At 59.7% G+C, this 115,343-nt stretch carries 100 protein-coding genes, 5 tRNA genes and 1 pseudogene (2 of these 106 cut by a window edge); 34 read left to right on the top strand and 72 right to left on the bottom strand.

The features are described 5' to 3' along the window. On the top strand, positions 1-398 hold the end of the coding sequence (locus tag CI601_RS02520) for a CocE/NonD family hydrolase (protein WP_121914163.1). 1,522 nt of this gene lie to the left of the window's left edge; 398 of the gene's 1,920 nt are visible here — the last part of the coding sequence; its start codon lies beyond the left edge, outside the window; the stop codon is at positions 396-398. 94 nt (positions 399-492) lie between these two features. On the opposite strand, the gene dnaG is transcribed toward CI601_RS02520, so the two are convergent. The 6 genes from dnaG to CI601_RS02490 all read right to left on the bottom strand — a co-directional run bounded on the left by dnaG (position 493) and on the right by CI601_RS02490 (position 7,710). After that, a complete protein-coding gene (gene dnaG / locus CI601_RS02515; RefSeq protein ID WP_024626649.1) occupies positions 493-2,583 on the bottom strand; it encodes a DNA primase in 2,091 nt (696 codons plus the stop codon). Between the two features lie 57 nt (positions 2,584-2,640). Beyond that, a complete protein-coding gene (locus CI601_RS02510) occupies positions 2,641-3,924 on the bottom strand; it encodes a deoxyguanosinetriphosphate triphosphohydrolase (protein ID WP_024626650.1) in 1,284 nt (427 codons plus the stop codon). 18 nt (positions 3,925-3,942) lie between these two features. Further along, complete coding sequence (locus CI601_RS02505; protein ID WP_024626651.1) at positions 3,943-4,401, bottom strand: Ohr family peroxiredoxin; 459 nt, start codon at positions 4,399-4,401, stop codon at positions 3,943-3,945. 70 nt (positions 4,402-4,471) lie between these two features. Then, a complete protein-coding gene (gene alr / locus CI601_RS02500; RefSeq protein ID WP_024626652.1) occupies positions 4,472-5,830 on the bottom strand; it encodes an alanine racemase in 1,359 nt (452 codons plus the stop codon). Positions 5,831-5,872: 42 nt separating this feature from the next. Continuing rightward, positions 5,873-6,508, bottom strand: a complete 636-nt coding sequence (locus CI601_RS02495) for a hypothetical protein (RefSeq protein WP_024626653.1) — start codon at positions 6,506-6,508, stop codon at positions 5,873-5,875. A 146-nt stretch (positions 6,509-6,654) separates the two neighbouring features. After that, the gene (locus CI601_RS02490) at positions 6,655-7,710 is read right to left on the bottom strand and encodes a LacI family DNA-binding transcriptional regulator (protein ID WP_051354076.1); all 1,056 of its coding nucleotides are present in this window, start codon (positions 7,708-7,710) and stop codon (positions 6,655-6,657) included. 150 nt (positions 7,711-7,860) lie between these two features. Between CI601_RS02490 and CI601_RS02485 the strand changes: the two genes are divergently transcribed. The 5 genes from CI601_RS02485 to CI601_RS02465 all read left to right on the top strand — a co-directional run bounded on the left by CI601_RS02485 (position 7,861) and on the right by CI601_RS02465 (position 12,995). Then, positions 7,861-9,144 (top strand): enolase C-terminal domain-like protein, encoded by a 1,284-nt coding sequence (locus CI601_RS02485; RefSeq protein WP_024626655.1) that lies wholly within the window; start codon positions 7,861-7,863, stop codon positions 9,142-9,144. An 81-nt stretch (positions 9,145-9,225) separates the two neighbouring features. After that, entirely contained in the window at positions 9,226-10,017 is a 792-nt protein-coding gene (locus CI601_RS02480) for an SDR family oxidoreductase (protein WP_024626656.1), read from the top strand. Positions 10,018-10,025: 8 nt separating this feature from the next. Then, on the top strand, positions 10,026-11,294 hold the full coding sequence (locus CI601_RS02475; protein ID WP_029675985.1) for an MFS transporter: 1,269 nt from the start codon (positions 10,026-10,028) through the stop codon (positions 11,292-11,294). 1 nt (position 11,295) lies between these two features. Next, positions 11,296-12,093, top strand: coding sequence for an amidohydrolase (locus CI601_RS02470; RefSeq protein ID WP_024626658.1), 798 nt, complete (start codon positions 11,296-11,298; stop codon positions 12,091-12,093). A gap of 2 nt (positions 12,094-12,095) precedes the next feature. After that, positions 12,096-12,995, top strand: a complete 900-nt coding sequence (locus CI601_RS02465) for a dihydrodipicolinate synthase family protein (protein ID WP_024626659.1) — start codon at positions 12,096-12,098, stop codon at positions 12,993-12,995. Positions 12,996-13,074: 79 nt separating this feature from the next. Here CI601_RS02465 and CI601_RS02460 read toward each other — a convergent pair whose 3' ends face one another. The 7 genes from CI601_RS02460 to CI601_RS02430 form a co-directional block, all read right to left on the bottom strand. After that, a complete protein-coding gene (locus CI601_RS02460; protein ID WP_024626660.1) occupies positions 13,075-13,557 on the bottom strand; it encodes an S-ribosylhomocysteine lyase in 483 nt (160 codons plus the stop codon). 78 nt (positions 13,558-13,635) lie between these two features. Further along, a complete protein-coding gene (locus tag CI601_RS02455) occupies positions 13,636-15,639 on the bottom strand; it encodes a RecQ family ATP-dependent DNA helicase (protein WP_024626661.1) in 2,004 nt (667 codons plus the stop codon). 79 nt (positions 15,640-15,718) lie between these two features. Then, on the bottom strand, positions 15,719-16,540 hold the full coding sequence (locus CI601_RS02450) for an ABC transporter ATP-binding protein (protein WP_029675987.1): 822 nt from the start codon (positions 16,538-16,540) through the stop codon (positions 15,719-15,721). Next, the gene (locus tag CI601_RS02445) at positions 16,527-17,321 is read right to left on the bottom strand and encodes an ABC transporter ATP-binding protein (protein ID WP_024626663.1); all 795 of its coding nucleotides are present in this window, start codon (positions 17,319-17,321) and stop codon (positions 16,527-16,529) included. Before CI601_RS02445 ends, CI601_RS02450 begins: the two co-directional genes overlap by 14 nt. Positions 17,322-17,323: 2 nt before the next feature. Further along, positions 17,324-18,259: an ABC transporter permease gene (locus CI601_RS02440; protein WP_024626664.1), complete on the bottom strand. Its 936-nt coding sequence runs from the start codon at positions 18,257-18,259 to the stop codon at positions 17,324-17,326. A 98-nt stretch (positions 18,260-18,357) separates the two neighbouring features. Then, positions 18,358-19,335 carry an ABC transporter permease gene (locus CI601_RS02435; protein ID WP_121914162.1) on the bottom strand — a complete coding sequence of 326 codons (978 nt, stop codon included), beginning with the start codon at positions 19,333-19,335 and terminating at the stop codon, positions 18,358-18,360. A 2-nt stretch (positions 19,336-19,337) separates the two neighbouring features. After that, complete coding sequence (locus tag CI601_RS02430; protein ID WP_121914161.1) at positions 19,338-20,984, bottom strand: ABC transporter substrate-binding protein; 1,647 nt, start codon at positions 20,982-20,984, stop codon at positions 19,338-19,340. A gap of 145 nt (positions 20,985-21,129) precedes the next feature. Between CI601_RS02430 and CI601_RS02425 the strand changes: the two genes are divergently transcribed. Further along, the gene (locus CI601_RS02425) at positions 21,130-21,927 is read left to right on the top strand and encodes a type III pantothenate kinase (RefSeq protein WP_121914160.1); all 798 of its coding nucleotides are present in this window, start codon (positions 21,130-21,132) and stop codon (positions 21,925-21,927) included. On the opposite strand, the gene CI601_RS02420 is transcribed toward CI601_RS02425, so the two are convergent. The 9 genes from CI601_RS02420 to ftsX form a co-directional block, all read right to left on the bottom strand. Beyond that, a complete protein-coding gene (locus CI601_RS02420; RefSeq protein ID WP_121914159.1) occupies positions 21,884-23,986 on the bottom strand; it encodes a beta-galactosidase in 2,103 nt (700 codons plus the stop codon). The genes CI601_RS02425 and CI601_RS02420 overlap by 44 nt on opposite strands. A gap of 110 nt (positions 23,987-24,096) precedes the next feature. Further along, positions 24,097-24,849 (bottom strand): pseudouridine synthase, encoded by a 753-nt coding sequence (locus CI601_RS02415; protein WP_121914158.1) that lies wholly within the window; start codon positions 24,847-24,849, stop codon positions 24,097-24,099. Positions 24,850-24,855: 6 nt separating this feature from the next. Beyond that, the gene (gene glmS / locus CI601_RS02410; RefSeq protein ID WP_121914157.1) at positions 24,856-26,748 is read right to left on the bottom strand and encodes a glutamine--fructose-6-phosphate transaminase (isomerizing); all 1,893 of its coding nucleotides are present in this window, start codon (positions 26,746-26,748) and stop codon (positions 24,856-24,858) included. Positions 26,749-26,844: 96 nt separating this feature from the next. Next, on the bottom strand, positions 26,845-27,657 hold the full coding sequence (locus CI601_RS02405) for an amino acid ABC transporter ATP-binding protein (RefSeq protein WP_121914156.1): 813 nt from the start codon (positions 27,655-27,657) through the stop codon (positions 26,845-26,847). A 16-nt stretch (positions 27,658-27,673) separates the two neighbouring features. After that, complete coding sequence (locus CI601_RS02400; protein ID WP_121914155.1) at positions 27,674-28,648, bottom strand: amino acid ABC transporter permease; 975 nt, start codon at positions 28,646-28,648, stop codon at positions 27,674-27,676. Between the two features lie 109 nt (positions 28,649-28,757). Continuing rightward, positions 28,758-29,696, bottom strand: a complete 939-nt coding sequence (locus CI601_RS02395) for an ABC transporter substrate-binding protein (RefSeq protein WP_024626673.1) — start codon at positions 29,694-29,696, stop codon at positions 28,758-28,760. Positions 29,697-29,985: 289 nt separating this feature from the next. Further along, on the bottom strand, positions 29,986-30,462 hold the full coding sequence (smpB, locus tag CI601_RS02390; RefSeq protein ID WP_024626674.1) for an SsrA-binding protein SmpB: 477 nt from the start codon (positions 30,460-30,462) through the stop codon (positions 29,986-29,988). 93 nt (positions 30,463-30,555) lie between these two features. Then, a complete protein-coding gene (locus tag CI601_RS02385) occupies positions 30,556-31,944 on the bottom strand; it encodes a CHAP domain-containing protein (protein WP_024626675.1) in 1,389 nt (462 codons plus the stop codon). 87 nt (positions 31,945-32,031) lie between these two features. Continuing rightward, positions 32,032-32,955 (bottom strand): permease-like cell division protein FtsX, encoded by a 924-nt coding sequence (gene ftsX / locus CI601_RS02380; RefSeq protein ID WP_024626676.1) that lies wholly within the window; start codon positions 32,953-32,955, stop codon positions 32,032-32,034. 75 nt (positions 32,956-33,030) lie between these two features. Here ftsX and CI601_RS08600 point away from each other — a divergent pair, with 75 nt between their 5' ends. Further along, complete coding sequence (locus CI601_RS08600) at positions 33,031-33,090, top strand: hypothetical protein (protein WP_367379019.1); 60 nt, start codon at positions 33,031-33,033, stop codon at positions 33,088-33,090. A 689-nt stretch (positions 33,091-33,779) separates the two neighbouring features. On the opposite strand, the pseudogene ftsE reads toward CI601_RS08600, so the two are convergent. The 3 genes and pseudogenes from ftsE to CI601_RS08505 all read right to left on the bottom strand — a co-directional run. Further along, positions 33,780-34,811 (bottom strand): annotated as a pseudogene (gene ftsE / locus CI601_RS02370) (cell division ATP-binding protein FtsE); the annotation flags it as partial. A gap of 97 nt (positions 34,812-34,908) precedes the next feature. Further along, positions 34,909-36,042, bottom strand: a complete 1,134-nt coding sequence (gene prfB, locus CI601_RS02365; RefSeq protein ID WP_024626678.1) for a peptide chain release factor 2 — start codon at positions 36,040-36,042, stop codon at positions 34,909-34,911. A gap of 107 nt (positions 36,043-36,149) precedes the next feature. Further along, entirely contained in the window at positions 36,150-36,281 is a 132-nt protein-coding gene (locus CI601_RS08505; RefSeq protein WP_259465285.1) for a hypothetical protein, read from the bottom strand. Between the two features lie 146 nt (positions 36,282-36,427). On the opposite strand from CI601_RS08505, the gene dapD reads away from it, so the two are divergent. After that, positions 36,428-37,387, top strand: a complete 960-nt coding sequence (gene dapD, locus CI601_RS02360) for a 2,3,4,5-tetrahydropyridine-2,6-dicarboxylate N-succinyltransferase (RefSeq protein WP_121914154.1) — start codon at positions 36,428-36,430, stop codon at positions 37,385-37,387. A 19-nt stretch (positions 37,388-37,406) separates the two neighbouring features. Here the strand turns inward: dapD and CI601_RS02355 are convergent, their stop codons facing one another. From CI601_RS02355 to CI601_RS02345, 3 genes are all read right to left on the bottom strand, one after another. Continuing rightward, a complete protein-coding gene (locus CI601_RS02355; protein ID WP_121914153.1) occupies positions 37,407-38,696 on the bottom strand; it encodes a citrate synthase in 1,290 nt (429 codons plus the stop codon). 324 nt (positions 38,697-39,020) lie between these two features. Beyond that, positions 39,021-39,797, bottom strand: coding sequence for a type I methionyl aminopeptidase (map, locus tag CI601_RS02350; protein ID WP_024626681.1), 777 nt, complete (start codon positions 39,795-39,797; stop codon positions 39,021-39,023). A gap of 103 nt (positions 39,798-39,900) precedes the next feature. Then, positions 39,901-40,599, bottom strand: a complete 699-nt coding sequence (locus CI601_RS02345; RefSeq protein ID WP_121914152.1) for an HdeD family acid-resistance protein — start codon at positions 40,597-40,599, stop codon at positions 39,901-39,903. A gap of 176 nt (positions 40,600-40,775) precedes the next feature. Here CI601_RS02345 and CI601_RS02340 point away from each other — a divergent pair, with 176 nt between their 5' ends. Beyond that, the gene (locus CI601_RS02340; protein WP_121914151.1) at positions 40,776-42,869 is read left to right on the top strand and encodes a M13 family metallopeptidase; all 2,094 of its coding nucleotides are present in this window, start codon (positions 40,776-40,778) and stop codon (positions 42,867-42,869) included. Positions 42,870-42,988: 119 nt separating this feature from the next. Here CI601_RS02340 and CI601_RS02335 read toward each other — a convergent pair whose 3' ends face one another. Beyond that, the gene (locus tag CI601_RS02335) at positions 42,989-43,498 is read right to left on the bottom strand and encodes a single-stranded DNA-binding protein (RefSeq protein ID WP_121914150.1); all 510 of its coding nucleotides are present in this window, start codon (positions 43,496-43,498) and stop codon (positions 42,989-42,991) included. A 371-nt stretch (positions 43,499-43,869) separates the two neighbouring features. On the opposite strand from CI601_RS02335, the gene CI601_RS02330 reads away from it, so the two are divergent. Further along, positions 43,870-44,724 carry an exodeoxyribonuclease III gene (locus tag CI601_RS02330; RefSeq protein WP_121914149.1) on the top strand — a complete coding sequence of 285 codons (855 nt, stop codon included), beginning with the start codon at positions 43,870-43,872 and terminating at the stop codon, positions 44,722-44,724. 127 nt (positions 44,725-44,851) lie between these two features. Here the strand turns inward: CI601_RS02330 and CI601_RS02325 are convergent, their stop codons facing one another. Continuing rightward, positions 44,852-46,666 (bottom strand): proline--tRNA ligase, encoded by a 1,815-nt coding sequence (locus tag CI601_RS02325; RefSeq protein ID WP_121914148.1) that lies wholly within the window; start codon positions 46,664-46,666, stop codon positions 44,852-44,854. Positions 46,667-46,895: 229 nt separating this feature from the next. On the opposite strand from CI601_RS02325, the gene CI601_RS02320 reads away from it, so the two are divergent. Next, entirely contained in the window at positions 46,896-47,366 is a 471-nt protein-coding gene (locus tag CI601_RS02320; protein WP_121914147.1) for an N-acetyltransferase, read from the top strand. Positions 47,367-47,411: 45 nt separating this feature from the next. On the opposite strand, the gene CI601_RS02315 is transcribed toward CI601_RS02320, so the two are convergent. The 8 genes from CI601_RS02315 to rpmE all read right to left on the bottom strand — a co-directional run bounded on the left by CI601_RS02315 (position 47,412) and on the right by rpmE (position 55,652). Then, on the bottom strand, positions 47,412-48,818 hold the full coding sequence (locus tag CI601_RS02315; RefSeq protein ID WP_024626688.1) for a PIF1 family DEAD/DEAH box helicase: 1,407 nt from the start codon (positions 48,816-48,818) through the stop codon (positions 47,412-47,414). A 40-nt stretch (positions 48,819-48,858) separates the two neighbouring features. After that, complete coding sequence (orn, locus tag CI601_RS02310) at positions 48,859-49,560, bottom strand: oligoribonuclease (RefSeq protein ID WP_121914292.1); 702 nt, start codon at positions 49,558-49,560, stop codon at positions 48,859-48,861. A gap of 194 nt (positions 49,561-49,754) precedes the next feature. Continuing rightward, entirely contained in the window at positions 49,755-51,302 is a 1,548-nt protein-coding gene (gene guaB, locus CI601_RS02305; RefSeq protein ID WP_024626690.1) for an IMP dehydrogenase, read from the bottom strand. A 66-nt stretch (positions 51,303-51,368) separates the two neighbouring features. Next, positions 51,369-52,559 carry an MraY family glycosyltransferase gene (locus tag CI601_RS02300; RefSeq protein WP_121914146.1) on the bottom strand — a complete coding sequence of 397 codons (1,191 nt, stop codon included), beginning with the start codon at positions 52,557-52,559 and terminating at the stop codon, positions 51,369-51,371. After that, complete coding sequence (locus CI601_RS02295) at positions 52,556-53,203, bottom strand: L-threonylcarbamoyladenylate synthase (protein WP_259465284.1); 648 nt, start codon at positions 53,201-53,203, stop codon at positions 52,556-52,558. The genes CI601_RS02300 and CI601_RS02295 overlap by 4 nt, the downstream gene beginning before the upstream one ends. 88 nt (positions 53,204-53,291) lie before the next feature. Continuing rightward, a complete protein-coding gene (gene prmC / locus CI601_RS02290) occupies positions 53,292-54,251 on the bottom strand; it encodes a peptide chain release factor N(5)-glutamine methyltransferase (RefSeq protein WP_121914144.1) in 960 nt (319 codons plus the stop codon). Further along, positions 54,248-55,336: a peptide chain release factor 1 gene (gene prfA / locus CI601_RS02285; RefSeq protein ID WP_121914143.1), complete on the bottom strand. Its 1,089-nt coding sequence runs from the start codon at positions 55,334-55,336 to the stop codon at positions 54,248-54,250. The genes prmC and prfA overlap by 4 nt, the downstream gene beginning before the upstream one ends. 103 nt (positions 55,337-55,439) lie before the next feature. After that, positions 55,440-55,652, bottom strand: coding sequence for a 50S ribosomal protein L31 (gene rpmE, locus CI601_RS02280; RefSeq protein ID WP_015022244.1), 213 nt, complete (start codon positions 55,650-55,652; stop codon positions 55,440-55,442). Between the two features lie 207 nt (positions 55,653-55,859). On the opposite strand from rpmE, the gene CI601_RS02275 reads away from it, so the two are divergent. Next, on the top strand, positions 55,860-56,633 hold the full coding sequence (locus tag CI601_RS02275; protein WP_121914142.1) for a (S)-acetoin forming diacetyl reductase: 774 nt from the start codon (positions 55,860-55,862) through the stop codon (positions 56,631-56,633). 88 nt (positions 56,634-56,721) lie between these two features. Here the strand turns inward: CI601_RS02275 and CI601_RS02270 are convergent, their stop codons facing one another. Beyond that, positions 56,722-57,933, bottom strand: a complete 1,212-nt coding sequence (locus CI601_RS02270) for a MalY/PatB family protein (RefSeq protein WP_121914141.1) — start codon at positions 57,931-57,933, stop codon at positions 56,722-56,724. Between the two features lie 141 nt (positions 57,934-58,074). Between CI601_RS02270 and CI601_RS02265 the strand changes: the two genes are divergently transcribed. Beyond that, positions 58,075-58,851, top strand: a complete 777-nt coding sequence (locus CI601_RS02265; RefSeq protein ID WP_121914140.1) for a transcriptional regulator — start codon at positions 58,075-58,077, stop codon at positions 58,849-58,851. A 1,397-nt stretch (positions 58,852-60,248) separates the two neighbouring features. Next, the gene (locus tag CI601_RS08370) at positions 60,249-60,956 is read left to right on the top strand and encodes a hypothetical protein (protein ID WP_147437926.1); all 708 of its coding nucleotides are present in this window, start codon (positions 60,249-60,251) and stop codon (positions 60,954-60,956) included. A gap of 345 nt (positions 60,957-61,301) precedes the next feature. Here the strand turns inward: CI601_RS08370 and CI601_RS02255 are convergent. From CI601_RS02255 to CI601_RS02245, 3 genes are all read right to left on the bottom strand, one after another. Next, positions 61,302-61,375 (bottom strand) — tRNA-Ile (locus CI601_RS02255). Between the two features lie 70 nt (positions 61,376-61,445). Next, positions 61,446-63,074, bottom strand: coding sequence for an ABC transporter substrate-binding protein (locus CI601_RS02250; protein ID WP_121914138.1), 1,629 nt, complete (start codon positions 63,072-63,074; stop codon positions 61,446-61,448). A gap of 90 nt (positions 63,075-63,164) precedes the next feature. Beyond that, positions 63,165-63,791, bottom strand: coding sequence for an ECF transporter S component (locus CI601_RS02245; protein WP_024626700.1), 627 nt, complete (start codon positions 63,789-63,791; stop codon positions 63,165-63,167). Positions 63,792-64,095: 304 nt separating this feature from the next. Between CI601_RS02245 and ettA the strand changes: the two genes are divergently transcribed. Then, positions 64,096-65,772, top strand: a complete 1,677-nt coding sequence (ettA, locus tag CI601_RS02240) for an energy-dependent translational throttle protein EttA (protein WP_045924742.1) — start codon at positions 64,096-64,098, stop codon at positions 65,770-65,772. Positions 65,773-65,811: 39 nt separating this feature from the next. Beyond that, a complete protein-coding gene (locus tag CI601_RS02235; protein WP_121914137.1) occupies positions 65,812-66,726 on the top strand; it encodes an acyl-CoA thioesterase II in 915 nt (304 codons plus the stop codon). Positions 66,727-66,829: 103 nt separating this feature from the next. Here the strand turns inward: CI601_RS02235 and CI601_RS02230 are convergent, their stop codons facing one another. From CI601_RS02230 to CI601_RS02185, 10 genes are all read right to left on the bottom strand, one after another. Next, a complete protein-coding gene (locus CI601_RS02230) occupies positions 66,830-67,384 on the bottom strand; it encodes a DUF3180 domain-containing protein (RefSeq protein ID WP_121914136.1) in 555 nt (184 codons plus the stop codon). Beyond that, positions 67,381-68,463 (bottom strand): dihydroneopterin aldolase, encoded by a 1,083-nt coding sequence (locus tag CI601_RS02225; RefSeq protein ID WP_121914135.1) that lies wholly within the window; start codon positions 68,461-68,463, stop codon positions 67,381-67,383. Before CI601_RS02225 ends, CI601_RS02230 begins: the two co-directional genes overlap by 4 nt. Before the next feature lie 82 nt (positions 68,464-68,545). Next, on the bottom strand, positions 68,546-70,660 hold the full coding sequence (gene ftsH, locus CI601_RS02220; RefSeq protein ID WP_121914134.1) for an ATP-dependent zinc metalloprotease FtsH: 2,115 nt from the start codon (positions 70,658-70,660) through the stop codon (positions 68,546-68,548). Beyond that, positions 70,657-71,259 carry a hypoxanthine phosphoribosyltransferase gene (gene hpt / locus CI601_RS02215; RefSeq protein WP_024626706.1) on the bottom strand — a complete coding sequence of 201 codons (603 nt, stop codon included), beginning with the start codon at positions 71,257-71,259 and terminating at the stop codon, positions 70,657-70,659. Before hpt ends, ftsH begins: the two co-directional genes overlap by 4 nt. Continuing rightward, on the bottom strand, positions 71,246-72,355 hold the full coding sequence (gene tilS, locus CI601_RS02210) for a tRNA lysidine(34) synthetase TilS (protein WP_121914133.1): 1,110 nt from the start codon (positions 72,353-72,355) through the stop codon (positions 71,246-71,248). Before tilS ends, hpt begins: the two co-directional genes overlap by 14 nt. Before the next feature lie 19 nt (positions 72,356-72,374). After that, the gene (locus tag CI601_RS02205; RefSeq protein WP_183129709.1) at positions 72,375-73,823 is read right to left on the bottom strand and encodes a D-alanyl-D-alanine carboxypeptidase/D-alanyl-D-alanine-endopeptidase; all 1,449 of its coding nucleotides are present in this window, start codon (positions 73,821-73,823) and stop codon (positions 72,375-72,377) included. A gap of 86 nt (positions 73,824-73,909) precedes the next feature. Further along, entirely contained in the window at positions 73,910-75,541 is a 1,632-nt protein-coding gene (locus CI601_RS02200) for a hypothetical protein (RefSeq protein WP_121914131.1), read from the bottom strand. Then, complete coding sequence (locus CI601_RS02195) at positions 75,538-76,383, bottom strand: ABC transporter ATP-binding protein (RefSeq protein WP_121914130.1); 846 nt, start codon at positions 76,381-76,383, stop codon at positions 75,538-75,540. The genes CI601_RS02200 and CI601_RS02195 overlap by 4 nt, the downstream gene beginning before the upstream one ends. A gap of 53 nt (positions 76,384-76,436) precedes the next feature. After that, positions 76,437-77,663, bottom strand: coding sequence for a glycosyltransferase (locus CI601_RS02190; protein ID WP_024626710.1), 1,227 nt, complete (start codon positions 77,661-77,663; stop codon positions 76,437-76,439). Then, positions 77,663-79,102, bottom strand: coding sequence for an AI-2E family transporter (locus CI601_RS02185; protein ID WP_121914129.1), 1,440 nt, complete (start codon positions 79,100-79,102; stop codon positions 77,663-77,665). The genes CI601_RS02190 and CI601_RS02185 overlap by 1 nt, the downstream gene beginning before the upstream one ends. Before the next feature lie 90 nt (positions 79,103-79,192). Between CI601_RS02185 and CI601_RS02180 the strand changes: the two genes are divergently transcribed. Both CI601_RS02180 and CI601_RS02175 read left to right on the top strand, forming a co-directional pair. Next, positions 79,193-80,086, top strand: coding sequence for a glycosyltransferase family 2 protein (locus tag CI601_RS02180; protein ID WP_121914128.1), 894 nt, complete (start codon positions 79,193-79,195; stop codon positions 80,084-80,086). Between the two features lie 60 nt (positions 80,087-80,146). Then, a tRNA-Glu gene (locus tag CI601_RS02175) sits at positions 80,147-80,218 on the top strand. A gap of 304 nt (positions 80,219-80,522) precedes the next feature. On the opposite strand, the gene CI601_RS02170 is transcribed toward CI601_RS02175, so the two are convergent. The 4 genes from CI601_RS02170 to trmB form a co-directional block, all read right to left on the bottom strand. Next, complete coding sequence (locus CI601_RS02170; protein ID WP_121914127.1) at positions 80,523-82,046, bottom strand: FGGY-family carbohydrate kinase; 1,524 nt, start codon at positions 82,044-82,046, stop codon at positions 80,523-80,525. Positions 82,047-82,112: 66 nt separating this feature from the next. Further along, positions 82,113-82,499: a VOC family protein gene (locus tag CI601_RS02165; RefSeq protein WP_121914126.1), complete on the bottom strand. Its 387-nt coding sequence runs from the start codon at positions 82,497-82,499 to the stop codon at positions 82,113-82,115. A gap of 127 nt (positions 82,500-82,626) precedes the next feature. Further along, entirely contained in the window at positions 82,627-84,609 is a 1,983-nt protein-coding gene (locus tag CI601_RS02160; protein WP_220702615.1) for a translation factor GTPase family protein, read from the bottom strand. Between the two features lie 42 nt (positions 84,610-84,651). Then, a complete protein-coding gene (trmB, locus tag CI601_RS02155) occupies positions 84,652-85,464 on the bottom strand; it encodes a tRNA (guanosine(46)-N7)-methyltransferase TrmB (protein ID WP_121914124.1) in 813 nt (270 codons plus the stop codon). A 143-nt stretch (positions 85,465-85,607) separates the two neighbouring features. On the opposite strand from trmB, the gene galE reads away from it, so the two are divergent. From galE to CI601_RS02140, 3 genes are all read left to right on the top strand, one after another. Further along, positions 85,608-86,618: a UDP-glucose 4-epimerase GalE gene (gene galE, locus CI601_RS02150; RefSeq protein ID WP_121914291.1), complete on the top strand. Its 1,011-nt coding sequence runs from the start codon at positions 85,608-85,610 to the stop codon at positions 86,616-86,618. A gap of 72 nt (positions 86,619-86,690) precedes the next feature. Further along, positions 86,691-86,764: transfer RNA gene (locus tag CI601_RS02145), tRNA-Asp, on the top strand. Between the two features lie 47 nt (positions 86,765-86,811). Continuing rightward, positions 86,812-86,887: transfer RNA gene (locus CI601_RS02140), tRNA-Phe, on the top strand. A gap of 66 nt (positions 86,888-86,953) precedes the next feature. On the opposite strand, the gene CI601_RS02135 is transcribed toward CI601_RS02140, so the two are convergent. From CI601_RS02135 to CI601_RS02125, 3 genes are all read right to left on the bottom strand, one after another. Next, positions 86,954-87,493, bottom strand: a complete 540-nt coding sequence (locus tag CI601_RS02135; protein ID WP_121914123.1) for a low molecular weight protein-tyrosine-phosphatase — start codon at positions 87,491-87,493, stop codon at positions 86,954-86,956. Continuing rightward, entirely contained in the window at positions 87,493-88,161 is a 669-nt protein-coding gene (locus CI601_RS02130) for a dihydrofolate reductase (RefSeq protein WP_121914122.1), read from the bottom strand. The genes CI601_RS02135 and CI601_RS02130 overlap by 1 nt, the downstream gene beginning before the upstream one ends. A gap of 89 nt (positions 88,162-88,250) precedes the next feature. Beyond that, positions 88,251-89,126: a thymidylate synthase gene (locus CI601_RS02125; protein WP_121914121.1), complete on the bottom strand. Its 876-nt coding sequence runs from the start codon at positions 89,124-89,126 to the stop codon at positions 88,251-88,253. 142 nt (positions 89,127-89,268) lie between these two features. Here CI601_RS02125 and CI601_RS02120 point away from each other — a divergent pair, with 142 nt between their 5' ends. Next, positions 89,269-89,682 carry an OsmC family protein gene (locus CI601_RS02120; RefSeq protein WP_024626723.1) on the top strand — a complete coding sequence of 138 codons (414 nt, stop codon included), beginning with the start codon at positions 89,269-89,271 and terminating at the stop codon, positions 89,680-89,682. Positions 89,683-89,770: 88 nt separating this feature from the next. Here CI601_RS02120 and CI601_RS02115 read toward each other — a convergent pair whose 3' ends face one another. From CI601_RS02115 to manA, 4 genes are all read right to left on the bottom strand, one after another. Beyond that, positions 89,771-90,817, bottom strand: coding sequence for a universal stress protein (locus CI601_RS02115; RefSeq protein WP_024626724.1), 1,047 nt, complete (start codon positions 90,815-90,817; stop codon positions 89,771-89,773). Between the two features lie 171 nt (positions 90,818-90,988). Continuing rightward, positions 90,989-91,702 carry a C40 family peptidase gene (locus CI601_RS02110; protein ID WP_259465283.1) on the bottom strand — a complete coding sequence of 238 codons (714 nt, stop codon included), beginning with the start codon at positions 91,700-91,702 and terminating at the stop codon, positions 90,989-90,991. A 69-nt stretch (positions 91,703-91,771) separates the two neighbouring features. Beyond that, positions 91,772-92,683 (bottom strand): CHAP domain-containing protein, encoded by a 912-nt coding sequence (locus tag CI601_RS02105; protein WP_121914120.1) that lies wholly within the window; start codon positions 92,681-92,683, stop codon positions 91,772-91,774. A gap of 284 nt (positions 92,684-92,967) precedes the next feature. Then, positions 92,968-94,353, bottom strand: coding sequence for a mannose-6-phosphate isomerase, class I (gene manA, locus CI601_RS02100; RefSeq protein WP_121914119.1), 1,386 nt, complete (start codon positions 94,351-94,353; stop codon positions 92,968-92,970). A 140-nt stretch (positions 94,354-94,493) separates the two neighbouring features. Between manA and CI601_RS02095 the strand changes: the two genes are divergently transcribed. After that, complete coding sequence (locus tag CI601_RS02095; protein ID WP_121914118.1) at positions 94,494-94,781, top strand: DUF2530 domain-containing protein; 288 nt, start codon at positions 94,494-94,496, stop codon at positions 94,779-94,781. On the opposite strand, the gene CI601_RS02090 is transcribed toward CI601_RS02095, so the two are convergent. After that, the gene (locus CI601_RS02090) at positions 94,714-95,964 is read right to left on the bottom strand and encodes a cell wall metabolism sensor histidine kinase WalK (RefSeq protein WP_259465282.1); all 1,251 of its coding nucleotides are present in this window, start codon (positions 95,962-95,964) and stop codon (positions 94,714-94,716) included. The two genes, CI601_RS02095 and CI601_RS02090, sit on opposite strands and share 68 nt — an antisense overlap. Before the next feature lie 201 nt (positions 95,965-96,165). On the opposite strand from CI601_RS02090, the gene phoU reads away from it, so the two are divergent. Beyond that, positions 96,166-96,843 carry a phosphate signaling complex protein PhoU gene (gene phoU / locus CI601_RS02085; RefSeq protein ID WP_121914116.1) on the top strand — a complete coding sequence of 226 codons (678 nt, stop codon included), beginning with the start codon at positions 96,166-96,168 and terminating at the stop codon, positions 96,841-96,843. 137 nt (positions 96,844-96,980) lie between these two features. Here the strand turns inward: phoU and CI601_RS02080 are convergent, their stop codons facing one another. The 4 genes from CI601_RS02080 to lysS form a co-directional block, all read right to left on the bottom strand. After that, positions 96,981-97,721: a phosphoglyceromutase gene (locus CI601_RS02080; RefSeq protein WP_024626731.1), complete on the bottom strand. Its 741-nt coding sequence runs from the start codon at positions 97,719-97,721 to the stop codon at positions 96,981-96,983. 66 nt (positions 97,722-97,787) lie between these two features. Beyond that, a complete protein-coding gene (gene menA, locus CI601_RS02075; RefSeq protein ID WP_121914115.1) occupies positions 97,788-98,735 on the bottom strand; it encodes a 1,4-dihydroxy-2-naphthoate octaprenyltransferase in 948 nt (315 codons plus the stop codon). A gap of 66 nt (positions 98,736-98,801) precedes the next feature. Then, positions 98,802-99,782, bottom strand: a complete 981-nt coding sequence (menA, locus tag CI601_RS02070) for a 1,4-dihydroxy-2-naphthoate octaprenyltransferase (RefSeq protein WP_121914114.1) — start codon at positions 99,780-99,782, stop codon at positions 98,802-98,804. Between the two features lie 34 nt (positions 99,783-99,816). Continuing rightward, a complete protein-coding gene (gene lysS / locus CI601_RS02065) occupies positions 99,817-101,445 on the bottom strand; it encodes a lysine--tRNA ligase (RefSeq protein ID WP_121914113.1) in 1,629 nt (542 codons plus the stop codon). A gap of 128 nt (positions 101,446-101,573) precedes the next feature. On the opposite strand from lysS, the gene CI601_RS02060 reads away from it, so the two are divergent. The 6 genes from CI601_RS02060 to CI601_RS02035 all read left to right on the top strand — a co-directional run bounded on the left by CI601_RS02060 (position 101,574) and on the right by CI601_RS02035 (position 108,113). Beyond that, a tRNA-Pro gene (locus tag CI601_RS02060) sits at positions 101,574-101,647 on the top strand. Between the two features lie 251 nt (positions 101,648-101,898). Next, the gene (locus CI601_RS02055) at positions 101,899-103,101 is read left to right on the top strand and encodes an AAA family ATPase (RefSeq protein WP_121914112.1); all 1,203 of its coding nucleotides are present in this window, start codon (positions 101,899-101,901) and stop codon (positions 103,099-103,101) included. Continuing rightward, positions 103,094-103,675 (top strand): hypothetical protein, encoded by a 582-nt coding sequence (locus tag CI601_RS02050; protein WP_121914111.1) that lies wholly within the window; start codon positions 103,094-103,096, stop codon positions 103,673-103,675. The genes CI601_RS02055 and CI601_RS02050 overlap by 8 nt, the downstream gene beginning before the upstream one ends. Positions 103,676-103,803: 128 nt before the next feature. After that, positions 103,804-105,843: a DUF4037 domain-containing protein gene (locus CI601_RS02045; RefSeq protein WP_121914110.1), complete on the top strand. Its 2,040-nt coding sequence runs from the start codon at positions 103,804-103,806 to the stop codon at positions 105,841-105,843. A 12-nt stretch (positions 105,844-105,855) separates the two neighbouring features. Further along, a complete protein-coding gene (locus tag CI601_RS02040) occupies positions 105,856-106,491 on the top strand; it encodes a DUF4125 family protein (protein ID WP_121914109.1) in 636 nt (211 codons plus the stop codon). 65 nt (positions 106,492-106,556) lie between these two features. Then, the gene (locus tag CI601_RS02035) at positions 106,557-108,113 is read left to right on the top strand and encodes a S9 family peptidase (protein ID WP_121914108.1); all 1,557 of its coding nucleotides are present in this window, start codon (positions 106,557-106,559) and stop codon (positions 108,111-108,113) included. Here CI601_RS02035 and CI601_RS08365 read toward each other — a convergent pair. Beyond that, on the bottom strand, positions 108,063-108,467 hold the full coding sequence (locus tag CI601_RS08365) for an ABC transporter permease (protein ID WP_147437925.1): 405 nt from the start codon (positions 108,465-108,467) through the stop codon (positions 108,063-108,065). The two genes, CI601_RS02035 and CI601_RS08365, sit on opposite strands and share 51 nt — an antisense overlap. Continuing rightward, complete coding sequence (locus CI601_RS02030) at positions 108,460-110,364, bottom strand: PspC domain-containing protein (protein WP_183129707.1); 1,905 nt, start codon at positions 110,362-110,364, stop codon at positions 108,460-108,462. Before CI601_RS02030 ends, CI601_RS08365 begins: the two co-directional genes overlap by 8 nt. A gap of 113 nt (positions 110,365-110,477) precedes the next feature. Between CI601_RS02030 and CI601_RS02025 the strand changes: the two genes are divergently transcribed. Together CI601_RS02025 and CI601_RS02020 are read left to right on the top strand one after the other, a co-directional pair. Continuing rightward, positions 110,478-111,791: an ATP-binding protein gene (locus CI601_RS02025; protein ID WP_259465281.1), complete on the top strand. Its 1,314-nt coding sequence runs from the start codon at positions 110,478-110,480 to the stop codon at positions 111,789-111,791. A 98-nt stretch (positions 111,792-111,889) separates the two neighbouring features. Beyond that, a complete protein-coding gene (locus tag CI601_RS02020; RefSeq protein WP_121914106.1) occupies positions 111,890-112,591 on the top strand; it encodes a response regulator transcription factor in 702 nt (233 codons plus the stop codon). 8 nt (positions 112,592-112,599) lie between these two features. On the opposite strand, the gene CI601_RS02015 is transcribed toward CI601_RS02020, so the two are convergent. Further along, positions 112,600-113,319 carry a hypothetical protein gene (locus CI601_RS02015; RefSeq protein WP_121914105.1) on the bottom strand — a complete coding sequence of 240 codons (720 nt, stop codon included), beginning with the start codon at positions 113,317-113,319 and terminating at the stop codon, positions 112,600-112,602. A gap of 172 nt (positions 113,320-113,491) precedes the next feature. Here CI601_RS02015 and CI601_RS02010 point away from each other — a divergent pair, with 172 nt between their 5' ends. Then, a complete protein-coding gene (locus CI601_RS02010; RefSeq protein ID WP_121914104.1) occupies positions 113,492-114,103 on the top strand; it encodes a Type 1 glutamine amidotransferase-like domain-containing protein in 612 nt (203 codons plus the stop codon). Between the two features lie 10 nt (positions 114,104-114,113). Here the strand turns inward: CI601_RS02010 and CI601_RS02005 are convergent, their stop codons facing one another. Further along, positions 114,114-115,343, bottom strand: the 3' portion of a protein-coding gene (locus CI601_RS02005) for a ClC family H(+)/Cl(-) exchange transporter (RefSeq protein ID WP_395947997.1). Its footprint extends 330 nt past the window's final position; only the last 1,230 of its 1,560 coding nucleotides appear in the window; its start codon lies off the right edge, out of view; its stop codon occupies positions 114,114-114,116.

Here is a 115,343-nt window from a genome sequence, read left to right as displayed (position 1 = left end):
CCGACAAGATTCCTGAGATGCTCAAGCTACTGCCCTTCTTCCTTGTAGCCTACGAAACCACATCGGTCTTCATCAATAGCCTGAATTACTCCACCTCATTCGGGAGGAACTCAACGGCCAACATAGGTCTGCTGGCATTCTTCAACATGCTGCCGGCTCTGCTTATAGCAGTGGTTGGATACGGGTATTTCTTCGTCACTGGAGTCAACGGCCTGTTCGGTAACAACACACAGATACCAGACTGGATGCTGACACCCTTGGTCCCGCTGGCTGTCATGCCTCTGGTGACCCGGGCGATCTACCGTCACACCAGAAATCCCTATCTGGGTGGCATCATTACCGCGATCATTGTTACTGTGATGACCTGCATCAACTCACAGATATCCTTCCCCGCCTAACGGGGAGACCACACCAACCCCAGGTCCTCTCCGTCCCTGTCTACAAGGAAAACTTCGACAAGGACAGGGAGGACCAACTTACATGACCACCAGTTCACTCGGTGTTGCCGAAGACCTGGTTGCGCAAGTTGTTACGCTGGGTCTCGTATTGAGTGAGTTGGCCAAGAAGATCGAACTTCTCCTGACCGTCGGGCAACTGATTCATCTGATGCTTGACCGAGGCAATCAGCCGCATGTAGGTGGCATCCAACAGCCTTGCCAACAGCTCTGAGGCATACTGACGCTCCTCCGGGCTAGGCTGCCTCAACTGAACATCCGCTTCTTTGGAGCCCTCGCCCCGGTCTTCTTTCTTATTGCCTCTCTTGGAGCCCGGTCCCGAGTCCCGCTGCTTATCCTCCTGCTTATCCAGATTCAGCGGCAGGGGCATGACGGCCAGCTCATTGATGGCCGACTCTAGCATGGGCCCGCCAGCCTTGGTCAAATTATGCATCCACAGCCCCTGGGGCGTCTTCCTGTCGGGCAGCCCTCCGGCGGCCTGCACAGCCCGATAGAGTGAGCGGAAAATCGGAACCTCGAAACTGTCTGGGCTCAGCTGGGTGAAGGCATCCGATCCGACTGCCCTAGGAATCTGGATGAGCACCCCCATGAACTGCTGCTCACAAATGAAGACAGCATCATCGATGTGATGATAGCCCTGTCGGAGGGCATCATCACGTTGTATCCTGCGACGTTGCATGGCATCATCACTGCCCTGGCCCGCACGACCCTCCGTTTCACCCGCGCCGCGGTGAGGAGTGCGGACCGCATAGGCATCCTGGTCCTTCACATGCAGCTTGCGACGAGCCCTGTTGACCTCCTGGCGCAGCAGATCCAGATCCACGCCGATTTTTCTGGCGGTCTTGCGGGTATAGGCCCCCACCAGGGAGCGATCCCTGATCTGGGCCAGAATGGGTGCTACGGCCTTAACCGCCCCCATCTGCCCGGTAGTGTACTGGGTATCAAACATGGCCACGGCGGTGTCGATGACAAAGTCATACAGCGGTCGGGCGTGCTCGACCAGGGAACGCACGGCCTCATCGCCGTAGCGGATGCGCAGATCGCAGGGGTCCAGATTCTCCCGGGCCACCGCCACGAAGGTCTGCGTCAGAAAGCTCCCGTCAAGGCCAAAGGCATGCAGAGCGGCCTTCTGCCCGGCAGCATCACCGTCGAAGGTGAAAACCACCCGGGAGCCCTGGACCGGCCCCACCAGCTGAATGGCACCAAGGGCATCGTCGGAGATGAGCCGGCGGACGATCTTGGCATGGTCTTCACCGAAGGCAGTACCGCAGGTGGCTACAGCTGTGTCGACACCGGCAAGGTGGCAGGCCATGACATCGGTATAGCCCTCCACGATAACCACCTGTCGCTTTTTGACGATGGCGTCCTTGGCCAGATCAATGCCGTAGAGCACCTGGTTCTTGCGGTAAAGCTGGGTGTCCGGCGTGTTGATGTACTTGGCGTTGATGCCGTCATCCTCGTAGAGCTTGCGAGCGCCGAAACCCAGGGTGCGGCCCGTGGAATCCCTGATAGGCCAGGTGACCCTGCCCCGGAAGTAGTCATAGACCCCCCGCTGCCCTTTTCTGGCCAGCCCTGCATCCAGCATCTCCTGCTGGGTGAAACCCTTGGTGGACAGATGGCGCACCAGGTTGTCCCATCCGCGTGGGGCGTATCCGCAGCCGAAATGCGCGCTGTCTGCCTGGGAGAAGGTTCTGCCCGCCAAGAGCTTGCGCGCCGCCAGCGCCTCCTTGCTCATAATCTGCGAAACGAAGAAACGCTGGGCCTCCTCGTTGGCCTCCAGCAGCCGGGAACGTTTGGACCCGCGACGCTTGTCCTGACGGGAGTTTTCGTAATGCAGCTCAATCTGGTACTTGTCTGCCAGAATCTCGACGGCATCGCCGAACTCGACGTTCTCCTCCTGCTCCACGTAGGTAAAGACATCGCCGCCCAGGCCGCAGCCGAAGCAGTGCCAGACCCCCATGGAGGGACGCACCGAAAAAGAAGGAGACTTCTCGTCGTGGAAGGGGCATAAGCCCATGTATGTGCCGGAACCGGAAGGCTTCAGAGTCACGCTTTCAGAGACGATCTCATACAGATCGGCCTTGGCTCTGACCTTCTCGATGTCTTCCTTCTTGATCATTCCGGACATGACACCCAGCCTACCGGCCCAGGCCGATGTGTTGCGCCCGGCATAAATACCGCAGGCCTAGGGGCAGACCAGGGAATGCAGGGCCAACGCCGAGCCGTCGGTAAGAGAGGCCACCTGGTCGATGGCCACCCGCAATCGCTCCCCGTCCGAACCTGCCTGGCGCCAATCCTCCAGGAAGACATCCTCCAAGGCATCAGAAGGTGCAGGCGAGTCGGCCATCATCACCTCAACCAGATCGGTCACAATCTTCAACTGCTCCTCGTGGAAGGGTTCCTTCTCCCGTGGCGCCATGACGAAGTAGACAGCAATCCCCTTCAATGCCACAATCTCATAGGAGGTTCTGGGAGGAATGACCAGTCCCGCCGAGTACCTGGTCAAGGGGCCTTGGCCGTGACGGCTTCGCGTGGCCGCCTCCACGGAGTCGGCAAAGCGACCGATCAGGTAGCTGGTGGTGTTCTTCAACGTAGCCAGGGCCCGGCGTGAACCGTCAAAGCCCGTCGGCAGCATGCTACGGACGGCCTCCAAGGCTTGGACCAGCTGGTCGGCATCCCATCGGTCGCCATACCAGGATCGGGCGGCCCGGACCACACCATCAATAATCCTGGGCTCAGCCAGCCGCTCAGGCGCGAAGGACCCGACCACGATGGCATCCTCCACATCGTGGACGCTGTAGGCGATGTCATCAGCCAAGTCCATGACCTGGCACTCCATAGGCGTGCTGGCCGGCGGCGCCCCCTGCTTAAGCCAATGGAAGACCTCTTGGTCGTCAGGATAGACGCAGAACTTGGCGGTCCTCTCCCCCTTGGGATGGGCCGAGGCCTCGGCCAGGGTCCAAGGATATTTGACCGCAGCATCCAGAGCGGCCCTGGTCAGATTGACTCCTGCTGAACGTCCATCCGGATGGAAGACCTTGGGCTCCAGCCTGGTCAGCAGTCGAAGGGTCTGTGCATTGCCCTCGAATCCCCCAATATCCGAGGCCAGCGAAGACAGGGCGCGTTCGCCGTTGTGGCCGAAGGGCGGATGACCCAGGTCATGGGCCAAGCAGGCACAGTCCACTACGTCGGGATCGCAGCCCAGCATGGTGCCAATCTGCCGGCCGATCTGGGCCACCTCCAAGGTGTGGGTCAGCCGTGTACGGGCAAAATCGTCAGTGCCGGCGACCAGAATCTGTGTCTTAGCCCCCAACCGACGCAAGGCTGAAGAATGGACCAGACGTGCCCTATCGCGTTCAAAGGCGGTCCTGCTGCTGGTCTTTGGGGGCTCTGGCGCCCACCGTTCCTGATCCTGGGCGGAGTAGCCCTCGGCCAGCAGGCGGGATCCGCCCTCCTCGTCAGTGCCCATCAGGCGCGCCCGCTCCGTTCAGTCCAGATTATCCACGACCACCACTTCAGTGGGCACATTGCCCGCCGTTGCCTTTGAATAGGGGCAGAGCTCCTGAGTGCGTTCCACCAGACGGGTGGCCAGATCACGATCAACTCCGGGCAGGCAGACCTCAATCAGCGCCTTGATGCCGAAGGACTCGCCCTGGTCACCAAGGGAGATATGAGTGCGCACCTTGCTCTGGGCCAGCTTGGTGGCTGGCACACGCAACTCCTTGCCGGCCAGTCCCATGGCTCCCTGGAAGCAGGCGCCCCAGCCGATGGCGAAAAGCTGCTCGGGGTTGGTACCCTGGCCCTTGCCCCCCATGGCCTTGGGTGTGTCCAGATCCAGGGAGAGATCGGGCTCATGGCTGTCCGCATGGCCCTCGCGGCCACCGGTAATGTCAGCTACGGCTGTGTATGAGATGTTGCTTGGTTCATTTCCTGTGTATGTAGTCATAACCTCATCTCACCACTTATATTGCCCCTTGACAAGGCCTCAAGCCTAGGTTCTACCTGTGATAGTGGTCTCAAAGGATGGATTCAGGGGCAATCAGGTGCAGATCGTCGGGGCCGACTACCTCACGTACGCCCAGATAGAGCCGTGGAATCCGATTACTCAGACAAGTGAAAATCTCATAGCTAATGGTGTCAGCGGCACGGGCCCAATCATCAGCGGTTGGCTCGGCCTGATCCTCCCCCCGACCTGGCCCGAAAAGAACAACGGTATCGCCTTCGCTAACTCCCAAGTCGGAAGCCATGCCTTTGAGATCAAGAACGCACTGGTCCATGCAGACCCTGCCAGCGACGCGAACCAACTTGGGTCCTTGGCAAGTCATCAGACGGACGGGGCCACCCAGGCGCTCTCGGCCCATGGCGCCCTGGCGGTCGAAGCCTGAGGCAGACCGGTGAATCCCGTCGCCGTATCCCAGGGGCATGATGGCCGTGCTGGTGGGCTTCTCAGTCAGATAGGTGCGACCATAGGAGATGCCGTGACCGGCCGGCATATCCTTGACAGTGCCCAGCTGGGCCTGAAGGGTCATTGCTGGACGCAGACCATAATCGGCCGAAACCCCCATGGAGGGATCAGGCTCGTATCCGTACAGGCCGATGCCCGGACGGGTCAGGTCATAACGTATCCCGGGACGGGTGAGCGTTGCGGCAGTGTTGGCCAGATGCCGGATTTCAGGTTTCATGCCAGCGGCCGTCATCCTGTCAGAGAATTCCTCAAAGAGGGCGATTTGCTCGTCAGTGGACGACATAAACTCCTCCACGCCAGGCATGTCGGCCACTGCTAGATGGCTGAAAAGCCCGACGGGCTCCAACAGCCCCTTGGCAGCCAGGCGGGAGAGCTCGCGCAGGGCATCCCCGAAGGTTTCGGGAGTAAAGCCGTTGCGCCCGAAGCCGGTGTCCACCTTGATATGGACGCGTGCAGGCCTGCCGACCTGATCTGCCGCCTGCGCCGCCATGTCCATGGTCTTTAGGGAACCGACGCCCAGGTCGATGTCAGCCTGGATCAATTGATCAAAGGGGGCGCGATCCCCATTGAACATCCAGGACAGAATCCGGCAGCGGTCGGAACCGATACCCGCCCGACGCAGGCGCAAGGCCTCGCTGGCCTGGGCCGTGCCGAGCCAGGTGGCCCCGCCGGACAAGGCCGCCAGGGCGGCAGGAATGAGCCCGTGTCCGTAGGCATCGGCCTTGACCACACCCATGACCGCAGCACCAGGATTCGTGGAATGAACCAGATTCACCAGAGTGGCCATATTGGCCTTCAAGGTCCGCAAGTCCACGATAATCTGCCCAGGGTAGGCCCGAAGAGCTTGCTCGTAATGCCGCTGGCCCTCGGGCCCGGAGAACCGCCATGCCGGTGCTGCACTCAATGTCATGGCTCCATTGTGCGACGGCGCTGCGACGGTCGGCCTCCGCCCTCAGACGGCGACCAAGCGCTTGGCAGCCCTTTCACGCTCCGCCATGTCAAGGGGGCGGTCGTGCCGCTGATAGGCCACCCGCACGTTCTCGATCTCCTTGTTCTCAGGCATGATGATGTTGCCGCAGCGCGTGAAGCCATGAGTCTCCAGGATGTGCTGCATGGCGTAGTTCTTCAATCCCGTGTCGGCGCGAATGTTCTCGTACCTGCGCATGCTCCAGTCAAGCAGGTCCCCGGCCGCGTGACGCCCCAGTCCCGAGGCAGCCACCCGATGAATGGTGGTATAGGGCCGGTCGTCCAGCCAGCTGCCATCGATGACCCGATAATCGGGTTCCGGGTCATGGAAGAGAGCGAAAACGCCGATGATGCGCTCGTGGCTGCCCTTGTGCTCGTCCAACTCAGGTTCAGGGTAGGCGGGATCCTCGGGAATTTGATCCATACTAGCTGCATCGTCAACCAAGAGCATAGTGTGGCCCCCGGCGATGTCCTCGCGGATGCGTTCAGGCAGGGGGTACTTGTCCCCCCACTGGCGCGGGTTGCCGGTCTCGGCCATCCGCTTTCTGGCGTAGGCGTAGACAGGCATGATCGCCTCAAAGTCGTCCATGGTGGCATGACGGATCCAACGTGCAGTTTCCATCGTGTAGCTGCTCACTGTGGCTACCTCTTTCTCGACCGGTGCGGCAGGGACGAAACCCGCCCCCGCGATTGCCGAAGTACGAGTGTATCCATCAGCAGGCAGTCACGAAGTGAGTACGCATTGAGCGAATCGGGGAATAGTTTGGGCTATTCTGCGCTCTCCTGAACCCGGCCTTCCGAGCGCAGACGACGGGCACGGGTCAGGTTGACCACGCTATGCCGACTGACCAGACGGGTTGGCATGACCACATGCCGCTGGAACTCCTTACCCTGGCGCGCATCGAGGATCATTCCCACCGCCATCCTGGCCATCAGATCAAATGGCTGGTCCACCGTGGTAAGGGCAGGCATCAGATAAGAGGACGGATAGACGTTGTCGAATCCGACCACGGACAGATCCTGCCCGGGCTCCAGCCCACGTTCGCGAGCCGCCCTATAGATATTGACAGCTGTCAAGTCGTTGCAGGCCAGAATCGCAGTCGGACGCTGATCGCGGTCCAGCAGATCGCAGGCGGCTTGGTATCCCCTGTCAGGCAAATAGTCCCCCTGCTGAACCATGCTCGACGGCAGGCTGGCACCAATGGCTGCTAATGCTGCCCGGTATCCAGCCAGTCTGGCTTGCGCGGATTGCACATTCGCCGGTCCGGCGATAACGCCAATGCTCCGGTGCCCAGCATCAAGAAGGCATTTGGCCGCTTGGTATCCTCCAGTCCAATTGTCTAGCGTTATGCTCATATCCTCGTCGCTGACCAAATCCACCGGATCGACCGCCACCAGGGGAATGCCTCTTGCTTTGAGCACATTCTTGCCCTCCTGGTCTATGGAGGACATCTGGGTGATCACCCCCAGCGGGTTACGATCAATGATCCCCCTCAGACATTCCTCAGCACGTCGCTGGTGATCAGTCTGTGTCACCGTCAAAGCCAGACCGGCATCCAAGGCCCATTTCGAGGCATAACGTATCATCTCGATGGTGCCATTGTTGGCAATATAATCCACAACCAGCTCAATTGTCTGAGCAATTTTCGTGCTGACAAGCGGATGCGCATAGCCCTCGTCTGCCAAAGCTTTTTCGACCCTTCGACGGGTTTTTGCCGCCACGCCCGGTCGACCGTTGATCACCTTGGAGACGGTCGAAGCAGAGATGCCGAGCTGCTCGGCTATGGCGCCAACGTGGGGATTGCCTGGTTCCTGTCTGGCCATGTGCGTCCTTTCCATTACCCACCAATCGTAACCAACGAAGCACCAAAAGCATCCATGTCGGATTTAGAATTTTTACATCTCTAATTTTCAAATTTCTATTTCTACGCCTATACTGAGGTATACGTTCACAAGATTGGCAAAGGAGCCACGATGAGTACTATCACTGCGGTGAAAACGTATGACTTTCGTTTTCCCACTTCTCTGACCCTGTCAGGGTCGGATGCCATGAACAAGGACCCCGACTATTCAGCCGCCTATGTGGAAATACACACCTCGGCTGACGACGGCATCAAAGGTTGTGGCCTGGTCTTCACCATCGGACGAGGCAACGATGTTGTTTGCAGAGCTATAGATTCCATAGGAGAGACTCTGCGTGGCCTGGAGGTTGAACGTCTGCTGGACAGCATGGGCCTGGCCTGGGACCTATTGGTCCATGACTCACAGCTGCGCTGGTTGGGGCCCGAAAAGGGAGTCGAACACATGGCCATTGGCGCACTGCTGAGCGCCCTGTGGGACATGAAAGCCAAAAGGGAGAGAAAACCTTTGTGGTTGCTGCTGGCTGAAATGGATCCTGAGGATCTTGTCAGCACATTGGACTTTAGATACCTATCCGATGCTCTGCGCCCCGAGGAAGCCATAGATATCCTCAAGGATGGGCAATCCGGCAAAAAGGAGCGCATCGAGGACATTCGCCAGCACGGATACCCCGGTTATTCGACAGCACCAGGCTGGCTTGGCTACAGCGACGAAAAGATGGTGGAGATCGCCAAACGAGAGACTCAGGAAAAGGGCTTTAAGCAAATCAAGCTCAAGGTAGGCCAGAACCTCGATGATGACATACGCCGTCTGGGACTGGCCAGGGATGCCATCGGCCCTGACGTCCGCCTGGCCGTCGACGCCAATCAGGTCTGGGATGTCCCTCAAGCCATTGATTGGATCAACCACTTCCATGACTTCGACCTGGCATGGGTCGAAGAGCCTACCAGCCCCGACGACATCATCGGCCACGCAACCATTGCCAGAGCCATTAATCCCATACCCGTGGCAACCGGAGAACAGATGCAGAACCGCATCATGTTCAAGCAGTTCCTGCAGGCTAACGCCTTCGGCATCATGCAGATCGACGCCACCAGAGTGGCGGGCCCCCAGGAGATAGTTCTGGAATACCTGCTGGCTCGCAAGTTCCACAAGACAGTCTGCCCCCACGCCGGCGGGGTCGGATTGTGCGAGATGGTCTGCCACTTCGCCATGTTCGACTACGCAGCCGTCTCCTGCACCACAGAGGGCCGAATGATCGAGTACGTAGACAACCAGCACGAATATTTCGTGAACCCCGTGCATATCAGCCAAGGCATGTATCAGGCACCGACCGCTCCCGGCAATGGAGCCGAAATGACCGTGGAAACCGCACAGCGCTACCTGCACCAGGAGTGAGAGCGGCCCACCTCAATCAAAATCCGGTCCAATCACTGGACCTCTAACAAATCATCCATCCATATAGACAAAGGAGTTCTCATGGATCTGCATCTCAAGAACAAGGTATTCATCATCACCGGCGGCTTCAAGGGCATCGGCAGGGGCATCACTCTACAACTGGCCCAGGAGGGTGCCATAACCGCAGTCATCGACCGTGACGAGTCAGCCAGGGACCAGTTCTGCAAAGACATCGAGGCCTATACCGATACCTACCGGACCTTCATTTTGGATCTGAACGACACCGACGGCATAGCACCCATTGTGGAACAGGTACACAAGGAATTCGGCCATATCGATGGCATAGTCAACAACGCTGGAGTTAACGACAACAAGGCTTTGGAAACTACTGACTGGCGGGAGTTCGAGCGTTCCGTACACGGCAATCTCACCCACTACTACGAACTCATGCACGCCTCTTGTGCTTACCTCAAGGAAAGCCACGGATCAGTCATCAACATCACCTCCAAAACCGCTGTGACCGGTCAGGGCAAGACCAGCGCCTATGCAGCAGCCAAGGGCGGGGTTCTGGGCCTGACCAGAGAATGGGCTGCGGCCTTGGTCCATGATGACGTACGTGTGAATGCCATCGTGGTCTCGGAATGCTGGACTCCGCTCTATGCTGACTGGATCAAGACCTTTGGCGATGAAGAGGCCCAGCAGGCACGCCTGTCGGTCATCACAGACAAGATTCCTCTGGAGCATCGCATGACCACACCCGAAGAAATCGGAAATACCGCCACCTTCCTGCTCTCTGATCGCGCATCACACACCACCGGCCAATGGGTGTTCGTCGATGGCGGATACGTCCACCTGGACCGGGCACTGAATTGAGCTCTGACATGGAAAATACAAATACGCGAAACAAGGGCGGGTCCAAGGCAACCGTCGCCATAACCCTGGTCATCGGACTCTTCTTCATTTGGGGATTGACCATGAACCTGGTCAACGCCCTCAACAGCCCATTCAGCAACTACATGGAGCTGAACAGCACCCAGGCATCACTGCTGCAGGTGGCCTACTACGGAGCCTACTTCGTCATGGCCATCCCAGCCGGAATCATCTCCAAGCGCTTCGGTTACAAGGGCGGGGTCATCTCCGGACTGATACTGTTCGCGGTTGGAGCATTCATCGTGGTGCCGGCCACAAATATGGCCAGCTACGGACTCTTCCTATTCGCCATGTTCGTGGTAGCGCTGGGAGCATCATCTCTGGAGACCAACTGCAACCCCTACGTCACTAAGCTGGGCGATGAAAAAGGCGAATCCTTCAGACTCAATCTGGCACAGAGCTTCAACGGTGTCGGCAACGTAGTGGGGCCTCTGATTTTGGGCAGAGTCCTATCCAAAACCCTGACCCCAAAAGAGCCAGGCTTTGAGCAAGCCAAGGTCAAGTTCCTGTCTGATACCAGGATGATCTATATCGTCATCGGCATCGTTCTACTGCTGGTGTTGGCTGTCTTCATCGTCTTCAAACTGCCAACACCACCTGGCGATGACGAGCAGGAAGGGAAAACTGGTAACGGCTCCGGCACCTCAAGCCTGCTGAAACGCCCTTACTTCGTACTGGGCGTGATAGCCGAGTTCATCTTTATCGGCTTGCAGGTGGCGGGCATGGCCATGTTCTCCGCTTATGCTCTCAAACACTGGGGCGCTGGCATCACCGCCGGTCTGGCTGCCACACTGTTGGCATTGCTGTCGCTGCTGTTCACCCTTGGCCGGTTCCTGACCACTCCGTTGATGACCAAATTCGATGCCGGTAAGATACTGGGCGTCTACATGTGCATCACAGCCGTGCTGATGCTTCTGGTATTCCTGGGTCTGGGACGATTCTCGGTCATATGCTTCCTGGTTGCCTATCTGTTCATATCGATCGGCTACCCCACGATCTTCTCGCTGACGCTCAAAGGCATCAGGGGCAACGACGCCAAGACCGGCTCTTCAGCGCTGGTTATGAGCATCGTCGGAGCGGCCCTGATCCCACTGCTGCTTGGTGCCATCCAGGATGCCATGGGCATCGAAATCGCCATGCTGGTGACCGTACCCGGATTCCTCTACATCGCCTGGTATGCCTTCCGCGGGTGCCGCATAGGTCTTAAGCAGGGGGCCTGACATGACACGACAACTACAGGTCATCGATGCTCACTTCCATATGTGGGATCTTGAACGGCAACATCTGCCGTGGCTGGACGGAATGCCCTCACTGAACCGGAGCTTTCCCCTTCATGAGCTGGAAAGCGAGTACGAGCAGCTGGGAGTGGAATTTCTGGGCGGAGTCTATGTGGAAGTAGACTCGGACGACCCCCTATTAGAGGACCGTTTGGTCTATGAGAACAATGACCCCAAGATTCTTGCCCGAATGCTCCGAGTCCAGGTAGGACCCTATATGAGGGTGCCCATCAATGCGACGGGCATCAGAGAGCCGCTGCATACTGACTCTGCCCCTCGCGGCCGTTGCATGGAACCCTCCTTCATCGCTGGGCTCCGCGCCATGGCTGATAAGGGCCTGCCCTTTGAGCTATGCAACAGGGGGGCAGAACTACCGGACATGGCTCAGGCATTTTCTCAAGTTCCTTCCCTGACTGTCATCATGGACCATCTGGGCAATATGCCCGACTTGTCGCCGGCCTCTAGAAAGGCCATGCAAGCCATGGCGGCTCTGCCGCACTGTTATATCAAGGTGTCAGGCGACTTGCCCGTCGATCGCGACATCGTCGCCTTCGTCAGGGACACATTTCCCCCGGACAGGATCCTCTATGCCTCCAACTGGCCGGTCGTCACCGTGCACTCCTCACTCCAGGAACACTGGCAACTGATGCTGGATACCTTTGGCCCTGATGAGGACTTCTTCAAGCACAATGCCATGAGGGCCTATGGGATCCATGCCGATATGCTTACTGTGGAAGGGTGAACATGAGCACATCATCAGCTAAATTCGAGGGAATATTCTGCCCGTCGATTACCATCAGCGACGATCAAGGAGTCATCGACACCGACCTGTGGGGACGACATCTGGACCATCTGATCCAGGCTGGCATTAATGGAGTGCTCCTGTTCGGAAGCATCGGCGAGTTCTATGCTTATGATCTCCAAGAGAAGCGCTCAGCTCTGCAATTCGCCGTCGACCATATACGGGGGCGCATGAAGGTATTCGTCGGAGTAGGCGACACTGACATGGACCGGGTTATGGATCTGACCAAGTTTGCCGGACAAATCGGCGCCGATGCCGTGGTGGCTGTCAGCCCCTATTATTTCGGCCCTTCGGAACCGACCGCTTACCGATATTTCACCAGCATCGCCCACGCCTCGACTGTGCCGGTGATCCTCTACAACTTCCCGGCTCGTACAGGCAACGACTGCTCCCCGGAGTTGGTCGCTAAACTGGCCCAGGAATGTCCAAACATCGTTGGCATCAAAGACACCGTAGACACAATCAGCCACACACGTCGAGTCGTATCGGCAGTCAGACGTGTCAGCCCTGAGTTCTCGGTGTTCTCCGGATTCGACGAATACTATATGGTCAATCGCATCTGCGGAGGCAACGGTGTTTTATCGGGCCTGACCAACGTGGAGCCGGAAACCTTCGTGGCCATGCATCAGGCCTATCAAGAGGGCGATTACCGGACTGCGCTTGACAAGGCACGACGCATCAACCACCTGATGGCGATTTACGACACTGCGGATTTGTTCGTGTCAGCCATCAAGGGAGCTGTGCGACTGCAGGGTCTTCCCATCAGCACGCGCATCCGCGAACCAGCCATGCAGATTGATGACGATCAGATGAAACAGATCGAAACCATATTGCGTAGTTGAGCTTTCGTCTGTTGCATCGAACTGGGCCTGAGGAAAGGAACATACCCTTCCTCAGGCCCAGTTGTTTGCCTGTCAGCGATCAGACCAGCTTGCGCTCAAAAGGATCGGAGCTGATGCCGGCGGCCACGATGTCGCGGCTCCACTGCTTGGCCGAGAAGAGCGAATGGTCGCGATAGTTGCCGCAGGAGGTGATCTCGGTTCCGGGCACGTCGTCCCAGGTGGCCTTTTCGGCGATGAACTCCAGCGACTCCTTCAGGGCCTTGGCCACATCCTCGGTCGAATGACGGCCCCAGGCAAGCAGGTGGAAGCCCGTCCGGCAGCCGAAGGGCGAGCAGTCGATGTATCCGGGGATGCGCTCGCGCAGGAGCACGGCGATGGTGTGCTCGATGGTGTGCAGCCCGGCAGTTGGAATGGCGTTCTGGTTGGGCTGGACCAGACGGAGATCATAGTTGGAGATGATGTCTCCCTGGGGCCCCTTCTCCTCGTCGATCAGTCGAACGTAGGGCGCCTTGACCTTGGTGTGATCCAGCTGGAAGCTCTCTACAATAGGTTTGTCAGCCATTGTTATTTCCTTTCCTGTCGGGCGCCCGGTATGAAAGGCAACCTTGATGAAGTCGTGTATGTCTCATGGTAGGCCGACCTACCTATCAGATTCGGCAGTGCCCCTGACCACATCCACCCCTCTTCTGGCCGAAAACTCGGAGATGACACCCATGAACTGGGGTCCATACTGCTCCAGCTTGTGCTCCCCCACACCATTGACGGCCAGGAAGGTTGCATCATCAGCCGGACGAAGACGGCACATATCGCGCAGTGCCTTGTCGGAGAAGACAATGTAGGGAGGCTTGCCAATCTTGCGGGCTATGCTGGTCCGCAGATCGCGCAACTTCTGGAAAAGTTCCTCATCCTCTGGGCTGGCATCGCTAGCAGCGGCCTGATCGAGACCGTCATCGTCGACAGTCGAAGAAGACCTGCCGCCGTAGACCTTGCCCGAGGCACGCGGGCGTTCCGTCCGCTTGATCTCGTAATGGAAGTCCGGACTGACCGTCTGCGCGGCCTTGGGCCCGAAATGGACCATGGGCAGCCGCCCTTCGGTGATATACAAATACCCGTCCGAGGCCATCTGGTTGAGCACGTCACGGATTCGCGCCTCTGGAACCTGGTCCAGAGCACCATAGCTAGGGCACCGATCCAACCCTCGCCGAAGAAGATCCTGCGAGCGCGATCCCCGGAGAATTTGCGCGATCTTGCCGGAGCCGAATCCCTGGTTCACATCATGAACGCACCTGCTGATGGCACGGGCCACATCGCTGACATCGATGGTCGTGAAAGTGCTCAGACAGTTGGAACAGTTCTGGCAGCCGCCGCTGCCCGTGTCAGGATGCCCGACCGGGACGGATTTGCCCTTGTCAGCCTCGGCAGGCGAAAGACCTGCGGCAGCCTGATCCACCTCCTCGCCGAAATACCGCAGCATGTACTGGTGAAGGCAGCCGGTGGTCCGACAGTAACCGATCATGACGTTGAGCAGACGCCGGTGTTCGGCCCTGACTGCTTCAGCCTGCTCACCAGTCAGTCTGTCATTGCCGTTGTCCATGTCCAGCAGGCGCCTGCGGGTGACAATGTCACTCTCGTTCCACAGCAGGGAGCAACGGGCTGGCTCGCCGTCACGTCCCGCTCTGCCGGCCTCCTGGTAGTAGGCTTCGATGCTCTCAGGCATATTGTGATGAATGACATAACGTACGTTGGACTTGTCGATGCCCATGCCGAAGGCATTGGTGGCCACGACAACCTGCACCTTGTCGTTGACGAAGTCCCGTTGCGCCTGCTCCCTGTCCTGTGCATCCATGCCAGCGTGGTAGCTGACAGCACTAACACCGGCCTTGGTCAGGTCATCAGCCAGAGCTTCAGTCTCCTTGCGGGTGGCGCAGTAGACGATGCCAGAATCATCGCCATGCTTCAGTGCGTACTGGACCACCCAGCGATTCTTGTATTTGCTCTCCAACTTGATCACGTCGAAGAAGAGGTTGGGCCTGTCGAAACCCGTCACCGCCACGTAAGGGTCATCAAGGCCCAACATGTATACGATGTCGCGCCGAACCTTCTCGGTCGCCGTAGCGGTGAAGGCCGCCACCGTAGGTCGGTCGGGCAGGGACCTGATGAAATCGCCGATGCCCAGGTAGGCAGGGCGGAAGTCCTGACCCCATTGGGATACGCAGTGGGCTTCGTCCACAGCCAGCAGGGAAATTTTTGTATGCTGGGCGAATTCCCTGAATCTGGGGGCGTCCAGCCGCTCGGGAGCCACGTAGAGGATCTTGCTGCGCCCTTGTGCAGCCTGAGCCAGGGCCAGGGACTGCTCATCCATGTCCTGGGTGGAATTGACGAATGAGGCCTGGATGCCTGCATCCTCCAGCCCGTCCACCTGGTCCTTCATCAGGGAAACCAAGGGAGAGATGACGATGGTCAGACCGTCCAGCAGAGTGGCAGGAATCTGATAGCAAATGGATTTGCCGGCCCCGGTCGGCATAACACCCAGGCAGTCCCGCCCATTCAGGATAGCCTTGACCAGATCCTGCTGACCCGGGCGAAAGGACTCATATCCGAAATACCGCTTCAGCGCCTGCCCTGCATCCTGGATGTCCACCATGATTCCCCAGTCTATTGCCACGGCAGGAGTCAAGCAGTGGGCGAACGACCATGTGGTCAATCGTCGGGAAAACGAACACTTACAGGGTTGCAGCAGCCAGAAGCTGACGGGTATAGGACTGCTCAGGATGATTGAGGATGGCCTTCACCGGCCCCTCCTCCACAACCTTCCCCTGCCTGAGCACCATGACCCTGTCTGCTATGTGCTGGACCACACCCAGATCATGGGAGATGATAATCATGGACATACCATTTGACGAATCGCTCTGCTGTTTGGACTGGGCCATGATTGATTGAAGGGTATGGAGAATCCCTACGCGTGCTGAAACGTCGATGGCACTCATAGGCTCATCGGCCAAGAGTATCCTAGGCTTGACGATCAGGGCCCGGGCTATGGCCGCCCGCTGGGCCTGGCCGCCTGAAAGATCGGAGAGATAAGCCGTCATGATCCTGTCCGGATCAAGCTGGACCTCTGACAGCACCTGGGCCACCCGATCGGCAAGGTCTTGTCCGCTTTCCCTGCGCCTGACAGCCAGCAGAGGTTCGGCTACCGACCGACCGATGGTCCACCGGGGATCCAGGGAAGCAAAGGGGTTCTGGAAGACCAGAGCGGAATCATGGGCAAGCGACTTAGCTGCCGCGGAACCATGGAGAACTGATCTGCCCAAATATGCCACCTGCCCGGCATTAGGCCTCAGCTGGCCCAGAAGCAGACGGGAAAGCGTGGTTTTCCCCGAGCCGGACTCCCCTATGATCGCCAGGCACTCCCCCGGCAGGAGGGAAACATCGATGCCGTCAACTGCAGCTTCTCGAGCCGTTCCACTGCCGGTGGAGGCATAGACCTTGGTCAGGCCCTCCCCGATCAGGATCGGATCGGCATGTGCACCGTCAGTCAGCCTCATGCTTGCCTCCATCTGTGCTCAGCGTCAACTCTCTGGCCGCCCGCACCAGGGTCCTGCCCTGCGGACTGGATGGACTACGCAGAATGCTCTGCGTCTGTCCGCTTTCCACCACTCGCCCAGCGTCGAGGATGTAGCAGTAATCGGCAACCCGGGCCAGGACTGAGAAATCATGGGTGATGAACAGCAGGGAGGCCCCATTCTGGTCGACCAGGGAGACCAGCAGGTCCACAATCTGCCGCTGGGTTATTGCATCCAGGGCCGTGGTCGGCTCGTCTGCCAGAATCAGTCTGGGCTTGGTGACCAGGGCCGTGGCTATGGCCGCCCGCTGCTGCTGCCCCCCGGACAGCTCATGCGGGTAGGAACCGGCCAGCCCCTCATCCAACCCGACCTGGGCCAATATCTCCATAACCCGTCTGCGCCGTTCCTGGACGCTCAGACGATAGTGGCGACGGAGGGGAAGCTCAACCTGACTGTAGATCTTCTTGACCGGGTTCAAGGCCGTGGAAGGATTCTGAAAGATCATGCCCATACGGGAACCGCGCAGGTCCGCCAGGGACCGATCGTCCGAACCAAGAATCTGGAGCCCGTCCACCAGAATGGATCCCGACAGGGAGGCCGTCAGTGGTGTGGTGCCCAAAACACTGCGGGCGATCATCGACTTTCCGGAGCCTGAGGATCCGATCAGGCCAACCCGTTGGCCATCCTTCACCTGGAGATCCACCTGGTCGAGAATGGTGCGGCCATTGATGGACAAGCTCAGGCCGTCAATATTCAGCGACATGGTTAGTCTCCCTCGCCTGCATGGATCGTATTCTCGACATGACGACCAGAGTCATCTGATTGCGCAGACGTTTCCTGACGCGCAGATTGAAGAGTGGACCGTCCGGCGGCAGCTACGGCAGCCCTGAGCCTGGGGTTGGTAACCGGATCGATGGCATCACGCAGGGCGTCACCGAACAGGTTCAGAGCAACCACCACCATGGTGACCACCAGGCCAGGCCAGAGCACAGTAAGTGGAAAGACATTGATGAACTTGACCGAGGTGGTCAGTGAGTGCCCCCAGGAGGGCAGACCGGAGGGAACACCCACCCCCAAGTAGGTCAACCCTGCCTCAGCCAGCACGGAGGTCCCCGCCGACATGGAAAGCTGTACGCACAGGACAGGAATGACATTAGGCACCAGATGGGTGCAGAAGATTCTGAAGGATCCGACCCCGCTGTGTCGGGCGGATCGCACATAGTCCGACTCTGCCGCCAGGAGCGCTTGGGGCCGTACGATCCGGGCCAGGTTGAGTCCATAACCGAACCCACAGGCCACGACGACCACGGCGATGCTGGGGCCCAGGGGGACAGCCAGGATCAGGGCCAGCAGAACTGTAGGCAGGGAAATCAGGGCATCGACCAGGACTACGACCGTTTGCGATACCCCGGAACGACGCGAGACCATGGCCATGACCAGAAGGAGCCCCAATACGCCTGATAGGAGGACCGCCAGAAGGCTGATGGCCAGGTTGGTGGCCGATCCCGCCATCAGCCAGGAAAGAATGTCTGCCCCGGTGCCATCCGTTCCCAGCAGATGGGCGCGGCTGGGGGCCTGCCAGATCCGGTACCCGTCAGTGACCCAAATCGGAACCGGGGTCCAGAACCTGGAGACCAGGGAGACCAGGATCCATATGGCCAGAACAGTCATCGAGTAACGCCCCGAGGCCTTGCACCACATGCTGGCCAGCACCACCCGCACCCGTCCGAAGAATCCCAGTTGGCCGGGGAATGTGGCTCTCAATCCCAGGTGGGGCCTGTCTGCGTGTTCCCAACTCATCAGGCAGCCACCTCCTGTCTGGCCGCACCTCGAAAACGCGGATCGATCAGCCTATGAATAACGTCCACCAGCAGTCCCAGGAAGAGGAAGAAGGCCGCCAGCAAAAGGAGCTCGGATTGAACGGCCGGAAGATCCCGGTTGCCCACATCGGTGATCAGCATGGAGCCCAGTCCCGGCAGGGCGAACAGGTTCTCGCTGACCATGACCCCGGTGATCATCTCGGCCATGGTCAGTCCAATCACCGAAACCAGCTGGGGGGAAGCCAGCCGCAGACCGATGCGCAGAGCAGCCTGGGTCCGGGTCATCCCGCAGGCCATGCCCATGTCCACATACCCCGAAGAGAGCATGTCGCCCAACAAGGAGCGGGTGTACCGCATGATGCCGGCACCCACGATGATGCCGGTGGACAGCGCGGGCAGAATCAATGCCGCCAAGGCCTGACCCGGCTGAGCCCAGCCGAGTGCAGGAAAGCCCTGAGAGGGCAACAGACCAATCAGGCCGCTGCCCTTGGCGAAGAGCATGATCAGCAGCAGTCCTGACCAGAGGGCCGGTACTGATCCGCCCACGATGGCTACCATGTGGCTGAATGACTGCATTCGTGGCGAGCGAGCCAGAGCGGCCGCACAGCCCAGGGGAATGCCCAGCAGCAGAGCCACGCCCAGTCCCAAAAGAATCAGCGGAAAGGTGATCTGGGCTCGGACACCTACCTGAGAAGCAATGGAACGGTTGGTCAGAATGGACCTGCCCAGATCCCCTTGCAGAAAGTCGCTGATCCAATCCAGATACTGCCTTGGGTAGGAGCGGTCCAGGCCCATCTGCCGACGCAGCCGCCCGACGCGTTCGGGCGCGGCATCCAGCCCGGCCATGACGGCGGCCACGTCACCGGGCAGAATGCGCAAGGCCAGGAAGATGAGCAGCGAAATGCCCATCAGCGCCAAGATGAAGAGCACCAGCCGCCGCATCAAGAATCTGGCCATGGTCACCCCCGCCTGTAGGTCACATCGGACAAGGGCATGAGGGACTGGTTGAGATCGACCGGGAAGCCCTCCAACCCCTTCCGCCAGGCCGTGGTCACCCGGTAGTTGAAGAGCCAGTCCGCCGCTGCGTCCTTGCTGACGATTCGGGCGGCCTGGGCTAGGAGCCTGTTGGAGTCATCAGCGGAGGTCGTGACCATGGCCTGACGGTAAAGCTCCTGGACCTGACGATTGTCATAGTTGTAGTAGTAGCCGGGGTTGGCCCACTGGTGGAAGTCATGGCTCTCGCCATGATCCACCAGAGACAGGTCGTAGTCCTTGTTAGCATGCACATCCTGGAGCCAGACTGAAAATTCCACCACCCGCACATCCAGGTCGATGCCCACCTGACGCAGCTGCGAGCGCAGCTGATCGCCCAGTTCGCTGCCATAGGTGTTGGCATAGGTCAGTCGCAGCTTGAGCCGGTGTTCGGGACCGTACCCGGCCTGGGCCAGAAGCCGCCGCGCCTGCTCCGGATCGTGGGGGTAGAGCCCGGTCAGATCCTGATAGCCGGGATCCAGAGAGGGTATGGGGCCGCCCAGAGCCCTGTCCGATCCTCCCCGGGAGGCGATCAGCTGCCGATGGTCGATGGCATGGCGGATGGCCTGACGCACCCGTGGATCGGATGTGGCGCCACCCTTGCCGTTCATGGCCAAGACGTACTTGTCGGTATCGTCGCCCGCCTTGACCTGGAAGTCGGGGCTCTTGCGGAAGGGGCTGGCCAGGTTCTCGGTGACCGGAGCCAGCACCTGCACATCCCCGCTACGCAGGGCGTTGACGGCGGCGTTGTCATCATTGAGGTAACGGATGACGATGGTTGGCGTCTTAGGCTTGTCACTGCCCCAGTAGTGTGGATCGGCCTTGAGCGTTACCGAGTCGTTTGGCCTGAAGCTTTCCAACAAGTATGGGCCGGATCCCACAGCCTGGGTCTTCATGTCGTAATGAGCTCGTCGGTCAAGGACCAGACCGGCCCGCCCGCTCAGTTGCCAGAGCAGATCCTGGTAGGGTCTGGACAACGTCAGGCGCACCGTCAGCGGATCCGTGGCCTCCACACCCTGGAAGCCCTCCAGCATCTCGCTGCCCTGATAGTGACCTGCCATAAGCCCGCGAATGGAGTCGACCACGTCCTGGGCCCGAAGAGCATGGCCGTTGGAGAAGCGGATGCCCTCATGCAGGTGGAAGGTGTAGACCAGGCCGTCCTCGGAGACATTCCAGGTTTTTGCCAGCCCTGGGCGCACCCGATTCCTAGAATCTCGTGACACCAGACCCTGATAGACATTGCCGATCAGAAGCTGATCCAGCGCCGTACCCGACTGGTTGCGGATGTCCAGATTGGTGGGAGCCAGCTTGAGGCCCACCGTGACCGTATCCGCCACGCTCCCGCCCTCGGCCTGACCAGCGGCTCCACGATGCCCGGTCCACAAGGAGAGGGCCAAAGCCAGTGCCAGCAGGAGACTGAGCAGCTTCCAGGGCAGGGTGTTGCCGCCCGACCTCATGGGTCTGATCCTGGCGTTGAGTTCAGAGTCAGTGCTGGGGCCTGACTCCTGGGCCACGTCTGTATCTGCTGCGGTCACGCTGTCATGGGCATGCGTGCCGTGTCGATCTGCGTTCATTGACGAATCCTTATGCTGTGGTTGACCGCCATTCTGGTCGATCACCGCCCACCAGCATACTCCCCGAAGCCATCACACAGGCTTATGCGCTTAGGATGGATTCGGAAAGCGCCACGCGCCCGGACGACGGCAGGGAGGAAGAGACATGCTGCTGGCCATCGACATCGGCAACACCAACATCGAGGTCGGATTCATGGAGGGCGACCAGGTTGCCGCCTCCTACAGGCTGACCACAAGGATCGATCACACGGCCGATGAGTTCGGGCTTCTGCTGGGGCAGCTCATGGCCCTGGCCGGCTACAAGACTGCGGATGTGCAGGACGCCATCATCTCTTCGGTGGCTCCTGCGGTCATGCACGCCGTCAGGTCTTGCTTGATCCGCTTCTTTTCCATCGACCCCATGGTGGTGGGCCCCGGCGTGAAGACAGGCATGAACATCCGTCTGGATGACCCGCGCTCCTTGGGCGCCGACTGCCTGGCAGACTGCGTGGGCGCCTTCCACCGCTACGGAGGTCCGGTATTGGTCATCGACTTCGGCACGGCCACTACCTTCAACTATGTTGATGACAGGGGCGCTATTCGCTCAGGCCTGATCGTGCCAGGTATCCGTTCGGGTGCCCAGGCCCTTGCCGGTCAGACCGCCCAGCTGCCCCAGGTGGAGATCACCCGTCCTCAGACCATCATGGCAACGGGCACCAAGACGGCCATGCAGGCCGGACTCTATTACAACTTCCTCGGCGGCCTGGAGCGGATCATCCGCCAGTACCGCAGCGAGATAGGCCGGGACTTCCACGTGGTGGCCACGGGCGGCATGGGCCGTACCTTCTCAGAAGACACCGATCTGATCGAGGTCTACGATCCCGAGTTGATCTTCGCTGGCATGTACAGGATTCACCAGCTCAATGCCGATGGCCGACCACACGCTGCACCAACGCGCCATTGACCTGCAGACTGGCCTGCTTGCCATCCCCGTCAATGCCGGCCAGTGAACCCACCAGGATCTGGCCCTCCAGCTGAACCTGAACCGGATGCCTGGTCCGGTTGAACAGAAAGACGAAGCGCGTCCGATCATCCTTGCTGACTCGCTCAATTCTCAACAGATCAGGGTCTCCATGGGCCGACCTCATATCGGCGATATCCAGCGCCTCCAGCAGGGAAGGAAGGACCTTGGCCAGATCCTGGGCATCCAGACGGCAACCCAGGTAGGCGGCCTTACCATGACCCCAGTCGTGGACGGTCATGGCTGGCATGCCATCCATCCCTGTCCAGGGATCCGACCGGTAGCTTGCCAGGACGTCAGTGTCCTTATCCAGGTGACCGATGACATCGGCCCAATCGTGCGCCGTAACCCCATTGGTCAGATCCAGATGGTCCAGCAGACCGGGCACACCGGGAGCCATGGGTGCGAACTCCTCGACCGACAGACCCAGCAGGTCCCGAAGCGGCCCTGGATAGCCGCCGGTCCAGACGCGGTCCTGCTCGTCGGCGATGCCGCTGCCCCAGGTGACGATCAGCCGCCCTCCACCATGCACATACTTGTGCAGCCGCTTGGAGAGGACAGCGTTAATCAGATAGAGGGCTGGCAGGACCACCAGCGGGTACTCCTCCCAGTCAGCCCTGACTGGGAGAACATCAGGTCGGATGGCGTTGTCAAGGAAGGCCCGGTACCAGACCGGCGGCTCCTGGCCATGCTCGACCCGGTCGCTGGGTGAGGCTGCGTGGGAGCTGGCCCACTGGCTTGCATAGTCGAAGACCAGGGCCACCGGGGCCTTGGCCAGCGTGGTACCAGCCAAGCCAGCCTGCGAGAGGCCCTGCAGGTCCCCTCCCAGCTGGCAGACGTCGCGGAAGACTGCCGTGTCTTCGCCTGCATGAGGCAGCATGGCCGAGTGGAACTTTTCCGCCCCAGCCCGGGACTGCCTCCACTGGAAGTAGCAGATGGCATCAGCCCCGAGTGCCAGGTGGGCCAGGGAGTCGCGCTCCAGCTGTCCGGGCTCCTTACGGGGGTTGACCGGCCGCCAGTTGACCGCCGAAGTGGCCTGCTCCATAAGCCACCAGGGGCGCCTACGGGCGATGGCATCCACCAGGCTGGAGGAATAGGCCAGCTCTTCCAGATGATCCCTGCCCGGGGTCACATAGTGGTCGTTGGCCACAAAGTCCACCTGGTTGCCCCAGTCGTCGTAGTCCAGGGCGAATCCGCCGGCACTGACCATGAAGTTGGTGGTCAAAGGTATATCCGGGGTGATCTCAGCCAAGGTATCGCGCTCGGCCATGTAGAAATCCTTGAGGGCGTCAGAGCTGAACCGCTCAAAGTCCAGCATGCGGCCCGGATTCTGGAAATTCCCCTGGCCGATGAAACGCGGCGGCAGAATCTGCGAGAAATCGCTCAACCTCTGTGACCAGAAGTCCGTACCCCAGGCGCGATTGACGGCATCGATGTCCTTGTAACGGCGGCGGCACCAGCGCTGGAAGGCCCGCATGGCATCGTCGGAATAGTCGAAGCGATTGTGACAGCCATACTCATTGCCCACATGCCAGGCCACCAGATAGGGGTTGTCCCGGTAGTGCTCGGCCATGGCCCGGCAGAGTTTCAAGGCGTAGGACCGGAAGATCGGCGAGGTAGGCCGCCAATGCTGCCGGGCCCCGGGCCAAACCGTGTCGCCTCGCTCGTCCCTGAGCAGAACCTCAGGATGGGCCTGGGTCAGCCAGAGCGGCGGCGAAGCCGTGGCCGATGCCAGGTTGACCCCGATGCCGGCCCGACCAAGCTTGTCAATAATCCGATCCAGCCAGTCAAAGTCGAAAACACCCTGGCTGGGCTCTATGCGCGACCAGGAGAAGACCGCCAAGGCCACCACGTTGACCCCTGCCTTGGTCATCAGCCTGATGTCCTCATCCCATGTATCCTCAGGCCACTGATCGGGGTTGTAGTCGCAGCCGTACCAGAGGGACTGCTGACCCTTGAGATGCTTGGGCCATCGATAGGGCCGCCGTGTCGGTTTGCTCATGGGTAGAACCTCCTGGTCCGTCTCAAACCTCGGACGGGGATACCTGCCGCGTCCACGTCGTCCCGCGGCTCCGGGATCCCCTGACCATTATGTCCCACCAGGCTGACTGTTTAGGCCTCGCCTTGAGGATCCAAGGGAACGGAAGAGACGAAGGCGCGCCTACCCCCGGTGAAGGGGTCGGTGAATTCCAAGCGACGGGCCACCAATTGCAGTGGTCGGGAGAAGTCGTCATAGGCCCGGGTCTGGATTCGTGGGTACAGGTCGTCGCCCACTATGGGCAGACCCAGAGCATTCATGTGCACACGTAGCTGGTGGGTCTTGCCGGTCTTCGGGTAGAGGGTGTAGGTGGCCAGACATCCATGGCCCGCCGTCAGCTCGACTCGAGTAACGGCATTGACCGGCCCGCGCTCTTCCCAGGCCTGGAGAACCCCTCGGCGTTTGATCACCCTGGAGCGGCGCTCTAGCGGGAAGACCCGGGGCGGATCCAGGTGTCGCACGGTGCCGGTCCGCGGGCGAGCTATGGGTCGTACCGGCGCCAGACACTGGTAGATCTTGCGCACGCGATGCTCCTGGAAGAGCATCTGATAGGCCCGCCTGGCAGACGGATCTCGCACCAGAACCAGCACGCCTGCCGTGGCCCTATCAAGCCGGTGGGCAGGGATGATGTCGGGCTCCCCGTAGAGTCGGCGCATTCGGATCAGCACAGTACTGGCGTACCACATCCCTCGAGGCATAGTGGCCAGAAAATGGGGCTTATCGACCACGATGATGCGCTGGTCCTCGTATATGATTCGGGGTTCGAAGGGGATCCGCGGCTCCTCAAGGACCATCCGGTGCCCCCGCTGCCCGGACCCGACAGCCATGGGATCTTATTCCACCGTGACCGACTTGGCCAGATTGCGGGGTTTGTCCACATCCAGACCCTTGAGCCGGGCCATGTCCAAGGCGAACAGCTGCAGGGGGACCACGTCCACCAGGGGGCTTAGCAGGGTTGGGCAGGGCGGCCTCCAAAAGACCACGTCAGCATAGCGGTCGGCGTCCGGGTCGCCCTCCTCGGCCACGACAATGGTGAAGGCGCCACGGGCCTTGACCTCCTCGATGGCCGAGATGACCTTGTCGTGCAGCACATTGCGGCCCCGTGCGCTGGGTACGATGACCACCACAGGCTCCCCCGGCTCCACCAGGGCGATAGGCCCGTGCTTGAGCTCGCCAGCGGCGAACCCCTCGGTGAAGATGTAAGCGATCTCCTTGAGCTTGAGCGCCCCCTCCAGGGCCACCGGATAGCCCACATGCCGCCCCAGGAAGAGGAAAGAGCGGGCCTTGGACATGCGCTGAGCCGTCTGGCTGATGACCTCGGCCTGTCCGTCCAGCACCTTCTGGATCTTGGCCGGCATGGCCTTGAGGCTGTCGATGGTCTGGTGGATCTCGTCTCGATACATGGTCCCCTTGACCTGGGCCAGGTAGAGACCCAGCAGGTAGGCCGCCACGATCTGGGCCAGGAAGGCCTTGGTGGAGGCCACAGCCACTTCGGGGCCGGCGTGGGTGTAGAGCACGGCGTCGGACTCCCTGGGGATGGTGGACCCCTGGGTGTTGCAGATGGCCAGAACCCGTGAACCCTGCTCGCGTGCGTGGCGAAGCGCCATCAGCGTATCCATGGTCTCTCCTGACTGGGATATGGCCACGACCAGGGTGCGCGGGGTCAGAATGGGATCACGGTAGCGGAACTCATGGGCCAGCTCGACCTCCACCGGGATGCGGACCCAGTGCTCGATGGCGTACTTGGCCACCAGCCCTGCGTAGGAGGCCGTTCCGCAGGCCACAACGATGATCTTGTCGATCTGGCGGAAGACCTCCTCATCGATATGAACCTCGTCCAGATCCAGGTCGCCCGACTCGTCGTATCGGCCCAACAGGGTGTTGGAGACGGCAGCCGGGTCCTCGTGGATCTCCTTGTCCATGAAGGAGTCCCATCCGCCCTTTTCAGCGGCCGAGGCATCCCAGTCGACGGTATAACGGCGGGGATGCTCCACCGGGTGCCCTTGGAAGTCCGTAACCTTGACCTGGTCCGCGCTGATGCAGACGGCCTGGTCCTGCCCCAGCTCCATGGCCTGGCGTGTATAGGCTACGAAAGCCGCCACATCGGAGCCCAGGTAGTTCTCCCCGTCTCCCAGGCCGACCACCAGCGGCGAATCGTGTCGGACGCCCACCACCAGATCAGGCTGACGTGAGTCCACAGCCAGGATGGTGAAAGCTCCTTTGAGCATGCGGGCCAACCGCCTGATGGCCTCGAAGATGTCGGGCTGGCCGGTGGCATCGACGATCTCCTGGGCAATCTTGCCCAGAAGCTTGGCCGCCACTTCGGTGTCCGTGGAGGACACGAAGGTGTATCCCTCGGTCTCCAGGTCCAGCCGCAGCCTTGAGGCGTTCTCGATGATCCCGTTGTGGATCAGCGCGACCTTGCCGTCGCGGCTGGTGTGGGGATGAGCGTTGACATCAGTGGGTTCGCCATTGGTGGCCCAGCGGGTGTGCCCGATGCCCACGGTGGCTTCGGGCATGGGCTTGGTCTTCAGATCAGCGACCAGATTGCCCAGGCGCCCCGCCTTCTTGCGTACGGCCACCTGCGTCATTCCCGGGGCAGCCAGGGCCACTCCGGCCGAGTCATACCCTCGGTACTCCAAACGCTCCAGACCCTTGAGGCAGACCTCCAGGGGCCTGCCGCAGGCCGTCCGTACTGATCCCGCATAACCGACGATTCCGCACATGGACCCCAGTCTAGCCATGGGAGTTCCGCCGTCGCCTGTCCGGAAGGCTTCTTGCCGGAATTTCTACAACCTGGACAGGGCCTGAGCCTGCTGAGGCTAGAGTACGGTATGCAAGAATTCAGCGAACCTCTCGGAGTGCGGATGGTCGATGATGTCAGGGCCTCCCTGCTCCACCACGACTCCCTGATCCATGAAGACGATCTGCTCGGCCACCTCGCGGGCGAAGCCCATCTCATGGGTGACCACCACCATGGTCATGCCCTGTTGGGCAACCTGCCTCATGACCCCCAAAACCTCTCCCACCAGCTCAGGATCCAGGGCTGAGGTGGGCTCGTCGAAGAGCATGATGTCGGGGTGCATGGCCAAGGCTCGCGCGATCGCCACACGCTGCTGCTGACCGCCGGAGAGCTGGGCAGGATAATAGTCCATCCTGTCCTCCAGCCCTACACGTTCCAGCTGGGCCTGAGCCTCCTGGCGGGCATCGGCCTTGGGAACCCGGCCCACATGGACCGGTGCTTCCATGACGTTCTCCAAGGCAGTCATGTGGGGGAAGAGGTTGAAACGCTGGAAGACCATGCCGATCTTGGATCGCTGCCTGGCAATAGCCTTGTCATCCAGGGTCTGCAGCACAGAACCTTTGCCGGTATTGATTTTCCTGTATCCGGTCAGCTCGCCGTCCACATAGATTTCGCCGGCTGTGCGGGTCTCCAGCTGGTTGATCAGCCGCAGCAGGGTCGACTTGCCTGAGCCGGAAGGCCCCAGGACGGCCGTTACCGTGCCGGGCATGACTTCCAGGTTGATCCCCCGCAGTACATGCTGGTCGCCGAATACCTTGTGCACATTCCTGATGACGATAGCCGGATCCTTATTGACTTGCCCATTTTTCCTGGTCTGCCTGTCCTCGTCCATGATTTTCCTCCTGCGCTCAGGCGTTCAGCCCGGCCATCATGACCTTGTTGACCTTGTCAGTTTCCTGACGGGTCTGCGGGTCCTCGCCATCCTTGCCGTCCTTGGCCCCTGATCCGGCCAGGGGCCGCGAGTCGAAGCCCTTGCCGTAGTGCTTCTCCAGCTGGGCCTGGATGACCATCAGAACGGAGGTGATGACCAGGTACCAGATGCAAGCCACGATCAGCAGCGGGATGGTCTTGTAGATGCGGTTGGCGATGGCGTTGGTGGCGAACTGGAGCTCCAGGGTGAAGGGCACGGCAAGGGCCAGGGATGTGGTCTTCAACATGCCGATGGTTTCATTGCCGGTAGGCGGCACGATGATGCGCATGGCCTGAGGCAGGACGATCCGTCGCATGATCATGGAGGGCGGCATGCCCAGAGCCTTGGCGGCCTCCTCCTGGCCGGGGTCCACAGCCTCGATGCCGGCACGGACGATTTCGGAAAGGTAGGCAGCCTCGTTCAGCCCCAGGCCCAGAACCGTGGCCACGGTGGCGTTGAGCACGGTTTTGGTGTCGACGCTCCAGAACTCCGGCCCGAAGGGGATGCCTATGGCCAGCTTGGGAATCAGCACGGAGAGCAGGCCCCAGAAGACCAGCTGGGTGTATACAGGAGTGCCGCGGAAGAACCAGATGAAGAACCAGCTGACCCAACGCAGGACCGGATTGGACGACTTGCGCATGACCGCCAGGATGATGGCCAGGATTGTGGCCAGAACCATGGCGTAGACGGTCAGCAGAAGGGTCCACTTGATGCCGTCCAGGACATGCTCGTTGAAGAGATACTTCCAGACCGTGGGCCAATCAAAGTTAGGATTGGTCACCATGCCATGGATCAGCATGGCCACGAAAACGGCCACGATGACGGCGGCCACGATCGGCCCCGGCTTGCGCACCGGCCTGGCCTCTATTCTGCCGGGGATCTGAATCTGGTCCGTCCCCTTCTTGGTATGCATCTCCTGCTTCCTTCCGCACCGCTGAACTTATTCAGGCCCAGCCTATCCAGCCGGGCCAACCGCTAGGCGCAGTCCGGTTGTTGAGCCGGCCCGCGCCTAGAGGCCTGTCTCAGTCAGAGACCGCAGGGTTGATCTCCGCCTTTTCGACTGCCCCGCTCTGGACGCCCCAGTTCTTGAGGATCTTGGCATAGGTGCCGTCGTCGATCAGCTTCTGGAGCGCCGCCTGGGTGGCCTCAGCCATGCCGCTGCCCTTCTTCAGAGCGGCGCCTTGCAGGACGATGTCGGTATCCTTGCCCAGCTTCTCCAGCTGGCCGTCGGTCTGCTTGATGGCATATCCGGTCACCTGGGAGTCGGCGTAGAAGACGTCGATCTTGCCGTTGACCACCGCTGTGGCGGCATCGGTCTGCTGCTTGTAGGACTGCACATCCACCGGCTTCTTGCCCTTGGCCTTGCACTCTGCCGAGATCTTGTCAGCAGCCTGCTGCTCTTCGATAGTGCCCGTCTGCACGCCGACCTTGACGCCGCAGATGTCGTCAGGATTGATCTTGGAGGGGTTGCCCTTCTTGACGGCAAAGGCCGTGCCCGCCTTGAAGGTGGTGACGAAGTCGACCGACTGCATCCGCTCCTTGGTGATGGTGAAGCTGGAGATACCCGCGTCGTACTTGCTGCCGATGGCGGGGATGATGGTATCGAAGGAGGCACTGACCATCTCCCCCTTGAGCCCCATCACCTTGGCAATGGCGTTCGACAGGTCCACGTCATAGCCAATCGGTGTCTTTCCGTCCTCATTCATGAATTCACCCGGAGCATACGAGGTCTCCATGCCCACGGTCAACTTGCCGTCCTTGGCCACCGACTCAGGCACCTTGGCCGCGATGGCCGGATCCTTCTTGATGCCACTGACGTCAAAAGCCGCCGGGTGGGAACTTGTTGTGGCCTTACCCGATGCACTGCTGTTGTCCGCCTCGTCGGTGGTTCCGCAGGCCCCGATAGAGGCCAGCAGGGCGACACTCAGAGCCGCCGTCAGCATCGCCTTGATCTTGCCCATGTCTTCTCCTCTTCCGGACCGCCCCGAGGCGACCCTCCGTATCCCTTGATTGACATGCACTATTATGCACACATTTGTATTTTTATGCATCCGACTGATTGATGATCATCAATCATGGTTTGCTCTTCAGGGCGGATTTTGGCTTTAATGCAAGCTTCAGAAGCTTATAGAACACCGCCGGACGTCTTAGCTCCGGGCGTGTCGACTTGCATAGTGCAAGGCAATATCAGGATTCAGTCGTCCCTATCCAAGAATCATCTGAGAATCGGAAAGTGCATCAGCACATATTTCAGCCCCGACGGTTCCGGTAGCGCATGGCCCTTTGGGCCTCACGGCGGTCCTGTTCCTCCCGCAGGGACTGACGCTTGTCATACTCGCGCTTGCCCCTTGCCACGGCGATCTCCACCTTGACTCTGCCATCCTTGAAATACAGGCTCAGGGGGACAATGGTGTAGCCCTTGGCCTGAATCTGCCGCTCCAGGCGAATGATCTGCTTGGCATGCAGAAGCAGCTTGCGCTTGCGCTTGGGGGCATGGTTGTTCCAGGTGCCGTTGAGATACTCGGGGATATTCGCGTTCTCCAGCCAGACCTCGTGCCGACGGTCGATACTGACGAATGACTCAGCCAGAGAGGCCCGCCCTTCGCGCAAGGACTTGACCTCAGTCCCGGTCAGGGCGATGCCGGCCTCATACCGATCCTCGATCTGGTAGTCATGCCGGGCCCTGCGATTCTGGGCAATCATCGACGTGCCAGTCTCCTTAGCCATGATGTCCTCCTCCGGACCATGCCGATCACGTCGCCTGGTAGGCCGGACGGCTAGGAGTGGCGTCCCAGGTGGCGGACCTGGTCCGCTTCGATGTCAGTAATGAATGTACTGGTAGTTGCCAGCCCCGTAAACCGTCTCATAGGCAGGGAAGGAGGCAAATCCTGTGCCTCCTTCGGAGATGAGCACAGACCCGTCCCCATTGACCCGCTCGACCACGGCCACATGGCCATAGGTCCAGTCGGCGTTCCAGTAACCGACCCGCTGGCCACGGGCAAAGACCATGGCGGCTCCGACGTGCGGGGTGTTGTTGACCAGGTAGCCCAGACTACGTGCAGTGTTGGCCCAGTCAGCTCCGTTACCCATATAGGATCCCACAGGCAGGGACAGCTGCGAGCGGCGGATGTATGCCCAGAGCGTGCACTGACGGGCGGGGTAAGCACTGCCGCCCACCGAGTTGCCGGTAGGATGGCCGTAGCAGAACCCAGAGCCCTCAGGACAGCTGCCAGGTACCCCGTAATTCATACCGGAGGCACCTCCACCGCCTCCATTGCTCGGCGGGGAAGGACGCGGAGCCGGTGATGGTGCAGGGCCGCCACCGCCGACCTGCTGGGCGCCACCGGCATGGGGATCGGCCCCGCCGCCGGCATTGCCCGTGTTGAGGGAATCGATCATAGACTCGGTGGCCACGATATCCGCGGCCTCACGGGCTGACTGGGTGGTCAGGGCAGCCTTCTGCCCCTCCAGCTGCTTGCGTGCTGCGGTTCCCTGGTCGCGCAAGGCCTGCAGACTGTCCTGCTTGGCCTGCGCCGCAGCTGCCGCCTGCTGTGCCGCCGCCTGCTGCTGGTCGGCCTTGGCCTTCAAGGTGCTGATCTGCTCCTCAATGGCCTCGAGACGCTGCTTGCGATTCATGGACGAATTGAGGGTGTTGGCGGCATCATTGGCCGTGTTGGCCTCGGATCGGGTCACGGCTGCATCGGACTGCATCTTGTCCACAAAGTCCTTGGTGCTGGAGGACTTGGTCACCACGTCCATGACCTGGGAAGCCTCAGAGCCATGGAAACTCTTTCTCGCCATCTGCGCCACACCGGCCTTGGCGTCGTCATAGTCGATGCCGGTCTGACGGATCTTGGCCTCCAGGTCGGCACGATCTTTGCGGGCCGCCTGCAGTCGGTCATTGGTGGCCTGAACCAAACTGTCGGCCTGCTCGGCCTGCTGCTGAGCTTCGACGGCACTCTGCTGAGCCGCCGGGATCTGGTTGGCAGTCAGATCGCTGAGACTGAGAATCTGGTTGGCCAGCTCGCTGTTGACACCCGCCAACTTGCTCTTCAGAGCCTCATGGCTCTGTACCTTCTGCTGATAGCTACTCCAATCGGCCCGGGCCGGTGCGGGGGCCACTGTCAACCCCAGGATCCCACCGCCCAGCATCATGGCCAACGACCCCACCAGGCCGCAGATGGCTTCCAAGTGTTTCGTACGATTCATGGTCAAGTCCTCACTATCACTTATCCATGCTAGTCATCATTATGGCAGAGTTCGTACCCATAAGATCAATCGGCCCGTCGCCGCGGATCAGGTCCGCAGATACCGCCGCAGGGAGATGGAAGAGGCCAATGCGGACAAGAGCATGGCCCCCAGGATCAGCGCCGGTGCCATGAGCAGGACCGTGGACTGATCCACGTAGGGCATCCACTGGACCGTCCGGGCCAGCCAATCCGTGATAAAAAGTTTGACGATGGCGCTAAGAGCGCCGACAGCCAGAAGAGATCCCAGCAAGGATGCCACCACGCCCTCCAGGATGAAGGGCAGTCGTATGGTCCAGTTGGAGGCTCCCACCAGTCTCATGATCTCGGTCTCGTTGCGACGCGAGGCGGCACTCATCCTGATGGTGGTGCCAGTCAGCAGGATGGCCACGATCACCATGACGACGGCCAGAACCAAGGTGACTGCCGTAGCCCTGTTGAGGATCTTGAAGACCGGGTCGAATATCTGACGCTGGTCGGACACCTCCTCTACGCCGTCGCGTCCTGACAGCACCTCGGAGACCACCTGATACTTGGTTGGATCCTTGAGTTTGAGACGCAGGGAGGCCTGCATGTCCGCTGCGGTCATGGTCCTTCCCTCGTATGTGCCGTTGGGGTACTGCTTGAGGAAGGTGTTCTTGAAAAAGTCCTCCCGGCTCTGGTAGGTGATTTTTGCCACAGAGTCGCGCAGCTCGGTATTGATGGTGTTCTCCAGCTTGACGATCTCGTCGTTGGTGGGCGCCTTGCCGGTCGCGCAGGATGCCGCCTGGCTGGCGCCGTCCGGGCACAGCCAGACCACCACCTCTACTTGGTCGTACCAGTCCCCCTTGGCCTTGCTGATCTGCGCCTGCATAAGGCCCGATGCGCCGATGAAGAGGAAGGAGATGAAAGTGACCAGCATGACCGAGAGGATCATGGACCCGTTGCGCCGCAGGTTGTCCCAGGTGCTGGAAAGGATGAACCGCAGTCTCATCGTGCCGCCTTCTTCTTGTCATGATGCTCATCCCGAGCCTGTGCGTCGCTCTTTTGTCGGGACTTCCTGGTCGCCTTGGGAGCTTCGGGGGGAGCGGGCGGGGCCGGCGGGACTCCCATGGACTCGGCATCGTGAGACTCGACATCATGATCGATTTCGCTGGTCGAGTCCTTTTTGCTGGTCCTGCTCTTGCTGGGGGCTTGCTTTGAGGATTGCGCGTCGTCCTGCTTCATTTGAGCCGTAGCCTGACCGGATTTGCCGGTCGGTTCGGATGAGCTGGAAACATCGGGCTGCGGAGGCTGATCGGGCCTCTTGAACTGTTGTTCACGATCAGCAGCCTTATCGGAGGTTTCCTTCAACGGTTGGCGGTCCTTGACCTTGTCGTCTTGCTTGGAGCCCCTTTGATCGCGGTCATGATTGCGATCATCATGAGCGAGACCCTTGCGGTCACTACCTGGTTTCCTATCCTGCTCATGACTGCTCGAATCTTCGGGCCGCCGATCCTGGGACCTGCTTTCTGGGGTCGACTTGGGCCGCGCAGCATCCGAACCACGAGCGGACTTCCGAGATTTCCGGGAGGCTGCAGGTTCTGCTGGTTCTGCCTGGGGACGATTCCCGGATTCGGCCCGATCGGTTCCTGCCTTGCCCTGGTCTTTGTCACTGGAACCTTCATGCGACTGACCGGGTGAATCCTGGCTGCCCTGCGACACCGGCGCAGGTCTGCGGAACCGTTCGTCAGGGTCAGAGTCGCTCTTCCCCTCGGACTGCCCCGCAGAGGCGCCTTCATGCTGACTGGAATCTTCCTGCGCAGACTCAAGGCTGCCCAGGCCCTTCCCCCAGGTCAGGGTGTCCTCCACCGAGGTGAAGACCTGCCCATAACGTCCTGTTCTCCCCGAATGCATGGACTTGGCCAGCCGTGCGATTCCCTCGTCGCCATACTGGCCCTGGTCGACGGCCTGTGCCGCCGCCTGAACCACCTGCTTGGCTCCCTTGGTTCCATCCGCGATGGGTTCGGTAGCCGGACTATTCCCATCCTGGACGACAACCTGCACCGGACGGCGCCCTCCAACTCCAACCTCACGAGCACGATCCAGGGCATCGCCGTCAGCGGGATCCCCGATGGCATGATGAGCACGCGCCGCAACCTCGGCATCGGGGAAGAAGCGCGAAGAATCGTAGGAGCCGTGGGCCTCGTCGCGCATGATCCGGCCCGTATGCAGCTCCACCACCCGCTTGCGCATGGAGTTGACGATCTCCTCGTTGTGGGTGGCCATGACCACGGTGGTGCCGGTCCTGTTGATGGCGTCCAGAACCTCCATAATGCCCAGGGAGGTTGTGGGATCAAGATTGCCAGTGGGCTCGTCAGCCAGCAGGATTTCCGGGTTATTGACGTAGGCGCGGGCCAAAGCCACCCTTTGAGCCTCGCCGCCGGAAAGCTCATGGGGGTAGTTTTGCTCCTTGCCCGTCAGCCCCACGGTCTTGAGCACCTGAGGAACCAGGGTTTTGATGGTGGACCGACGAGCGCCGATGACTTCCAGCGTGAAGGCCACGTTCTGCCATACGGTCTTGTTATTGAGCAGCTTGTAATCCTGGAACACAAAGCCAATGGAGCGCCGATATCCGGGAATTTCACGATTGCGCAGACGTCGCAGGTCGTTGCCGGCCACGCGAATCTCCCCCTCGGTGGCCTCTTCCTCGCGCAGAAGCAGGCGGAGCAGGGTGGTCTTGCCCGACCCGCTGGCGCCCACAAGGAAGACAAAATCCCCACGATCGACATCCAGGCTGATGTCATCCAAGGCGGGACGGGACCCCTTGGGGTAGATCTTGGTCACGTCCTTGAGCGAAATCAACGCCATTGACTCTCCGTTCCTCGGTATTCCCCTACAGAGGCTATCAACAAGACCGACACTACACACTCATGAAACACCGACCCGGATGAGGCCGAGCACAGGTTTATTTGCTGGCTTCCTCCTCACGGGCCTGAACCCGCTGCTGATGCCGCCAACGGATACCGGCCTCTATGAAGGCATCGATGTTGCCGTCGAAAACGCCCTGGGTATCCGAGGTCTCGTATCCGGTACGCAGATCCTTGACCATCTGGTAGGGATGCAGCACATATGAGCGCATCTGATCCCCCCAGCTGGCCTTGATGTCGCCGGCCAGCTCCTTTTTCTTCTTGGCCTCCTCTTCGTGCCGCAGAACCAGTAGTCGGGACTGCAAAACGGCCATAGCAGCCGCACGGTTCTGGATCTGGCTGCGCTCATCCTGCATGGTGACCACGATGTTGGTCGGCAGATGGGTAATACGCACGGCCGAATAGGTGGTGTTGACGCCCTGACCACCGGGACCGGAAGAGCAGTAGGTGTCCACTCGGATATCCGAGTCGGGGATGTCGATGTGGTCAGTGGGTTCCACCAGAGGGATGACCTCGACAGCAGCGAAAGAAGTCTGCCGCCTGCCCTGGTTGTCAAAGGGCGAGATCCTCACCAGACGATGGGTGCCGCCCTCCACAGACAGCCGACCGTAAGCATAGGGGGCATCCACCTGGAAGGTGGCCGACTTGATGCCGGCCTCCTCTGCGTAGGAGGTGTCCATGACCTTGGTGGAGAAGCCGTGCCGCTCAGCCCACCTCATGTACATACGCAGGAGCATCTGGGCCCAGTCGGCCGCGTCCACCCCACCGGCACCAGAACGAATGGTGACCACGGCGGCGCGCTCGTCGTACTCCCCGTCCAGCAGGGTCTGGATCTCCATGTCAGCCAGGTCGGACCTCAACGAGTCGATCTCCTTGCGGGCCTCCACCAGGGTGTCCTGGTCATGCTCCTCCTGGCCCAACTCCTCCAGAGCCTGGACATCCTCCAGCCGGGAGGATGCGGACTCCAGATGCTTGAGCTGGGATTGCAGGGCTGAGAGCCTGCTGGTCACCTTCTGAGCATTCTCCTGATCATTCCAGAGTCCGGGCGCACTGGCCTGACGCTCCAGATCCGCAATCCGCGAGCGCAAACCCTCCGGGTCCAGCGCCTTGGAGATCATCTCGTACTTGGCCTTGGCCTGCTCCAATGCTTGAGCAAAATCCATCTCTGCCATACCGTCTCACCGCTTTCCAGACCGGCTCCATACGAGTCGGCCGCCGTCTTCATTGCCATTTGCCTGTGCCTGTGACGGCCGGATTCCCGCCGACCGGACGGATCAGGTCAAAGGCCGCTGAAAATGGCGGGGATGATAAGACTGGCCAGCAAAGCCACGGCAATGACCAGGCAGACCGCCCTGGCTATATTGCGGCGCCGACGCTCCCGGCGCTCACGCTCATGACTGTAGGCACTCATGGTTGATAATTTTACCTATCGGCTGCGACCTGGCTGGCGACCACCCAGAGCCGACTGTCGGACGGACCGTCTGTGTTTGAGCGTCGGCCGGTTTATCCTGTAAGACAACCTATGTCAATATGACTGCACAGCCAGAAGGAGGAACGATGAGCACAGCACGCACCGCATGGGGTTGGGGCCTGGCCAGCCAGGATGAGCAGGGCCGTACCCTGGACGTCTGGTATCCCAAGGCCGAGATCTCGACACCGCCGACCCCGGCGAACCGTCCCAACCACGACTTTGGCGACCAAGTCAACAACCAGCCCGACGCCCGCGGCATCCGAAAGGTTGCGGTCTTCACTGTGGCCGATTTGGATGGCCCAATAACCAATGCAGCCGACGCCTATCTGCGGCTTCATCTACTCAGCATGCGCCTGACCCCTCCCAACAGCATGAACCTGGACGGGATCTTCGAACAGCTCAACACAGTGGTCTGGACCAACTACGGACCCTTCGCCGTGGAGGACTTCGCCCTGCGCAGGTCAGCGGTCATGGCTGCAGCCAGCCGCTCCATGCCGGGCATCCCGGTGACACAGGTAACGGTGCTGAGCGTGGACAAGTTCCCCCGCATGGTGGATTATGTGGTTCCCGAGGGAGTGCGCATCGGCAACGCTGACCGGATTCGGCTCGGCGCCCATCTGGCACCGGGAACGACAGTCATGCATGAGGGCTTCGTCAACTTCAACGCTGGAACTCTGGGCCACTCCATGGTCGAAGGACGGATCTCCCAGGGAGTCGTAGTCGGCGACGGTTCGGACATCGGTGGCGGAGCCTCCATCATGGGCACCCTGTCCGGCGGAGGCCGCCACCGGGTCTCCATCGGCCAGCACTCCTTGCTGGGGGCCAACGCCGGCATCGGCATCTCCTTAGGCGACGACTGCGTGGTTGAAGCCGGACTCTATGTCACCGCCGGTACCAAGATCGGCCTGGGCGACCAGGAGGTCAAGGGGGCAGAACTCAGCGGAAGGGATCATCTGCTCTTCATCCGCGACTCCCGCACGGGCCAGGTCAGAGCCCTGCCTCGCAAGAAGGGGATCGAGCTGAACGAGCGACTGCACGCCAACTGAACCCAGGCGGTCATAGGACTCAGCGCTCTTCTATAGGCAGGTAGTCGCGTGGCCCCTGACCGGTATAGACCTGCCTGGGTCGACCTATTTTCGTGTCAGGATCGTCCAGCATCTCCCGGTACTGGGCGATCCATCCGGGGATGCGACCCAAGGCGAAGAGCGTGGTGAACATCTCCGGGTCGAAGCCGATGTCGCGGTAGATGAGCCCGGTGTAGAAGTCCACGTTGGGGTAAAGGTGGCGCTCGACGAAGTAGTCATCATGCAGGGCCAGGTCCTCAAGCTCCAGGGCCACATCAAAGAGCCCGGCATCCTCCGTATTCCTATCCTGGTCGGGTTCGTCCATAAGTTTGTAGAGCCACTGCTTGGCTATGGCCGCGCGTGGGTCATAGGACTTATAGACCCGATGGCCCAGACCCGCAATTTTCCGCCCCTCGCTCTTGGCTTGGTCCACATAGCCCCGCACACCCAGACCGGAATCACGTATGCTCTTCAGCTGGCGCAGCACAGCCTCGTTGGCGCCGCCGTGCAGGGGGCCTGAAAGTGTATTAATGCCGGCAGCCACTGCCGAATATAGGTTGGCCCGGGCTGATCCGGCAATCCTGACCACAGAGGTGGAGCAGTTCTGCTCATGGTCGGCATGGATAATCAGAAGCTTGTCCAGGGCCTGCACCTTGAGAGAATCGGCCTGATAAGGCTGGTAAGGCATGGCGAAGCTCATTCTCAGGAAGTCCTCCACATAGCCCCAGTTCCTGTCCGGGTAGAGCAGGGGCTGGTCGCGACGACGACGGTGGATCAGGGAGACGATAGTACGCACCTTGGCCATGATGATGGCGCTGGCCTCATCCAACTGCTCGGGATCGTCTACGTCACAAGTGTCCGGATGAAAGCCAGCAAGAGCGTTGACCGCCGCAGCCAGCACACTCATGGGATGAGCCTGGCGAGGGAAGGACGAGAGCAGATGACGGAAGTCCTCCCCTACGACCGTGTGACCCAGAACATGGCTGCGGAACCGCTTGTACTGCTCGGCATCAGGCAGTTCGCCATGGGACAGCAGCCAGGCCACTTCGAGGAAATTGGACTGGGCGCACAAGTCCTCTATGGCATAGCCCCTGTAGCGCAGTATGGACCGCTTGCCGTCAATGAAGGTTATTCCTGAAACGCACTGAGCTGTGGTCTGGAAGCCGGGATCGAGCGTGACCCAGCCGTCATTGCGTAGGGAGGAGACCAGAATGCCGTCGGGCCCCTCGGTGGCGCGAACCAATGGCAGATCAACCTGGTCGGAACCGATGGACAACCGTGCTGTAGACACCACGCACCTCCTGTCAATCAACCAGTGAGGTGCCAATGAGAGTCGACGGCCATGCCAGATCAGGCTACCGGCACCTGTACCGGCGTGGAATTGCCGACATGCTAACAGAAACAATCACGACTTCGATTACCGGCTTGTAACCACAAGCAGGTATCCGTCGCCCCTGGTCACGACCTGCGAGACTAAGGCAGGGCCGTCTGCCTTCCCGCACCAGCCTGCAAGCAACAATTCCAAGGAAGAAAGGACGGCATCAAACAAGGGACCGAGGAACATCCACATTGTGGACATTCCTCGGTCCCTTATATAGTCCTGACAGCCCTCGAATCAGTCCCTGGTCGTCAGAATGACAGGTCCCTGCTCGGTGATGGCAATGGTGTGCTCGCTGTGGGCACCGCGGGATCCATCTGCAGAACGCAGGGTCCATCCATCCTTGGGATCCTGATAAATCTGATCGGTGGTCGCCAGGAACCAAGGCTCGATGGCGATGACCAGACCGGGGCGCAGCTTGTAGCCGTGATGAGGAGTGCCATCGTTGGGCACATGGGGATCGCCATGCATGATCCGCCCTACCCCGTGGCCGCCGAACTCCAGGTTGACGCTGTATCCGTTTTCATGGGCAACCTGACCGACTGCAGCGGAGATGTCACCCAGGCGGTTGCCGGGCTGAGCCTGGGCGATGCCCGCCTTCAGGGCCTCTTCGGTGGTCCGAATCAGCCGCAGATCCTCTGGATCGGCATGCTCGCCCACCACAAAGCTAATGGCCGAGTCACCCACCCAGCCGTCCACGTTGATGGCCAGATCCAGGGAAAGCAGGTCGCCGTCCTTAAGGTTGTAGTCATAAGGCACCCCATGCAGGACGGCATCGTTGACGGATAGGCAGATGTAGTGGGCGAAGGGTCCAGTACCGAAATCAGGCGCATAATCCACGTAACAGGAGGTAGCTCCCTTGCGGGAGTTGATCCTGTCCTTGACGTAGTCGTCCAGCTCCAAGAGGTTGACCCCAGGTTTGCTCATGGCCTTGAGCTCCTTGAGGATGCTGCCGACGAACCTACCCGCCGGCTTCATCTGTTCGATCTCCTGCTTGGTTTTGAGCTCGATCATCCTCTGCGTCCTTTCATGATTGGTGCCCGCAGGTGCCATCCCTTGGGGTCCTGCCCAAGTACTATCTCTCAGTATTATCGGGTTAGTCGGACGAGTCCGGCTCTCAGTTCCGGCCGAAGGTGAAGGCCCTGATAATAGAGACGACTCCCAGCACCAGAAGAGCGCACCCACTGAAAATAACCAGGAAGATGACGGAGCTCAACGGGTAGACCATGACGATGATCCCGGCGATGATGGAGACGATGCCCGAGAAAATGGCCCAGCCTGAATGCGGGAGTCCCCAGGAGGCGGCCAGACTCATCACGCCCTCCATGATCCAGCTGATGCCTACGATGATGGTGACCAGCAGGGTCAGTGCTGAAGCGGACAGAGCCGTGTTCCTGACGATCACAATGCCGCCGACGGCGATCAGTGCACCAAAGAGGACACCTAGCACACGCCAACCGCCGGGAAGTCCCTTGGTCACGATGGAGGTAGCCAGACGGACCACGCCGGAGATGATGAAGTAGATGCCCAGCACCACGGTCACGGCAATCAGGGTCTTGTCCGGCCTGAGCAGCAGGGCCAGGCCCAGGATGACACCAATCACGCCCATGACGCCCATGATGATGCGGATAGCTCGCAGGGTTCTGAATCCCAGATCTTCAGCGATCATGGAGAACGGGTCCATACGTGGCGGGCGTCCCTGATAGCCGGGGTATTGCCCATACTGACCATAATTATTCTGGTATTGGCCGCCATTCTGCCCAGAATCCTGACCACCGTACTGATTGGGCTGACCGCCCTGCATGGGATCCGTCATACCGTCCTCTTTCACTCGCTCAGGGCGACCGAGCGGCCGTCCTGTTACCGTCTTCCAAGTGTAAATCACCAACGAAGCAATCGCGGCTTTTCCCTTCGGCGGATGATTCGCCGGTCCGCTGATTCCGGGCGACCCCCAGGGCATGGCATGTCACCAAAGATGGCTAGGCTTGTGGCATGGCACAATCTACTGAATCCACGACCTCCTCCGGACTTGATCCGGCCTCCTTCTCTTCGGTCATTCGACCCCAGGACGACCTCTTTCGTTTTGTCAACGGCCCCTGGATCGACACCTACAGTCTGCCCGAGGACCGCTCCCGGTTCGGCTCCTTCGACAAGCTTGCCGAGGATGCCGAAGCACAGGTTCATGAAATCCTCGAGGACCCAGAATCCCCGGCCGTCAAGTCGGCCCTGCTCTATCGCAGCTTCCTGGACACCGATGCCATCGAGGCGGCGGGAATGGAACCCATCCGCCCCGACCTGCAGGCCATTGATGGTGCGCCCGACAAGAAGGCACTGACCAGCCTGCTCGGCCAGCTCAACCCGACTGGCGGCCCTGATCTGTTCGGTATCGCCATCTATGGTGATCCTGGCAACGCTGGCGTCAACGTGGCTCATATGGAGCAGGCCGGGCTGGGACTCCCCGACGAGGCCTACTACCGGGAGAAGAGCTACGCTCAAGTACGCCAGGCCTACACCGACATGGTCGCCTCACTGCTCAGGCTCTCCGGCTACGCCGACGACCAAGAGGATGCCCACAGGCAGGCGGAGTCCTTCCTTGAGGTCGAGACGCGCATAGCAGCACGCCACTGGGACAACGTATCCACACGAGATGAGGATCGCACCTACAATCCCACCACCCTGGCCGACTTGGAGTCAACGCTCACCGATTTCGATCTGCACACCTGGATCGAGTCCTGGCAGAAGGCATATGTAGCCAGCCCTGTCGCCAATCTGCAACCGGTCGATCTGAGCACAGCCCTATCCAGGACCATCGTGCATGAACCCTCCTTCCTGCAGGGATTGAACGAGCTGTGGAAGACAAGCGACCTGGAGGATCTGAAACTATGGGCCCGCGTGCACACCCTGATCGAGTGGGCAGGGCTGCTCAGCAGCGACTTCGATCAGGCCAGGTTCGACTTCTACGGCAAGGTTCTTTCAGGCACGACCAAGATGCGGGACCGCTGGAAGCGAGCCGTCTCCCTGGTCAACGGCATTTGCGGCGAGGAGGTCGGACGCGAATATGTGCGCCGGCACTTCCCTGCCTCCAGCAAGGCCCGCATGGAGGCTTTGGTCTCAGATCTGATCGACGCCTACCGGGTCTCCATCACCTCCAGTGACTGGCTGGGCGAACAGACCAAGGTCAAGGCTCTGGCCAAGCTGGACAAATTCTCGCCCAAGATCGGCTACACCGAGCACTGGCGCGATTATACGGCCCTGGCTGTGGACGAAAAGCTGGGTCTGGTCGACAACGTGCGGCGGGCCAACCTCTACGAGTCCGGCTACCAGTTCGGCAAGGCCGGTCAGCCTGTGGACAAGGAAGAGTGGCTGATGAACCCTCAGACGGTCAACGCCTACTACGAGCCCACCCTGAACGTCATCGTCTTCCCCGCAGCTATTCTGCAGCCGCCCTTCTTCAACCCGGAAGCGGACGATGCCGTCAACTACGGAGGCATCGGATCGGTCATCGGCCACGAGATCGGCCATGGATTCGACGACCAGGGTTCCAAGTACGACGGCGATGGACGTCTGCAGGACTGGTGGACCCCGCAGGACCGTGAGAACTTCGAGCAGCGGACCAAGGCGCTCATCAAGCAGTACAACGGGTTCGTGCCCCAACAACTTGCCGAGAAGTACGCCGACAAGCCCGAGCAGGCACCTCATGTCAATGGGGCGCTGACCATCGGCGAGAACATCGGAGACCTGGGAGGCGTCAACATCGCCATCAAGGCCTACGCCCTCTCCTTGCAGAAGCGGCAGGGCGGCACAGCGGGGACAGACGATGCGGCCATGGACCAGGCGCTGGCCTCGGCTCCGGTCATGGACGGCTACACCGGCCTGCAGCGGTTCTTCCTGTCCTATGCCTCCATCTGGAGGACCAAGAACAGGGATCAGCTTGCTGAACAGTATTTGCAGATTGATCCCCACTCCCCTGCTGAATTCCGCACCAACGGCATCGTCAGGAATGTGGATCGCTTCTATCAGGCCTTCGGCGTCACCGCTGACGACGGCATGTGGCTGGAACCCGAGGCAAGGGTCAAGATTTGGTAAGCCTGTTCTGATTGAAATCATCGGTTGATGGTTTCAATCAGCCTGTTGACCAAGGCGGGATGTCGACTGGAATCAGCCGGCCTCCCGCCTTCTTCCTGCTCGGCCGAAACAACCTTTGCTCATCCAGCATTGGAAGTCCCCACTGGTGTCCGCTCGGCTGCAGATGGTACCGATGATGCTGGGGCGGTTTCAGAGGGTGAAGATGTCAGCGGAGTGGTCCAAGGATCCGCACCGGCGGCCCCTTCATCGATGGGCGCAGTACCCGATCGGATCCTGGTGAAGGTATCCTGTCCCCTAGCCAGGTCGTGACCGATGCCATCCGCTACCAAGACCAGACTGCTATGCGGCTGGCCGTCGCTGGTCCACTCCTCCGTAACCAAGGATCCCGTCACCATGACCGGATCGCCCTTGTGCAGACAGGCCAGAGCATTAACCGCCAGAGTCCTGAAAGCCTTGACTGTCAGCCAGGTGGTGGATTTTCGTTTCCATACCCCAGCCGCAGCATCGTAATAGGCCGGCGTAGAGCCAAGCCTGAAGGAACAGACTGGTGTGGTTCCCGGCTGTCCCAGACGGGCTGGCTGGGTTCCCATAAAGCCGAAGACGGTCGTTTTTATTTCGTTGATGGACATATCGGAACCTCTCTGTCGATGTCATGAATCCGGCGCTGTAAACCCACCGGTCGATTGCTCATTGCGTGGCGGTGAAGCCGTCCGACGGAGAATCCCTAGCCAGAGCGCGGATAATCGGAGCGGGGGAAGGGACTGGCCCCGGCCAGGAACCCTCCGTCGAACGGTGAATCCATCCTGCCTCCGCGCACGTCCCCGCACCTGACCGGAAGGTCATTGTGGTCGAATCGGCTCGGTCTGTTCCGCGTGGTGGACAACCCTGCCCATGGCTGGTTTGGCAATGCCTCTTTCACTGTGCAAGGGCATCGAAACATTGGTCCTGGGCTAAACTGTGAGAGCAGATATATCGGCACGGTTTGGAAGGACCCGCAGTCATGGTTCACACGCTGGTCAGTTGGAACATCGATTCGCTCAACGCCGCCCTGTTGGGCAAGAGCAGCCGCAGCGCCCTCTCCCTGAAGGTGGTGGAGACCATCCGGGATCTGGATCCTGATGTCGTAGCCATCCAGGAAACCAAACTCAACGGTGACCAGAAGAAATCCGCAGGCATCCTTAAGGCGCTCATGCGCTACTTTCCCGATTATCAGGAGGCGGACCGCCGCTCCAAGGCCCCGGCCCGCACAGGCTACGCAGGCACCCTCATGCTCTACCGCAAGAGCCTGCCGGAGCCTACCGTAACCCGCCCCCGCATCGGCGCTCCAGACACCATGGACGACGAGGGCCGTATGCTCACCCTGGAGTTCCCGGACTGCTTTGTCACCACGGTCTACACCCCCAATTCAGGATCGGGACTGGTCAGGCTCAAGCCACGCGGCGTCTGGGACGATTGCTACCGTCGCTACTTGCAGGAGCTGGATGCCCGTAAGCCGGTCCTGGCCTGTGGCGACTTCAACGTGGCCCACGAGGAGATCGACATCGCCAACCCGGCCTCCAACCACCATTCCGCCGGCTTCACCGATCAGGAGCGCGAGAAGTTCGGTCTTCTGCTGGATGCGGGCTTCACCGACACCTTCCGAAAGATCCATGGCGATGCCGCCGGCTTCTACGATGACCACCGCAGCGTCTACACCTGGTTCGCCCAGCGGGCTCCAAAGAGCAAGATCAACAATTCCGGCTGGCGCATCGACTACTGGCTGACCTCCAATCGGATCGCTGACCAGGTCAGCACCAGCGAACCCGTGGACACCGGCGAGCGCCAGGACCACCTGCCCATTCTGCTGCGCATCTGACCGGAAAGAGCCCTGAGCCCAAACCGATACAAGCAGAGGGGTGGGATCTTGGTCGCGTACATCATGACGTGACCAAGACCCCACCCCTCTATATTGTCGCGATAAACAACTATGAGTGCGGCATCCCCTACTGCAGAGCTGCGATCCGATCCACGATCACCTGAGCGGCCTGATCGGCTGGAACTGCTTGCACATCCGAACCGTCACGGTTGCGGATCTCGATAGTGCCGTTGGCAATGGTGTCTCGACCTGCAATGGCGACCAGGGGCACCCCAATCAGCTCGGCATCCTTGAACTTGACACCGGGAGACACCTTGGGCCGGTCGTCGTAGATGACCTCCACACCACGCTCCTCCAGATCGGCGACCAGTTTCTCGGCGGCATCGAAGGCCTCCTGCTTCTTGCCGGTAGCCACCACATGGACTGCAGCAGGGGCGACAGCCTTGGGCCAGGCCAGGCCCTTGTCATCGTGATGCATTTCGGCAATGCAGGCCAGTACGCGGGAGATGCCGATGCCGTAGCAGCCCATCCAGACCGGCACAGCCTTGCCGTTGCGGTCCAGAACCTTCAGACCCAGTGCGTCAGAATATTTCAATCCGAGCTGGAAGACCTGGCCGATCTCCACGCCACGTTCGAAGCTGAGCGGCCCCGATCCGTCAGGGCTCATATCCCCGTGACGGACTTCGGCGGCTTCCACCACACCGTCGGCTTGGAAGTCACGCCCATAGACCGCATTGGCCAGGTGCACGCCTTGGGCATCAGCACCAGTCACCCAGGCTGAGCCAGGGGCCACGTGGGCATCGAGGAAGTAGCGGATATGGGCGGCGGACTCGGTGTCCGAACGCTGAGGGCCCAGAACACGGGGTCCGATGTATCCCTTGACCAGCTCGGGGTGGGTGGCAAGGTCAGCCTCGCTAGCCTCCTCGATCTCGGCAGGAGCGAACTGGGCTTCCAGGCGCTTCATGTCCACCTGACGGTCTCCCGGCAGGCCGACGGCCACCAGCTCACGCCAGCCCTCGGGGTGGTCATCGTCCGCGGGGTGCTTGACGGCCACAATCAGGTTCTTCAGAGTATCGGCAGCGGTCCAGTCACGGCCATCCTCACGAGGATGCAACTGGTTGAACCGCTCTACCAGGGTGTCGATAGTGGTTGAGTCCGGCGTGTCCAGCTCTTTCATAGCCGGCGTTTCAGCATAGTCGAGGGGATCAGGACGCGGGGTGGTCAGCGCCTCCACGTTCCATGCCTTCCCCGAGGGCGCCAGGGCAAAAGTGTCCTCGCCTATGGGCAGCGGAGCCAAGAATTCCTCGGACTCTGATCCTCCCATGGGTCCGGAGACCGCATGGACGATCACGTAATTGACACCCAGACGCTTGAAGATTCGCTCATAGGCGCCGCGCTCATCCTGGTAGGCCTTCTTCAACCCCTCCTCGTCCACGGTGAAGGAGTAAGCGTCCTTCATGATGAACTCACGACCCCTAATCAGCCCGGCACGGGGACGGAACTCGTCGCGGTACTTGGTTTGGATCTGGTACAGAACTACCGGCAGATCCTTGTATGAGGAATACATATCCTTGACCAAAAGGGTGAACATTTCCTCGTGGGTTGGAGCCAGCAGGTAGTCAGCGCCGTGCCTGTCCTGGAGACGGAAGAGGTTCTCGCCGTACTCCTCCCAGCGATGGGTGGCCTCGTAGGGCTCACGAGGCAGCAGGGCCGGGAAATGGACCTCCTGGGCGCCAATGCCGTCGATCTCCTCTCGGACAACGGCCTGAACCTTGTCAAGGACCTTCAGACCCAGTGGCAGCCAGGTGAATATGCCAGGGGCCACCTTGCGGACGTAGCCGGCCCGCTGCAGGAGTTTGGCCGAGTCCACATCGGCGTCGGCCGGATCCTCCCTGAGGGTCCGCAGAAAGAGGGTTGACATGCGCATGGCTTTGGTTCTCATACCTCCCAAAGATATGCGCGCAAAGGGACAAGCAACCATAGAGGATGCCGCATGACAATTCGGAAAAACCGAACCAGAAACCGGACAGCACATACAGGTGAAGGTCAGTAAATCCGCAACCTGACATCTGGCGTCTATCCAGCTCTATCCCTCCCTCATAAGGGCAGCCAAGATATGATGGTTGTATATCGAACAGGTTTTCTGATTTACGAGGACGAGGCGGGCACCTATGTCATCAGAGCCGGGTGTGACCATCCAGACCTTTACCACCCTCGATGCAGAGCACATGACGCTCCTCCTGGAGGCCGATCCCTCAGAACGGATAATCCGTGACGTTTTCACCCGTTCCTGCGCCTACGAAATCCGAGTGGGACAAACTCTGGCCGGTGTCATGCTGCTTGCCAGACCGAACACGGATACCTTGGAAATCGCCAATATCAGTGTGGACCGCGCTTTACGCAGACTGGGAGTCGGAAGCAGATTAATAGACCGAGCCAAGATGGAGACCGTCAGGCTGGGTCTGAGAAGGCTGGAAGTCGGGACCGGATCCACCAGTTTTGGAGCCCTTTGCTTCTACCAAACATGCGGATTTCGCATGGACCGCATTGAACGGGATTATTTTGTCAATCGCTACGCGCATCCCATTGTCGAGAACGGAATCACCCTGAGAGACATGGTCCGCCTGTCATGGCATCTCTAGCGACCCGAATAACCACACCAGGCCAAGACCAATAAGGGCCACCCTTCAGAAAAGCTGATCCTGGCTGAATTCGTCTTCTGGTTCCTGACCGACGGCGCGCTTGGTGAAGGACTCTGGACCCTCATCCTTCAGACGGGCACAGGCCGCCTTGGACTCGGCCCTCAAACCCGCATCCAGAACGACGGCATCGGGAGAAACCAGGAAGGCATGCTCATTGATACCCGTCAGGTAGAGCCCATCCAGACTTTCCACACGAGAGAGAGCCACGTAGCCCATCCCTGGCGCGAAGGTCCGTCTCAAGTCCATGACTGCCCTGTCCAGAGTCATCCCCTGGGACTTGTGGATGGTGATCCCCCAGGCGCAACGAAGGGGAACCTGATTGACGGAGGCCAAGACCGTGTCTCCATCCATGGTCTCCCAGGCGGCCGGCTTCATGGTGACCACGTTGCCGTTCAGGAAGGAGACGATGGGCCATCCCCCCTTGGCCGAGCTGGTGAATCCGGTGACGGTGCCGATGGAGCCGTTGACATATTGATGATCCTGGTCATTACGCAAGGCCATGACCGCGGCCCCGGTCTTCAGGGCCAGATCCTCGGGGGCCAGCATGTTCTTCTTCAGCCGCTCCACCAGTCTGGCCTCGCCCCGGGATGTGGCCTGGTAATGGTGAGCCTCTTCGTCAATGGAGGCCAGGCGTTGGTCGTTGAGCATGTCGGCCTGCTTGTTGACCGGGAAGAGGTGGACCGCCACCTGGCCAGGAGCGGGCACTGCGCCCACACGGGTGGCTAGGACCTCATGATCCTCCTGGGTGACGCCGCCCTCCCTGATGTCAGTCAGGACGGTCAAGAGCTGGCCATCGTCCTGGCGGTGCTGCTCGGTCAGATAACAGATGACCGGGTCCAGGTCCTGCCAGACCAATGATTCAGTGACGAACCCGTCCGGATCCTTGCCGGCCTGGGCATAGCGTTCCCGGGCAGCCTGGAATTCAGGGCTGGGCAGTATTCCCGCAGCTCGGTTGGACCGGGTCACTGGCGGCAACTGGAAGAAGTCCCCGGAAAGGACCACCTGAATCCCTCCGAAAGGCTCTGGGCTGTGACGGACGGCCCTGCAGGCCTGATCCACCATGTCGAAGAGCCAGGCGTGCATCATGGAAACCTCGTCGATGACCAGGATGTCAGTACCCTCGATCTGCCTGCGGCGGCGGGTCTTGATCCGTTTCAGGAGCGATTCGGTCATGCATGTGGCGATGCCCACTCCGCTCCAGGAGTGGATGGTCTGACCGTTGATGTGCGTGGCGGCGATGCCGGTCGAAGCGGTCACCGCCACGACCGCCCCGGCCTGACGAGCCTGGTCGACGAACTCATTGAGCACAAAGGTCTTGCCTGACCCGGGGGCGCCCGTGATGAAAGCATTGGCTCCCGCACTCAATATGGTCAAGGCTTCGGATTGCTGCATGCCTCCATGGTGCCACCTCAGCGGTACATGGCCACGCCTGTCAGTAGTCGGTCTTCTCAGGCTTGTTGGCATCCTCGACCGGGTTGCCGGACTCTTCGTAATGGCGCAGCAGGCTGGTCTGCTCGATCTGTTCCGCTCCGGCCTTGGACTGGACCTGGTCGGGGCCGGGGGCAGGAACAAAGAACATGGAGCGGTAGTAGCGCAGTTCGTCCATGGACTCGATGATGTCAGCCAGGGCCCGGTGGCCACCATGCTTGGCCGGCTTGTTCTTGTAGACGTCCGGGTACCAGCGACGGGACAGCTCCTTGAGGGTGCTCACATCGATGACCCGGTAGTGCAGAAGATCCATCAGATCAGGCATGTACCTGTCGAGGAACTTCTTGTCGGAGCCCACGGAGTTGCCTGCCAGATGGGCCTTGCCGTTCTTGGGCAGGAAGGGCTTGACATACTCGATCACCTGACGCTGGGCCTCCTGTAGGTCCAGGCCGGTCTTCATCTCCTCGATCAGGCCCGAGGAGGTATGCATCTTCCTGACGAAGTCCCCCATATGGTCCAGGGCCGCCTGGGAGGGCTTGATGACCAAGTCGATGCCCTTGTCCAGGACCTTCATGTTGAAGTCAGTGGGAACCACGGAGACCTCGCACAGCTCGTCGTGGAAGATATCCAGACCGGTCATCTCGCAGTCTATCCAGATCATGCGGGATTCCTCCGCAGTGAAAGTCAGATCATTCGTATCACTCATCTGTACGCCTTTCAGATCCGGAGTGCGCACCGGATCGCTCCTTCCGCCGCCTTGGACGGAACATTACAAGATACCGCCAGCGCGTGACCGGCGGAGGGTTCATCAGTCCGGCCGACCGGATCGCAACTGACATGAGATATGCAATCGGCGCAGGTCCTGATGAGATCCTGCGCCGATCACCTGCCTATCTAGGCTCAGTTGTGGAAGCCTGAGTAGTTGGGGGCTTCCTTGGTCATGACGATGTCATGGGGATGCGATTCACGCAGCCCGGCATCGGTGATCCGAATGAACCGGCCCTTGCGCTGCAGCTCCGGGATGGTGCGGGCACCGGTATAGAACATGGTCTGGTGCAGGCCGCCGACCAGCTCGTAGAGCACATAGTTGAGCGGACCGCGGTAGGGCACCTCGCCCTCGACACCCTCGGGCACCACCTTGTCGGAGCTGGTCACATCGGCCTGGAAGTAGCGATCCTTGGAATAGCTCTTCTTGCCGCGCGGGGCCATGGCACCCAGTGAGCCCATACCCCGATAGACCTTGTACTGCTTGCCATGCAGGAGGACCTTCTCGCCAGGAGCCTCCTCAGTGCCTGCCAGCAGACCACCCAGCATGACCGAATCGGCTCCTGCCACGATGGCCTTGGCAATGTCGCCCGAATAATGGATTCCGCCGTCGGCCACCAGAGGGATACCGGCAGGACGGCAGGCCAGCGCGGCATCGTAGACGGCGGTCAGTTGGGGCACGCCCACGCCGGCCACCACACGGGTGGTGCAGATGGAACCGGGGCCCACACCGACCTTGACCGCGTCGACGCCGGCATCGATCAGCGCCTGGGCACCCTCACGGGTGGCCACGTTGCCGCCGATCACATCCACATGGTCGAAGGCATGATCTGCCTTGATCCGACGGATCATGTCCAGCATGAGCTTGGCGTGGCCATGGGCGGTATCCACGACCAAAATATCGACCCCGGCATCAGCCAGGGCGGTGATGCGCTGCCAGGCATCACCGAAGAAGCCCACGGCGGCAGCTACACGCAGCCGTCCGCGCTCATCCTTGGTGGCCTCGGGGTACTGCTCGGTCTTAACGAAGTCCTTGACGGTGATCAGCCCCGTCAGCTTGCCCTCGCTATCGACCAGGGGAAGCTTCTCCACCTTGTACTTGGCCAAAAGCTGGTGGGCGTCTTCCTTGGTGATGTTGGACGGACCGGTGATCAGATGGTCCTTGGTCATGATGTCGCTGACCTTGAGTCTGTCAAAGTCAGCAGGATTGACAAAGCGCATGTCGCGGTTGGTGATGATGCCCACCAGCCGCTGCCGACGATCCACCACAGGCAGACCCGAGACCTTGTAGGTGGAGCAGAGCTTGTCCAGGTCGGTCAGTGTGGCATCCGGGGTGACGGTCAGGGGGTCGGAGATCATGCCGGACTCGGACCGCTTGACGATGTCGACCTGATTGGCCTGATCTTCGATGCTGAGATTGCGGTGAAGGACGCCGATGCCGCCGTTGCGGGCCATGGCCACAGCCATGGTGGCCTCGGTGACGGTATCCATGGCAGCCGAGAGGACCGGGGACTTCATAGTGATGTTCCGAGTCAGCCGGGTAGTGGTATCTACCTCGGAGGGGATGACATCGGATTCGTTGGGAAGCAGGAGGACGTCGTCATAAGCCAGACCGATTTTCTGGAAGGCGTCGGGAAGTTGAGTGTAGGAGGAGGGTTCGCTTTGTGGGTTTTCCATAGCCATAGCACCATGCTACAAGTGCTTCTTGACCGTTCACTGCACCGTGTCCGCACTATTTCATTGGGTGAATCAATTGTCTTTATCTTTATCGTGGCGACTCTTGCGATGCCAGTGCGGTCTGGCCGCATGCTGTGAACCTTGGGCGGCGAGAAGAGCGTTCTCACGCCTGATTGCGGGAAGGCGACGACGGTAGTAAGGGTAGAGGGTAGCGAAAGTCAGCAGTATGGCGGCCAGGGCCAGACCGATCAAGACATATCTCAGAGGGAAGAAAAGAATAAAGAGCGAGCCGAAGGCAATCAGGGCGGCCCAGCCCCAGAGGATCAGGACCGCGGAACGAACGGTGTGACCGATGCGCAGCATACGGTGGTGCAAGTGCATGCGGTCGGGGTGCATGGGTGATTGTCCGTGGCTGAGCCGCCGAACAATGGCCAGGCACATGTCCAGAACAGGCAGGAAGAGCACCAGGATGGGCAAAAGAATGGGCATAAAGGCCGGCAGATAGATGCTGGCATGAATGGTGGCTGGATCCAGCCGTCCGGTGACCACAATGGAGGCGCAGGTGATCAAGTATCCCAGCAGCATGGATCCTGAATCGCCCATGAAGAGCTTGGCCGGATGCCAATTGTGCAGGAGGAACCCCACGCAAATGCCCACCATGGCCACGTCGATCAGCGTGGCCAGGGAGGCATAGTCGGGCGAGATGCGGGCGATGATATAGGAGTAGATGGCGAAGGCGATGCCCCCGATGGCCACGATGCCCGCAGCCAGGCCGTCCAGGCCGTCCACGAAGTTGACCGCATTGATGGAGGCCACGATCAGGAAGGCCGTGATGGCCATGGACAGACTGGGCGAGGCCGCCACCAGGGATCCCAGAGGCAGGGAGATGATCTGGATGCCACCCCAAGAGACGAAGACCGAAATCAGCAGCTGGCCGGCCAACTTGAGCATCCAATCCAGGTCCCAGAGGTCGTCGGCTATGCCCAGCAGGCAGATGGCCACGGCCCCGGCCAGAATGACCCAGGCCTGATGGCCGGACTGGAAGAGGCCCGTGATGAAGGGGATGCGGGAGGCGAAGCACATGGCCACGGCAAAGCCAATCAGCATGCCCAGGCCGCCCATACGGGGGGTGGGCACCTTATGTACGTCGCGAGCGCGAACCACACCTACAGCACCAACCCGGATGGCGAGATGACGAACCATGGGCATGACCAGCCAGGTGGCTCCGCCAGCGATGGCAGCAATGAACAGGTATACCCTCACTGGCCCTCCCCTTTGCTGCTTTGGCTAGACAGTATTGCACGAACCCGAGCCTCACCGATTACGCCCTGCCGAAGCACGTGTATTCCGTCAGGATCAGTCTTATCGGCTTCCACCACCGTGCTGGCCACTGAGCCAGGGGTCGGTCCCCCGTCCAGGTAAAGATCGACGCTATCACCCAGATCGGCTCTGGCCTGCTGGATGGTTTCCACACTTGGGTTACCCGATCGATTGGCACTGGAAGCCGCCAAAGGTCCGGTCACCTGCAGGAGTGCCCTACAGATGGACGAGTCAGGCACTCTGACAGCCTGAGTAGGGCCATCGGGTTCCATCCGAGGGGTGCGCAGAGGGCAGGACTTCCCCACAAGGGCAATAGGCGAGAAAGGACCCGGCAACAGTGCGTCGGCCAGGCGATCAAGAGGCTCGGGCAGGCTGAGATCCAGCCGGTCCATGGCCTGGACCCCATCCAGCAGTACCTGGATGGACTTAGTCCTGGGACGGTGCTTGGCCTGGAAGAGCCGATCGATGGCCGCGTCATTGCACGGATCGCAGACGATGCCATAGACCGTGTCGGTAGGAATGACCGCCAGCCCCCCGGCGGCCACCACCTGGGCCAGCAACTGCGGCGACCGACTGTCATAGGTCATCACCCGGCTCATACCCTGCATCACGACCTTTCGGCTCGACATGTTCATGTGACCAGCTACCAATCTATCCCAGGACCACGGCAGACCGCTAGGATGCAGGGTCTGGCCGTCGGGCTGTCAGGTAACGGTCGCGGCCGGTTAGGTCTTGGTGCGTATGCGCCTGAAGGTACCCCCGATCCAGTGCTGCAGTGACCATGGCCGGCCCCTGGGAGGCATCATGCTCCATGACCAGCAGACCGCCGGGAGCCAACAAAATCATGGCCCTGTCCAGAATGCGGCAAGGCAAAAGGCACCCGTCGGGTGAACCGCCATAGAGGGCCAGGTCTGGATCCCAGTCACGCACCTCCGGCTGGCTAGGAATCGCATCCATGGGGACGTAGGGAGGATTGCTGATGACCAGATCCACCTGGGCATCCAAATCAGACAGAGTAGCGGGTTCCGTGGCATCAGCCAAGAGCAACTGATAGTCGGATCCAGCCTCCCGAATGGCAGCCTCTTGAGCGGCGGCATTCAATGCACCCCACCGATATGCCTCCTTGTCCACCTCTACGGCCCGGACCCGCGCTCCTGGAACTTCTATAGCCAAGGACAACCCAATGGCCCCGCTGCCGGAGCACAGATCCACCACTAGAGGATGATCCACTCCAATCAAGGCGTCCACTCCCGCCTGGACCACCGTTTCGGTCTCAGGACGGGGGATAAAGGCCCCCGGCCCCAGGCGGAGATCCAAATAACGGAAGTAGGCGTGGCCAAGAATGTACTGCAAGGGTTCGCGTCCGGCTCGTCTTTGCAGATAGGACTGATAACGATCCAGGGCAGCCGACTGGGGAACATCGGCCTGCCCGCGACCAACTTCATTCGTCAGCAGTTCCTCAGCAGTCCGATCCAAGAGCAGAGCCTGATCCAGCTGGTGAAGATCGCACCCAAGGACATCGGCCAGCAGTAGCCTGGCATCATTGAGCGGGGTGGGCAGACCGGCCTGAGCCAACAGACGATGGCCCTGATCAACCAGCGCAGCCAGACTGGTCCCATGCTCCTGCTTATTCACCCCTGTGAAGCCATTCTGCGGGCCTCGTCGGCCTGGATATCGGAGTCGATAACGGCCTGTAGATCGCCATCCAACACCTGCTCCAGGTTGTAGGCCTTGTAGCCGGTGCGATGATCCACAATCCGGCTCTCGGGGAAGTTGTAGGTCCTGATGCGCTCGGACCGGTCCAGGGAACGTACCTGGGAATGGCGCATGTCGGCAGCCTGAGCGGCCTCCTCCTCGTGCTTCATGGCCAGCAGACGGGACTTGAGCACCCGCAGGGCGGCCTGACGATTCTGTATCTGGGATTTCTCATCCTGCATGGAGACCACGATGCCGGTGGGAATGTGGGTCATGCGCACAGCTGAGTAGGTGGTGTTGACGGACTGTCCTCCAGGGCCGGAGCTCATGAAGATGTCAACCTTGAGGTCCTTGGGATCAATCTCGATCTCGTCGTCGTCCTCGTCAGCCTCGGGAAAGACGATGACTCCAGCAGCTGAAGTCTGAATGCGCCCCTGAGACTCGGTGACGGGAATGCGCTGGACCCGATGGACGCCGCCCTCGTACTTGAGGGAAGCCCAGACGCCGTCGGCCGGAGCCACCTGACCGCGAGCGCGAATGGCCAGCTGAGCATCCTTGACCCCGCCCAGCTGAGTACGGTTCTCACTCATGATCTCGGTCGTCCAACCGCGTTTTTCGGCATAACGCACATACATACGCATCAGATCGCCAGCGAAGAGGGCCGCCTCCTCGCCGCCGCTGCCGGCCTTGATCTCCATGATCGTATCGCGGCCGTCATCAGGGTCACGTGGAATAAGAGCGGTGCGCAGGGTCTGTTCCAGATCCGGTATGCGGTCAGCCATGGCCTTGGCTTCTTCGGCGAAGTCAGGATCCTCCTGTGCCATCTGTTCGGCTGCCTGGCTGTCTTCCAAGGCGCTTTGATAGGCCTTGTAGGCTTCAACAATGGGAGCGAGCTCAGCATGTCTACGGCCCAACTTGCGGATCTGCGCCGGATCGGAAGCCGTTTCGGGCTGGCTCATCTGATTTTCCAGGCGACCGTACTCCTCGACGGCAGCCACCGCCGCCGGAAACTGCTCCTCACTCATCTACACCCTTCCCGTCCGCTCATCCGCATGATTCAAGTCATAAAAAACGCCAGTCCCCACCGGGCATAGCAGAGCGACCCGGAAGGGACTGGCGTTGGAAGTGCTACTTGGTCCTCTTGCCGTAACGGGCTTCGAACCGAGCCACGCGACCACCGGTGTCCAGAATCTTCTGCTTGCCGGTGTAGAAGGGGTGGCAGTGCGAGCAGACATCAACCGTCATATGATCGCCGGGAGCGGTCGAACGGGTGATGAAGGTATTGCCGCACGAGCACGTGACCTCAACGGGATGATAATCGGGATGAATTCCCTGCTTCATGGTTACTCCTAGATCCAAGGGCCCCGGGTCGACCGCCCCTGTGGCGGACGTGAACCGGCAACCGCGTAATAGTCTAGCGCAACCCGGGGAGAATACGACCCCCTTGCGCCACACGCCGAATCGACCAACCGGTGTGGCGAGCCGCGAGCCCTCTAGAATCAAACAGTCGGACCGACCGGCCCGGCGAGGCGACAAAGGAGGGCAGCAATGCAGCAGGAAGTGGCATTCGTTACCGGGGCGGCTCAGGGGATCGGCGAGGCCATCGCCCGCCGCCTGGCCAAGGACGGTTTTGCCGTAGCCGTGGCGGACATGAATACAGACAAGGCCCAGGCAGTGGCCGACTCCATCAACCAGTCAGACGGACGAGCGATGGCTGTCACCCTGGACGTGACCGATCGTGTCCAGGTGCGCTCCGCCGTCGAGAAGACGGCTACCAAACTGGGCGACTTCAACGTAATCGTCAACAATGCCGGCCTGGGGCCGACCACCCCAATCGAGTCCATCACCCCGGAGCTGTTCGACAAGGTCTACCACGTCAACGTGGCAGGAACCATCTGGGGGATGCAGGCCGCCGTTCAAGCCTTCCGTGATCGGGGTCACGGGGGCAAGATCATCAACGCCGCCAGCCAGGCCGGCGTGGTGGGCAACCCCAACCTGATGCTCTATTCCTCCACCAAGTTCGCCATCCGTGGCCTGACCCAGGTGGCTGCTCGCGATCTGGCCAAGGAGGGCATCACCGCCAACGCCTACGCCCCCGGCATCGTCAAGACGCCCATGATGATGGACATCGCTCATCAGGTCGGGGCCAACGCCGGCAAGGATGACAAGTGGGGCATGTCCACCTTCTCGGACGGCATCGCCCTGGGACGGCTTTCCGAACCGGAGGACGTGGCCAATGCCGTAGCCTTCCTGGCCGGGCACGACTCTGACTACATCACCGGCCAGACCCTGATCGTGGACGGCGGCATGCAATTCCAGTGAGTCTCCCGCCAAGATTCGCCCACATATGATGGACCCTCGCCGATCGGTTCTGCCCGACAGCGAGGGTCCACGATCATGCAGAGATCGTTCAGGCGTTGAAGACGTACTTGTCCAGACGGTCCATAGCCTCCCGGACCCGGCTCAAAGGCAGCGCCAGGTTCATGCGGATGGCACAGGGAGCCTTGAACTGCCGCCCGTCCTGGACGGCCACACCTACATCCCAGGCTCGCTTCAGCAGCTGGTCCAGGCTCAGATCGTGGTCCTTGCACCATTGCGTGCAGTCAAGGAAAAGCATGTAGGTGCCCTGGGGCTTGGAGAGCTCGACTCCCTGGAAATGCTGCCGGATGTAATCGTAGGCATAGTCCACATTCCCGGTCAGAACCTGCCGGAGTTCGTCCACCCACTCCTGACCTTGAGGCTTATAGGCCCCGATCAGGGCATGCATGGACAGCACGTTCATATCGTTGTAGTGGGCCTTGGACCCCTTGGCCACAATCCTGTCACGCAGGTATTTGTTGTAGATGATGTGGTAGGAACCCACCAGTCCGGCCAGGTTGAAGGTCTTGCTGGGCGCATAGAAGGCAGCCGTCCTGTTGCGCGCATCCTCGCTGACCGACTGAGTGGGGATGTGCTTGTGGCCCGACAGGATCAGGTCTGACCAGATCTCGTCGGAGATGACCACACAGTCGTTCTCCTTATATACCTCCATGGCCTTTTCGATCTCCCACTTCTCCCAGACGCGGCCGCAGGGATTGTGCGGGCTGCAGAAGACCGCCACATGGATGTTGTTCTCCTTGAGCTTGCGATCCATGTCCTCGAAGTCCATGCGCCAAACGCCCTGCTCGTCCTTCTTCAAGGGGCTGTGCACAATGTGGTAGCCGTTGTTCTCGATGCAGGACGTGAAGCCGACATAGGTCGGGCTGTGGAGCAATACCGCATCGCCTGGCGCAGCAAAGGCGGTCAAAGTCGAGACGACACCGCCCAGGACTCCGTTCTCATAGCCGATATCCTCGGCCGTCAGGCCCTCCACACCATTACGGGTGCGCTGCCAGTTGATGATGGCATTGTAGTACTCGTCAGTGGGATTGAAGTAGCCGAAGGCCGGATGCTTGGCACGCTCGATGATGGCCTCAGGTATGGTCGGCACCGTAGGAAAGTTCATATCGGCCACCCACATGGGGATGACATCGAAGCCATCCTTGGGAGGTTCGGGGGCGAATCCAGGCTCGGCACCCAGGCCATCAACCGCAATGGCGTCCTTGCCGTGCCTATCCATGATGCTGGTGAAATCGTATGTCATAGTCAACCTCTCATCCCGTGCAGATGCGCTCGCAGCGACCTCCCGCCAGTCTACTGCCGTGGGCTCCATCCGAGTGTCTGCGTCTAATACCAAAACCTCGATGGTACTATCTGGCTTTAGTCAGTGGATGGGGTGACCAGAATGAGAGCATCAAAGCCTGTACCATATTCTCTACAGCTTTTCGTCCCGCTCGTGGATTTTCTGGGTAAAATCCTCGGGCCCAAGACGGAAGTGGTGCTTCAGAATGTCAAGGATTTCTCGCATTCGGTGGTTGCCATCGCCAACGGCAATTTGAGCGGACGCACCATAGGCAGCCCCGCCACCGACCTGGTCATGCACATCTGGCAGAACCACGAATACGACCAGCACAACTATCTGACCCATTACACGAGCTACACCATCCAGGGACACCCTATGATCTCCTCTACTCTTTTCGTGCGGAATTCCAGAGGACGGGTGATTGGCTTTCTCTGCATCAATTTTGACAATTCCGCCTTCCGACAGGCCAGCCAAGAGCTCAGAAGGGCAAGCGCTTATCTGGACGCTCTAGGACTGGCCGATCCTACTGCGGAGCTGAAAGACGATGGGACCGCACCAGAAAAATCAGATGCCGAGAACGGGATCGATCAATCGACCCGTGAAGTACTCTCAGTCAACACAGACGAAGTGGTTACGCATAATATTGCCGAGTTTGCTGCCCAGCTCGGTATTCCTCCGGCAAGAATGAACCGGCAGGAGCGACTGCAACTGATCACACGCCTGGAGGGCTCGGGGGTCTTCCTGATCAAGGGCTCAGTGGACACGGTTGCCCGGACTCTCGGGATCTCCTCCCCCAGCGTCTACCGCTATTTGCATACGATACGCAGTGCTGCTGCAGGCCCTGATCAGAGCACATCGGCTCGCCCTACTCAGCTTTGACACACCCCCTCCAAGGTGTATGATTAAGAACAGATATACGGGGGACGTATACACGATGGACCTACAGGGGCTGAACTATTTTCAGTTCCAGAGGAGATGTACATGCGTATAGTTTCCCGGCATATGCCGACGGCTCCTACTCGAGCACGTCCCGTATTCTTTTCTCTGACAAATTCCCATACTTAGCGGTTCTACGGAAACGCTTCCGGATTATTGTGTTATGCGCAGATCTTATGGCTGTCTACGTATGCACGCTTGGGGCACCGAGAAGTGGATATACACCGAGGGTGCTCTATGATCCGACATAAAAAACGCGCCTAGCTCTTTTCCCCCGGCTTACATGTGAAGCCATACATATTTGCATCGGTGAATCATGGATGCTAGAGCTAGGCGGCGAGAGGACGGCCCCGACAATAGCCGGGGCTGGTCCTTCTACTAAGACTATCAAGAAAGTTCGGGGGACAAAACTATCGCTATTCCACTGGCGGTCAGCAAAGATGCATATTAATGATGACCAACTAATATGCTTAGCTCATTGACAAATACTGCGTCTACTCTCTATTCGATGAGCGAGCTCATCTCTTTGTCTAAACAACTTTGAGATTTTCCGTGATACATCCGGCATATTTGAAGCATAAGTGAGGAATTAAAGCATAAACGAACATCGTTATCCTCACGATCCTTTCCTCAAGACACGCGAGAAAACAGGATTGTTCAATTCACTAAGAACCAATCAATTGCCTATGGTGCCGCACGTTCATTTACGAGTTCACTCAATGACTGTGTATTACGACGGTAGTGCAGGCATAAATTATCTATCTATACAGAGATTTCAAAACAGCAAGAAGAGCATCTTTTAAACCCCCAAAACAAGTCGCATAACTCCCTCGAAAACTAAAACGCATGCAAAGTCGACGCCGCTTTACAAAACGCCAGCAAGCACAACAGCATGCTCTGCGAGCTGTATTTTAAATGTATGCAACAGCCATGGCGAAAACGCGATCATGTTACTCAGACGGCATTGTAGGTAATATAAAGAATCGAGAATACTTGTCATAGTTGGATAGAAAATGCATACGTCTTTAATCGAAATGATTCGAAGGACTCTGACATGGCCTTCTGTGTGGTTGGCGTTTATCTGCTCTGTAAATCTTTGTCAAAGCTAGTTACTTCTTCGACGATCTATATATGGGTACAACCAAAGTACATTCCCACAAGACCAAATTCAGCATTTGCAATCAAGCAATAATATCAAGAAGCCGAGTCAGCAAGTGATTTATGCACGCAAAGACAAATGTCGCGAAAAGTACCTGAGCATGCAAGTCTTTCAGCGCTTTACACTAATAGTGTGCTGCTCGTTCGGTCATCGATGATTGTACCAAGGAGCGATCATAGATATGAATAAACAAACTAGTGAGCTCTTCCCTGCTGATACTAAGGAAAGTACAAGCGTATTGACTCCAGTTAAAAGTACAGCATCAACAGATGCTGCCACTCCTCCAGTTCCGCCTCCCGACAGCGGCAACGCTAAACCTACCGGGCACCACACCCACAAAAGCAAATCTGGCAAATCTATGTGGAAGACAGCTTGCATAGTTTTGCTCGCCTTCATCATCGGATTAAGTTTCAGCTCATGTCACGGCTCCGATCCCAAAGCTTCTCAAGACTACAAAGACCTCCAGTCGAATTACTCAAAGTCACAAAGCAATCTGCATAAGGCTCGTAGGGAATTGCTTGACGCGCAAAGACAAGTCAGAAAAGTCCAAGACAAAGCCGATAAGTGGGATAAGGAGCAGGCCGATAAGAAAGAGGCCGAGCAAAAAGCCGAACAAGACAAGAAGAACCAAGAGAAAGCTGCAGCAGACAAAGCTGCACAAGAGAAAGCAGCCGCAGATCAAGCCGCACAAATACAAGCTCAACAGCAACAATTCCAAGCCCAACAGCAAGCTCAACAGCAGCAGATGCAGCTACAACCTCGCTCACAAAGCACTGTACACCGCGGAGCATTTTGTTCAGGAGCAGGATCCACTGGAGCATCTGACCAAAATGGCACCACTTTAACCTGCAGAACAGCCAAAGATGGTCGCCTGCGATGGATGAACTAACAGGGTGGAAAAGCACTGAATTCCAAAATGAGAAGACCCGACATAGAAAGTTCAATTAATACATGAGCAGGTATAGCTTCAAATGCTAAAAAAAAAAAACAGGCTCTCATCCCTGTCCATGAGAAGAAACGTCAAGCTGTAATATAAACCCTTAAATGAAAGGCTCTACCAGATGAGTGTCTAATTTCTAAATTACTTTCAGATGAATAAAGTCAAGAAGACTCTTTTGGAACAGTGACAAGCCAATGGTTTTCTCGTGAAACTTAAAAGACACTCGTTCTATCATTTATCTTGGTGCAATGTAAAACCCCCGCAGACTCTGTGCCTGTAGGGGTTTCGTTTATGTGGGGCCTCAGGGGCTTGAACCCTGGACCGAACGATTATGAGTCGTTTGCTCTAACCGACTGAGCTAAGGCCCCGCGCCGATTGTACCGGCCAGAGTCATGGTATCAAAACGACTCGTCATCAAGCAGATCCGGATTGTCAGACCTACTTGGTGACCTGGTTGTAGACAGGCAGACCCATGTATCCGAAAGGAGCCTGGCGAACCTGCTTGCCGGCTACCGCCGATACCTTCCTGTACCAGAACGGCAGCACCGGAAGATCCTTGAAGAGGACGGCCTCGGCCTGGCGGTAATCCTGCATGGCTTCGTCCTGGTTGGTCTTGGAGGCGGCACGGGCAAGGATGGCATCATATTCGGCACTCCTGTAGTCCCCGTTGTTCAGACCCTTGCCATCAGCCTGGCTGGAGGCATATCCCTGAACCAGGTAGCCTTCGGGGTGGGGATAGTCCGAGGTAATGCCCGAATTGAAAATACTGTTGACCTGACGGTTATGAACTGCCGTATTGAATTCCTTGCCCGTCGGGAAGATATTCGGTTCCGTCTTGATGCCCAGAACCTGGGCGTACTCATGCAGAACCGCATCAACCCAATCCTTGTCGGTCCCGTCAGCACTGTAAGCAATGCGAAGCGTGCCCTCCCAGGGAGCGATGGCGTCAGCCTCCTTCCATAGTTTACGAGCCTGGTCCGGATCGTGCTTCAGTACCTCTTTGCCTTTGATGTCGGAAGCATTCCCCTTGATGGTGGGGGCGAGGAAATCAGTGGCCGGCGTAACCGAACCAGCGAAGACCTTGTCGGCTATTTTCGAGCGATCCAGAGCATATGACAGAGCCTTCCGGCGAAGAGCGCCCTCCTCCCCCTGGAAATGCTGCAGGCCCTGCGGAATGGTCAGGGAACGGAAGGCCGGCCCGGGCTTGATCAAGGGCTGCAGGCCCGAATCGGTGTGGAAGGTTTTCAGGCGAGAGACCGGAACCGTATCAAGCACGTCCAGGTGACCGGCTTGAACATCGGCATAAGCGGCATCGAGACTCTGGTAGTCCCTGAATTCCAGGCTTCCGTTCCTAGCCTTGCGAGGCCCCTTGTATGCAGGATCTTTCTCCAGCTTGATTCCCTGATTGGGCACCCATGATTTGAAGCGGTAGGGCCCGTTCCCGATTGGCTTCTTACCGAAGGCCTTGATGTCCTTGTATGCGGACGACGGCAGGGGAAGGAAGGCCACATCTCCCACCTTGTAGGGGAAGGAGGAATCAGGCTTGCTCATGGTCACCTCCAGGGTCAGGTCGTCAACCACCCGAAGACCGGACAGAGGGGCCTTGGGATCGCCATGTTCGTCCTGAACCTGTTCATACCCGGCGATGGTCGAAAAAGCCGAGGCCCCCAGCTGCCCATTGGCCGCATTCGCCGCAAAGGACCAGGAATCGGCATAGGTCTTGGCTGTGATCTTCTCACCATCACTGAAGGTGAGCCCTGGTTTGAGGACAATCGTGTACCGGCTTGCATCCTCATTGGGAGTAATCGATTTGGCCTCGACCAGCGTCTTCCCACCTTTGGCATCGAAGGTGACCAACCCGTCGAAGAGCTGGGTCACCACCTTCCAGCCCGCGGTGTCGTTGGTGCTGGAGGGAATCAGGGGCGCCGTAGGTTCGGCATTGTTAACGCTGATGGCGGCCTGGGGGTCGATCCGGTCTTCTTGGGATGCCTGGGAGGTGCCGCAGGCGCCCGCAGCCAAGATTAGGGGCAATACCGCTGCCGCAATGTATGAACGAAGTTTGGTCATGATAGGACCCTTCCTGCCCGGTGCGGGCCTTGTCACAGCTGCAAAACAAACATATGGTCAATACAGTCGGTTTGGCGCGGATACCGATGTTCAGACCTGCCTGACATCCCGCCCGGATGCAAGCCGATCCAACGCACCGGTCCTGCCAATAGCCCGGAAGAGGAACCAGCTGGTCAGCCCAGCCAGGACTACTCCACTGATCAGTTCGCAGATGGTGCCGATGATCCCCCTCGGGCTGAGGAGGGAGACCCCCTGATAGTAGAAAGCCAGAAGAAAAGCGTTATAGACCAAGGCTATCAGGATACCCCCCAGAACGGTCGTTCCCAGGGTCCACCGGCGGTAGCGGAAAATTCCGAAAGCCAGTTCCGCGCAAAGGGCCTCAACGATGGCCTCCACCAAAATCATCGGCACGTTATAGGCGTTACCAGGCAGAATCTCGACCAGAACACTGATGATTCCGACATATACGGCCGCACCTGGCTTGCGCAGTATCAACAGGGACAGGGTGCAGGGAAAGTAGAAGACCCCGTGCAAAAGGGCCGCCGCCCCGGGAAGTAGGGCGGTCATGAGCGGGAATATCCACGAGGCGAGCAGACTGGCCAACCAGTAAATTAACCCCGATACCGCGCCCAGGCCTGCGCCGACCGCAATATCCAGCGGCCTCCAGCGCAACCGATGAGATGCGGAAATTTGACCCTGGTGCTGTTTCACCGTCATTGATACTCCCTTACGACCGTCATAGAGCGGACGGCCCATTCCTCATGCGCACAGCGATAGGCCAGAGCCCGCCCATGCCGGCAAGGGCCCGTCCGGCGTTCCTTGACCTGCGCATGCCGGGCGGGAACGTCGACTCAAGGCTACCCCGACCACGGCGGCAGAACCAGGGTCTGGTCATAGGTCTTCTTTATAGGCGGCCATCCGCCTGCCTAACCCTGCTTATCAGCCCGGCGCATAAGTCAGAACTTCCCACTACCATGAATGCAGTTTGCACTGTCTTTCTAAGGTTCTGTGAGGTAGCTTCTTGGCCGAATTCATTTATCAGATGATCAAGGCGCGCAAGTCCTTCGGCGACCGCGTCATCCTGGACGACGTGACCCTGAGTTTCCTGCCCGGCGCCAAGATTGGCGTGGTGGGCCCCAACGGCATGGGCAAGTCCACCCTGCTGCGGATCATGGCCGGCCTGGACACGGTCAGCAACGGCGAGGCACAGCTTACCCCCGGCTATACGGTAGGCATCCTCCAGCAGGAGCCGCCCTTGGACGAGGACAAAACCGTCGGTGAGAACATTCGTATGGCCTTCGGCGACATCATGAGCAAGGTGGACCGCTTCAACCAGATCGGCGAGCAGATGGCCGATCCCAATGCCGATTACGACGCTCTCATGACCGAGATGGGCCAGCTCCAGGAGCAGATTGATGCCGCCAACGGCTGGGATCTGGATTCCCAGCTGGACCAGGCCATGGACGCCCTGCAGTGCCCCGACCCGGACACCCCGGTCTCGGTCATTTCGGGAGGCGAGCGCCGCCGTGTGGCTCTGTGCCGGCTGCTGCTGGAAGCACCCGACCTACTCTTGCTGGACGAGCCCACCAACCACTTGGACGCCGAGTCCATCCTCTGGCTGGAGCAGTACCTACACACCTACAAGGGTGCCGTCCTGGCCGTGACCCACGACCGGTACTTCCTTGACAATGTGGCCGAGTGGATCTGCGAGGTGGATCGCGGCCACCTCTACCCCTACCAGGGCAACTACTCCACATACTTGGAGACCAAGGCCAAGCGTCTTGAGGTCCAGGGGCAGAAGGATGCCAAGCTAGCCAAGAGACTCAACAACGAACTGGAATGGGTTCGCTCCTCCCCCAAGGCCCGGCAGGCCAAGAACAAGGCCCGCCTGGAGCGCTACGAGCAGATGGAGAACGAGGCCCGGAACAACAAGAAGCTGGACTTCTCCGAGATCCAGATTCCGCCGGGTCCCCGTCTGGGCTCCAAGGTGCTGGAGGCCGAGCACATCCACAAGGCCTTTGGTGACCGCGTCCTGATCGATGATCTGAGCTTCACCCTGCCTCGAAACGGCATTGTGGGTGTCATCGGCCCCAATGGCGTGGGCAAGTCCACGCTCTTCAAGACCATCGTGGGCTTGGAGCCGTTGACATCGGGTTCCTTGGAAGTCGGTGACACGGTCAAGATCTCCTACGTGGACCAGAACCGCGAGGGCATCGACCCCAACAAGAACCTCTGGGAGGTGGTCTCCGGAGGTCTGGACTTCATCGAGGTCGGCGGCGTCGAGGTGCCCACCCGCGCCTATGTGGCCTCCTTCGGTTTCAAGGGCTCGGATCAGCAGAAGCCGGCCGGCGTCCTCTCCGGTGGCGAACGCAACAGATTGAACCTGGCACTCACCCTCAAGCAGGGCGGCAACCTGCTCCTGCTGGACGAGCCAACCAACGACTTGGATGTGGAAACCCTGGAGAGCCTGGAGAATGCCCTGCTCGCCTTCCCCGGCTGCGCTGTGGTCATCTCCCACGACCGCTGGTTCCTGGACCGGATCGCCACCCATATCCTGGCCTGGGAGGGCACGGACGAGAATCCGGCCTCCTGGTACTGGTTCGAAGGTAACTTCCAGGCCTACCAGGAAAACAAGGTCAAGCGTCTGGGCGAGGAGGCCTCCAGGCCCCACCGCATCCACCGCAAGCTGACCCGCTGAACGAAGCACATCACAAGGGATCGAGGGCCAAGGAGAAGCATGAGCACCGAGGATGAAGCACTGGCCCAGGCCATCGCCGGGTTGAATTTGCAAAAGCAGCAGCCTGCCGATGGCCGTTCCCGCTTTCTGGGCAAATCACTGGACTTCCCCACTGGCCGCCTCTATGGAGGCCAGCTGCTGGGTCAAGCCATCATGGCCGGCGGGCGGACCGTGCCCGAAGGTCGGTTGCCCCACTCGATGCACGCCTATTACCTGCGCACTGGACTCCTGGATCAGGACGTTCAAGCGGAAGTGGAGACCATCCGTGACGGGCGTTCCTTCTCCTCCAGACGGGTTGATCTGCATCAGGGGGAACGGACCATCCTGAACGCTCTGCTCTCCTACCAGCAGGTCGGCCAGGAGGGCATCCGCTATGCCGACCCCATGCCGACGGGGCTGCCTGACCCGGAGGACCTGCCTGGCTCCCGGGAACTGATGGAACCTTATGCCGATCAGTCTGCTTTCGCGGATTATTACGCCCATCACAGCCCCTTTGACATGCGTCACGTCGGCGGCACAGTCCTATTGGATGATGCAGATGATGCAAACGATAGGGATTCCCAGGATGACAGCAGGAGTCGTCAGGCCGTTTGGAGCCGCACCCAGGGAAGAGCCGACCTGGACCCACTGATGCGCCGGGCCCTACTAGCCATGGAATGCGATCAGATCATGATGGAGCCCGCCCTGCGTCGTGCCGGGCTGAGTATGACCACCCCGGGGATCTCCTTCGCCTCCATCGACCATGCCATGTGGTGGTATCAGGATCTGGACCCCTGCGACTGGCACTGCTTTATTCAGGAATCCCCAGTGGCCGACCATGGACGCAGCCTGTGCATGGCCAAGGTCTACAACCGCCAGGGTGATCTGGCCGCCTACATGGTTCAGGAAGCCATGATCAGAGTACCCAAGGATTGAACGCTCACTAGATCATCGCGTATTTTCCCACGCAGGGGATCAACGGTGAGGTTGACAGCAGGACTGTCTTCAGGAATTCCAAAGCAATGGCCTTGAGGGCTGATCAGCGATGCTTTTCACTGGAATCGGCCTTCAATTCCGCCCTATCAGCGGCATCGGCCGCATCGGTCATAGGTCTTCGCGAGGATTTGCGTCGATCGGGGTTCTCAGGACCGTCATCCGGGGGCAGTTGACAGAGCCACTCCCCAACAGCCCCCGCCACCACATCGATCAGACAGACCAAGGAGGCGACCAGGCACTCCTGCATGACCCGCGTGTAATAGGGTGCGCCTGCATGGCCCATGCTGATCAGTGCCTGACTGCCATACCAGCCCAAGAGGGCGGCACAGGCAATGCCCAAGGCCTTGCTCATGATCAGCACGTTGACCGCGAAGCGCAAATCCATTTCCTTGCGGTCTCCCTTGGCATAGCGATGCACCTGGGAGGCCATGATCAGGATGGCCACTCCCAGCAGGAAAAGCAGCACGCTGACCAGCCAGGGAACCCCCATGAGATCCGTCCTGGTGGACATGCCCAGTTCCGAGATGCCGGCACCACCCATCAGCCCAAGAACCAGGGCGACCAGATAGTGCACAAGCGGAGTGCGGCGGGCCCTCATGACAACCCGTCCAGAATCCAGTCCTCCGAGACCAGGTTGATGCGATCACGGTCAGGAGCATGATTGGCCAGGCTGGCCAGACAGGTTCCGTCAGCCCCAGGCAGGCAGTGGTCAGGCTCCAAATAAGCCCAAGGAATCAGAATGCGCGATGGAGCATCAGCCGCCAGCAGAGGCGGACGATCCTGAGAGGACAGCACCGAACCATCCAAGGTCTCCACCTCCACCACATCGGCATCCAGTCCGCCCATCTGTCTGATAGGGGTGGCCACCATGTCCAGGGTCGACCGCAGCTCTTCCAGATCCAAGGGCGTCTGAAGAATGACCACGGCCGATAGCCGCTGATCCCCCTGATCGTCCCGGTAGGCATACAGAGGCGAGATGCCAACCAGCTGACTGCCGGGGATCCCGTCCAAGGCCGCCAGGGCACGGAGCATGGTCAACCGATCGGTCCCCGATGCCCCCTCCAGCGCAATCACATCACGCATCAGAAGGCCCTGCAGCTTGACTCCCCCAACAGACGGCTGACCCGATGTTTCGTTATCGTTCTCCGAATCTGAGGACAAGCCGCTCTGCGTGGAGGAGGTCACGGGGTGACGCAGTCGGGCTTGCGACGCATGGCCAGAATCAGCCTGACCAGACAGCAGGAAGGAGGGATGCCCTAAAGAAGCATTCCCGCCGCCGCTAACTCGTCCAGATTCCATGCTGGCCGGGTTGCCGTCCATCTGATCGTCGGCCGCACGCTCCAAGGTGACGCCCACCTGAAAATCGACCCCTGTGCCCTGGTCAGCACCCAGACGGGTAACCGTGACACGTGTGCGGCGGATCTGGTGGGAGAGCAGGATGGCATCAGCCACCTTGGCAGTCAGCGATTCCAGAATCTCATCACTCGACTCGTTTTGAATCAGGTTGACGATCCGCCGGACAATCTGCACATAGTCCACGGTCTGAGTGCCGTCGTTGAGCCTGCCTGCCTCGCTCAAATCCAGGTAGAGGACGGCATCGACCTGGTAGCCGAACCCAGGCTTCTGCTGGTCATGCAGGGGTGCGACCTTGATGGAGCTCAAACGGATGGAATCCATGCTGTACGCTCCTCACTTGCATTGGAACATTCACTGCCGCAGGCCCCGCAACCATATGCAGGGCACCGAGCCGATCCAGAATTCAGTGCTGCTCTGTTGTGGACGGTCCGTTTACGCTGCGCCTGAGCTCCTCAGGAATCTCCACAGGGGGCTGCTCGGAATCGGGCCGATCCGGCGCAGACAGCCAGAGCTGACGTTCTGGAGCCTTGCGCAAACCAGCAAAGACCGCAGCCAGCTCGTCCTTATTCAGGGTCTCTTTGACCAACAACTGCCGAACAAGCTCGTCCAACACGTCACGGTTCTCGGTGATGATCCGCCAAGCCTCTTCGTGAGCCGTCTCGATAAGATTATGGACTTCCTCATCGATGGCCTCGGCCGTTTTCTCCGAATAGTTGTGAGGCTTCAGAGCATCGAGCCCGGAATCCTGATCGTTTTCGTCAGCCCATTTGATGGCGCCCAACCTGGAGGAGAATCCGTATTGCAGAACCATCTGACGGGCGATGCTGGTAGCCTTCTCGATGTCATTGGAGGCACCGGTGGTCGGGTCATGGAAGACCACCTCCTCCGCCACGCGGCCGCCCATGGCGTAGGCCATCTGATCCAGCAGTTCGTTGCGGGACTGCGAGTACCGGTCTGTGGTGGGCATGACCGCGGTGTAGCCCAGGGCCCGTCCACGCGGCAGAATGGTCACCTTGGTAACCGGGTCGGTGTGGTGCAGGGCCGCAGCAACCATGGCGTGGCCGCCCTCATGGTAGGCGGTGTTGCGCATCTCGGCCAGAGCCATGCCCTTGGTCCGCCGCCGAGGTCCACTCAGCACACGGTCAATGGCCTCGTCGATGGCCCGGTTGTCGATCAGCTGGGCATCGGAGCGTGCGGTCAGCAGAGCAGCCTCGTTGAGCACGTTGGCCAGGTCGGCACCGGTGAAGCCGGGCGTGCGCACGGCCACAGTGTGCAGATCCACGTCAGGCACGAAAGGCTTGCCCTTGGCATGGACCTTGAGGATGGCCTCACGGCCCTCCAGGTCAGGAGCTTCCACGGCTACCTGACGGTCGAACCGGCCGGGCCTGAGCAGGGCCGGATCCAGAATGTCGGGACGGTTGGTGGCTGCAATGATGATCAGGTTGGTATCGTTGTCGAAACCGTCCATTTCGACCAGCAGCTGGTTCAGGGTCTGCTCGCGTTCGTCATGGCCACCGCTCATGCCGGAGCCACGCTTGCCGCCCACTGCGTCGATCTCATCAATGAAGATGATGGCCGGCGCGTTCTTTTTAGCCTCATCGAACAGGTCGCGCACACGAGAGGCGCCCAGACCGACGAACATCTCGACGAAGTCGGAGCCTGCCATGGAATAGAAGGGCACACTGGCCTCGCCGGCGATGGCCCTGGCCAGCAGGGTCTTGCCGGTTCCAGGGGGACCATAGAGCAGGACGCCACGTGGTATGCGGGCGCCCAGGGCCTTGTACTTGGAGGGATCCTTGAGGAACTCCTTGATCTCCTCCACCTCCTGGACTGCGGCCTCCTCGCCGGCCACGTCCGAGAACTTGGTCTTGGGGGTCTGCCCGTCGCTGAGCTTGGCGGAGTTCTTCTTGCCCCCCATGCCAAACATGCCGCCGCCGGCCGCCGAGGACATGCGCGAGAGCAGGAACCAGAAAACCCCCAGAATGATCAGCATGGGCAGGATGGAGGAGATCAGGTAGCTCATCATGCTGGTCTGCGGCACCACCGAGTTGTACCCCTCGGAGGGCTTGGCCTTCTCTACGGCCTTGACCACCTGCTCCCCCTGGGCCTCCACGTAGTAGAACTGCACGTCCTTGCCGAAGTTCTTGGAGGTACGGTTGCCGCGGAAGCCAGGCACATCCTTGACGAAGTCGCTATTGAGCTTGAGCTCGACGACCTGCATTTTCTCGGTGATCTCAGCCTTCTTGACCATGCTGCTGCGGTCATTCAGCAGCTCCAGACCATCCTGCGTGTCGATGGTCTGTGCGCCATTCTGGCTGCTGAAGAAACCGAAGATGGCTAGGATAATGACCACAGCCAGAATCCCCCAGAGCCAAGGGGAGCGCCAGAAGGGGCGGTTGCCCCCATTGGGACCAGAACCGTTGTTGCCCAGGTTGAAGTTGAAGGGGTTGTTGCCCTTGTCCCCGTTGTCCTTGCCCCCATTGGGCGGACCCTGCTGCGGTCCCTGCGAGTAGCTCATGACTGCTCCCCCTGATCCTGATGATCCTGTTCCTGGGTCGGGTCCATGTATTCCTCGGACCTGAGTACGGCTATCGAGTCCAGATTACGGTACTGCTCGTCGTAATCCAGCCCAAAGCCCACAACGAATTCGTCGGGTATGGCGAACCCTGGATACTTGACATCCACCTCGACCTCGTGTCGCGAGGTCTTATCCAGCAGAGTGAAGATCTCCACCGATGCAGCCCCTCGCTCTTTGAGATGCTCAACCAACCAGTGCAAGGTGTAGCCGGAATCGATAATATCCTCAACGATCAGAATATGCCGACCGCGCACATCACAGTCCAAATCCATCCTGATGTCCAGGTCTCCCTTGGAAACGCTGGTCTTGCCTGCCGGATAGCTGGAGATGCTCATGAACTCAATCTGAACCGGAATGGTGACGGCCTGTGAGAGGGCGGCAAGCGTGTTGAAAGCCCCCTTGAGCACGGCCAGCATGATCGGGTTCTTGCCCCGGTAATCCCGGCTGACCTGCTCGGCCGTCCGGTTGATCAGCTCCTCTATCCGTTCCTTGGACACCAGTTCATGGTCGATATGGGATTGAATATCAGCGATGCGCATGGTCTCCATCATTGCATATGAGAATGACTTGACCCTTACGGATTGCTGTATGGGAGCTGGGAAAACGGGGGCCCTGCTGGCCGTGCCATCGGCAGACCAAATCATCCAAGGCCCGGACCTGCACGGCCGTGAACCGTATGCCCAGCTTGGTCAGCACCTGGGCCAGCAGCCGGGTGCGCAGAGCCGGATGGCAGTCTGCCAATCCGTGGGCATCCAAGCAGGCCAGTACCCCCTTGGCTGTCTGATCTGCGTCAGGGCGGGAGACCAGCCGCTGGAACAACCCATCCACCTGGGTGTCCAGATAATCCTGGTCCAGGCGGGCCATATCCGCACCAAGGGCCAGGCGGCGGACCATGTCCCGGCCAGCGAAGCGATTCAAGGCGGGCAACAGGTCATGGCGGATCCGCGAGCGCAGCGGCAGCGTCTCGGGAAGCGTGGTATCAGTCGGCTGATCATCGCCGTTGGTGGGGTCGTCCCACCAGTCGATCCCTTGTTGGCGGCAAATGGCCGTGGTGTCCTTCCGGTCCAGGTCAAGGAATGGACGTAGGTAGCGCATTCCTCCACGCTCCACACGCCGGGCCATGCCAGTGATGGCCTCCAGCCCCTGGGAGCGAATCAGACCGATCAGCACCGTCTCGGCCTGGTCGTCACGGGTGTGCGCTAGAAGGACGGCATCGGCTCCCAACTCGAGAGCCTGTCCGGAGAGGGCCTGATAGCGGGCTTCACGGGCATCGGCCTCAGGGCCAGCCGAGGTGACAGGCACATTCACTCTAGTGATGCGGACCGGATCCAACCCCAGCTTCCGGCAGGTTCCAGCCGCGCGTTCGGCAACCCGATTCGAATCAGGTATCAGACCATGATCGATCAGCAGGGCCCCGCACCGCAGCCCGGTCATATCGGCCACCAGATGGGCCACACAGGCCAGGGCCAGGGAATCCCGGCCTCCCGAGCAGGCCACCAGAATCAATGGAGCATCCGGATCGGGCCGATGCACTCCGTGGTGGGCGAACCGCTGATCCTGCAGGCCCAGACCCTCATGGTCCAGGGTCGAGCGCAGGAGCCCCACCGCCTTTTTCATTGCCGCTGAATAGACCATGGTCCAGGCTTCTTCCTGCTCAAATCCGATCCAGGGATCCGACCAAGGTGTCCACAGCCTGTCGGGCGGCAGCCGCATCCTCGGGATCGTTGACGACCACAGCAAAGACCAAAACACCGCCGGAGCGACGAATCACATTGCCCGTGAACGAAGTCACCTGATCCAGAGTGCCGGTCTTGGCCCGAATCAGTCCATCAGCCTGGTCATCCACCTTTCGGCTGGCCGCTGTGCCGGTCAGGCCCACTACAGACAGGCCCTTGACCAGGGGGGTCAAACCCTTGTCAGCAAGAGCCAGTTGCTGGACGTCAGCCAAGGTGCCCACCCGCAGGACGGAGCCGGGGGTAAGCCCCGAGCAGTCGGCCATCTTGAGTCCCGCGGTGTCGACACCCAGCTTGTTCAGTGTGCTGATAACGGCTTTCACAGCACCGGCTGGGCTGTTGGGCATGTTCAGAGCCAAGGCGGTCAGGCGGCCGAAAAGCTCGGCCAGACTGTTGTCGGAGTTGCGCAGCATCAGCGACATAACCTCACTGAGCCGCGCCGAGTGGACACGGGCCAGAACCCTACCCTGGGCGTGGTCAGTCCGATCCGGCCCCTGGGCATTGTCCACCTGGATCCCGGCCTCCATCAGGCTGCTGGCGAAGGATACTGCAGCGGCCCCCGCTGGGTTTTCGACCCTGGGCAAGTAGACCCCTGCATCCGGATAGGCAATAGGCTCATCCCGTCCCTGCCGAGCCTCATCCACAGCCATGGAGACAGGCACCTGGAAGTAGATCCCGTCAGGATTATTTTCTGCAATTCCCTCCGGCTCCTGATCGTCGCCGAAAAGCGTATCCTGGTAGGCCAGGGACACTCGGTCGATCCCCTGCCGGTGCAGAGCCTGAGCCGTCTTCTCGGCCAGAGTCCCTAGTCCGGCCCGGCCATTGACATGCAAGGGGTCGTCTTTGCCTACCCCCAGGAGCATATCGCCGTGACCGCGCAGGGTCAGCGTTGCCTGCGAGGGGGTAGAGGAATCCAGAACCGCCTCAGTATCCAGCTGTGAGGACATGTCCAGAACAGAGGCGGCTGCGGCTGCGGTCAGGGTCTTCATAGTGGAGGCTGGCTGGCGTGCCTGGTCCGCGTTTTTCTGGGCCAGCACCCGTCCGTCAGCCTGTCGTACGACCAACGAGTACCCATTACCCAGGCCAGGTGCGCTGGTGAAGGCATCGACCAGCTGCTGGACCTGGCTTGCATCCACAGCAGACCCAGGCTTGTCGGCGGCGAGAGCAGGCGGCTCTCCTACCATGACTGCAGGGGGGACCGAAGAATGGCTGGTCTTAGCCAGGGTCAGCGGTCCGGGCACCAGGTCGGTGAGATCCATGCATGCATAGCCGACGACCAGCATGACAGCCACCAGCGTGGCCAAGGCCACCCTCCAGCGTCGCTTGATCCGCCGACGACGTGTCATGCGCAGCTGATGTCTGTCACCCAATTGCTCACTCCCGGACTTGCCTTCGCCAACCGAGTTCGGATCGGTAGGCACCATCCACCTAGCCTAGTACTGGCCCTTCCACTGTCTCAGGACTGCAAAGCGGCATAGCGATTCAGAGTCAGCAGAATGGCCGACTGTCGACGGTCGAAGATCCGGGACCCTAAAGCGACACCCACAGCAAGCACAATCAGACCGTTCGCCAGTGCGACCGGCACGGGCAGCCAGATAGGAAGCATCCCGCCCGTGGTCAAGGCCAACAATGCCACCGAGAAAGTGGGCAGCATGATCACCAGACTAACCAACAACTGCAGCATTGGCAGGAAGCCTTGGGCAACAGCACGTCCCTGCGGTGAGGTGAAGGGCTGGTCCATGGAGGGCACCGGATAGATGAGCAAGGCCGAGAAGACCTGGGCTGCTCCCAGTCCAGACAGGAGCAATCCCACAGTCACAGCCAGCATATCCAGGGAGATGACCAGATTTCGTCCGCCCTTCATTGCGCCGGAGAAGGCCAAAGTCACCAGCCCGAGCAAGAGTATGCAAGGCATGGCCACGCTCAGATGGCTGCGGACACGGGACAGCCGGTCCTCACGACCCTTCACTCCCGCCGCTATCTCCATGCGCAGGGCAAGCCCATCGTAGGCCAAGGCGTTGCCCTCGGGAATCTCCAGAATCAGGGCACCCAATACCGGTCCCAGCCATAGCATCATGGGCATCTGACGGAAGATTATTGCGTATACAATCACCACGACCAGCAGAAGCGGATAGCTGACAAGCTTACGGGAGTCCTGACGAAGATAGATCAGCAATCGCGCAGCCATAGCATCCACAACGTTCTGGGACCGGCCCAGCATCCCCAGCCCCTTGGGAGCGGTCGACCGTTCAGCACTCGCTCCAACATGCAAGCGGTCATGACGCAGACACAACATGCCGATCATGAAGCAAAGGACCAGGGTGGCCAGCTCCATCAACAGGCGTCCGACCAGAACCCACCATGATCCCGAAAGGAGATCCTCCGGCAGATGGACAGCGGCGCCCAGTGGCGTCCAGGCCAGTATGTCGGCCATGGACTTGAGGGAGTCAGTATCAATTTCCATGCCATCCATAATCCCGCTGTCCAGCAGAGAGGGCAGCATGCACAAGACCATGATCACCACAGTGACCAGTAGGTAGAACCCGGATCGGGTGCGGTGGGAGACCACCAAGGTACCGACCAGGTCCAACACAGCCCTAGATAGGGCCAGCATCACCATGACAGCCAGCAGGGCTGCGAGTACAGCCACGATCGCAGCTCCGACACCCATGCGGGCATAGATGGCCGTCAGAGCCAGGAAGCAGACAAGACCGGTCAATCCCGCAGGCCCGGTCAGCCCGGCCAGGTAGAGCCCCACCTGCAGCTGACTGTCAGGAATCCCGTAAAGGACGAATCGCGAAGGACCAAGGATCGACCCCTGGCCCAGAAAAGCCAGTTGAATCAGCAGCATTCCCAGGGTCAGTCCGACCAGGAGCAGAACCAAAATGGTCCCCATACGCTGCCGGTCTCCCAGACCAGCACCGGGCAGCCAGCCCCCCAGTGTCAGCGCCCCCTGCCATGAGGCCAGGCAAATGCCTATGGCCATGAGCAGGCTGATGATGGCCCCGACCATCTGCCAGGAGGAGTGCTTGATCGTGTTCCAAGTAATGGACCAACGCATGGCGATGATGGTGGCTACCGTGCTCATTCCGTCTCCCGGCCTTCCTCGGACCCGGAACCGTTCAGCCAGGCGATTCGCTTAGCCTGGTGACGGCCGCCGACAAGGTCCAGGAAGCGGTCCTCCAGATCCTCGCCGGCAGCGACCTGGGCCACCGTGCCATCAGCCCGAACCAGGCCATGGTCGATGATGGCCACATGGGTGCACATCCGCTCCACCAGGGCCATAACATGCGAGGAAATGACCACGGTTCCTCCGGTATCGACATATTCGGCCAGGATGTCCTTGAGATTGGCGCTGGAGACTGGGTCAACCGATTCGAAAGGCTCATCCAGCACCAGAAGTCTTGGGGAATGAATCATGGCTGTGGCCAGGCAGATCTTCTTGGTCATGCCCGATGAATAATCACAAACCCGCTTGCCGCCGGCATCAGTCAGGTCGAAGGCGTCAAGCAGGTCTTTGGCCCGGCCCAGCGCTTCACTGCGCGGCATCCGCCGAAGCATTCCCGAGTAGACCAGCAGTTGCAGACCTGTCAGCCTGTCGAAGATCTGATCGCCCTGGGGCATGATGCCGATGATCCGCTTGGCCGTGTCCACGTCCGACCACACGTCCCTGCCCAGGATCATAACCTGGCCGGAGTCGGGCACCAGCAGGCCTGTCATCATGTTCAGCGTGGTGGTCTTCCCTGCGCCGTTGGGGCCAACTATCCCGTAGAAGGACCCCCTGGGAATATCCAGAGAGAGGGCGTTGACAGCCGGCCGGCCCTGGTAGCACTTGACCAAGGCACGGATTGAAACCGCTGCCTGTGGATCTGGCGGAGGGACCATTGCCGTTTGGGCGGGCATACTGGGTGGTTGCGCTTCGTCGGACATGGCCTTAAGTCTACCGTATGCCCCTCTCGCTGCCGCTTAAGGGACGACTGGCCTTAATGCCCTGAGTGCTCGATGGGCTTCCATCCCGGATTGGCGAAGATGGCCTGGAAGGAGATGGGCAGGTAGCTGAGCATGAAGATGGGGAAGCTCAGGCAGTAGGCGAAAAGCTCCTTGTTGGATGCGCCGATCTTATCCCGCTCGGCCAGGACCGTCAGTGCGGCCAGGCCCATCATGGCCAAGACACCCAGAACACCGGCCGCGATGCCATTGATCAGTTCGGTCACCTGGCTGGCCCAGGTCACGAAGCCCAGAGCCGGGAAGAGCAGACCGAAGAAGCAGCGGACCAAACCAAGGACGGTCAGCGGGCAGATCAGGATGGTCAAGTCCACGGCCGAGAAGTCGCGTTCACGGAAGGCCCGGGAAATCAGGGCGGGCCCGTAGTAACGGAAGACCTGAAGAAAGCCCTTGCTCCAACGTAACCGCTGCCGCCAGCTCTGCTTGAAGGTGACCGGCTGCTCGTCATAGAGGATGGCTGTGCCGCAATAACCGATGCGCTCGCCGTGCAGAACCGAATCCATGGTGAACTCCAGATCCTCGGTCAGCAGGTGGAACTTCCAGCCGTTGTTGCGTTCCATAACCTCCTTGGAGAACATGAACCCGGTGCCGCCCACGTGACAGCTGGAGCCGATGACCATCCTTGATGTGTTAAGGAACCGGGATTCACGAATGAACCATAGGGCTGAGCCGGAGGAGACCCAGTTGTCCGAGAAGTTGACCGAGTTGCGGTAGCTGGTCAGTATGCGGAAACCGGACTGGAAGGCCTTGTTCATCTCCTCAATGTAGTGGCGGTCCAGGAGGTTGTCCGCGTCGAAGACGAAGTAGGCATCGTACCGAGAGGCTAGACCCCGCTCAAGAATCTGGTCCAACAGAAAGGTCAATGCGTAGCCCTTGCCCACCTGGTTCGGATCCTGCCGCTCGACCACATGGCAGCCGAGGGATCTGGCCAGTCCGGCGGTGTCGTCGGTGCAGTTGTCGGCCACCAACCATATGTCGATCATGGAGGACGGATAGGTCTGCTCCTTGATGGAATTGATCAGATGACCGACCACCTGCTCCTCGTTGCGGGCGGAAATAAGGACGGCGAACCGCTTGTCGAAAGGGGCCTCGGGAAAAACCGTGGGCTTGGAGACAAAGGAGATGACGATGCAGATGGCCTGGTAGACGATGCCCACCCCGCCCAGCAACATCATCAGAACGTCCAGCACTTTGAGCAGAGCCATCAGCGCCACTCCTTGCGAGGGTTGTCCTCTTCCTCAGAGGCCTCGTTCGTGGTCTCAGTGCCTTTGAGCGGCCTGTGCCTTACCGGAGCCGAGGCGGACTTGGGTATGGGAACCGTGGCCGACTCATCCAGATCCTTGGCCGTCGGGGAAGAGGTCGGGTAGAGCTCCCGGGCGATCGTCATGACGGGATCGTCCACTCGGACCCTGGCACTGGTCCCCTTGGCCGACCGGCTGCCCACATGGCTGGCCACCGGCTGAACCACGTGCTCGTTGAAGGCCTCGACACCCTCGACCACCTTGGATTTGCCGACCGGCTTGGGATCCTGCATGAGCGGGGAGTCGATAAGCTCGTAATGCTTGACCGAAGCCGAGAATATGGCCTGGAAGCTGGCCGCCAGAGGCAGGGCCAGGAAGGCGCCCAGGGCACCGAAGACCGCGCCCAGGGCCAGTACGGAGAGGAAGGCAATGGCTGGGTTGAGGTCCATGGTCCGCTGGGAGATCTTGGGGGCCAGGATCATGTTTTCGATCTGCTGGTAGATGATGATGTAGACCAGCACAATAACAGCCACAAGCAGTCCGCGGCTCCCCCAGGCCACCACTATGGGAACAGCCCCGCCTATGTAGGTGCCGATGGTGGGCACGAACTGGGACACCAGTCCACAGAAGAGGGCCAGCGGCAGCCAGTAGGGCACCTTGAGAATGACCAGGAAGACCGACATGCAGGCGGCAGAGATGAGTGCCAGAATGGTCCGGCTGAACAGGAAGCTGGATATCTGGTCCTGGGCGATGGTCCAAACGAAGAGGAAGCGGCGCTGACTCCTGGGAGCCAGCCACTGACAGAGGCTGCGGCGCAGCTTGGGGCCTGCAGCGGAAATGTAATAGATGACCAGCAGGACGGTCATGATATTAATGAATGACCCTACCAGCCCCACAGTGGTAGTCAGGGCCTGTCCGGCGAAGTCCGTCACCCAGGATGTCTGAATATTTTTGACGATCTCCCCGCCCAGATCCTGCATGGCCGGCAGGTGCCAGGGGGTGCGGCTGGCGATGAATTCCGCCACCTGCTCATAGAAGGCCGGCAAGCCGTTGGCCATGCCGATGACCTGCTGGACCAGCAGATTGCCGAACATGCCCATGAGGACAATCACAATGATGATCAGGCCTATCAGGGTGACCGCAGAGGCCGCTCCACGCCGCCAGCCATGCTTGACCAGTCTGAGCACCAGAGGCTCCATGGCCAGGGAAACGAAGATGGCGATCACCACATCCAGCACCAGGAATTCGATCTTCCACCAGGATGCGTATGCGAACCAGGCCAGAAAGACAGCTATCACTACATAGAGGAGGGCGCGGCCGAACCATTCCGGAGGTCGGCGCGGATCCCCCTTGGGCGGGAAGACCGTCGCGAAATCGAAGCGCTGCTTTTGCTCGTTGGCCATATGTTCCATTATCCCAAGATGGCTGACATGGCGGGCTGTAGGGCACAGGTTGAGCCGACGGTGTATCCGGGCACACGTATCCTGAGGGGTATGTTGACCGTTTCCATAGTCATACCCGCCTGGAATGAGGAAGAACGCATTGAGGACTGCCTCCTGAACGCCACCAGGCAGAGCCAGGCACCCAAGGAGGTGCTGGTAGTCGACAACCACTCCACGGACGCAACGGCCTCCATCGTCCAACAATTCATCGACCAGCACCCTGACCAGCATGTCAAGCTTCTCCACCAGGACAGCGAACAGGGACTGATCCCCACCCGCAACTACGGACTTGACCGGGCAACCGGCGACGTGCTGGGCAGGATTGACGCCGACTGCATGCTTCGTCCCAACTGGGTCGAAGTGGTCTCCGGCATCTTCACCCGGGATCCAAAGGCCATGGGCGCCACCGGACCGGTGGCCTACTATGACATGCCAGGCAAGCGGATCGGGCTCAAGGGCGACAACCCCATCCGCAAGGCCATCTACCGGGCCGACGACGGGCAATACCTGCTCTACGGTTCCAACATGGCCCTGCGCGCCACGGCTTGGCGGGCCATACGCAGCCATGTCTGCAGGGACAAAGAAGACATCATGCACGAGGATGTCGATATCTCCCTGCACCTGATTGATCAAGGGTTCAAGACGGTCTACTGCAAGGACATGAACGTGGGCATCAGCGCCCGCAGGATGGATACCTCCTTCACATCCTTCCGCCACTACATGCAACGCTTCAAGAACACCTTCGACGCCCACCCGCAACACACCAGAGAGCAGAAGCCCGAGCACACCCTCTACGCCATTTACCCCATACTCAGAGCCTTCTACCCCGTCTACCAGAAGTACCTGGAATCCGCCGACATCAACCCTGCGGAACGTGTCTGGATCCGCGAACAGATGGAGCTCTTCCATCGCCGCGATCAGGAGCTGGATCAGGAGGATCACTGACCGGCGGACGGCACACCAGGTTTGCCTGGTCCATAGGGGGCGGGTATCATGGGCACGTTCGCCCCCGTCGTCTAACGGTTAGGACACCAGACTTTCAATCTGACAGCGAGAGTTCGACTCTCTCCGGGGGTACAAGGTCAAGGGTTGTAAAAGGGCGATATTCCGCCATTCAACAGATTCGCAAGAATATAAGCGTAAAACTCCGATTGGGCTCATGCGGCCCATTTTGAACCAAAATAGTACACACAACAGTACACACTTATAGATCAACGCCGACGAGAATCCGCCAGCATGGCGAAGACACACTTCTTTGAATTGCTAAGGCTTTGCGTGGCGCAGTCTGCGAACATGCAAAAGCAGCCAAAATTGCTGCCGCCGTTGCGCCAGTTTGAATCGTTCTGATCATTCACGATGGACGACTGCATCCGATGGGCGCTTACCGGAGAGAATCCAAAGCCGGATATAGCCGCCGGAACCGGTTGTAACCGGCATCGTACACTTGGCGATTTGCGTCGTTAGGGGAATAGACCCGTCCAACTAAGTTCGCCTCCACCAACTCCTCCAAGGCCTGCAAATCAGGCTGTGAAGACGAGCCGGTCTGTTTGCCAACAGAGACCAGCTGAGCAAGGGCCACCGCAGGCATGAGATGGGCATCATCAAGCACCTGAACGGGCGCGTCAAGGATATCCGCCAGCATCTGGCACCATTGGGGTTCGCGGGTGCCGCCACCAATCAGGGTAACGCGTTCGATGGGCGTGCCCAGCAGGTCAAGCCCCTGACGAATCGAATAAGACACGCCTTCCAGCGCGGCTCGGGCAAGGTCACTGGCCTCGGTCTCGGAAGAAATGCCGGCATAGGCTCCCCGAATCGAAGGATTCATCATAGGGAAGCGCTCCCCCACCAGATAGGGCAGGCAAATCACGCCGCGTGCTCCTGCCGGGCTGGATTCCAACAAACGCCCCATGCGCTGATAGGGGTCGCCGTCACCCTCAGTCGGACTGTCCCCCGCGAAGACTCCGGTGGCCCAAGCATGCACGTTGCCGGCATTGAGGAATGGCACCGTGTTGATGATGCTGTCTGTGCCCAGATAGGCCAGGTTGACCATTCCAAGGCGGTCAGTTACAGCCCGGTCTGTCACTGTGGCGATCCATCCGGATGTGCCCAGGTTGATATTGAATTGACCGGGATGGAATACCCCGCCGCCCAAGGTAGATGCGCCAGCATCCCCCATTCCCGCATAGACTGTGGTTCCCGGAGCAAACCCCGTGGCAGCGGATGCGCCCGGCGTGCTGGTGCCGACGCTTTCCCATGGCCAATAGAGTTCCGGGAAGATCGCGGCATCCACACCTGATGCTTCCAGGATGTCCCTTCTCCACTTTCGCGAGCGCAGATCCATGGCACCTGCCGTCGAGCAGGCTGTCACATCGCCGCAGTAGGCACCGGTCAGCCACCAAATCAGATAATCCTTGGCATCGATGAGCACATGGCGAACATGCGCATACCGGTCCGGCTGATGCCTGGACATCCACATCAGTTTAGTCACCGGCAGGGACCCATCGCATGGGTTTCCCACTACGGTGCGGAAGGACTCGACCCCATAGATTTCAGTCAGCTCCGCCGACTCTTCTTCGGCCCTGCCGTCCGCGTACAGGATCGCCGGCCCGACGGGCTGTCCCTGCGCGTCCAGAGCAATCAGGTCCTGCATCTGTCCGCTCATGATGATGCCGGTGACCTGGTCACTCCTGAAGTGCTCGATGCTCCGCCCTGCTCGGGCCAAAAGGTCACGGGACACCTCGATGAAGGCCTGCAACCAATCCTCGGGATTCTGCTCGATACGCCCATCACCTGTGTCGAGCGGCAAAAGACCGCTGGACGCGCACACCCTGGCAGAACCCTGGTCATCCACAAGAACGGCCTTGACCTGCGTGGTCCCCACGTCAAATGCGGCTGTATAGGTCATACCGGCCATCCTAGGCTTTCCCAACCGTCCGGAGGCTGACATGATCCCGTATGTGGACTGACGCAGTTACCCCTGGACCCCTGACCAGTTCACAACCGCTTCGACATTGTTCCCGTCCGGATCCAAGACGAAAGCCGAATAGTAATGGGGGTGGTAATCGCGCAGTCCGGGAGCACCATTGTCACGGCCCCCGGCAGCGAGCGCCGCCCTGTAAAAGGCATCCACCGTTGCGGCATCGGCAGCCCTGAAAGCTATATGGGTCACCGGCGAAGCAGCCCCATCCTCACTCGGTGTCAGATAGAAGTCCGAGTGGGCCCCGTCGTCCTCTGCACCCAACCCAATAGTGGGCTCATGGTGGGCCTTGGCCACGTACCCCAATGGTGCCAAGGCTTTGCTATAGAAATCGATGGAAGCCTGGATGTCCCGAACCTTCAGCGTCAGATGATCAATCATGTCCATAATTCTAGGTAAATCGTCAGCCAACAGCGGCCGGCAACCCAGAATGATCTTTTTCCCATGCCGCTCGATGATGCCGCTCGATGCCGGTGAACGATCGAGCTCGAATCCTCAAGGCTGCGTTTCAGATGTACCGCCCGCCGGGCAGGTGCATAAAGTCCTCCACCTTGTTCCATTTGACCGGGTATCCCGCTCCGTGGGCGCAGAAGACCGAGTCAGGGGTGTTCTCCAGGTCGGACTCGGGGTCATAACCGATGGAATCCACAAGAGCATCCTGGTCTTGGCAGGGACGGTATCCGCTGAAGAAACAGACCAGATGCCCGCGGCCATGACTGTAGGTGCTGACCTCGATGGCATAATCACGCATCTGTGATACCGGCGCATCCCCTTCCAGTTCAACCGTGTCCCCGTCTGCCTGCGGTTCCGAGAAGTTGCCCTTCATCCGGTAGATGTCCGACATTGCTCTGCCGAGGTTCGCCTGAGGAATGGCGAGTCTGAAATGGTACCAGGGCTCCAGCAGAATATTACGGGCCTTCATCAGCCCCTGCCGGACGGCCCGGTATGTAGCCTGGCGGAAGTCCCCGCCTTCGGTGTGTTTGATATGCCCGCGGCCGTCAAGCAAGGTGATGCGCATATCGGTGAGGGGCGAGCCTGTCAGAACGCCCAGATGCTCCTTCTCCGCCAGGTGGGTCATAATGAGCCGCTGCCAGTTCCCGTCCAGGCGGTCCAGGCTGCAGGTCGACGCGAAGCTGAGACCACTGCCCGGCTCCGTAGGTTCGAGGAGCAGATGGACTTCGGCATAATGTCGGAGGGGCTCAAAATGTCCAACCCCTTCAACGGGGGCCGCGATGGTCTCCCTATAGAGGATTCCGCCCTGACTGAAGGAGACCTGCATACCGAACCGCCGCTCCAGCTCCTCCTGAATTACCTCCAACTGGACCTGTCCCATCAGTCGCAAGTGAATCTCCTGGAGCTGCTCCTGCCAGACCACATGCAGCAGAGGATCCTCATCCTCCAGGATGCGCAAGGCCTTCAACACCTGGTGTGGATCCAGCCCCTCAGCCGTCACTGCATAGGTCAGCACCGGCTCCAGCACAGGCTCCAGGTTCTTTCGCTCGCAGCCGAGCCCCTGGCCTGGACGTGTCAGATCAAGCCCGGTTGCAGCCACGACGCTCCCGGCCTGAGCGCAATCCGTCAGCCTATAAGACGCTCCGGAATAGAGCCGAAGCTGGTCAATAGTCTCGCTGGTCTCCCGGTATCCGGTCTTCCCGGAACCTGCTTGGCCTTCGGAATCATTGTGGGCATCGGTAATCACAGCCGACTTGACCGGCAGGTCGCCACCGGTCACCTTGAGCCAGGTCAACCTGGCGCCCTTGTCATCATGCGATACCTTAAACACCCTTGCGCCGAACTCGCTGCCATACCCCGGCGAAAGGGTGTACCGCTCCAGCCCCTCCAGGAGGGCATACACCCCGTCCAGACGCAGGGCAGACCCAAGGAAGCATGGGAAGAGACGACGATCGACAACCAGCCGTGCCAGACTCCCATCCGATATGCCCTCGGTCTTGAGATACTCGTCCATAACGTCCTCATCGAGCAGGGCCACATCCTCCATATCGCCATGCTCCAGTCCACGACTCAAATCGAAGCACCCCGGAGACCAGCGCTGCTTGCAGCTTTCAAGAATACGGGCAGCATCAGCTCCAGGGGCATCCAACTTGTTGATGAAAATGAAGGTGGGCACCCCGTAGCGCGCCAGGAGTCGCCAGAGCGTATCGACGTATCCTTCCAACCCAGCGGTAGCATCAACGACCAGGAGGGCATAATCCAAGACTGACAGGACCCGCTCCATCTCGGCTGAGAAATCGACATGGCCGGGTGTATCGATAAGGGTCAGATCCACATCGCGATAGGTCAGCCGGGCTGGTTTGGAGAAGATGGTAATACCACGTTGACGCTCCAGATCGTTGGTGTCCAGATAGGCATCGCCATGATCCACCCTGCCCAGACGGCGAATTCCCCCGCCCCGGTAGAGCATGGCTTCCGAGAGCGTGGTCTTGCCGGCATCCACATGGGCCAGCATTCCCACCACTATCCTCTTGACCACAGGAGGCCTCCCTCGCTCTTCATATTTCTGTGCACTTTATGGTCAGTCTGCCGAAACCTGATAGGTCAGGTCGTGGATGACCCGGCCGGCCTTGATCCCCTTACGCTCGAAATTGGTTACGATTCTGCCCTCGAACCGCTCCGACTCCATGAACATGGCATGAGGCAGGGATTTGGCCTGATCAGCCGTCCCCTTGCCGACATGTTGGGTGGGCAGACTGACTGGCAGAGTGCCCAGGTTTCTGAACCTCGGATTCCCATCCATCACCTCATGCACATGCAGGGCGTAATCCTCGATGTCAGTGGCAATTCGCCAAAGACCGCCCGGCTCCAGACAATCCGCCAAGTCAGCAGCCAGAGCCGGCTGGACCAGACGACGCTTGTGATGCTTCATCTTGGGCCAGGGGTCGGGGAAGAAGGTCCACACTTCCTTGATCAGTCCGGGATCCATTCGGGCCAGGAGGTCCGGGGCGTTGACCTGGGCAAGCCGCAGATTATCCAAGTCCGATTTACCAGCCATCAGCATGGTATGGGCCAACCCTGGTTGATAGACCTCCAGGGCCAAGTAATTCTGATCAGGGTGTTCCCGAGCCGAAGCCACGACATTCTCTCCCTGGCCGGATCCAATCTCGACGATCAGCGGGGCATCCCTCCCCCAAACCGATCTGACCATGGCTGCATCACAACGCAGATCCTCGGCAACTGTCAGCGAGCCCTCAGCCTGACCCAGATCGAGCAGGTATCTGGAGGAATACCGGGACCAAGCCCTCGCCAGTCGTTCGCTGAGCTTCTCGGAGCGCCTCACATAGGAGACGATGGACCGCCTAGGGGCCATGCTCTGTCTTTCTTCACTCATCACAGCTCATATATATCCTAGAAAATACAAACAAGCGGGCATAGCGGGTATATGTGCCCGTGATATACTCAATTCAGAACAAAATACAACAAAATATTGCAAAATCGAACAAGAGTTTGGTTTTGGCTAGGAAAGGCATGCAGATGTCAGTTTTGGTTACAGGCGGCTGCGGATACATCGGCGCCCATGTGGTTCACGCCCTGCAAGAGGCCGGCAAGGAGGTCGTCGTGGTCGATGACCTCAGCTACGGCAGGCCTGATCGGATCGGGAATGCCCGTCTTTATGGCGCTGACGTGGCCGCACCGGGCGCCGATCAGCGTCTGGCCGAGATCATCCAGGAGAACAAGGTCGACTCCGTCATCCATTTTGCTGCCCGTAAGCAGGTGGGCGAGTCGGTGGAGAAGCCCATCTGGTACTACCGGCAGAACCTGAACGGCATGATCAACGTCCTGTCCGCCATGGCAAAGACCGATGCCAAGAAGCTGGTCTTCTCCAGCTCGGCAGCAACCTATGGCGAGCCTCCGGTCGATGTGGTTCCCGAGGACGTACAGCCCATGGTCCCCATCAACCCCTACGGCCAGACCAAGCTGGTCGGCGAGTGGATGGCCCGGGCCTGCGAGCAGCCTTACGGCATCCGCTTCTGCGCCCTGCGCTACTTCAACGTGGCTGGCTGCGGACCGGTCAGCCTGGAGGACCCGGCTGTCCTCAACCTGATCCCCATGCTCTTCGACAGGCTGCGGCAGGGCAAGGCACCCGCCATCTTCGGCGACGACTACCCCACCCCCGACGGCACCTGCGTGCGAGACTACATTCACGTCTCTGACCTGGCCGACGCCCACATCGCCGCCTTGGACTACCTGGACCGCGACCAGCGCCGCTACGATGCCTTCAATGTGGGCACCGGCCAGGGTACATCCGTTCGACAGATCGTGGACGAGGTCAAGAAGGTGACGGGTCTGCCCTTCACTGAGGCCATCAAGCCCCGCCGCGCTGGCGATCCGCCGCACCTGATTGGCGACCCCACCCGAATCAACACCGAGATGGGCTGGCATGCCAAGTATGGCGTCGAGGAGATCGTCGAATCTGCATGGAAGGCCTGGCAGGCCAACCCTGCCCACCACATCGACACCGATGGCTGGCAGCAGCAGGACTAGGCAGCGACGCGCCGGGGCTTGCATTCCTCCGGCGCTCATGTAAACTTTCCTCTTGGCTGTTCGAGCAGCCTCGGCTCCGTAGCTCAGTTGGTTAGAGCGCCGCCCTGTCACGGCGGAGGTCACCGGTTCAAGTCCGGCCGGAGTCGCTGGGAATGGTCTGACTCGGTTTTTCCGGGTCTTTTCGACTGTTCATGGCTCTGTAGCTCAGTTGGTAGAGCGAGCGACTGAAAATCGCTAGGTCAACGGTTCGATCCCGCTCGGAGCCACCAGCCATTAAGCCCCTGAGATTCATAAGGAATCCAGGGGCTTAATTGATATTTGCGTTCATCGATCGTTCACGACAGCTGACGCGTCACCCAATCGACGATGTAGGGCGCCGTATGCTCGATTTGATCGATGGCCACCTCGAACTCACGGGGGCCGCCATACCAAGGGTCCACCAGGTCGATTTGGCTCTCCCGGCCCGGTGCCGGCTTGGGCAGATCCGGATCGAAGCTGCGGTACAGGTGAACAGCGGATCGCTTGCCTGAGGGCAGCAGACGCAGCAGGGCTCGCATATGGTCGGCTGTCATGGGCAGCAGCAGGTCGGCGTCTTCGGCCTCCTCCCGGGTGATCCGGTGGGCGAAGTGATCGGGCGGCACCTCATAGCCCCGCTCGCGCAGAACCTTCTGGGCACGCCGATCTATGGGGTTACCGAACTCCTCGTCGCTGACCCCGCTGGATTCCACCCTGACCTGGTCCTCATCCAGTCCGCGATCTTGGAAGAACTTGCGCAGGATGACCTCAGCCATGGGCGACCGGCAGATGTTGCCGGTGCAGACGGTCATGACGTTGTAGGGACCCTGTGAGGCCTTTCCTTCAGAATCCTGGCCCATCAACGCACCTTCCCATAGGTGATGTACCGGAACCGCGGGATGGCATCCGCCTGATCCGGTTTGGCAGGGGTCATCCATTGGCTCTCATCGCGCACCTGCCAGAACCGCTTGCTGACCAGCTCCTCCATATCAGGCACAAAGACATCAGCTGGAATCTGCAGATCCAGATCAGTCACATAGGCTGCATCAGCCAGCGGAAAGAAGGTGTTGAAAACCCCTGCGCCGCCGATAACCCAGATTTCACTGCGATCCATCCCATCGTCGGGAATGGCTTCCTGCCTGGCTAGCTCCAGAGCATCGTCAGCCGCAGATACCACCGTGGCGCCAGGTGCCCGAAACTCTGGATCACTGGACAGAATGATGTTGTCCCTCTTGGGCAGGGGCCGCTCCCCCATGGAGACCCAGGTTCGCCTCCCCATGATGACAGGATGGGAGACTGTCAGCTCCTTGAAGTGCCGCATGTCCTCGCTCAGATGCCAGGGCAGCGCATTGTGGTAACCAATGGCGCCGCGCCGACCGTCAGTGGCCTGCGCCTGCGCCCAGATCATATTGACCGATGAGCGGCGGCCTATCTCTTCTTCCTGATGCCGCCATTCCTCATCACCTAAAAGCCCGGCCTGACCGGGCTCGGGTTCGTGATAGCCGCTTCGACTATTGTCATGCTCCATCTGTTGCGTTCACTCCTCATAGCGAGTAGATATACGAGTACATTCTAATCTGCGGATCCGACGGTGCCCGTATTCCGCTCACCGCACCATCAGACTGCCACAGGGGCCTTGATGGCGGGGTGGCAGTGATAGTCCACCACCTCGAAGTCTTCGTACTGATAAGAGAAGATCGAGTCAGCCTTGCGAATGCGCATGGTTGGATAGGGATAGGGCTCACGCGACAGCTGCTCCAGAACCTGCTCCACATGGTTGTCGTAGATGTGGCAGTCGCCGCCGGTCCAGACAAACTCCCCAGGCTCAAGATCGGCTTGCTGAGCCATCATCAAGGTCAGTAGGGCGTAGGAGGCGATGTTAAAAGGCACCCCCAGGAACATGTCGCAGGAGCGCTGATAGAGCTGGCAGCTCAGCTTGCCGTCGGCCACATAGAACTGGAAGAGCGCATGGCAGGGAGGCAGGGCCATGCTGTCGACCTGGGCCGGATTCCAAGCAGTGACGATCATTCGACGGGAGTCCGGGTGAGTGCGAATCAGATCCAGCACCTTGGCGATCTGGTCGATGGTGTGATGGGGGTCCTCGGGCGTCGGAGCGGGCCAGCTGCGCCACTGAACCCCATAGACCGGTCCCAGGTCCCCTGTTTCCGGATCGGCCCACTCGTCCCAGATATGCACGCGGTTCTCCTGCAGCCAACGCACGTTCTGCGAGCCCTTGAGGAACCAGAGCAGCTCGTAGGCGATGCCACGGAAGTAGACCTTCTTGGTAGTGATCAGCGGGAAGGAATGCGACAGATCGAAGCGCATCTGCCTCCCGAACAGAGGGATGGTCCCGGTACCCGTCCTGTCGGACTTCAGGGTGCCCTCGCGCAGGATGGTGCGCACCAAGTCCTCATAGGGAGTGGGAATGTCCGAGTCGGGACGCTCAGGGATACGTGTGCGAATACGCTGCAGTTCTTCAGGAGTCAAGGCCATGCGGCCATACTATCAAGTCCTCCGCCAGCTGAGCGTGCCCCGGTGACGAATTGCACAGTCCGGGTTAGATTGGAGGAGCAGGTCCGACCATAGGGTCGGATCCGGATGACGCACCCGCCGGGTGCCAAACAAGGAGGAACAGATGGGCAAGAGACTTTGGGTCGAACGCGACAAGGACGGCACTTGGAACGCCTATGGCGACAATGGGGCGCACATCACCTTCGGCAAGGGCGAGGATCAGTTTAACCCCGGCGATCTGATGAAGATCGCTCTGGCCGCCTGCGGAGCCCTCTCCAGCCAGTTCGCCGTGGAGAGCGCCCTAGGCAAGGGCAAGGGGGCGAAAATCGTGGTGGACGGCACCTATGACGCCGACGACGACGCCTACCTGAGCTTCGACGAGCAGGTGGACGTCGATGCCACTTCAGCCAGGCTGGCCCAAGATGATGCAGACAAGCTGGAGGAGCGGGTCCGCCGCCATATAGCCAAGTCCTGCACCGTGGCCCACACCTATCAGAGGGAGACACCGGTCAGGATCTCCGTCAAGGTTCGCCACTGATCTGACGACAATAAAGAAGCGGGAACCTCCAGGTTCTTTGAACTCGGAGGTTCCCGCTCTTCGTAGGGGCCGTCACTGAATCGACTGCCTACTCCTTATGCTCGGGATCGATGGTCGACTCCAGGTCAGCCAGCTGCTCGGGCTTGGCCGAATCCACGGAGATACGCTCCACGCCGGTAATCTCAGCCACATCCGTGCTTTCAGCCGCCTCTGCTGCGGCCTTGAGCCCGGACTCCTCAGCCTCCACGTACTTGCGCGGCACCACGTAGACCGGGCTGACTGCATGCTGCAGGAGCCCCTGGCTGGTCGACCCCAGCAGAAGCCCTGTGAAGCCGCCGCGACCACGCGAGCCGACCACAACCACATCATGGGTCTTGCTGGCCTGGGTCAGAGCTTCCACAGCCGATCCCGGCACCACGGTCTTGTTGATGCGCAGATTCGGGTAGGTCTTCATAAGCGGTGCAATTCGGGTATTGAGGTCATCCAGGTAGGAATCCATGACGCTGCGCTCCTCGGCCGAACCCGTACCGGTCAGTCCGGAAATATTGGGCACTGCAGACATGACGTCCAGCTCGGCATCCCAGCTGTCGGCGAAGGCAGCGGCGATCTGCAAGGCCTTGAGGCCCCACTTGGACTCGTCGGAGCCCACAGCAACCCGCTTGATGTCATTGCTCAGATGCATCAGATTGCCGTCGTCGTCGGTGTAGGGAACAACCACGATAGGGCAGTAAGCATAGGCGGGCAGGCTTGAGCTGGTGGTTCCCAGCAGACGCTCGGCCAGGCCGCCCTTGCCCCTGTTGCCTATGACAATCAGCCGGTAATTGCGGCTCAGCTCCACGAAGACCGATGAAGGATCCCCCGTTACGATCAGCGTGGCTGCACTGACACCCTGCTCGTCGGCGATGGCCTTGGCCTTGGAGAGGATCTCCTGGGCGTCGTTGTGAGCGGCCACGTCGTCACCCATGGTGGTATACGTCGCATCGAAGGAGACTGCGGCATACGAGGGAAGGGAATAGGCGCAGACGATTTGTAGGGTCAACCCTGCATGCTTAGCGTAGTTGGCGGCCCACCACGCCGCCTTGTAGCTGGCGTCCGAGCCATCGACGCCTACCAGAACAGCCTTGTCGTTGCTCATCCGACGACCTCCTTTAAACTTGGCGATGACAAACCGACATCGCTCCTTCTGTCAGAATATCGCATGCGGGTCTGATCAATAAGTTTGCAGGGACCAACACGCGAGGAACCTCGACTCCGAATATGCAAAACGCCCCCAGGGGGGGCGTTAACACTGCATAAAACCTATGCCTCAGACCAGACGACGGTAGTTGAAAGTCTGATAGACCGCCTGAACCTTGACGCTCTGGCCGGGAGCCGGAGCGTGGATCATGCGTCCACCGCCGACATAGATGCCGACATGGCTGCCATCGGGGGCTACCATCAGGTCGCCAGGAGCAGGATCCGTAACCGGCACGCCCATCGAACCCTGAGCATCGGCTGTGCGGGGCAGACCAATGCCGAAGTGGGCAAACACGTACTGGGTAAATCCAGAGCAATCAAAGCCCGTGGCAGGATCTGTTCCTCCCCACACATAGGGAATCCCCTGGAACTGAAGGGCGTAGTTGACCACATCTGCACCTGTGCCGGTGGCCGGCACGTCAGCGACTCTACTAGCGGCACCGCCACGAGCAGCCGAACGACTGACCTGCGCGGCCTGGCGCTGGCTGGCCGCCGCCTGGGCCTGCTGAGCTCTGGCCTCAGCATCCTTCTCGGCCTGTGACTTGGTAGCAGGGACGTTCAAGGACTCGATGCCACCCCAGCGACTGTCCTTTTCGACGGTGGTCGCCGTCGATTCGGTCAGCAGGTCGGCACGCACCTTGCTGCCGGGGGTGAATGAACGCGACGAAGTGGCTACGGCCTCACTACCGTCACTGGCCTGAGCCACGGCGGGTATACCGATGAAAAGCGTGCTACAGATAGTAGCCGCTGCCATCATGCTCACATACTTGCGTGTTTTTTTCATCGTGCACAATTCTATCACGTGTAGGGAACAAAAATTGACTTTGGGGAACACGATCCGCGCAACCAAGGATCAGTAATGGATATAGCGCAGAGCGTGCACGTTGGTCAGGGTGCGGGAGTAAGTCTTTCCGTTCATCACAGCGCCGCACTCTGAGGTGACGATGGAACCATCGGGATTGATCTTCTCTACGATAGCCACATGGCCATAGGTGGAATCTGAACCCTCCTGGCCAGCCTGGAAGACCACAATGTCGCCGACGTTGCGCGGCGTGTCATCCACCCAGTAGCCTAAAGTCCGAGCCGAGCCTGACCAGTCCTTGGCATTGCCCATATGGGACCCCACCGGCAAACCCAGCTGGTGACGACGGACATAGGCCCACCAGGTGCACTGGCTGAATTCGTAGGCGTTGCCCACATCTCCCGTGGCATGGTTGGGGTTGAACCCTGCCGGCAGAACCGAACGGTTGGCATCCATCAGCGCCGCCACGGCCGGATTGTTTGCCGAGGATTTGGACATCTGCCCGGCATCGAGCGCAGACTCGCCCAGGTCCCAACTGCCCTCGTTGCGCTGCGAAGCCGTCGGCAAAGGCTGACGGTAGTCGGAGCGAGAAACCCTTGAACTGCCATCAGCACCGGAGTAGCCGGTGGAGGATGAAGGGGTGACAAGGTTGATCGCGACGCTGCCGGCCATAGGCAGGGACCAGTCGCCCCGAGCCTGGTTAACAGCCATTGAGGAAGCGGCCGCACCAACAAGGACAGTCAGGGCCGAACCGGTCATGATATGGGAGCGACGGGCTGAAGCCTTGGCCGCCAAACGAATGGAACGTCGGGTTCGAGGGGCCACCTCGTTGAGCTTGGCCACCAAGGCATCATCAACGCCCTGGATGCCGGCCTCCCGGGTTGCGCCAGTCGATCGGCTGGTCGGCGAACTGCCGACACCTGCGCCCCGCGTGGCCGAAGCCCTGTGCGCAGCATGCTTCATGTAGAATCACTCCCGTTTATGTTCCGACGCGACTTTCGTGCCGTATCACGAACCATCACAAGGGAACACCATAACGCAAGCGAGAACCCAGGCCAAATGACCTGAATTGTCCACACTGGTGTACTCAAGCATGGCTTCGGTGGTCGCTCATCTTCGACAACCACGGAATACGCTAGGATTATACGGACATAAGGCGGACATGGGCAAACCCGCATGCGTGCCGCCCGCCACGGCGTGTCTCTCGGTTTTGAGTCCTGTATGGTCCACCCTGAGCGAACCCTGATTTAAACCGGGGTCGAAGCCAAGAGGAAGGACCCGCCGGCTTCGTCGGAATCCTGGGGCATGGTGATGTCGATACGGCCGTCCTGGGAAGGAATGAAAAGGGCCTGACCCTGATCCAGTACACAGGACTGGTCAGCGGTTGCACAACGGATCCGACCATCAGTACAGACGATGATGCGCGGCCCGCGGCGCGGAATCATCAGGTGACGAGGCCCCAGGCGCTCTATCAGATCCCCGTAACGCTGCTGAAGCCTGTTAAGCAGGGGCCATGTGGCTCCACCCTCCTCCACATGCCCGTAGACCAGCATGTACTCGTTGATCTTGGGCCTGTAGGTCACCATATTGTGCATGATCAGGGTGGCGATCATGGAGCTGGATGGGTCGATGGGAGCTGAAGGCTGGCAGTCCAGGCTGTGCAGGAGGTTGGGAATGTCCCGATGCTTAGGGGTCATGCCAGCCCTGAGCACATTGTCGGAGTTGGTCATGATCTCTGCCGCGGTGCCATGGATGTAGGCGTGAGGTGTCCCGGCGGGGATGTAGACCGAATCACCCTCCTCCAGATCCACAGGGTTGAGCATGAGCAGGCAGAGCACAGCCGGGTCCTCCGGAAAGGCCCGTGCAGCACACAGGGCATGATTCAGTACGGCGCCCGCTCGTTTCGAACGCAGTCGCCCAGCGGCAGCCTCCAAGGCTTCTTCCATACCGCGGGCCGCCTCTGGCTCGGCAGTCACGGCGGCGTGGAAGGCCCGGAAAATACGCCGGCGGGAATCCGGCCAGATTAAAGAGGAGACCGGCATCATGGCATCAGCCGAAGCGAAGCGGGCCGGCGGAACTCCCAAGTGGAAGGTACGGGCGGTCAGCGCCTGGGTCATCAGCTCAGCCAGCGGGTGGTCCACGGCGCGCAAAAGGGTCAGCTGAGTGGAAATGGTCGCGAAGCCTACACAGGCCTGGAAGGACTCCAAGGCCACCACCATTTCGTTCTTGGCCAGACTGTCGTGAAAGGAGCGTCTCGGATCGTCGTCAGGCACCCCCTGGGCATTCTCACGGTTGAAACCGGCACGAGCCTCGAAATCCAGGGGATGCACCTGCAGGGAGAGAGGGATGCGGGCCGAAATGATCTTGAACAGGTAAGGCAATGTAGGGCCGAAGAGGCGAGAGTCGCGCTCTCCCAGCATGGTCATGGGATTGCGGCGAATGGCCTCGGTCAACGGCATGAGCGAGCCGTCGGGCAGGGTCAGGGGCGAAGGGGATTCGGTATGCCCGCTGAACCACATCTCCGCTAAGGTATCACCCTGGCCTTCGTCTGACTCCTGCAGATGGAACATGCGCTGCAGTCGGTCATGTGAGCCCCAGGCGTAGTGCTTCTCCACAGCTTGGATCGGATACACGCACTCCCCTTTCCACGGGAAATCCCTCCATGGGCCGGTGCATACGAACCCACCAATCCCCGTCATGATAGGACAAGGGCCAAGGCCTGGGCAAGGCGTGGGGGTCGCCGCATGTCATTGCAAACGGTACAGTGGGGGGTATGAAGCTGGCTCCCATTTTCGATCCGGACGCCCGCAGGCCATCGCCACGTCCCGTGCAGGTGGATCTGCGACGCATCTTCCTGTTCGGCACTGGGGCATGGATTCTGGCCCTTGTTGTGGTGGGCATCCTAGCTCTGACCGGAATGACGGTCACCAAGCCCCTTATTGTCTGCCTTTCCGGGGTTGGCGTGGGCATCCTGCTGATGATCTGGGAGCATTTCAATCGCTGGGATTATCGCCGTCTGGCCCAGCAACCGGACCCTGAGCCAGAGGAAGCATCAGCGTAAATGTGCTCCCCTCTCCCGGCGCACTCCAGACAGTGACCGATCCATGGTGGGTCAGGGCCACATGTTTGACGATGGCCAGCCCTAGGCCGATGCCCACTGCAGTCTGTTCATTCTGATTGTCTGCGCGGTAGAAGCGTTCGAAGATCCTGCCTTGGTCCGCCTTGGATATGCCTCGGCCGTGGTCGACCACCCTGATGATCCCGTACTGCCCGTCCTTGGAGGCCTGTGCCACCAAGGAGACAGTCGATCCAGTAGGTGAATAGGATATGGCATTCTCCACCAGCTTGGCCAAGGCCACTCTGATCTGTTGTCCGTCGCCGTGAATAGTCAGCGTCTGGTCGCATCGCCACCGTAGTGTCACATGGGCCTGATCAGCTCCATCCTGCTCATCCTGAACCACTGTCCTTATCTGCTCAGCCACGTCAAGCACATTCTCCCTGCTGGGTTTGATCCGCTCCTGAGCCCGGATCAGCAGAAGAAGATCCTTGAGCACATGCCCCAGATAGGCGCTGTAACGCTGGACCGAGGAGGCATCCTTGGAGACGCTGCGCAGGTGGCTGCGTAGCAGATCCGGGTCGTCCCCCTCCAGATGCGAGGTGGTTTTCAGTTGCGCCGCAAGCTCCTCAAGGGCCTGAACCGGCTTGAGCATCTGCTCGGATACATTGGTCATGAAAGCATCCCTGGTCCGAACGAACCTGACCGAATCGCTCACATCATCGATAAGCACCACGACCAAGGACTTGTCGATACGCCCCAGAGTGACCTTGAGCCAGTTCCTTCTAGATACCGCCTGGGCCTGAACATGGGTCGCGTCCCCGGAATCCTCGACCTCGGCAATATCCCAATCATCGGATTCCGAGCTCCCGGTAGCGGCATCCAGAGCGAATTCCGTGGGCGTTCGCGTGGTCAGATTGAAGCTGCGGCGACCGCCCGAGCGGCGTACCTGCGCAATGGCCTCGATGATTTTCGGATCCGCAATCTCGTCGTTGCTGACGATTCCCAGCCTGTAGGCATCCGGGCTTGAGCGAACAACCTCGTCATCACCATCGACCACAACCGTGGCGGCAGGAATGAGCGCCAGCAGAGCCTGGGTCGAGCCTTCCAATGCCCCGCTTTCGGCCTGTTCACCATCCTTGCTCCGGTTGCCCATAAGGCTGCATAGGCGGTCCATGAACCGTCTCATAAGGACTTCCCTCCAGTCCGGCGCCGACCCCGGACACTGCAACATTAACCAAGTCTCATCGGCAGTTTCGGCTTTATTCTCGCATATCCGACTTCGATTGCCGCTCCAATGGCCCGACATTCTTCAGGACTGGCTTTTTCTTGCCATGCCGGTCACATAGACTGGAGTCATATCGTTGACCGAGGCCGAAAGGGAAGAACAATGCGCGTGATTTTCAACGAGGAGCTGGGGCTTGTGGCCGACGATCTCGATCGGATGGCCGCCAAGGTTCGCGATGCCATTAAAAAAGCCGGACGATCCCTGATGGACTGTGACGTGGAGACAGCCCAGGAGGTCATCGACGGGGATGCCGATATAGACAACCTCCAGGCCAGCATCATTGACCAATGCATCAGGCTCCTGGCTAAGCAGAGCCCTGTGGCCACTGATCTGCGGGTGGTGGTCTCCACGCTGAGCCTGTCAGCCACCTTTGAGCGCATGGGAGACCTGGCCAGGCACATCGCCGAGACAGCGAGGCGCTCCTACCCCGAACCGACCCTGCCTGACGAGGTCATTCCCCTGTTCAAGCAGATGCAGGATTTTCTGGACGTCATGGCTGACCGTCTGGTCGAGATGCTCTCCGACAGGGACACGACTATAGCCGAGCAGATCATCGTCAGCGATGACCAGATGGACAAGCTCCATCAGAAAACTTTCAGCTATGCCCTCTCGGACGACTGGAAGGGGAGCAGACAGCAGTTGATCGACCTGGTCCTGGTGGCACGATTCATGGAGCGCCTGGGAGACCACGGCGTCTCGGCAGCACGACGTGTGGTCTACATCGTTTCAGGCTTCGACCCCTCCAAAGACCCCAAGGATCTGGGTATCGACCTGGACTGAAAAATAAGGAAAAGAACGTCCTTAACCACCAGGAACACGAAAAGGTGGTGCCCTCCACAAAGGAGACGGCACCACCTCAATAACTTTGGACGTGCTGCGTTCAAAGTCCGATTGAGATCATCGGTTGGATTTTGATCTCACTTCTGGCCCTGGGCCGCCACAGCAGCAGCACCGGCCGCGGCTGCTTCCGGATCCAGGTACTCGCCACGAGGCTTGATGGGCTTGAAGTTCTCATCCAGCTCGTAGACCAGAGGGATGGCCGTGGGGATGTTGACCTTGGCAATCTCGTCTTCAGTCAGGTTGTCGAGCATCTTGACGATGGCCCTCAGCGAGTTGCCATGGGCGGCAATCAGGACGGTCTTGCCGGTCTTGAGCTCAGGAACAATGTCGCTCTCCCAGTAGGGGGTGACGCGCTTGACCACGTTGGCCAGTGCCTCGGCGCGAGGCACGGGGGCTCCGGCATACCGAGGATCATGGGACTGCGAGTATTCATCGTCAGGGTCGATTTCGGGCGGCGGGGTGGCATAGGAACGGCGCCAGAGCATGAACTTCTCGTCACCGTACTTCTCGCGGATCTCGGTCTTGTTCTTGCCCTGCAGTGCTCCGTAGTGGCGCTCGTTCAGCCTCCAGTCGCGCTTGACGGGGATCCAAAGGCGGTCGGCCTCGTCCAGGGCGATGTTGGCGGTGTTGATGGCGCGGCGCAGCAGGGAAGTGAAGACGATGTCCGGCAGAACACCCTTATCCTTGAGCAGCTTACCGCCCTTGCGGGCCTCCTGCTCGCCCTGCTCGGTCAGCGGGACGTCCACCCAGCCGGTGAACTGATTGGTGTTATTCCATGCGCTCTGGCCGTGCCTGAGCAATACTAGTTTGTAGGTCATAGTGAAAATTCTAAAACCTAAGAGGGACTGTTTGGCGGACCTACACCTCCTCCGCAAAGCGGTCGCTTAAAGCAGACAGACACCCAGCCAGCAGAACCCTGTCAGCAGATCGGTATAGCCCGACAGTGCGAAGGCCCTACTGAAGCGGTTCCGACAGCTGGCCATTGTGGTGGCAATGGCCAGAACCAGGACAGGCAGTAGGCAGAGCAGGCGGGGCCAAGCGGCTGCAAGAGAGCCGTCCGACAGGGACCATGACTCCACCACGCCCAGGATCACAGCCAGGACATAGCAGGACCCCATCAGAATCAGTGTGCCTTTGGCTCCGATGAAGGAAGACAGCGTGTACTTGCCGGCCAGAGGATCCGCATCAATGTCCCGATAGTTGTTGATCTCCAGAACGGGAATGCAGATAAGACCGCCAACCAGAGCGCCGATGAACCCATGGCGGTCGACGATGCCGGTCTCCATGTACTGAGTGGCCAACACGCCAACCAGGCCGAAGAAGATCATGATGCTCAGCTCGCCCATAGCCCTATAGCCGTAAGGGTGCTTGCCTCCCGTATAAAACCAGGCTCCCAGCAGGCAGAAGATGCCGACCAGGATCATCCACCAGTGGCCAGTCACCCAGCAGAGAATCAGACCAGACAGGCAGGCCATAAGGATGTTGAGGTAGGCAGACAGCAGAACCTTACGAGGCTCCACACCACCGGCCACCCCTCTTCTGGGCAGATCAGGCACCGAGCCGTCAGCGCCCGCACCCGAAAGGCTGCTCCGGCCCTCGTCAGTACCCCTGATCCCGTCAAAGTAGTCATTGGCCAGATTGCAGGTGCTGTGGATGAACACAGCCGTTAGACAACATAAGAGACCGATCAGCCAGAAGCGCGTGTCCGGCCCCATCCCTTGGTCGAACAACTGCCGGAGGGCCACCGCTGTGCCGATCAGGACCGGCGTGGGTGAGCAGAGCAAGGCCGAGGGTCGCAGTGCGTCCTTGTATTCCCGAAGTGTGATGAACATGATTGCCTGATTATCCACCAAATCGCTCGAAAGTCGGACTGCTCTCTTATGAGCCTATCAAGATTTTCACAGCTGCAGAAGCAGGCCCGCCGACCAGCACAGGGCGGAGACCAGAGTACCCTTGCCTGCCAAGCCGAAAGCCTTGGGCACCTGGCCACGGGCAAAAGCTCGACAGATCAGCAGAAAGACAGCGGCCACAGGCAGGAGGATCAGCACTAGAGGGAAGCCGGGCAGACCACGTCGCATGACAGCCGGAACGAACTGGATCAGGCCCAGAACCAGACTCAGGATGTAGACCAGGTAAATGGAGATGGCCGCTGCACGCGCCCCCACCAGAACCGCGTATGTGTGTTTGCCAGCTCGGCGGTCGTCGTCCAGATCACGGTAATTGTTGAGCATGAGCAGGCCCACAGCGTTGAGCCCGCAAGCGCAAGCACCAAGGATGCCGGCGGTATCGACCCTATCAATGAGAAAGTACTCGGTGCCCAGGGTGGCCACCAGTCCGAAGAAGATGAAGACGCTGACCTCGCCCAACCCATGGTAGCCATATGGATGCGGGCCGCCCACATAACACCAGCCCGCTATCAGGCAGCAGACCCCGACCAGGATCATCCACCAATGACCGGTCAATGCCATGACGATGAGGCCCATCAGACAGGTGAAAGCCGCCGAAATCATGGTAGCGTACAGCACTTTCCTGGGCGGCACGCCAGCGGCCACCAGGCGCCTCGGTCTGCCAGAGGCGGCCTCCTCGCCTCCGCGGCCGGAGTCAGTGCCGCGAACACCATCGGCATAGTCATTGGCGAAGTTGGCTGCGATCTGCATCGACAGGGCGAGCAGGACCAACAAGACCACGATCAGGGCCAGCCTTCCCGGTGTGGCCACCTTCAGGGCAGGGTCGACAGGAGAGGGCGAGCAGGAGCTGGTGCACTGTTCCAGGAGCCGTGACCGCTCCAAAAGTGCAGCCGAAGCGCCCACGCAGACAGGCGCCACCGAAGCAGGCAGCGTCCGGGGACGCATGCCATCCATCCACAGCCTGATATTCATGACCGTCCCTCCCCTGTTATCATCTCAGACCCTCTCAGATCAGCGGCTTGACCAGCGGGAAGGTGATGGTCTCGCGGATGGATGCACCGGTAAGGGCGATCAACAGACGGTCGATGCCCATGCCCATGCCGCCAGCGGGAGGCATGCCCACGCCCAGGGCCTCCAGGAAGTCCTCGTCAATGTCCATGGCCTCGACATCGCCGCGGCTGGCCATCTTGGCCTGCTCGACGAACCGCTGCCGTTGAACCACCGGATCGTTGAGCTCGGAGTAGCCCGTGGCCAGCTCGAACCCGCGAACGTAGAGGTCCCACTTCTCGACCACGCCTGGCTTGGTGCGGTGGGCTTTGACCAGAGGCGAGGTCTCAACCGGGAAATCACGCACGAAGGTGGGCTCGTACAGCTTGTCCTGCCAGAAGTGCTCCCAGAGGTGTTCGACCAGCTTGCCGTGGTTTTCGGCAGGCTCCTCCACCAGGCCCAGCTTGTCAGCTATAGTCCGCAGATGGTCCACGCTGGTCTGTGGAGTGATCTCATCACCCAAGGACTCGGAAAGGGAATCGTACATGCTGATTTGGCGCCAATCGCCGCCGAAGTCGTACTGGCTGCCATCCTGCAGGGTCACCCTGAGCGATCCAGCCGTGGCCATGGCCGCCTTTTGGATCAGTTCCTTGGTCAGATCCCCGATGGTGTCATAGGTGCCGTAAGCCTGATAGGCCTCCAGCATGGTGAACTCCGGTGCATGGGTGGCATCCACGCCCTCATTGCGGAAGTCGCGGTTGATCTCGAAGACCCGCTCAATCCCCCCCACCAGGCAGCGCTTGAGGAAGAGCTCAGGGGCGATGCGCAGGTAGAGGTCGATGTCGAAGGCGTTCATATGCGTGGTGAATGGCCGGGCCGCAGCGCCGCCATGCACGGTCTGGAGCATGGGGGTCTCGACCTCCATGAAGTCGTGGTCCTCGAAGGTGCGCCTCAGGGAGGAGACGGCCTTGGAACGGCGGCGGACCATGGCCCGCACATCCTCATCGGCGATCATGGCCAGGTAGGGCTTGCGGGTGCGCTGCTCCTCGGTCAGCTCCTTGTGAAGGGCAGGCAGAGGCTGCAGGGCCTTGGCCGCGATATTCCACTCGGTGGCGAAGACGGAGAGCTCGCCCGTCTTGGAGGCGACCACGCGGCCGCGCAGATAAAGGTGATCGCCGAGATCGACCAGTTGCTTGAACCGTTTCAAAGAATCAGCGCCGATCTCACGCTTGGAGATCATGCCCTGAATGCGGGTGCCGTCACCTGCCGCCAGCTGGACGAAGCAGAGGCCGCCGCCGTTGCGCAGGAAGAGGACCCTGCCGGCGATGCCGACCACATCTTCAGTCTCCTGGCCCGGTTCAAGGCGGTCCTGATACTTACGACGCACATCCTCGATGCGATCAGTCACATCCAGATGGACCGGATAGGGCTCAATGCCTTCCTTGAGCATGAGCGCCCTCTTGGCCACACGCATACGCACCTGTTCGGGATGGCCTTCAGCGCCGTCCGTCGGGTTGCCGGGATCAATGGCGTCATCCAGCTGGGCGCCCTGATCGATCTTCTCCGTAATGGCCATATCCTGATCGAGCAGCACCTGAGCGCGTTCGACCGTCGTCAGACGAGGGGTTTCTTCCGATGAGTCATTCATAAATCGCTATTTTACGCATGAGCCAGTACTAGGCCCCGGTTGCCACCTAACACCAAGTATCTGAATGGTCGCGCCGCGCAGACGATAGCGTTTGGCCGACGGTACGTGTACTATATAGAACGTTGTCACGGGGTATAGCGCAGCTTGGTAGCGCGCTTCGTTCGGGACGAAGAGGCCGGGGGTTCAAATCCCCCTACCCCGACAATTATTCCGGCTCCCAGGGGCCGGAATTTCTGTATTCGCAACTTTTAGACATAGCTGTATACAGGAATAAAAACTTATCTTATCTCTGTCTCTTTTCAATAAGCTCTTGCATTTTATGAGTTCGAGATCACAGCCCCAACGATCCGGAAATCTTCCACTGCATTAATATTTAGGTTTCTCGGAACAGAAAGACGCATCATCAGCATCCGGATGTAGTATATAAACAAATATTCTGTTCAAAGGAGCATAATGCGGATCTTAGCCTTTGACCTTAAAGGACTTCGCTTATACGACAAGAGCGCACTACGCATGATTCTGTTCGCCGAAGATAGAATTACCGATGGCAGCTTCACCCATCGCCTTCAGGGCACCACCTCACCGCTTGGCATCGTCACAGCCATTGGCATCTCCGGTATCAATGCCTCCGGCAAAACCACTGATCTACGCCTGCTTTCTCTAATCATCAACATTGCCAGAGGTGCTTCATTGGGAACTCAACGCTCCACCATCGATCCGCTGATGGACATTCTGGAGCCCACGATTACAGCACGCATTATCTTTGAGGAAAACGGCGAGGCTTGGCTGCTCAATGCCACACTCCGTCGCGCCGACAAGGACGAGGCCACCGCCGACTCCCCCTTGGTTTTCGAAAAGGAACGGCTGTGCCAGTATGCAGGCAGAAGTCTGAGCAAGATTCGTTTGAAAAGAACCATAGATGGCGACGAAGAATCCTGGTGGACTGTAGCTACTCGAGGAATGAATAAGTCGGGCGACGAAAAGGAGCTGGCCGAGGATGTCAAGAGATTTTTGCCCCCCGATCGCTCTCTAACGACGGGGATTCTGCGCACCAAGGAGACCGTGGTCACCCTCTGTCTGCAAAATCCGCTGCAAATGTCCATTCCTGTCACTCCCCCATCGCAAGTGGTACGTCTATTCGATCCGACCATCGAACACTTGGAAGTAAGCGATCACCAGTTCCATATCAAGTTCCGCAATGAAAAGGTTGAGCGCGACTGTGATCCCTCGCAAGCTATGGCCATGATATCGGCGGGAACATTCCGTGGAACCTCCTTGGCACAACATGCTATCGAAACACTTGCGCAAGGAGGCTACCTACTATTCGACGAAATCGAAAACAGCATAAACAAGCAGCTGGTCTTCGCTATCATCGATTTGTTCTCCTCACCTGCTACTAACCCGCATGGGGCGGTGCTTGTTTTTTCTACGCACTATCCAGAACTGCTGGACCATTTCACCAGAAAGGACAACATTTGGTTCGCTGTCAGACATGAGAACGCCGGATTCCAACTGGTCCGGTATAACAAGCTGGTCACCCGCGGTGAACTGAAGAAGAGCGTCCAGTTCATGTCAGGTGCCCTGCAAGGAACCGCGCCCTCAGCCGCTTCCATCAGCGCCTTGCGGAGCTACGTCAAGGAAACGGTTCATGGATAGTCAAGCGATTTATAATGAACCTACCTTGGTTATCTGCGAAGGGTCTGCCGAAAGCGTCATCTTTGAACTCCTACTGACAGCAGGAAAACTTATTATTCCTAAAGATTCCCTCATTGAAGATCCGCAGACTGGTCGGTTTTATACCCGCTGCCGTAAAGATAGGGAAATCGAGGAACGGTTCCTTTCCGTGACCTATGGTTCTCCGTGCGTGAATATCGTCCGTATTATTGACTCGCCAAATGAACGCTTTCACTTGTCGCCTCTGTACCAGTCTAAAGCCCGTGTACTTACACTGACTACTCGTCCTGAGATCGAGATCCTGGCCATCATCAAAGAGGGGGCCTATAGGGATTGGACGCACGTCAATAACATGAAACCCAGCGAATTCTGCAAGGAGAAACTGGGGCTGCACAAGATCAAGCAGTATGCTTTCTTGCACCAATATTGGAATGACGCGGATGAGCTCTGTCGTGTCATCGAGTTGTATCGAAGAAACCATCACTTCCAAAACCATGAGCGATGTTTGGCCGAGCTCCTCGTTACCCATTCAGGCAGCTACACCGGACAGGTGTGACCTAGGCGACATAGCCGACTGAAGTCCATCAAAGACCATCAGCCTAGACTGATAGATAGAAGCGACCAGGGCGCTAGGGCTCCATGAGGGACCCGCACCTACAGATACCCTGACAGCAAGGGAGCCAAATGAGCCAGGACCAGACACCGACCCCAGACAGCAAGCAGGAAGAGACTCAACAGTCCTACCTGCAACCGGACGGCAGCTTCGACACCCAAGCCTTCTTGGACGGACTGGATGCCATCTTCAATGCGGGCAAGGCTCGTGACGAAGCTGAACCCTACCTGCAGCAGGCGCTGGTGGATGCGGAGAATGCGGGTAATAATGCCGGACTGCTGACCGTGCTGAATGAAATCATGGGTTTCTACCGGTCCCAGGGCCGCCACCAGGAGAATATGTGGATGATCCAGCGCGCCATCGAATTGGCCACACGCATGCGCATTGAGGGGTCCGATGCCTGGACAACCACCCTGATCAATGCAGCCACAGGACTGCGGGCAGCCAAGAAATACGACCAGGCCGAAGACCTCTACCGGCAGGCGCTTGCCTCCGCAGCCAAGACCCTTGGGCCCAAGGATCGGCGTCTGGCGGCCCTACACAACAACCTGTCCATGCTCTACAGCGAAACCGACCGACCCGACCAGGCCGAGCAGGAGCTGCGCCAAGCCATGGACATCCTGGAGAATTCCAGCACTGATCCTTCCCAGGATCTGGATCTGGCCACCACCCACACCAATCTGGCCCTTCTGCTCATACAGCGCAGCGACAGTCCGCAGGCTCTGCAAGAGGCCTGGGACCAGGCTCGCACAGCTCTGGATATCTATCGAACCGGCCATCTGGAAAACAGCGCACACTATGCCTCAACCCTGGCTGGCTTTGCCCAAGTCTGCTACATGACCGGCCGCTTCAGTCAGTCGGCAGACACCTATCGCAAGGCCTTGGCCATCATCGAGGATCGATACGGTAAGGGCAGCGACTACTACCAGATCACCAAGGCCAATCTGGACCAGGCCCAGGCCGCTGCTGATAAAAACGGGGACATGAATCAATCCGACCAGGCTAAGCAAGCAGCATCCAGCCAGCCAAAAACCGGTTCAAACCGGCCTCCGGCCAGGAATCAGAACAATGACAGCAATCTGCATGACTCCCGCACGGATATTCAAGGGCTGGACTTGGCCAAGGCCTACTGGGAGCAGGTGGGCCGTCCCATGCTGGAGGAACGTTACCCCCAGTATCGCGGCCGGATCGCCGTGGGATTGATGGGCCATGGCTCGGACTGCTATGGCTTTGACGACGCCATCTCCCGGGATCATGATTTCGGCCCCGGCTTCTGCCTTTGGCTGACCAGCGAGGATTACCAGGCCATCGGCGACCAGCTGCAGAAGGACTATGAGGCCCTGCCCACCGAGTTCATGGGGTTCGGTTCGCGGACCGACAGCGTCAGAGCAAAGGGAGCTAACCGACGTGTAGGCGTCTTTGAGATCGGCGCCTTCTTCGAATCCCTGACCGGCTATCGGCAGGCGCCCCCGGAAGATCATCCCCACGAGTGGCTGCTCTTGGATGAGGCTACGCTGGCTGCGGCCACCAATGGCAAGATTTTCGCGGATCCTCTGGGGCAGATGCTGGCCACACGGCAGGGGTTCAAGGCCATGCCTGACGATGTGCGCTTCTGTCTGATCTCACGCCGGCTGGGCATGATCGCCCAGGCGGGCCAATACAATCTGCCGCGGAGTCTACAGCGGGGCGACGGGGCTGCGGCAATGCTGTCAATCAACGAATTCGTCAAAGCCTGCGCTTCCCTGATCTTCCTAATCAACAATCCGCTGACCGTCGGGTATCTGCCCTACTACAAGTGGACCTTCGCGGCCCTGCGGCGGCTCAGCGGACGAATGGCCACCAGGCTGGCCGACCTGACCGAGCAGCTGGAGGACATCCTGCGACTGGCTTCGGCTGCCTGTTACGGAGGACAAGGCTTCGGCGAAGGCGGCAAGGGGGCCCGGCCGGCTGCCGAACGCGTCACCAAGCTTGTGGAATCCATCTGCGCCAGAATCGTAGAAGAGTTGCAGGCGGAGGGCCTGACCAACAGCCCGGAAACCTTCCTGGAATGGCAGCGCCCCTACGTCGAGGCTCACATTTCCAGCGACGATCCGGTTCTGCACAGCATCTGAAAGGAGCCAAAGATGGCAAACGACGAGCAATGTCAGGATGAGGAATCCCTGCGCGAGCGGATCGTCCGCCACGAATGGGAACAGTTCCAGCAGGTCAACAATGAGGGTGGTCCGGCCAACTGTCAGGGCAACTGGCCAATGTTCCACCAGATGCGCCTAAGCCAGTTTCTAACCTGGCCGCATCCCCTGCTGACCAGCTATGCGGACGACCTGGACCAGGCCGACAAAGCAGGGCGCAACCTGTTGACCGAAAAGTACGGACGGATGATGGAGTCCACAGCTCCGGATCAGTACCACAGCAGCATCGCCCCCTACCTGCCCAGACTGGGCCTGGACCGCCAGGAGCAGCAGGAGCGCATCATCGACAGGCAAGTGGCCTGGGCCAAGGACTTTCGCGAGCGCTACCCCCGTCTGGGCCAGGAGATGCGAGTCCTGCGCACCAGCGAGGACACGCCGGAGGCCACCTCCTTCGAGACCTACCTGCGTGGCGAACTGGGCACCTATTCGGCCCGGACCCTGGATCTTTACCAGTCCATGGTGGACCAGATCGAGGCACGGGGTGGCAACCTTACCGAGGACACCATCCTAGCCACGGTGCAGCTGAACGGCTTTGAGACCCTGGACGAAGCCGAGCAGGCCCAGGACTGACCTCCTGAACCACAATCAGGAGGTTCATCTGACCAACCAGTCGCCCAGTCGGGTAGAGTTGACGGGTGCAAAAGCTGAAACGGGCGGGCTTTACCGCCGCCTCCTTCGTAGTCATCCTGCTGGTCATGCTCCTTTTAGGCCAAGCCATGACGCCGGACTGGCAGGTGGAACCCTACCGTGACCATCTGCAGGTCTCAACCCGGTCCACCGCAGTCGCCTCGAGCCTTGGAACCACCACCCCTGAGGGCACCCACCAAGTCAGGGAACAGAAAATCAGCATCACTCTGGATGGCGGAGTTCGTATCCAAGCCATTGTCAGAGAGCCAAGCGACCGAAAGGGCGCTGGACCAGCCTGCCTGTTCATCCACGGCGCCGGAACAGGCAAATCCTCCGAAGTATACGGCGACCTGGCTTCAGCTATGGCCTCGGCCGGCATTACCACCCTGGTGCCTGACAAGCGCTTGGACACCTACACCACATTTCACCGTGATTATCAGGCCATGGCCGCCGACTATGGGCGTTCCCTTGACTGTCTGCGATCCTGGCCGGGTGTGGATCCAACCAAAGTAGGCCTGTACGCCGAGTCCGAAGGCACCTGGATATCGTCCATCATGACCGCCAAGGACCCCAGCATCGCCTTCTCCATCTTGACTTCGCCTCCCGTCTACCCGGGACGGCGGCAGATGGCCATGGCGGCCACCAGCTACTTGGATCTGATTGGCGCACCTAAGGGAATCCGCAATGTGATACCCCGGCTCATGGGCATGGATCTGTCCCTGCTGGGCCTGGCGTACGCCGACTTTCCCTCCCTGCCCTATCTGGATCAGCTGCGAATGCCGGTCATGATCAACTTCGGCACCATGGATGTCTCCATGCCAGTCGAGCAGGGTGCGCGCGAAATCATCCGCAGAACCCACGCCAGCGGCAATGACAACGTGACTCTGCGCTACTACCCCACCAACCATCAGATCCGCACCGGCAGTCGGCTGGCCAAGGCCGGGTTGCCCTTGGAACCCAGATATACCCATAATCTGGAAGACTGGATCAACGCCGTAGCACTAGGCACCAAAGCCGATCAATGGTCCACTCCCATGATTGCCGGCAACCAGCCCCATCAGCTCAATCAAGTGCCTGATCGTACTGATTCCGGATTGATTTCCTCGCTGACCGCCCTGCTGACCTTGATGGCCAGTGGCCCCGTTCTGCTGGTTGCTGCCCTCATAACTGCCCTGATAGGAGCCTTGAACTCACATCTGCGGGCTCGAGACAATATCAGACAACGTCCCGGCTTCAGCAAAGGTCTGGCCGGACGGCTTTGGGCACTGGGACTGTTGGCCGCAGGACTGATAACCGCTCTGCTGGCCTATGCCTTCACTGTGGTCCGCCAGGCCTTCGGCCTGGTCCATCTGTCCTCGATGATGACATTCTCCTGGTTCCTACTGTCAGGTCTCAGCCTGGTGCTCATCCTGCTCTTGGCGAGCACCCTGAGCTCCATCTTCAGCCGATCTGACGGCAAGCCGGCTGTTGCCGGGGCGGGCCACTGGCTGACCCTGACCCTAACCCTGTTGGGGTCATTGGCCATCCTTGGCAGCCTGATCTTCTGGAATATCTTGGTCTTTTGAGTCATGACGAACGCGCTTTGTTGATGCCAGCCAAGTTGATATAGCAACGACAATCAGCACCAAGCCCAGGCCAGCAAAAATCAATGGAATAATCCGTTGCCAGGGTATAACTAGGGTCAGATCCGTACCGTAACGCAGAAAGACCAATCCTAGAGTCAACATGGTCAGAGCCAAAAGTCCAACCAGGACGCCAAAAATGATGGTAGGCAGGCTGGGGCCGCTTGGACGGACCGGCTCCGGCGGCTGCATCTGAACTTGGTATATCGGGGGTGGGGATTCAATCGGCATGACCTTGGTGGTGCGCTCCTGACCATCCAGCGGCTGGCCTCCTTCTGGTTGCTGCATATCAGTCATCTTCCTGATCCTCCCCAAACTGCCATGGATTGTAGCTATAATCCCAATATTCATTGATCGATCCGCTGTAGAGCTGCGCCCGCTTCGGCTGGGTAGCACTCCCCTGGGCTTGCACGGTGACCCGTGCACCGGCCATGAGATTGGCTTCAACGATCAATTCGGGATCGTCGGGCATATGCCACTGATCCTCCTTGGACGCTCGCAGGGCTTCCTCCCAATTGCGTCGTTCAGCTGATGGCGACGTATTGCCCCACCACATCCGGTTTCCCTGTTCCGTCTCGGTTATCCAGTCAGCCGCGCCTGATCCCAAGACCCTGTAGAGGTCGGTGTGTTCCCTATAGGACAAACTGCATCCCTTAGGAATGAGCAGGCGAACGTCAGCATAGGCCACAGCCAGGCGGACAGTGCCCGTCGGGCAGCCTGAGACTGTACTCTCCGCATTATCCATAATCTCAACGCGATGGGTGCCGTGTTTCTGCTCATAACCAGTCAGGTCAACAACGGCACTTCCCTGATCCTGCGGGTCTCCGACCAGCGCGATTCCGCGGCGGTAACGCCTCATGTCTGCACTGTCCGCCCCCAACAAGCGCCCATGGTTGTTACCGTTAACCTGAACTGTGGCGTAGTCGGCCAAGATCCTGCGGTTCTGGGTTTGCTCAATGCCTGGTATGGCCGAACCAGAAGCCAGCATCAGGACAACCAGGCAGGCCATCAGAGCAATGGGGGTCAGTCCTCCAGACCTGCGACCCATCAAACCCAGGATCAGTATGACCACGCCAAGTATCAGCGTGACGCCTCCAGCCCAGATCAGAGCGAAGGTCAAGGCCACATTCAATCCGCGATAGGGGTTCGTGGCCATCCACCAGGCCCCTGCGCCGGAGACCAGGATCAGTCCTGACAGAAGACTGACCAGCGCAGGTCCGGCGGGACGACGCCGTATCCGGGGCGGAACCGACGGAGTCTTACGGGCTATTCCCGGCCCTGTCGAGAATGACCCGGCTGTGCCATAGTCCGGCCAGTCACTGAATGCATATGACTGATTCATGTTCCCAGCAGGTTCTGCAGGGCCTTCTGCCCCCGTCCAACCTCCGGGGGATGCACCGGTGACAGGATTCTCATAGCCTTGCGTATTATTCGAATCGCTGCCAGCGTTTGCCGAATCCGCTGTCTCAAAAATATGTCCGGAAGCAGTCGCATCCCCTTGTTGTTCCCGAGTTCCATACGAATCGGAATCCCCTGGCTGGTTCTTGTACCCTTCTGTGCTCGCATTGCCGTCTGTCTGCGTATTGCTTCGCGTCCCTGTGTAATCCTGGTACCCCTCATACCCCGAAAAGCTTGGGTACTCAGGCTGATTCGGATACCATTGCGAACCTGCACCACTCGGCCGGTCCGAATATTGCGGTCCCATCACCCAAGGATCGCCCGAAACCGGTCTGCCGGCATCCGGCCCAGTCCAGTACCCTCTTTGGTACTCCAGGGCCTTGTTGCGGCTCCACCGGATGAACAGATACAGGACCAGGGCACCGAAGGCCAGTGAAAAGATTCCGACTCCAGGAATCAGAATGGCCAGCAGCCAGTAAATGATGATGCCCACCATGGAAGCATGCCAAATCCCGTGGATCAGCTCCTGGGCGATAATGACCCCACGCCGGTCCGGCAGGATGAACCAGGCAAAGCCGTAGAAGGCGGCACCGGCGCCGAAGAAAAAGACCGCCAGAATCATCAACGCTCTGACCAGGGTCACGCTCCAACCCAGGCGACGGGCCAAGGCTACGCAAACTCCGCCTACCCATCCCTGGTCACGGATCAGATAGGACTCCCTGCAGGCGCGGAAGAACCTGTCGAACTTCCACTGCCAGCCGTTGTCGGGGCCATTGCCGTTCATGTCGCTACTCATATCTTCATTACAACACCCTGCGAGCGCAAATCTCATGGGGGAACACCCTGATTCGACCCTGATTTCTTCCCCTTATTGCCCTATCGATACCATCCGAAACCGATAATGGAGGCATGAACGCAGCCATGCAGGAAGAACAAACGCTGAGGGAACCACCTCCTCTACATCCTGCGCGCATGCCCCTGATGAGGCCACACAAGGGCAGGATCCTATGCGGAGTCTGCAAGGGCGTCAGCCTGCACTTGGGCATTCCCGTCTTTTGGATCCGCCTGGTCATGGTGCTTATGGCCCCCAAATTGATCACCTGTGTCATCTACTGCTTTCTGTGGTTGACGCTCCCCCAGGGCGACCCCACCCAGGCAGTCCAACCGAATGACCCGAAGTCAGCCCCGCTGGCGCCCAGCATCCTTACTGAACAGCCAGATCAGAAGGAGGAGCACAGCATCAGTCCCGGGCGGATAACCAGACTGCTAGCAGGCCTGGGCATCATCCTCCTGCTGACTGCGGTCTTTCTGCTCAACAGCGGTATGCGCCCCGCCTTTGTCGTCCCCTGCCTGCTTTTCTGCGCAGGACTGGTTCTGGCTTGGCTGAGGCCGGAAAACCAAGGAACCGGCTACCACCTGCCGACCCTGATAGGCAGCCTGGCCCTGATCCTGTCTGCCGCGGTGATCTTCCTGCTGTCCACCCAGGAATTGCATTGGGCCCTGACCCTGATAGTCCTGGCCGGCCTGCTTCTTATAGGCGTAACCGCAGTGGTTGTGCCCTGGGTAGGCTCGATCCTCAGCCAGCTGGGCGATGAACGAGCCATGAAGGAACGCGAGGAGGAGCGGGCCGATATGGCGGCCCATCTGCATGATGGCGTTCTGCAGACCCTGGCCCTGATCCAGCTGCATGCCGACGACCCGCATACCGTCTTCACCCTGGCTCGCTCCCAGGAGCGCGATCTGCGCAACTGGCTCTACCAGGAACGCACTCCCTCAGACCGGTCCGTCAGCACAGGGCTGAGCCAGATAGCCGCACAGGTGGAGGACGATTCAGGCAAGCCGATCGAGGTGGTCACCGTCGGCGATGCCATGCCCTGCGCCCAGACCGATGCCTTGCTCAACGCGGCCCGACAGGCCCTGGTCAATGCCGTAACCCACGGCGGGGAACCCATCTCCGTCTATTGCGAGGCCCGCAGGAATCAGGTTGAGGTCTACGTGCGCGACCACGGTTCGGGCTTCGATATGGATACGATTCCAGCCGACCGTCTGGGAATCCGAGAGTCCATCATCGGCCGGATTCGGCGGCGTGGCGGCAGGGTCGAGATCGTCTCGCGCCCGGGTTGGGGCACCGAGGTCAGGATGCACATGCCGCTGTCCGAGGCCAGCCAACACCAGGAGGGCAAGGTTGGTCAGACTGAAAAGGGGACTGAGGCCCAGCAATGATAGGATGCATGGTGAACCATTCATTCACAGACGCATGCCGGTCCGATCCCACCCACACTTGAGGACCCGCGTCGGGAAAGGCGGGTTGAACCACGCCCATGACCACGACTGCAGCAGAGCCCCATCAAACCGAGGGTGGACCCGCAAGCATCCGCGTGGCCGTCGTCGACGACCATGAGATGTTCCGTACCGGCGTCATAACCACCCTGCAGCCGCATTTTCACGTCGTGGGTCAGGCGGCAGACGTGGAATCCTCCATCCTCATGGTCAGGCAGACCCGGCCCGATGTGGTCCTGCTGGATGTGCACGTGCCCGGTGGTCAGGGCGGCGGGGGCGCCGAAATCCTGAGCCGCTCCCATCCCCTCTCCCCCAAGTCGGTCTTTCTGGCCCTTTCCGTATCCGACTCGCCCAGGGACGTGGGCTCGGTCATCCGCGCCGGAGCCCGTGGTTACGTGACCAAGACCATCTCCGCCAAGGACCTGGTCTCCTCAATCCGCCAGGTTCACGAGGGGTACGCGGTCTTCTCCCCCAAGCTGGCCGGATTCGTGCTCTCCGCCTTCCAGGAGGACGAGGCAGCAGATGCCGGTCTGGCAGAAGACGACGAGCTGGATCGGCTCTCCGCACGCGAGCAGGAGGTCATGCGCCTGATCGCCCGTGGTTACACCTACCGCGAGGTGGCCTCTGAACTGTTCATCTCCATCAAAACTGTTGAGACCCACGTCTCCAACGTTCTGCGCAAACTCCAGCTATCCAACCGAACCGAACTGACCCGCTGGGCCGCTGACCGCCGCATCGTCTGACAGTCCGCTCAACAGGCGATACCGCGCTGACGAAGAAGCTGACGCAGACTGCTGATGTCATGGGCAACAATCCCCTCCATGCCTAGTCGGTCAGCTATAGCCACATGCTCAGAATCCGTATCAACGAAGATCGTATGCCCGGGGCTGATGGCGAAGCGGCAAAGGGCCAGACGATAGAAGAGCGGATCAGAAAGGTCCAGATGCTCCTGTGATGAAATCAGGACACCTTTCAGGGCAGAGAGCGGCGAAAGCACCTTGGATACCGACTCGATCAATTGACGGGTCGTTACCGACAAGCCCCAAAGGGTCAGGCCAGCTCGGCGCAGATCCTCCAGCAGCTCCGACGCTCCGGGAAGCAGGCCCTTCACTGTCAGGGTATAGTTTTCCAGACAAACGCGAATCACCCAGGCGACCGCAGGCCCTTGAGTGGTTTCATAATCGGCCAGTGCCTGCTCTGGGTCCACGCCCAGATTGATCTGTCTTCTGACGCAGGCGAAGCCCCAAGGGTCCTCCGGGTCCAGCACCATATCGACCACCCCGTCAGGGTACTGCCCAACCAGGGCTCGCCGCGGGTTCCAATCCACCAAGGTCCCAGGCAGAGCGAAGAGAATGCTGCCGCCGGGAGCTACTGGATCGGGGCGGTCATCGCTGAATTTATCCTCGCCTGGCAGGTCGTCCAATACGCCTTGGCCGGATCCCTGCTGGAACTCCTTATGCTGCCTTGCCATGCCCCCAGAATAAACGTCCGGACCTACAGGGCCTGCGCCGGATTCCAGTCGACATGTAGTCAATCACTAAGTGGAAGCCATTGCATGGATATATTGAGGCCAGCAATGGTCGAATTTTATACTTTGCGACCTGCCCAGGGCGGAAGTCCCGCCTGGCATGAAAGGAGTCGTCATGCGTCGACTGCTGCTCACATCCTCATTCTCCGCTACCGCTGACAGGCTGCCCGCCTTCCTTGAGGGCTCACCCAAGAATCGTACTGTGGCTTTCATCCCCACGGCCAACCTTCCACAGCGTTCGGATAGTTATGTCCAGGAAGCTCGCCAAGCTTTCACCGACATGGGCTGCAGGATCGACGACCTGGAAGTCTCAACAGCCGATCCAGAGACCATACGCCGCAGCCTGGAGGAGGACGACCTGATCTACCTGTCCGGTGGCAACACCTTCTTCCTGCTTCAGGAGTTGCGTCGCTCAGGCGCTGCTGATCAGATCAGACAGCAGGTGGATCATGGCAAACCTTACATCGGCGAATCGGCTGGCGCTGTGGTGACCGGTCCCGATATCGGCTTCCTGGATGCCATGGATCCGCGCTCGGCCGCCCCGGATCTGGACTCCACCGCCGGTCTGGGTCTGGTGGACTTCCGTCTCCTCCCTCACCTTGATTCCGAGCCCTTCGCCGAGGTGACCAGGAAAATTCTGGACCGCTACGGCGACGATGCGCCCATGGTGGCCATCAACAACAGCCAGGCCGTGGCAGTCCACGGGCAGTGCCTGACCATCCTTTAGAGAACGTCAGTCAGCGACAGAGGCTTTCCATGACCCGTCGGGCCTGATCCAGACGATCACCGGGACAGAGCAGGATGACACCGTCTCCGGCGAGCAACCTCAGATCACCAGCAGGAATCAGCCGATGCTCACCCCGGCGAAGACCGATTACGGCACATCCGTGCGGCCAGGGGACCTGCCCCAGCAGACGACCAGCCGCCGGGCTGCCATGCTCTATGGGGAACTCCACAGTGACCCTGTCAGGAACCTGAGCATCGGGAGCACGTCCTCGGCGATAACGTTCCAGCAGAGCCTCGTAAATAGGCTGGACACCCAACAAATCGGACACCATCAGGGCCGTGAAGGCGCACAGGGCCACAGGGAGCATATGGACCAGAGAGCCTGACATCTCCACCGTCAGCAGGATGGAGGTTATGGGGGCCTTGACCGAGGCCGTCAGGGTGCCTGCCATGGCGCAGACCGCACAAACCGGAATAATCCTGACGGGCATTCCCAAGGCGGCCGCACCCATCCCACACAGGGACCCAGTCAGTGTGCCGACTGCCAGGATGGGCATGAAGATGCCCCCGGGGGCACCGCTGCCGAAGGAGGTAGCCGTAAAGAGCATCTTGACCAGAAGCAGAACCAACAGGTTGATGGCCACCGACCAGGCCACCTCACGAACACCTTCCGCCTTGCCAATCAGGTCCTCGCCGCCACCCAGGACAGCAGGCAGTAACAATCCGACCGGCAGGGCCAGGAAGAGGGAGATCACCGGTCCCAGCTTCGAGGGCAGGTGCTTGTAAAGGCTCTGCGCGCCCAGCAGCAGACGGTTCATGGCGGCTCCCACAAGGCCGGCCACCAGCCCAAGGGGGATCATCAGCAGATACTGGGCAATGGTCAACTGGGGCATTGCGGTAAAGTCCAGGACCGGGCGCAGGCCGAAGCGGTTTTTGGCGATGAAATCAGCACTCAGGCAGGCCATGGCTGCTGACAGAAGAATCATTGGCGAAAAGGACCTGTGGATCTCCTCTAGAGCAAAGACCATCCCCGACAGAGGCGCGTTGAAGGCTGCAGACAGACCGGCAGCCGCGCCCGAGGTCACCAGGCAGGTCTCCTCCACACGATCCCGACGCAATCCTCGGGAAACCAGCTGGGAACCGGCCGCGCCGATCTGCACTGAGGGTCCCTCGCGCCCCAGAGACAGGCCGAACATGCCGCAGGCCAGGCCGCCTAGGAATCGCACGCCCAGCACGGGCAG

The organism is Bifidobacterium sp. wkB344 (genome assembly GCF_003688305.1).
Classification (GTDB): domain Bacteria; phylum Actinomycetota; class Actinomycetes; order Actinomycetales; family Bifidobacteriaceae; genus Bombiscardovia; species Bombiscardovia mizhiensis.
This window is presented reverse-complemented; position numbering and strand designations above follow the sequence as displayed.

Excerpts from the sequence above, each read along its gene's own strand:
- dnaG (WP_024626649.1), bottom strand. The coding sequence starts at position 2,583 with ATGTCCGGAATGATCAAGAAGGAAGACATCGAGAAGGTCAGAGCCAAG.
- CI601_RS02510 (WP_024626650.1), bottom strand. The coding sequence starts at position 3,924 with ATGGGCACTGACGAGGAGGGCGGATCCCGCCTGCTGGCCGAGGGCTAC.
- CI601_RS02505 (WP_024626651.1), bottom strand. The coding sequence starts at position 4,401 with ATGACTACATACACAGGAAATGAACCAAGCAACATCTCATACACAGCC.
- alr (WP_024626652.1), bottom strand. The coding sequence starts at position 5,830 with ATGACATTGAGTGCAGCACCGGCATGGCGGTTCTCCGGGCCCGAGGGC.
- CI601_RS02495 (WP_024626653.1), bottom strand. The coding sequence starts at position 6,508 with ATGGAAACTGCACGTTGGATCCGTCATGCCACCATGGACGACTTTGAG.
- CI601_RS02490 (WP_051354076.1), bottom strand. The coding sequence starts at position 7,710 with ATGGCCAGACAGGAACCAGGCAATCCCCACGTTGGCGCCATAGCCGAG.
- CI601_RS02485 (WP_024626655.1), top strand. The coding sequence starts at position 7,861 with ATGAGTACTATCACTGCGGTGAAAACGTATGACTTTCGTTTTCCCACT.
- CI601_RS02480 (WP_024626656.1), top strand. The coding sequence starts at position 9,226 with ATGGATCTGCATCTCAAGAACAAGGTATTCATCATCACCGGCGGCTTC.
- CI601_RS02475 (WP_029675985.1), top strand. The coding sequence starts at position 10,026 with ATGGAAAATACAAATACGCGAAACAAGGGCGGGTCCAAGGCAACCGTC.
- CI601_RS02470 (WP_024626658.1), top strand. The coding sequence starts at position 11,296 with ATGACACGACAACTACAGGTCATCGATGCTCACTTCCATATGTGGGAT.
- CI601_RS02465 (WP_024626659.1), top strand. The coding sequence starts at position 12,096 with ATGAGCACATCATCAGCTAAATTCGAGGGAATATTCTGCCCGTCGATT.
- CI601_RS02460 (WP_024626660.1), bottom strand. The coding sequence starts at position 13,557 with ATGGCTGACAAACCTATTGTAGAGAGCTTCCAGCTGGATCACACCAAG.
- CI601_RS02455 (WP_024626661.1), bottom strand. The coding sequence starts at position 15,639 with ATGGTGGACATCCAGGATGCAGGGCAGGCGCTGAAGCGGTATTTCGGA.
- CI601_RS02450 (WP_029675987.1), bottom strand. The coding sequence starts at position 16,540 with ATGAGGCTGACTGACGGTGCACATGCCGATCCGATCCTGATCGGGGAG.
- CI601_RS02445 (WP_024626663.1), bottom strand. The coding sequence starts at position 17,321 with ATGTCGCTGAATATTGACGGCCTGAGCTTGTCCATCAATGGCCGCACC.
- CI601_RS02440 (WP_024626664.1), bottom strand. The coding sequence starts at position 18,259 with ATGTGGTGCAAGGCCTCGGGGCGTTACTCGATGACTGTTCTGGCCATA.
- CI601_RS02435 (WP_121914162.1), bottom strand. The coding sequence starts at position 19,335 with ATGGCCAGATTCTTGATGCGGCGGCTGGTGCTCTTCATCTTGGCGCTG.
- CI601_RS02430 (WP_121914161.1), bottom strand. The coding sequence starts at position 20,984 with ATGAACGCAGATCGACACGGCACGCATGCCCATGACAGCGTGACCGCA.
- CI601_RS02425 (WP_121914160.1), top strand. The coding sequence starts at position 21,130 with ATGCTGCTGGCCATCGACATCGGCAACACCAACATCGAGGTCGGATTC.
- CI601_RS02420 (WP_121914159.1), bottom strand. The coding sequence starts at position 23,986 with ATGAGCAAACCGACACGGCGGCCCTATCGATGGCCCAAGCATCTCAAG.
- CI601_RS02415 (WP_121914158.1), bottom strand. The coding sequence starts at position 24,849 with ATGGCTGTCGGGTCCGGGCAGCGGGGGCACCGGATGGTCCTTGAGGAG.
- glmS (WP_121914157.1), bottom strand. The coding sequence starts at position 26,748 with ATGTGCGGAATCGTCGGTTATGCGGGATCAGTACGGACGGCCTGCGGC.
- CI601_RS02405 (WP_121914156.1), bottom strand. The coding sequence starts at position 27,657 with ATGGACGAGGACAGGCAGACCAGGAAAAATGGGCAAGTCAATAAGGAT.
- CI601_RS02400 (WP_121914155.1), bottom strand. The coding sequence starts at position 28,648 with ATGCATACCAAGAAGGGGACGGACCAGATTCAGATCCCCGGCAGAATA.
- CI601_RS02395 (WP_024626673.1), bottom strand. The coding sequence starts at position 29,696 with ATGGGCAAGATCAAGGCGATGCTGACGGCGGCTCTGAGTGTCGCCCTG.
- smpB (WP_024626674.1), bottom strand. The coding sequence starts at position 30,462 with ATGGCTAAGGAGACTGGCACGTCGATGATTGCCCAGAATCGCAGGGCC.
- CI601_RS02385 (WP_024626675.1), bottom strand. The coding sequence starts at position 31,944 with ATGAATCGTACGAAACACTTGGAAGCCATCTGCGGCCTGGTGGGGTCG.
- ftsX (WP_024626676.1), bottom strand. The coding sequence starts at position 32,955 with ATGAGACTGCGGTTCATCCTTTCCAGCACCTGGGACAACCTGCGGCGC.
- prfB (WP_024626678.1), bottom strand. The coding sequence starts at position 36,042 with ATGGCAGAGATGGATTTTGCTCAAGCATTGGAGCAGGCCAAGGCCAAG.
- CI601_RS08505 (WP_259465285.1), bottom strand. The coding sequence starts at position 36,281 with ATGAGTGCCTACAGTCATGAGCGTGAGCGCCGGGAGCGTCGGCGCCGC.
- dapD (WP_121914154.1), top strand. The coding sequence starts at position 36,428 with ATGAGCACAGCACGCACCGCATGGGGTTGGGGCCTGGCCAGCCAGGAT.
- map (WP_024626681.1), bottom strand. The coding sequence starts at position 39,797 with ATGATCGAGCTCAAAACCAAGCAGGAGATCGAACAGATGAAGCCGGCG.
- CI601_RS02345 (WP_121914152.1), bottom strand. The coding sequence starts at position 40,599 with ATGACGGATCCCATGCAGGGCGGTCAGCCCAATCAGTACGGTGGTCAG.
- CI601_RS02340 (WP_121914151.1), top strand. The coding sequence starts at position 40,776 with ATGGCACAATCTACTGAATCCACGACCTCCTCCGGACTTGATCCGGCC.
- CI601_RS02335 (WP_121914150.1), bottom strand. The coding sequence starts at position 43,498 with ATGTCCATCAACGAAATAAAAACGACCGTCTTCGGCTTTATGGGAACC.
- CI601_RS02330 (WP_121914149.1), top strand. The coding sequence starts at position 43,870 with ATGGTTCACACGCTGGTCAGTTGGAACATCGATTCGCTCAACGCCGCC.
- CI601_RS02325 (WP_121914148.1), bottom strand. The coding sequence starts at position 46,666 with ATGAGAACCAAAGCCATGCGCATGTCAACCCTCTTTCTGCGGACCCTC.
- CI601_RS02320 (WP_121914147.1), top strand. The coding sequence starts at position 46,896 with ATGTCATCAGAGCCGGGTGTGACCATCCAGACCTTTACCACCCTCGAT.
- CI601_RS02315 (WP_024626688.1), bottom strand. The coding sequence starts at position 48,818 with ATGCAGCAATCCGAAGCCTTGACCATATTGAGTGCGGGAGCCAATGCT.
- orn (WP_121914292.1), bottom strand. The coding sequence starts at position 49,560 with ATGAGTGATACGAATGATCTGACTTTCACTGCGGAGGAATCCCGCATG.
- guaB (WP_024626690.1), bottom strand. The coding sequence starts at position 51,302 with ATGGCTATGGAAAACCCACAAAGCGAACCCTCCTCCTACACTCAACTT.
- CI601_RS02295 (WP_259465284.1), bottom strand. The coding sequence starts at position 53,203 with ATGACCTATGACAGTCGGTCGCCGCAGTTGCTGGCCCAGGTGGTGGCC.
- prfA (WP_121914143.1), bottom strand. The coding sequence starts at position 55,336 with ATGAGTGAGGAGCAGTTTCCGGCGGCGGTGGCTGCCGTCGAGGAGTAC.
- rpmE (WP_015022244.1), bottom strand. The coding sequence starts at position 55,652 with ATGAAGCAGGGAATTCATCCCGATTATCATCCCGTTGAGGTCACGTGC.
- CI601_RS02275 (WP_121914142.1), top strand. The coding sequence starts at position 55,860 with ATGCAGCAGGAAGTGGCATTCGTTACCGGGGCGGCTCAGGGGATCGGC.
- CI601_RS02270 (WP_121914141.1), bottom strand. The coding sequence starts at position 57,933 with ATGACATACGATTTCACCAGCATCATGGATAGGCACGGCAAGGACGCC.
- CI601_RS02265 (WP_121914140.1), top strand. The coding sequence starts at position 58,075 with ATGAGAGCATCAAAGCCTGTACCATATTCTCTACAGCTTTTCGTCCCG.
- CI601_RS08370 (WP_147437926.1), top strand. The coding sequence starts at position 60,249 with ATGAATAAACAAACTAGTGAGCTCTTCCCTGCTGATACTAAGGAAAGT.
- CI601_RS02250 (WP_121914138.1), bottom strand. The coding sequence starts at position 63,074 with ATGACCAAACTTCGTTCATACATTGCGGCAGCGGTATTGCCCCTAATC.
- CI601_RS02245 (WP_024626700.1), bottom strand. The coding sequence starts at position 63,791 with ATGACGGTGAAACAGCACCAGGGTCAAATTTCCGCATCTCATCGGTTG.
- CI601_RS02235 (WP_121914137.1), top strand. The coding sequence starts at position 65,812 with ATGAGCACCGAGGATGAAGCACTGGCCCAGGCCATCGCCGGGTTGAAT.
- CI601_RS02230 (WP_121914136.1), bottom strand. The coding sequence starts at position 67,384 with ATGAGGGCCCGCCGCACTCCGCTTGTGCACTATCTGGTCGCCCTGGTT.
- CI601_RS02225 (WP_121914135.1), bottom strand. The coding sequence starts at position 68,463 with ATGGATTCCATCCGTTTGAGCTCCATCAAGGTCGCACCCCTGCATGAC.
- ftsH (WP_121914134.1), bottom strand. The coding sequence starts at position 70,660 with ATGAGCTACTCGCAGGGACCGCAGCAGGGTCCGCCCAATGGGGGCAAG.
- hpt (WP_024626706.1), bottom strand. The coding sequence starts at position 71,259 with ATGCGCATCGCTGATATTCAATCCCATATCGACCATGAACTGGTGTCC.
- tilS (WP_121914133.1), bottom strand. The coding sequence starts at position 72,355 with ATGGTCTATTCAGCGGCAATGAAAAAGGCGGTGGGGCTCCTGCGCTCG.
- CI601_RS02200 (WP_121914131.1), bottom strand. The coding sequence starts at position 75,541 with ATGAGCACGGTAGCCACCATCATCGCCATGCGTTGGTCCATTACTTGG.
- CI601_RS02195 (WP_121914130.1), bottom strand. The coding sequence starts at position 76,383 with ATGTCCGACGAAGCGCAACCACCCAGTATGCCCGCCCAAACGGCAATG.
- CI601_RS02190 (WP_024626710.1), bottom strand. The coding sequence starts at position 77,663 with ATGGCTCTGCTCAAAGTGCTGGACGTTCTGATGATGTTGCTGGGCGGG.
- CI601_RS02185 (WP_121914129.1), bottom strand. The coding sequence starts at position 79,102 with ATGGCCAACGAGCAAAAGCAGCGCTTCGATTTCGCGACGGTCTTCCCG.
- CI601_RS02180 (WP_121914128.1), top strand. The coding sequence starts at position 79,193 with ATGTTGACCGTTTCCATAGTCATACCCGCCTGGAATGAGGAAGAACGC.
- CI601_RS02170 (WP_121914127.1), bottom strand. The coding sequence starts at position 82,046 with ATGACCTATACAGCCGCATTTGACGTGGGGACCACGCAGGTCAAGGCC.
- CI601_RS02165 (WP_121914126.1), bottom strand. The coding sequence starts at position 82,499 with ATGATTGATCATCTGACGCTGAAGGTTCGGGACATCCAGGCTTCCATC.
- trmB (WP_121914124.1), bottom strand. The coding sequence starts at position 85,464 with ATGAGTGAAGAAAGACAGAGCATGGCCCCTAGGCGGTCCATCGTCTCC.
- galE (WP_121914291.1), top strand. The coding sequence starts at position 85,608 with ATGTCAGTTTTGGTTACAGGCGGCTGCGGATACATCGGCGCCCATGTG.
- CI601_RS02135 (WP_121914123.1), bottom strand. The coding sequence starts at position 87,493 with ATGGGCCAGGATTCTGAAGGAAAGGCCTCACAGGGTCCCTACAACGTC.
- CI601_RS02130 (WP_121914122.1), bottom strand. The coding sequence starts at position 88,161 with ATGGAGCATGACAATAGTCGAAGCGGCTATCACGAACCCGAGCCCGGT.
- CI601_RS02125 (WP_121914121.1), bottom strand. The coding sequence starts at position 89,126 with ATGGCCTTGACTCCTGAAGAACTGCAGCGTATTCGCACACGTATCCCT.
- CI601_RS02120 (WP_024626723.1), top strand. The coding sequence starts at position 89,269 with ATGGGCAAGAGACTTTGGGTCGAACGCGACAAGGACGGCACTTGGAAC.
- CI601_RS02115 (WP_024626724.1), bottom strand. The coding sequence starts at position 90,817 with ATGAGCAACGACAAGGCTGTTCTGGTAGGCGTCGATGGCTCGGACGCC.
- CI601_RS02110 (WP_259465283.1), bottom strand. The coding sequence starts at position 91,702 with ATGAAAAAAACACGCAAGTATGTGAGCATGATGGCAGCGGCTACTATC.
- CI601_RS02105 (WP_121914120.1), bottom strand. The coding sequence starts at position 92,683 with ATGAAGCATGCTGCGCACAGGGCTTCGGCCACGCGGGGCGCAGGTGTC.
- CI601_RS02095 (WP_121914118.1), top strand. The coding sequence starts at position 94,494 with ATGAAGCTGGCTCCCATTTTCGATCCGGACGCCCGCAGGCCATCGCCA.
- CI601_RS02090 (WP_259465282.1), bottom strand. The coding sequence starts at position 95,964 with ATGAGACGGTTCATGGACCGCCTATGCAGCCTTATGGGCAACCGGAGC.
- phoU (WP_121914116.1), top strand. The coding sequence starts at position 96,166 with ATGCGCGTGATTTTCAACGAGGAGCTGGGGCTTGTGGCCGACGATCTC.
- CI601_RS02080 (WP_024626731.1), bottom strand. The coding sequence starts at position 97,721 with ATGACCTACAAACTAGTATTGCTCAGGCACGGCCAGAGCGCATGGAAT.
- menA (WP_121914115.1), bottom strand. The coding sequence starts at position 98,735 with ATGTTCATCACACTTCGGGAATACAAGGACGCACTGCGACCCTCGGCC.
- menA (WP_121914114.1), bottom strand. The coding sequence starts at position 99,782 with ATGAATATCAGGCTGTGGATGGATGGCATGCGTCCCCGGACGCTGCCT.
- lysS (WP_121914113.1), bottom strand. The coding sequence starts at position 101,445 with ATGAATGACTCATCGGAAGAAACCCCTCGTCTGACGACGGTCGAACGC.
- CI601_RS02055 (WP_121914112.1), top strand. The coding sequence starts at position 101,899 with ATGCGGATCTTAGCCTTTGACCTTAAAGGACTTCGCTTATACGACAAG.
- CI601_RS02050 (WP_121914111.1), top strand. The coding sequence starts at position 103,094 with ATGGATAGTCAAGCGATTTATAATGAACCTACCTTGGTTATCTGCGAA.
- CI601_RS02045 (WP_121914110.1), top strand. The coding sequence starts at position 103,804 with ATGAGCCAGGACCAGACACCGACCCCAGACAGCAAGCAGGAAGAGACT.
- CI601_RS02040 (WP_121914109.1), top strand. The coding sequence starts at position 105,856 with ATGGCAAACGACGAGCAATGTCAGGATGAGGAATCCCTGCGCGAGCGG.
- CI601_RS08365 (WP_147437925.1), bottom strand. The coding sequence starts at position 108,467 with ATGACTGATATGCAGCAACCAGAAGGAGGCCAGCCGCTGGATGGTCAG.
- CI601_RS02030 (WP_183129707.1), bottom strand. The coding sequence starts at position 110,364 with ATGAGTAGCGACATGAACGGCAATGGCCCCGACAACGGCTGGCAGTGG.
- CI601_RS02025 (WP_259465281.1), top strand. The coding sequence starts at position 110,478 with ATGAACGCAGCCATGCAGGAAGAACAAACGCTGAGGGAACCACCTCCT.
- CI601_RS02020 (WP_121914106.1), top strand. The coding sequence starts at position 111,890 with ATGACCACGACTGCAGCAGAGCCCCATCAAACCGAGGGTGGACCCGCA.
- CI601_RS02015 (WP_121914105.1), bottom strand. The coding sequence starts at position 113,319 with ATGGCAAGGCAGCATAAGGAGTTCCAGCAGGGATCCGGCCAAGGCGTA.
- CI601_RS02010 (WP_121914104.1), top strand. The coding sequence starts at position 113,492 with ATGCGTCGACTGCTGCTCACATCCTCATTCTCCGCTACCGCTGACAGG.